The organism is Limnohabitans sp. Jir72 (assembly GCF_003063575.1).
Classification (GTDB): Bacteria; Pseudomonadota; Gammaproteobacteria; order Burkholderiales; family Burkholderiaceae_C; genus Limnohabitans_A.
In genome coordinates this window covers 55,914-167,706 of sequence record NZ_NESC01000003.1, presented here as the reverse complement: position 1 = coordinate 167,706, position 111,793 = coordinate 55,914, and the positions used below count along the sequence as shown (strand labels likewise).

The following is a 111,793-nucleotide window of genomic DNA, read 5'->3' as shown; positions in this document are numbered from 1 at the left end:
GTGTCAAGAGCCATGAAGGCACATAAGTCGTTGCCGAGCCACGAGGGTTGCGTTCGGACTCTGGCAGTTGTTTGTCTTTGGAGGGCATAGGGCGAGATAGGCTTGGCAAGCCGACTGGCCACCATGTTGCATTATAAAAATCTTCACCCATCTCCACCAAGTTTCTTCACATTAATTGAACTCTTTGGAGTTAGTTTTTGTTTGTGGAAACGTGAATTACCTGTTACAAAAGATGCACCAGAGGGTCAAGAAGACCCCGCTAAGGGAGCAGGTCATGCAAATATTTGGACGACTTTGGCAAAAAATGGAGGGGGTTGTTGCGCGCCAAGCATGGGGTCTGGCGCAGGACGGCCCAGCTTGGGTATTGTTGGGCTTGACTCGCCAAAGTGCAGATTTGTGTTGTGTCCACACTTTGAACGTTCTCGTGCCACCGCAAGGCATTTCGGTCATCCATGCGTCTTGGCTCAGCCAGGCGCTGGTGAATGCGCCTCGTCCCAAGTTCGGGCCGCGTTACCGCTTGGCCATGAGCGTGCCTGCCCATGCGCTGGCTGCAGGCCAAATGGCTTGCCCGTTGGATGTGCCACAACAAGCGTGGCCATCAGAGGTCCAGCTAGAGGTCGCGCAAGCTTTGAGTTTGCCGCCCGAAGAGGTCAGTTTTGATTTTGAATCCGAAGCCTCGGGTGCAGGTATGGCGGGTCAAATCCGGTGGGTCGGTTGTGCCAGATCCTTGGTGGCTGACTACCAAAATTGGATTGCTGCAGTTCAGGGGTGGCGCTTGGCTCTTGTGGAGCCAGAGATGGATGCTGCGCGGCGCGGGGCACAGGCGTTGGTGGGCGGTCTACCCAGCTTGTTGCAACAAGCACCGCAAGATTGGCAATTCCGATGGGGCTCCAAGGTACTGCCAGACTTGGATGGCTCAAGCAGGGACGATGTGCATTGGGATGGAGTGTTGCAGGAGGTGTTGTCTGCTCCCGTTGGAGCGCGGCTTGTGGCATCGGGTTTGGCATTGAAGGCGTGGGCCTGATGGCCGACTTCAATTTGTTGCACTTTCCAACACTGGATCGCCAGGAAACTTGGCGTCGTCAGTGGCACTCGGGCTGGATGGGTGTGGCTTTCGGGTTTGTGTTGGCCGGCTGTTGGGTGCAGTGGCAGATCATTGAAACAGACAAACTGCAGCAGGCCTTGCATGAATTGCAGACCCGCTTGAATGAGCGTCAACGTCAAGCTCAATTGCATCAGCAGGCGGCGAAAAGAAACCAGGCTTTGCAGCAGCAATGGACGCAGTTGACACAATTGCAGTCCCGGCAGCATGTTTGGACCTTGTTCCAGAGCAGTTTGCTTGAAGATGCTCAACGCTTGGGTTTGAGTTTGCAGCGCTTGCAAGTGGAGGCGGGACGCATCGACATTCAGGGGCAGGCCCCCACAGCGCAAGCCATGTCCCATGCGCTGCAGCACTTGTCTGAGCGTTGGGGGCAACCCCTGCGTCTGGTAAGCATGGAGATGATGTCTGTGGGCGATGCGGCGTTATCGCCGGTCTCCTTTGCCTGGCAAGCCAATTGGCCCGGCTTGGGCGATACAGTGGTGCCTCTCACGCAGGCCAAGCAGGTCAAGCCATGACGTTGAAACCACAGCGCATCTTGTTGGCGTTGGCCCGCACCGTGCGATGGGAGACGCTGTGGCGTGCGTGCATGCGGCAATTGAAGCGTTGGTTGTTTGCTGTGAGTGGCGCCGCACTGGGGGGTGGTGCGGTCTTGTGGTGGGGCAGTGATGCGCTTTCTGCGCATGAGCAGACACAGCAAGCAGTGGACACGGCGTTGGTCCGTTGGCAAGTGCAGCCGCTGCCTATTGCGGAAAATATGATCTCTTCTTTCCATGTTGCAGGGCCATTGTGGTCGCGTTTGGCAGACAGCTTGCCTGCACAAAGCTGGATTGATTTGCAGCAGGCGTTCATGGCGCAGGGTGTGGAGGTGGTATCACTGCATCTGTTGCCTGAGGTTCTGGCTGGTCCATTGCAAGGCCAAAAGGTGGCCATGCGATTGAATGCTTCTTTTTCAGATTGGGTGAGTGCTTGGCGTTGGGTCGCCGATTCAGGCCCTTTGTTGTCTATTGAACGCTTGAGCGCTGCACCACAAGCCACCGCCCGGGGTGTGCAATTGGATGTTGTGTTGCATCTGTGGTTCAACCCTGAACCAATTGGGGGCTTGTCCGGGTCTGCCAAGTCGCATGGTCCCATCCCCGTCTTGCGCAAAAGCGCGGGCATGACGCAGAGGTCGGAGATTTTTTCTCATCCTGGACACCTCGCTGTAGCGCAACCGCGAGTGCTGGACAACATGCCATCCCTCGATGATCCCCTGTACTGGCCGATGGACCGGGTTCGTTTGCTGGGCACTTGGCGTCAGGGGGCTCAGTGGCAGGCGGTTCTCGGTGTCGGCGGGATCTGGGTGCCGGTCCAAGTGGGGCGACGTGTCGCAATGGAAGGGCATAGGGTGGAGTCCATACAAGCTGATGCCGTGATTTTCAGATCTGCGAAGGGACAAAAGCTTGAATTGAAATGGCCAGGAGGTGAGCGATGAGCGGTTGGCGTTTTGGGTGTTTGTACTGTGTTTGTGTGCCCTTTTTGGCTTGGGCGCAGCCCCATCCGGTGGTTGATGTCGATGGCTTGAGTCCCGCATCCCGAATGGTGGTGGCGGCAGATGGTCAGCCCATCAGTTTGAATTTTCAGAACATCGATGTCCGTGCTTTGCTACAGGTGTTTGCTGAATTTTCGGGCTTGAATTTGGTAGTGGCTGATTCGGTGACGGGGCAGATATCTGTGCGTCTGGTCGATGTGCCTTGGGTCCAGGCGCTAGGCATTGTTTTGCAATCCAAAGGTCTGACCTCTCGCCGTGAAGGCAATGTGTTGTGGGTTGCGCCCAGGGAGGAATGGGCTTTGAGAGAGAAAAAGCATCTGGAATCTCAAGCGGCACTCGAAGCGGTCAGTCCCTTGCAGATGTTGCCTTTGCGCCTCCAGTACGCCCGCGCCACTGAAGTGGTGCAACGTCTGATGGGAGGCACGGGTGCAGGCTCAAGCGCAACGCGATGGTTGAGCCCCCGTGGCAGTGCGATGGCCGAGCCGCGCACCAATCAATTGTTTGTCCTTGATGTGCCGGGGCGGCTGGCCGATGTCAATCAGATGATCCAGAAACTGGATGTACCCATCCGGCAGGTGCTGATTGAGGCGCAGATTGTTGAGGCCGATGACCAATTCGGTCAATCGCTGGGGGTGCGTCTGGGGTTAGGGTCTGCAGGCACGGTGGGGGCCAGGCACCTCAATTTGGGCGCAAGCAATGCCACCAGTGGCGCGGGCGTGGAGATGGGCAATCAGGTCAATTTACCGGCCGGCAATGCGGGGCAGACGCTCAATGTGCCCTCAACCTTTGCCGTATCACTGTTCAACGCTGCGGCTGACCGCTTCATCAATGTAGAGATTTCGGCGCTGGAAGCCGATGGCCGTGGCAAAGTGGTCTCGCGGCCCCGAGTCATCACGGCGGACCAAACCAAAGCCCTGATCGAGCAGGGCACCGAGTTGCCTTATCAAATGTCTTCAGGCATTGGTGTGACGGCCATCACTTTTCGCAAGGCCAACCTCAAGCTGGAGGTGACGCCGCAGATCACGCCTGAGGGTGCTGTGGTGCTCGATGTGGACGTCAACCGCGACAGCGTGGGGCAGCTCACGCCTGCAGGCTACGCCATCAACACCAAGCACGTCAAAACCCAAGTGCAGGTGGACGATGGCGGCACCGTGGTGCTGGGGGGCATTTACGAAGATGCCGATCGCAACGACGAAGCCAAAGTGCCTGGATTGGCGGATGTGCCCGGCCTGGGGTGGTTGTTCAAAAACCGCAATCAGACACGGCGCAAATCGGAATTACTGATTTTCTTGACGCCCCGAGTGGTGCTGGATGCGGGCAAGGTGTCAGCGCAATGAGGCCACAGCCTGGCCGTGGGGGCCGGGTCGAATACACTTGGGGCCTCTGTTCAGGTCACCCATTTGTCTCAGCGGTGGTCTTGGTTTTTGTGTGAGATTTCCCTTTGAGCATCTTCTTCGTGGGCCTTCCGGGCTCGGGCAAAACCACCATCGGCAGGCAATTGGCCCGCCGCTTGGGCCTGCCTTTTGTGGATTCCGACCATGTGATTGAAGACCGTCTGGGCTGTTCGATCAGGGAATTTTTCGCCCGCGAAGGGGAGGACAGCTTCCGCGATGTCGAGCAGCAAGTGCTCGATGACCTGAGTCAGCACCACCCAGGTGTACTGGCCACCGGTGGTGGCTCGGTCTTGCGCGAAGTCAACCGTCGCCATCTCCACGAGCGTGGCCATGTGATTTACTTGCGCTCTGCGCCGGAAGACGTCTACCGCCGGGTGCGCCACGACACCGGTCGCCCCTTGCTGCAGGTGGACGACCCAATGGGGCGCCTGCGGTCACTGTACGAGGCCCGCGATCCGCTGTACCGGGAAACCGCACACCATGTCATCGACACAGGCAGCCCCTCGGTGTCCACCCTGGTCAACATGATCATCATGCAGCTCGAACTGTCTGGCCAGTTGCCCGCCCGCCCAGAGAGTGTTGCGCCTCAAGCCACGCGCTGAGCAGCCCGTCAAAGCCCTACACTTGGGGGCTATGTCCGAGTCCACCATTTCCCTTGAACAGGTCGCCATTTCACTGGACGACCGCAGTTACGACATCCACATTGGCCAGCGCCTGCTGGGCCGCGCCGAGACTTGGGGCGGCTTGCCCAAAGCCCAGACGGCCATGATCGTGACCAATGAGACCATCGCGCCGCTGTACGAAGCTGTCTTGCGCAGCGCGATCAGTCCGCTTTACAAGCAAGTCCACACCGTGGTGCTGCCCGATGGCGAGGCCCACAAGGACTGGCAGACCCTGAACTTGATTTTTGATGCCTTGCTGTCCAAAGGCTGTGACCGCAAGACCGTGCTGTTTGCGCTGGGCGGTGGCGTGATCGGCGACATGACCGGCTTTGCCGCTGCCAGCTACATGCGCGGCGTGCCCTTTGTGCAGGTGCCCACCACGCTGCTGTCGCAGGTCGATTCGTCGGTGGGCGGCAAAACCGCCATCAACCACCCACTGGGCAAGAACATGATCGGCGCGTTCTACCAGCCAGTGCGGGTGATTTGCGATCTGAACACCCTGACCACCTTGCCCCCGCGTGAGCTGAGCGCGGGCCTGGCCGAAGTCATCAAATACGGCCCGATCGCCGACATGGCCTTCCTGGACTGGATCGAGTCGAACATCGACGCCTTGATGGCGCAAGACCCGCAAGCACTGGCCCATGCCGTCAAGCGCAGTTGCGAGATCAAGGCCTGGGTGGTGGGGCAAGACGAGCGCGAGGCCGGCCTGCGCGCCATCCTGAATTTTGGCCACACCTTTGGCCACGCCATTGAGGCGGGGCTGGGCTTTGGCGTGTGGCTGCACGGCGAGGCCGTGGGCTGCGGCATGGTCATGGCCGCCGAACTGTCGCACAGGCTGGGCAAAGTCGACGCCGCCTTTGTGGATCGCCTCAAGGCCTTGATCGAACGTGCAGGCTTGCCCGTGCGCGGCCCCATCATCGATGCGGCCGATAACGCCGGGCACTACATCGAACACATGCGCCTGGACAAGAAGGCGGTGGGCGGCGACATCCAGTTTGTGGTGATCGACGGCCCCGGCCAGGCCACCGTCTGCGGCGCACCTGACGACATGGTGCGTGACGTGATCAACAGCTGCTGCGCCTGAATCCATGGACATGCCCACGCTGCTGTCGCCCGACCTCGCCCCCACGCTGGGGCAGCTGTCGGCTTTGGCCAGCGACCCGGCGCTCACCCGGGGCCGTCGCCATGCCGAGGCGCCTGCGCCCACGCGCAATGCCTACCAACGCGACCGCGACCGCATCGTCCATTCCACCGCGTTTCGGCGCCTGGTCTACAAAACCCAGGTGTTTTTGAACCACGAAGGCGATCTGTTTCGCACGCGGCTGACGCATTCGCTGGAGGTCGCGCAGCTGGGCAGGTCCATCGCCAGAGCTTTGGGTCTGAATGAAGACCTGGTGGAGGCCGTGGCGCTGGCGCACGATTTGGGGCACACGCCCTTTGGCCACGCCGGGCAGGACGCACTGAACGAATGCATGGCCGAGCACGGCGGTTTTGAGCACAACTTGCAAAGCCTGCGTGTGGTGGACCAGCTTGAAGAGCGTTACCCCGCGTTTGATGGCCTGAACCTGAGTTTTGAAACCCGCGAAGGTGTGCTCAAACACTGCTCTCGGGTCAACGCCGAACATTTGGAGTTGACCGAGCCCGGCGGTGTGGCCCGGCGCTTCATTGACCGCACCCAGCCCAGTCTGGAAGCGCAGCTGTGCAACCTGGCCGATGCCATCGCCTACAACGCGCACGACATCGACGACGGTGTGCGTTCCGGCTTGATCAGCACCGAGCAATTGCTGGAGGTCGAGCTGTTTGCGCATTACCACCAGCAGGCCCTGAGCGAGCACCCCGGCTTGTTGGCCAAACCCCGTCGTCTGCTGTACGAGACCATTCGGCGCATGCTGAGCGACCAGGTGTACGACGTGATCGACACCACGCGGCATGCGGTGGCGCAAGCCGGTGTGCAAACTGTTGCCCAGGCCCGTCTGACGGGTCCGCTGGTCGGTTTCAGTGCCGACATGAAGGCCCGCACGGCGGAACTCAAGAAATTCCTGTTCGCCCGTTTGTACCGTCACCCGCAGGTGATGCAGACCACCGGGCAAGCCCAGCAAGGCGTGCGCGAGCTGTTTGCCGCCTATGTGGACCGACCGGCCGAGATGCGCGAAGACTTCGCGGTGCGTGCGGACTTGCACCGCTCGGTGGCCGATTACATCGCGGGCATGACCGACCGCTTTGCGCTGCGTGAACACGAACGCCTGACCGGGCGCAAGCTGCTGTGATCGGTGTTGGGTGTCTTCTGGCAGGTCGGCACCTTCAGGTCCGACTAGCGCCCGTCAGCGCCACCGGGCTCTGCCTTTCCACCATGGCATTTCACAGCCGCAGCCATGACTGAACGCAGCAAAGACCGCGCCTCTTGGATCGTCGTGCTTGCTGGCGGCGTGGCCGCCTTGCAGGTGGGCAAGTTGCCACCGGCCTTGCCCGAGCTGCAGGCCGAGATGGGCCTCACGCTGGTGCAGTCGGGCTTTTTGTTGTCCACCGTGCAGCTTGCGGGTTTGAGTCTGGCCGTGTTCATCGGGCTTTTGGCCGACGGCATGGGGCTCAAGCGCAGCATGGTGCGCGGTCTTTGCCTGCTGGCGCTGGCCAGTGGTCTGGGCGGCTTCGCCACCTCGGTGGGTGCTTTGTTGGCCTTGCGGGCCATCGAAGGCCTGGGTTTCTTGTTGGTGGCGCTGCCTGCGCCCGCTTTGATTCGGCGTTTGGTCTCGCCGACACAACTGCCCGGCATGCTGGGTGTGTGGGGCGCCTACATGCCCACCGGCACGGCGCTGGCGCTGTTGCTTGGGCCCTTGTTCATCCCGACCTGGGGTTGGAGCGCCTGGTGGTGGTTGTTTGCGCTGGTGTCGCTGGCCATGGCGCTTTGGCTTGACCGTGCCGTGCCTGCAGACCCGCTTGGCGGTGCGGCCCTTGCCGGGCAGGGCGCCTGGAGCCGCTTGCGCCGCACCTTGAGCGCACCGGGCCCGTGGTGGGTCGCGCTCACCTTTGGCATGTACTCGGGCCAGTGGTTGGCGGTGGTGGGCTTTTTGCCGTCCATCTACGCGGCTGCAGGCGCGAGCGGTGCGCTGCTCGGTGTCCTCACGGCTCTGGCCGCTGCCGTCAACATGCTGGGCAATATGGCTTCGGGCCGCTTGTTACAACGCGGCTGGGCGCCGCGTTCGACCTTGTGGCTGGGCTTTGGCGCGATGGCGCTGGGCAGCACGTTGGCGTTTGCGTCATTCACCGAAGGCTCGCCCTGGTTGCGCTTTGCGGGGGTGCTGCTGTTTTCGGGTGTGGGCGGCTTGGTGCCTGGCACCTTGTTCAGCCTGGCGGTGCGGCTGGCGCCGGGTGAACAACAGGTGGCCACCACCGTGGGCTGGGTGCAGCAGATGTCGGCCTTGGGTCAGTTTGTGGGGCCGCCCGTGGTGGCTGCGGTGGCGGCGCGTGCGGGGGGCTGGCAGTTCACGCCGCTGGTCACGGTGGGGTGCTGCGTGGTCGGTGCTGCATTGGCCTGGGCAGCAGGCCGTCTGCTGACGCGCCAAAGTGCCTGAAATGCGGCATAGCGCAGGCACAATCGACGGATGAACGAGATTTCCCCCAAACAACAGATCGAGATCGCCGACACCGTGCGCTGGTTGGAGCGCGCCGTGATTGGCCTGAACCTGTGTCCCTTTGCCAAAGCCCCCCATGTGAAGGGTCAGATCCATTACGCCGTCAGCGAAGCCAAGGGCCTGGAGGGCCTGCGCGATGAGTTGATTGAGCAGTTGCAGGCCCTGGCCGCAGCGTCTGCCGAAGCGCGCGAGACCGTGCTCTTGATCGTGCCGCAGATGCTGCAAGACTTTCTGGAGTTCAATGATTTTCTGGACGAGGCCGATGCGGTGTTGCAAGAGTTGGACATGGAAGGCGTGTTCCAGGTGGCCAGTTTTCACCCGCAGTTCCAGTTTGCCGACACCGAGCCGGACGACATCACCAATTTCACCAACCGCTCGCCTTACCCCACGCTGCACCTGCTGCGCGAGGAAAGCATCGACCGGGCGGTGGATGCTTTCCCTGAAGCCGAAATGATTTACGAGACCAACATCGAGACCCTTGAAAAATTGGGCGCAGATGGCTGGCGTGCCTTGGATGTCGGCCCGCGTCCCTGATCTTTTATAGGAGCCCGATGCTGCGGGCGAAGAATATTACCCATGAAAAAACGTGTCCTCGCAGTGACCGCTATATCTGACTTGCCAGCAGAAGTGCGCCCCGGCCAGTCGGTTGAGCTGCTCAAGCAACTGCACATCCTCACGCGCGACGGCAAGCTCAATCAGGACTCGCGCCGCAAACTCAAACAGGTGTACCACCTGTTCCAGTTCATCGAAAAATTGCTGCTGCAGCTGCCTGCCAGCGACAGCGGCCCCACGCTGGCCGACCACGGCGCAGGCAAGTCGTATCTGGGTTTCATCATTTACGACCTGTTCTTCAAAGCGCTGGGTCAGGGCACCATCTACGGCATCGAAACCCGCAGCGAATTGGTCGAGTCTTCTCGCCAATTGGCTGAGAGGTTGGGGTTTGAGCGCATGCGCTTTTTGAACGTGAGTGTGGCCGAATCCACGCAGAGCGACGAGCTGCCCGAACAGATCGATGTGGTCACCGCACTGCACGCTTGCGACACCGCCACCGACGACGCCATCGCCTTTGGCTTGCAAAAGAAAGCCAAGTACATGGTGCTCGTGCCATGCTGCCAGGCGGAGCTGGCGCGGGCGTTGAACCAGAACAAGGCGCTGAACCTGCAACGCACGCCCTTGGCCGAGCTGTGGCGCCACCCCCTGCACACCCGCGAAGTGGGCAGCCAGCTCACCAATGTGCTGCGCTGCCTGTACTTGGAGTCACAAGGCTACCAAGTGACCGTGACCGAGCTGGTGGGCTGGGAGCACTCAATGAAGAACGAGCTGATTCTGGCCAAGTACACCGGTCAGAAAAAACATACCTCCGGTGAACGCTTGCAGGCCTTGCTCAAGGAGTTTGGGCTGCAGGGTGTGCTAGAAAAACGTTTTGAGCATGCCAAAGCGCTGTAAGCCGCAGGATGCCGTCAGTGCCGCCTGGGTGGCGGCACTGACGGCAAACCAGTTTCAGCTGGCGTGCATGTGTTTCAAAGTCTCCAGGTGACGAACGCGTAGTAGCGGGTGCCGTTCTGTAGAGCACGGATACCAAGGTCTGTGATGGAGTTGTTTGAAATTCCAGGGAAGGTCGATCCCCAGCACACCGAAGTATCCGTTGGTGCGAATGCGATGGCTGTGTCTTTTTTACCCATGTATTTTTCAACTTGCCAGATGCGTGCTTTTTTGTTGATGCATTGGTCCAGTGCGGGCGCGTAAGCACTGATGAAGGACACTTCAGGAACGAGGGAGGATGTATCAAATGACCAATCCGCCGTGATGAGGGCTGACGGGGTCTTCATGGCGCTCAGCACTGCTGAGGTGTTCTTCAACACGGGCCATGTGATCGACTTGGCCTCTTGGGGCGATGGCAGAGCACCCGGCAGGCGGATATTTTTGATATCAGTCAGTTTCGAGTTGTAGATCAACTGCACCGTGTAATTGGCTTGACTCTGGATGCTGGAAAAGTCCTGTAATCGAGTTTCATTGTAAAACGGGCTCTTGGCACTTTGTGCGTTCCACCAGGTGTCGAGGCTGCTTGAGGAGTCTGCGTTCAAAGGGACGGCACCCAGCCTGAATTCATTCACACTGTCGGCTGCGTAGGTGAGTGATGTTGGCATTTGGCCGGTTCGGTTCAAGATGCCCAAGTAATCGGAGCTGTACTGGTCGGGGTCGACTGGGGCCAGCACCAGACCGGAGGCGGGAAGACCAGGTCCTGTCACTTTGGCGGCCATGATGTCCGCGCTCACCCATTTTCCGCTGACTTGTTTTTTGTTGTTGATCAGGATGTGAATCCCTGCAAAGTAGAGGCTGGGTGACGTGCTTTGGCTGTCTGGGTTCAAATTCTCATAGCGACTCAAGCGAGGCTCGATACGGATCTCCAGATCATTTTGGTTGCCATAAAGCCACCAAGTGCTGCCTGTGGCGGAAGCTACTTTGTTGTCTTGCAAGCGGCCCGACTCACCCAAGTCACGGAAAACACCGATGCGGCTGTGTGTCGTTTGTGTCAATGGCTGATACCAGCGTAACTCGACCAAGGCGGTGTCCACTGCGATAGCGTTTGTTGATTTGCTCATGGACAGCAACCGAGGGAACTCGAAAACCGAGCCCACTGAATTGTTTTCGCCGGTATCCGAAAACATGTGTGTCTGAAAATTCACACTGTCATGCTTGTAGGCCAGCGGTGCAATGCCTGCACATGCGGAGCTTGCGGCTCTGGCGCTGACTTGAATGGTCATGCAGTCATTCATCCGAGTGCGCCAGGTGCCCAACTGTGAAAGCGGGAAGAAAGAGTCTCCACTGCTGACCGTTGTGAGTGAATTGCTGGCACTGAGAGGGGTTGGTGCGGATGGTGATGCACCATCTGCCAGGATCACCTCTTTGGGATAAAGAACGGTCAAGCCCTGGCTGTCCTTGGTGAAGTTCAAGGAGTCCAAAACTGCATCCAAGCCTTTGCCCGAGGCCTGGAAGGGGGTGTTCATGATGTCCAGGTTGGAGGCATCTCCACCTGTTTTTTGATAGGCCGCTGCAATCCACGCCTTGACTGTGTCCTTTGCTTTTTTTAGCGCATCGGGACTGACGCTCTTGGGCGTGATGTCTGAGGGCGACAAGTTTTGTGCTTTGGCGTATTCGCTGACCACCGCATCCGTCAAAGGCGTGATGTTGGTCGTGGCAGATGAGCCCTGTTTGCTGCCATCCCAGATGGAATACATTTTTCTGCCATCGCTGAGCAACACTGACATGACGGCTGGGCCTGTCACTTTGCTCAAATCAATGCTGAATTGGCCCGTGGCATCGGTTTTGGCTGTGATGGTGTTGCCTTTGGCATCTTGTACCGTGATGTCGGCATTCGTTGCTGGAGCTCCGATGGCGACTGTGCCGCTCAGTGAGGGCATCGTTGCTGTTGATGATCCTCCGCCCCCTCCGCATGCGATGAGGGTTCCTGCGCAAGCGCTGATCGCGATTTTCCAGAAGAAAGATATTTTTTTAGTCAAACGTTTTTTCATGAATGCTCCTTTGAGTTCCTATTTTCTACAAAATTGCAAAAAAGACTAATTTGAAATGAAACGAAATTTTAAGACAATTTAATAATTTCGTGCAAATTATTTTCAAAATAGAGACTTTGGCGATGGTCTCCCCAAGGCGTAGCGAAGATCCCAACTAAGATGGCGTTTTAGAAATCTGTCCAGTTCCATGGCTCGTCAACCCCGTCTCACCGTTGCCGCTTACCCGCACCACGTCATTCAGCGCGGCAACGATCGCCAGCCCATCGTGCGTGACGATGCAGACCGTGAGCGCATGCTGGCACTGTGGCAGGAGCACGCGCAGACCTTCAAAGTGGCTATCCATGCCTATGTGATCATGGACAACCACTTCCATTTGCTGGTCACACCGGAAACCGACGATGGATTGCCGCAGATGATGCAGGCGGTGGGCCGTGCCTATGTGCGCTATTTCAATTTGCGGCACCAGCGCACAGGCACCCTGTGGGAAGGGCGCTACCGCAGCAACCTGATCGAGAGCGAGCGCTATCTCTTGGCTTGCATGGTCTACATCGACCTGAACCCTGTGCGGGCTGGTATGGTGCAGCAGCCGTCTGATTTCAAATGGTCCAGCCATCGGCACTGTATTGGGCAGCTGAGCGACAAATTGGTGACGCCGCATGCCCTTTTTTGGGGCTTGGGCAACACGCCATTTGCACGCGAGGCCGCTTATGCTGAGCTCGTTCAGACCGGACTGGCCCAGACCGATAAGGACAAACTCACCCGCAGCGCATTGTCGGGTTGGGCACTGGGCTCCTCCGAATTTGTAGGAGAGTTGCAGCAGTCCACCACGCGGCGCCTGGCTCCCCGCAAGCCAGGGCGACCTTTCAAAAAGGCGGTGGATTGAATCTGTCCCCAATTGAATCTAGATGCCATCAAAAGCAAAATTAATTGGGATCTGACCCCAATTAAAAAGTTTGGCATGGATGCTGCAGTGCACTACACTCACCGATCTGCGTAAAAACCCTTAGGAGTGCGCCATGACCACGGCATCCGAAAAAGAACATTTCCAATCGACCGGTCTGTATGACCCGGCCAATGAGCACGATGCTTGCGGTGTGGGCTTCGTTGCCCACATCAAAGGTCAAAAGAGCCACGCCATCGTGACGCAGGCCCTCAAGATCCTTGAAAACCTGGACCACCGGGGTGCTGTGGGTGCCGACGCGCTCATGGGCGACGGTGCCGGTATCTTGATCCAGTTGCCCGATGCGCTGTACCGCGAAGAGATGGCCAAACAAGGCATCCATCTGCCACCCTTTGGTGAGTATGGCGTGGGCATTGTCTTCTTGCCCAAAGAACATGCTTCGCGCATGGCTTGCGAGCAAGAACTCGAGCGCGCCGTCAAGGCCGAAGGCCAAGTGGTGTTGGGCTGGCGCGATGTGCCGGTCAACCGCGACATGCCCATGTCGCCCCGCGTGCGCGAAAAAGAGCCGATCATGCGTCAGATCTTCATCGGCCGTGGCACCGATGTGATCGTGCAGGACGCCCTGGAGCGCAAGCTGTACGTGATCCGCAAGACCGCCAGCGCGGCCATTCAGGCCCTGAACCTGACACACAGCAACGAGTACTACATCCCCAGCATGTCCAGCCGCACTGCGGTGTACAAGGGCTTGCTGTTGGCCGACCAAGTGGGCACCTACTATCTGGACCTGCAAGACGAGCGTTGCGTTTCGGCCCTGGGCTTGGTGCACCAGCGCTTCTCCACCAACACCTTCCCTGAGTGGCCATTGGCTCACCCGTACCGCTATGTGGCGCACAACGGCGAGATCAACACCGTCAAGGGCAACTACAACTGGATGAAGGCCCGTGAAGGCGTGATGTCTTCGCCCGTCTTGGCCGCCGACCTGCAAAAGCTCTACCCCATCAGCTTCGCCGGTCAGTCTGACACCGCCACGTTTGACAACTGCCTCGAACTGCTGACGATGGCGGGCTACCCCATCAGCCAGGCCGTGATGATGATGATTCCCGAGCCTTGGGAAAACCACACCACCATGGACGAGCGCCGCAAGGCCTTCTATGAATACCACGCTGCGATGCTCGAGCCATGGGATGGCCCCGCCTCGATCGTGTTCACCGACGGCCGCCAGATCGGCGCCACGCTGGACCGCAACGGCCTGCGCCCTTCGCGCTACATCATCACCGACGACGACATGGTCATCATGGGCTCCGAGACCGGCGTGCTGCCGATCCCCGAAAGCAAGATCGTGCGCAAGTGGCGTCTGCAGCCCGGCAAGATGTTCCTGATCGATCTGGAACAAGGCCGCATGATCAACGACGAAGAGTTGAAGGCCGGTTTGGCCAGCGCCAAGCCCTACAAGCAGTGGATCGAAAACCTGCGCATCAAGCTCGACGACGTGGCCGAAGCCACCGTGGCACCCGCCTCTGATGTGGCCTTGCTCGACCTGCAGCAAGCCTTTGGCACCACGCAAGAAGACATCAAGTTCTTGCTGGCCCCCATGGCTGCCGCCGGTGAAGAAGCTTTGGGCTCTATGGGCAATGACAGCCCGCTGGCCGTGCTGTCTGACAAAAACAAGCCGCTGTACAACTACTTCAAGCAGTTGTTCGCGCAGGTGACCAACCCCCCGATCGACCCGATCCGCGAAGCGATCGTGATGTCCCTGGTGTCCTTCATTGGCCCCAAGCCGAACCTGCTGGACATCAACCAGGTCAACCCGCCGATGCGCCTCGAAGTGAGCCAGCCGATCCTGGACTTCGCCGACATGGCCAAGTTGCGCCACATCGACCAAGCCACCAAGGGCAAGTTCAAGAGCGCCACGCTGGACATCACTTACCCCGCCATGTGGGGCCGCGAAGGCGTGGAGGCCAAACTGGCCTCGCTGTGCGCTGAAGCGGTGGACGCCATCAAGGGCGGCCACAACATCCTGATCATCAGCGACCGTGGTGTGAATGCCACACAAGTGGCTGTGCCCGCGCTGCTGGCGTTGTCGGCCATCCACCAGCACCTGGTGACCGAAGGTCTGCGCACCACCGCAGGCTTGGTGGTTGAAACCGGCACCGCCCGCGAAGTGCACCACTTTGCTGTGTTGGCCGGTTATGGCGCCGAAGCCGTGCACCCTTACCTGGCGATGGAAACCCTGGCCGCTCTGCACAAAGAGCTGCCTGGCGACCTGTCGGCCGAGAAAGCCATCTACAACTACGTCAAGGCGATCGGCAAGGGCCTGTCCAAGATCATGTCCAAGATGGGCGTGTCGACCTACATGTCGTATTGCGGTGCGCAGTTGTTTGAGGCGATCGGCATCAACACCGAGACCATCAACAAGTACTTCACCGGCACGGCCAGCCGCGTGGGTGGCATCGGCGTGTTCGAAATCGCCGAAGAAGCCTTCCGCATGCACACCGCTGCGTTTGGCGACGACCCTGTGCTGGCCACCATGCTGGACGCTGGCGGTGAATACGCCTGGCGCGCCCGTGGCGAAGAGCACATGTGGACGCCTGACGCGATTGCCAAGTTGCAGCACTCCACCCGTGCCAACAACTTCAGCACCTACAAAGAATACGCGCAGATCATCAACGACCAAAGCAAGCGTCACATGACGCTGCGCGGTCTGTTCGAGTTCAAGATCGACCCGTCCAAAGCCATCCCGCTGGAGCAAGTCGAGCCTGCGGCTGAGATCGTCAAGCGTTTCGCCACCGGCGCGATGTCGCTGGGTTCGATCTCCACTGAAGCGCACGCCACCTTGGCAGTGGCCATGAACCGCATTGGCGGCAAGAGCAACACTGGTGAAGGCGGTGAAGACGCCAACCGTTACCGCAATGAACTCAAAGGCATCCCGATCAAATTGGGCGACTCTTTGAAGAGCGTGATCGGTGCCGAGAACGTTGAAGTGGATATGCCTCTGGAGGCGGGCGACAGCCTGCGCTCGCGCATCAAGCAAGTCGCTTCGGGCCGTTTCGGTGTCACCGCCGAATACCTGTCCAGCGCCGACCAGATCCAGATCAAGATGGCCCAGGGTGCCAAGCCCGGTGAAGGCGGTCAGTTGCCCGGCGGCAAGGTGTCCGAGTACATCGGCAAGCTGCGCCATTCGGTGCCAGGCGTCGGTTTGATCTCGCCACCCCCGCACCACGACATCTACTCGATCGAGGACTTGGCCCAGCTGATCCACGACCTGAAGAACGTCGCTCCGCACAGCGACATCAGCGTGAAGCTCGTGTCCGAAATCGGCGTTGGCACCATCGCTGCCGGTGTGGCCAAGTGCAAGGCCGACCATGTGGTGATCGCGGGCCACGACGGCGGCACGGGCGCTTCGCCCTGGTCGTCCGTCAAGCACGCTGGTTCGCCTTGGGAAATCGGGTTGGCCGAAACCCAACAGACTCTGGTGCTCAACGGTTTGCGTGGTCGCATTCGCGTGCAGGCCGACGGCCAGATGAAGACCGGCCGCGACGTGGCGATTGGCGCGTTGCTGGGCGCGGACGAGTTCGGCTTTGCCACCGCACCGCTGGTGGTGGAGGGCTGCATCATGATGCGCAAGTGCCACCTGAACACCTGCCCGGTGGGCGTGGCCACGCAAGACCCTACTTTGCGCGCCAAGTTCACCGGCAAGCCTGAGCATGTCGTGAACTACTTCTTCTTCATCGCCGAAGAAGTGCGTCAGATCATGGCCCAGCTGGGCATTGCCAAGTTCGACGATCTGGTGGGCCGTGCCGACCTGCTCGACATGCGCGCTGGCGTGAGCCACTGGAAGGCCCGTGGTCTGGACTTCGGTCGCCTGCTGGCCGTGCCGCAAGTCACGATGGACGCCGACGTGCGCCATGTGCAAACCCAGGACCACGGTCTGGCCAAGGCGCTCGACAACGTGTTGATCGCCAAGAGCCGTCCAGCCATCGACAAGGGCGAGAAAGTCCAGTTCATGGAAGCTGCACGCAACGTGAACCGTTCGGTCGGTGCCATGTTGTCCGGCGCGGTGACCAAGGTGCACCCCGAAGGTTTGCCTGACGACACCATCCGCATCCAGCTCGAAGGCACGGGCGGTCAATCGTTCGGCGCATTCCTGTGCAACGGCATCACGCTGTACCTGATCGGCGAAGCCAACGACTACACCGGCAAAGGTTTGTCGGGCGGCCGTGTGGTGGTGCGCCCCAGCCTCGATTTCCGTGGCGTGGCCTCGCAAAACATCATCGTGGGCAACACCGTCATGTACGGCGCGACCACCGGTGAAGCCTTCTTCGCTGGTGTCGCTGGCGAGCGTTTCGCGGTGCGCCTGTCGGGTGCCACGGCGGTGGTCGAAGGCACAGGCGATCACGGCTGTGAATACATGACCGGTGGCACCGTGGCTGTGCTGGGCAAGACCGGCCGCAACTTCGGCGCGGGCATGAGCGGCGGTATCGCTTATGTGTACGACGAAGATGGCGAGTTCGCTTCGCGTTGCAACACCGCCATGGTCAGCATGGAAAAGGTGTTGTCTGCAGCAGAGCAAACCGATCAGATCCAGCGCGATGTGTGGCACCGCGACCAGAGCGACGAAGCGCAACTGAAGAAACTGCTGGAAGACCACCTCAAGTGGACCGGCAGCCAGCGCGCCCGTGAGTTGTTGGACAACTGGGCCACGGCCCGTGCCAAGTTCGTGAAGGTGTTCCCGAACGAATACAAACGTGCTTTGGGCGAGATCAACGCCAAGAAAGCGGCCAAGGCCGCCCAGCCCGTCGCCGCCTGAGGCCAACGTCAAGAATCGAAGGAAACATCATGGGAAAAATCACCGGCTTCATGGAATTTGAGCGCATCGAAGAAGGCTATAAGCCCGTTGTCGATCGCCTCAAGAACTACGGCGAATTCGTGATCGGATTGACCGAAGATCAGTCGAAAACACAAGCGGCGCGTTGCATGGACTGCGGCACACCGTTTTGCAACAACGGCTGCCCGGTCAACAACATCATTCCGGACTTCAACGATCTGGTCTATCAGGGCGACTGGAAGAACGCGATCGAAGTGCTGCACAGCACCAACAACTTCCCCGAGTTCACCGGCCGCATCTGCCCCGCACCTTGCGAAGCTGCTTGCGTGGTCAACTTCAACGACGACGCCGTGGGCATCAAATCGATTGAGCACGCCATCATCGACCGCGCTTGGGCCGAGGGCTGGGTCACGCCCCGTCCTGCCAAGGTCAAGACGGGCAAGAAAGTGGCTGTGATCGGTGCAGGCCCTGCAGGTTTGGCCGCTGCACAGCAGCTGGCCCGCGCAGGTCACGACGTGACCTTGTTCGAGAAGAACGACCGCGTGGGTGGTTTGCTGCGCTACGGCATCCCCGACTTCAAGATGGAAAAAACGCACATCGACCGCCGCGTCAAGCAGCTCGAAGCCGAAGGCGTGACCATCCGTACCAGCGTGTTGGTGGGCGAGTGGCCCAAGGATTCCAAGGTCACCAACTGGGCCAAGGAAACCATCAGCGCCGAACAGCTCAAGAAAGACTTCGACGCCGTGCTGCTGACCGGCGGCTCCGAGCAGTCGCGTGACTTGCCCGTGCCCGGCCGTGACCTCGATGGCATCCATTTCGCGATGGAATTCCTGCCCCAGCAAAACAAGGTCAATGCCGGTGACAAGATCAAAGGCCAGCTGCGTGCTGACGGCAAAAGCGTCATCGTGATCGGCGGCGGTGACACTGGCAGCGACTGCGTGGGCACCAGCACACGCCACGGCGCCGTCAGTGTGACCCAGTTTGAGGTGATGCCTGAGCCACCCGAAAAAGAAAACAAGGCGATGGTCTGGCCCTACTGGCCCATGAAGCTGCGCACCAGCTCCAGCCACGACGAGAGCGCCGAAAAAGGCCTGCTCCACCGCGAATTCGCTATCTCCACCAAGGAGTTCATCGGCGAAAAAGGCAAGCTCACGGGTCTGAAAACCGTGCACGTCGAGTTCAAAGACGGCAAGATGGTCGAAGTGCCCGGCACCGAGAAGGAATACAAAGCCGACATGGTTTTGTTGGCTATGGGTTTCACCAACCCGGTCGCCACCGTGCTCGACGCATTCGGCATCGACAAGGACGCCCGCGGCAACGCCAAAGCCAGCACCGACTTCACAGGCGGCTACGCCACCAACGTGAACAAAGTGTTCGCCGCCGGTGACATGCGCCGTGGCCAATCGCTGGTCGTGTGGGCGATCCGTGAAGGCCGTCAGGCCGCGCGTGCCGTGGACGAGTTCCTGATGGGGCAAAGCGATCTACCACGCTGACAGAAGCTCGTTCTAGGTACAATCCCTAGAATGCCAAGGTTTACGTCCTGTTTACTTTGGTTCTCTAAGATCGCAAGAGCCGGTTTTCCCGGCTCTTGTTTTTTTCATGAATACGTCCACTCCATCCACCCTTGTTGAACTGCGTGACCTGAGCTTTGGCTACGGGGATCGGCTGATTTTGAAAAATCTCAGTTTCAAGATCCCGCGTGGCCAAGTCACGGCCCTGATGGGCGTATCCGGGGGCGGCAAGACCACCGTGCTTCGCCTCATCGGTGGGCAAATCCGGGCGCAGCAGGGGCAAATGCTGTTGGATGGCCAGGATGTGGGCCGCATGCAGCAAACCGAGCTGTACGTCGCACGTCGCCGCATGGGCATGCTGTTCCAGTTTGGTGCTTTGTTCACCGACATGAGTGTTTTTGACAACGTGGCTTTCCCCTTGCGGGAACACACGGCTTTGTCGGAGGACCTGATCCGCGACATCGTGCTCATGAAGCTCGATGCGGTGGGTTTGCGTGGTGCACGGGATCTGAAGCCGTCCGAAATTTCGGGTGGCATGAGCCGCCGGGTGGCCTTGGCCCGTGCGATTGCGCTCGACCCTGACTTGATCATGTACGACGAGCCCTTTGCGGGCCTGGATCCGATTTCCTTGGGCACAGCGGCACGTTTGATTCGCCGCCTGAACGACAGCTTGGGCATCACCAGTGTGATCGTCTCGCACGATGTGACCGAAACCTTCGAGATCGCCGACCATGTGGTGATCCTGGCCAATGGCGGCCTGGCCGCGCAAGGCACGCCTGCCGAATTGCGTGCGAGCACCGACCCCCTGATCCACCAGTTTGTGCATGCGCTGAGCGATGGGCCTGTGCCCTTCCACTACCCCGCGCCCACGGCGGACGAGGACTACGACCGGAGGTCTGCATGGGTGTGATCCAGTTGCTGGGCGCATTGGGCGCAGCCACCCGTGAGACCTTGGCCGATTGGGGCTTTGGCGCCCGTTTGTTTCTCAAGCTGCTCAAGATGTCGGGTTCCGCACTGAGGCGTTTTGCTCTGGTGCGCGATCAGGTGCATTTCTTGGGCAATTATTCGCTGGCCATCATCACAGTTTCGGGCCTGTTTGTTGGTTTTGTGCTGAGCTTGCAGGGTTACTACACCTTGCAACGCTATGGTTCGGCTGAGGCCTTGGGCTTGCTTGTCGCACTCAGCCTGGTGCGTGAGTTGGGGCCGGTGGTGGCGGCGCTTTTGTATGCAGGTCGTGCCGGGGCGTCGCTCACGGCCGAGATTGGTCTCATGCGTGCAGGTGAACAGCTCACGGCTTTGGAAATGATGGCCGTGGATCCGGTTCAACGCATTTTGGCACCGCGCTTTATCGGGGGCGTGATTGCTCTGCCTTTGCTCACGGCTGTGTTCAGCGCGGTCGGTATTTTCGGTGGCTATGTGGTGGGTGTGCTGCTCATCGGCGTCGATGCGGGCTCGTTCTGGAGCCAGATGCAAGGCGGTGTGGATGTGTTCAAGGATGTCGGTAACGGCATCATCAAAAGCATCGTATTTGGTGTGGCCGTGACTTTCATCGCCTTATTGCAAGGGTATGTGGCCAAGCCCACCCCCGAGGGTGTGGCCGGCGCCACCACCCGCAGTGTGGTGGTTTCTTCTTTGTCGGTTTTGGCTCTGGACTTCATCCTCACCGCGATGATGTTCAGCATTTGAGGAGGACGACATGCAGCGTTCAAAAAATGATATCTGGGTAGGTTTTTTCGTATTGCTCGGCGCTGTGGCTGTGCTGTTTCTGGCGCTCAAGTCGGCCAATTTGCTCAGCTTGAACTTCCGCTCGGATTACGAAGTCACAGCCAAGTTCGACAACATCGGTGGCCTCAAACCCGGCGCAGCCGTGAAAAGCGCAGGGGTTGTGGTCGGGCGCGTTAAAACCATTGCCTTCGATGGCGAGTCTTTTCAGGCCAAAGTCACGCTGGCTTTGCAATCGCAAAACCAATTTCCTCAAGACAGCTCGCTCAAGATCCTGACCAGCGGACTGTTGGGGGAGCAATACCTGGACATCGCGCCTGGCGCAGATGAGAAGAACCTGGTGGCAGGCGACAAAATCGGCTCGACCCAATCGGCGGTGATTCTGGAAAACCTGATCAGTCAGTTCCTTTACAGCCAAGCAGAAAAACCCAAAGCTGAGGGTGGCAAACCATGAGCCGCTATACCATGCGCTGGCTTGCGTGCGCTGCTGCCGTTGCCTTGTTGTTCTTACAGGGCTGTGCCAGTGTGAAAAGTGCCGATGCACGCGATCCCTGGGAATCGATGAATCGGAGCATCTACAACTTCAACGATGCGGTGGACACGGTGGCCATCAAGCCGGTCACACAAGCCTATGTGAATGTGGTGCCCAGTTTTGTTCGAACCGGGCTGCACAATGTGGTGAGCAATTTAGGGGATGTCTGGTCCATGGCCAACAGCGCCCTGCAGCTCAAGGGCCAGCATGCGGCAGAGAGTTTCATGCGCGTGGCGGTGAACACTGTGTTTGGCCTGGGTGGCGTGCTCGATATTGCGACAGAAATGCGCATTGAGCGGCACAAGGAAGACTTTGGTCAAACCTTGGGTTACTGGGGCGTCAAGCCGGGGCCGTATGTGGTGTTGCCCATTCTGGGGCCTTCCACCTTGCGTGACGGCCTGACATTTCCGGTGGATTACCAAGGCGATATCACCCACCGCTTGAGCGATCAAGCCACGCGCAACAGTCTGACCGCCGTTCGCATCGTGGACGTGCGTGCTAATTTGCTCAAAACCGTGGACACGGTCAAAGAAGCCTCCCTCGATCCTTACTCGTTTGTTCGCGATGCGTATCTGCAAAAGCGTGAAAACGATGTGTATGACGGCAACCCGCCGTCCAGTTTTGATTACAGCGATATCGATACGCAGTGAGAGCACTTAGCCTCGTTACAGTTGCTCACAAGCGCTTGCTCAATCGCCTTTATAGTTTCCGCATGAAGAATTCAATCCCCCTCTTTTCATTGAACCGTCGCCAGATTTTGGGGGCGGCTTTTGCATCGGCTGTCTTGTCATCTTCAGGCACCGTTTGGGCCGCTGATGAGGCCCCAGAAGCGTTCATCAAACGCATCACCAATGAAACGCTGGACATCATCAAGGCTGATAAGACCCTGCGCAACGGCGATGTGAACAAATTGACCCAGCTGGTCGATGACAAGCTCATGCTGCATGTCAATTTCCGCCGCATGACGTCTTTGGCGACAGGCCCGTCTTGGCGCAAAGCCACACCAGAACAGCAAAAGCGCTTGCAAGATGAATTCAAGATCTTGCTGGTCCGCACCTACGCCGGAGCCTTGGGTCAAGTCAGCGATCAGGTGGTTGTGGTCAAGCCCTTGCGCTCTGGACAGGAAGACAAGAACCTGGTGGTCAACACCGAGGTGCGCGGTAAGGGCGACCCGATCCAGCTCGACTACCGACTTGAAAAAACACCCGGCGAAGGCGCTGGTTGGATGATTTTTGATCTGAATGTTTTGGGGGTCTGGTTGATCGAAAACTACCGCACGCAGTTCACCAAGGAAATCAATGCTGGGGGCATTGATGCGCTGATCGCCAGTTTGGTGGCGCGCAACAAGTCCAACGCCCGCAATTCTTGATGGCCCACGCCGGAGTCGAGACCATGAATGCTTTGAAGTTGCCACCCAGTCTGATGCATGATCAGGCCGATGCTTGTTTGTCGCAATGGATCCGTCAGCTTCAATCGCAGGCGACTGCGGCTCAGCCGGAGCCGGTGTTGGTCGATGCTTCTGCGCTCAGCGACTTTGACTCGTCGGCGCTGGCTGTATTGTTGGGTTTGCGGCGTGTGGCCAAAGCCCAGGGCCGTTCGGTCTTGGTTCAGGGTATGTCGGCCCGTTTGAGCGAATTGGCCACTTTGTACGGCGTGCTCGACCTTTTGCAGCCCGCCTGAGCTTGTTTTGGGGTCAAATCCCCTCTCTTTTTGCTTTGTTCCGGGGCATGGAGCAGCCTTAACGTGGGCCAGCACTTAAAATAAAACCCTCCCATGTCTGCGCTCTCATTCCAAACCGTCTCGAAAACCTACCCTGCCAAACAGGCGGGCGCTGCTGCATTTCGTGCGCTCGATCAGGTCAGTTTTGAAGTTGAGGAGGGCGAATTCTTTGGTTTGCTGGGCCCCAATGGCGCAGGCAAAACCACCTTGATCAGCATCCTGGCGGGCTTGACCCGTGCAAGCCAAGGGCAGGTTTTGGTGCATGGCCAAAATGTGCAAGGCGATTACGCAGCTGCACGCCGCTTGTTGGGCGTGGTCCCGCAAGAGCTGGTGTTTGACCCTTTTTTCACCGTCCGTGAATCGTTGAGAATTCAATCGGGTTATTTCGGCGTCAAGAACAACGATGCTTGGATTGACGAGCTGCTCGATAGCCTGGGTCTGACCGACAAAGCCCATGCCAACATGCGCCAGCTCTCGGGCGGCATGAAGCGGCGTGTGCTGGTAGCCCAGGCCTTGGTGCACAAGCCGCGTGTGATTGTTCTGGACGAGCCCACGGCGGGTGTGGATGTTGAACTGCGTCAAACACTTTGGCAGTTCATTTCCAAACTCAACAAACAAGGCCACACCGTCTTGTTGACCACCCATTACCTCGAAGAGGCCGAGGCCTTGTGCGGCCGCATCGCCATGCTCAAGCGCGGCCAGATGGTGGCGCTTGAGAAAACATCGGTCTTGCTCAAATCCGCCACCAGCCAGGTGCTGCGCTTCAAGGTCGATGGCGAGTTGCCCACTGCGGTGGCAGCTGTGGCGCGTGTCACCGGTCGCGTCGTGCAAGTGCCTGTCAACAATGCGCTGGACATCGAGACGTGCCTGAACACGGTGCGATCAGCGGGTTTGGTGGCCGAGGACGTCGAGATTCGCCAGGCTGATCTGGAAGACGTGTTCCTCGAGGTGATGAGCCGCAGCCAGTCTGGAGGCAAGAAATGACCGGCTGGCAAACCCTGCTGTACAAAGAAGTCCTGCGCTTTTGGAAAGTCGCTTTTCAGACCATCGCAGCGCCCGTGCTCACCTCGGTGCTCTACATGCTGATCTTCGGTCATGTGCTAGAAGACCATGTCAAGGTGTATGACCATGTGGCCTACACCTCATTTCTCTTGCCTGGCCTGATCATGATGGGCGTGTTGCAAAACGCCTTTGCCAACAGCTCATCCAGTTTGGTGCAGAGCAAAATCATGGGCAGTCTGGTCTTTTTGCTCCTCACGCCCCTGTCGCACCGAAGTTGGTTTGTGGCCTACGTGGGCTCGTCCGTGGTGCGCGGCTTGGCGGTTGGCCTGGGCGTGTTGGTTATCACCGGCTGGATGGTTGACATCCATTTCATCTACCCCTTGTGGATTTTCGCTTTCGCATTCATGGGCGCTGCGCTGATGGGCTCTTTGGGTGTGATCGCCGGTCTGTGGGCCGAAAAGTTCGACCAGATGGCCGCCTTTCAGAACTTCATCATCATGCCCATGACCTTCCTGTCCGGCGTGTTTTATTCCATCCATTCACTGCCCGCTTTCTGGCAACAGTTGAGCCATCTCAATCCGTTTTTTTACATGATCGACGGATTCCGTTATGGCTTTTTTGGCCAGAGCGATGTCTCCCCTTGGATCAGCCTGACCGTGGTGGGCACTGCCTTGGCCCTCGTCAGCAGCTTGACCCTTTACCTTTTGCGCACCGGCTACAAAATCCGGAGCTGAGCCCATGAACGCAGAGCAACTTCAAGCCATCATCGCAGCAGGCCTCGACTGTACACATTTGACGGTGGATGGCGATGGCCGCCACTGGAGCGCCGTGGTGGTGTCTGATGCCTTTACAGGCATGCGCCTCATTGCCCGCCACCAACGTGTGTACGCCACGCTGGGCCAGAAAATGCACACCGACGAGGTGCACGCCCTGTCCATGAAAACCTACACGCCCGCCGAATGGGCAGCGCAAGCCCGCTGACCCCTTCTGGCTTCAACGCAGACCGAACTGACCCATGGACAAACTGAAAATTCGCGGCGGCAAACGCCTGCAAGGTACGCTCGATGTGGCGGGAGCCAAAAACGCAGCCTTGCCTGAACTGTGCGCTGCGCTGCTGAGTGCCGAGCCTGTCACGCTGGCCAATGTGCCTCGTCTGCAAGACGTGTCCACCATGCTCAAGCTGATCCGCAACATGGGTGTGATGGCCGAGCACCACGAAGACGGCCGCGTCACGCTGGATGCGGGTGGCCTGAACAACCCCGAAGCGCCGTACGAGTTGGTGAAAACCATGCGCGCCTCGGTGTTGGCGCTGGGCCCTTTGCTGGCCCGCTTTGGCCACGCCAAGGTGTCATTGCCTGGCGGTTGCGCCATTGGTTCGCGCCCGGTGGATCAGCACATCAAGGGCTTGCAGTCCATGGGTGCCGAGATCACGGTCGAACACGGTTACATGCTGGCCAGTTTGCCCGCGGGTCGCACACGCCTCAAAGGTGCGCACATCACGACCGACATGGTGACGGTGACGGGCACTGAAAACTTCATGATGGCCGCAGCTTTGGCCGAAGGCGAGACAGTGCTTGAAAACGCCGCCCAAGAGCCTGAGATTGGTGATTTGGCCGAGATGCTCATCAAGATGGGAGCCAAGATCGAAGGTCACGGCACGCGTCGCATTCGCATTCAGGGTGTGGAGCGCTTGCATGGTTGCGAACACCAAGTGGTGGCCGACCGCATCGAGGCGGGCACCTTTTTGTGTGCAGTGGCTGCCACAGGCGGCGACGTGGTGCTGCGCCACGGCCGCGCAGACCATCTGGAAGTCGTCATCGAAAAACTGCGCGAGGCCGGAGCCACCATCGAGGCGGGCGAAGGTTTCATCCGTGTTCAATCCGAAGGTCGCCTGAAGGCCCAGAGCTTTCGCACCACCGAATACCCTGGTTTTCCGACCGACATGCAGGCCCAGTTCATGGCGCTCAACTGCATCTCGCAAGGTGCGAGCAAAGTGACCGAAACCATTTTTGAAAACCGCTTCATGCACGTCAACGAACTGGTGCGCCTGGGCGCGCACATCCAGATCGACGGCAAGGTGTCGGTGATCGAAGGCGTGGAAAAACTCTCGGGCGCAACGGTCATGGCTACGGACTTGCGGGCTTCGGCCAGCCTGGTGATTGCAGGTTTGGTGGCCGAGGGTGAAACCACGGTCGAACGCATTTACCACTTGGACCGCGGTTACGACCGCATGGAAGCCAAACTCCGCGCCGTGGGCGCCGACATCGAAAGAGTGAAATGATCACGCTGGCCCTGTCCAAAGGACGCATCTTTGACGAAACCTTGCCGTTGCTCAAAGCCGCTGGCATTGAGGTGCTCGAAGACCCCGAAAAATCCCGCAAGCTGATCTTGCCCACCAACCAGCCCAACGTGCGCGTGGTGCTGGTGCGTGCCAGTGACGTGCCCACCTATGTGGAATACGGCGGTGCCGATCTGGGCGTGACGGGCCTGGACACGCTGATCGAGCACGGTGGTCAAGGTTTGTACCAGCCGCTGGACCTGAACATCGCCAAATGCCGCATGAGCGTGGCGGTGCGTGCCGATTACGACTACGTCAGTGCGGTGCGCACTGGCTCGCGCCTGAAAGTGGCCACCAAATACACATCAATAGCGCGTGACTTTTTTGCCACCAAGGGTGTGCACGTGGACATGATCAAGCTGTACGGCAGCATGGAATTGGCACCCCTCACGGGCTTGGCCGATGCCATCGTCGACCTGGTGTCGACAGGCAACACCCTCAAGGCCAACCATTTGGTTGAAGTCGAACGCATCATGGACATCAGCTCGCGCCTGGTCGTGAATCAGGCCGCGCTCAAGCTCAAACAAGCGCCTATCCGCGCCATCATCGACGCCTTTGCCGGTGCGGTGAAGAAAGACTGAACGCCATGGACACGTTGGGCTTGCAGGCCAAACCCTCGCAACTGAAGACGGCAGACGCCGGTTTTGAAGCGGCCTTCGCGGCGCGCCTGCATTGGTCTGCCGACACCGATGCCGCCATCGAGCAGCGCGTGTCCGACATCCTGGCCGATGTGCAAAAACGTGGCGATGCCGCCGTGCTGGAATACACCCAGCGTTTTGATGGCCTGCAAGCCGCCGACGTGAAGGCGCTGGAGATCACCCAAGCCGAACTCCAAGCCGCTCTGGACAGCCTGCCCGCTGCGCAGCGTGAAGCCCTGCAGGCCGCCGCCGCCCGTGTGCGCCGATACCACGAAGCCCAAAAGAAAGCGTCTGGCGAGAGCTGGAGCTACCGCGACGAAGACGGCACGCTGTTGGGCCAAAAAGTCACGCCGCTTGACCGCGTGGGCATCTATGTGCCCGGTGGCAAAGCCGCATACCCTTCGTCGGTGTTGATGAACGCTATCCCAGCGCATGTGGCTGGGGTGCAGGAGATCATCATGGTGGTGCCTACGCCTCAAGGCGTGCGCAACCCGCTGGTGCTTGCCGCCGCCTGTGTGGCCGGCGTGAGCCGTGCTTTCACCGTGGGCGGTGCGCAGGCCGTGGCTGCCTTGGCTTATGGCACCGCCACCATCCCTAAGGTGGACAAGATCACCGGCCCCGGCAACGCCTATGTGGCCAGCGCCAAAAAGCGTGTGTTCGGCACCGTGGGCATCGACATGATTGCGGGCCCCAGCGAAATTCTGGTCTTGGCCGATGGCAGTACGCCCGCCGAATGGGTGGCGATGGACCTGTTCAGCCAGGCCGAGCACGACGAACTGGCGCAAAGCATTTTGTTGTGCCCCGATGCGGTCTACATCGCCGAGGTGCAAGCCGCGATTGACCGCCTGCTGCCCGAGATGCCCCGCCGCGAGATCATCGCCAAGAGCTTGAATGACCGGGGTGCGCTGATTCTCACACGCAGCATGGAAGAAGCCTGCGCCATCAGCAACCGCATCGCGCCTGAGCACCTCGAAGTCTCCAGCCACGACCCGCACCGCTGGGAGCCGCTGCTGCGCCATGCGGGCGCGATCTTTTTGGGTGCCTTCACCAGCGAGTCGCTCGGCGACTATTGCGCTGGCCCCAACCACGTTTTGCCCACCAGCGGCACGGCGCGTTTCTCCTCGCCCCTGGGTGTGTACGATTTCCAAAAACGCAGCAGCCTGATCGAAGTGAGCGAAACCGGAGCGCAGCCCTTGGGCCGCATCGCTGCCGAGCTGGCTTATGGTGAAGGCCTGCAAGCGCACGCCCGTGCCGCCGAGTTGCGTTTGAACCCTGTGCCCCCGATGCGAGATCCCCAATGAGCCACGTCAGTCCCCAACTCATGCAACGCATCCGCCAGGACGTGCAGTCCATGCACGCCTACGCCATCCAGGATTCGGCGGGCATGGTCAAGCTCGATGCGATGGAGAACCCGCACCGTTTGCCTGCTGATTTGCAAAAAGCTTTGGGCGAACGCTTGGGCGCTTTGGCGCTCAACCGCTACCCCGGCGAGCGCGTGAACGAACTGCGCCATGCGCTGGCAAGTTACGCAGGCATGCCCGAAGGCTTTGACATCATGCTGGGCAACGGCTCGGACGAGTTGATCTCTTTGCTGGCCATGGCATGCGACGTCCCTGGCGCGTCCATCCTGTCGCCTTTGCCGGGCTTCGTGATGTACGCCATGAGCGCCCAGCTGCAAGGCTTGGCCTTCCACGGTGTGCCGCTCACGGCCGACTTTGAACTCGATGAAGCCGCCATGCTGGCCGCTATTGCCGAGCACAAACCGTCCATCGTCTACCTGTCTTACCCCAACAACCCCACGGGCAACCTGTGGAATGACGAGACGATCGAGAAGATCGTGCTGGCCCAGGGCGCACAAGGCGGCTTGGTGGTCATGGACGAGGCTTACCAGCCCTTTGCCAACAAGAGCTACATGGACCGCATCACACGCCACTCGCATGTGCTCTTGATGCGCACGCTGTCCAAGTTTGGCTTGGCCGGTGTGCGTCTCGGCTACATGATCGGCCCCAAAGCTTTGGTGGCCGAGATCGACAAAGTGCGCCCGCCTTACAACATCAGCGTGCTCAATGCCGAGTGCGCTTTGTTTGCGCTGGAGCATGCCGAGGTGTTTGCAGCCCAGGCCAAAGACCTGCGCGAGCAGCGCACCCGTTTGCTGAAAGAACTGGCCGCCTTGCCCGGTGTGACGCCGTTCCCGAGCGAGGCCAACATGATCTTGGCCCGCGTGCCCGATGCGGCCAAAACCTTTGACGGCCTGAAGGCCCATGGCGTGCTGATCAAGAACGTTTCTAAAATGCACCCATTGTTGGCCAACTGCTTGCGCCTGACCGTGGGCACCGCCGCAGAAAACGACCAACTCCTCGCCGCCTTGAAAGCCTCCTTATGAACCTCACTGCTGACCGTACAGCCAATGTGACCCGCAAGACGGCAGAGACCAACATCCGCGTCGCCCTCAACCTGGACGGCACGGGCCAGGCCAAGCTGGCCAGTGGCATTGGTTTTCTGGACCACATGCTGGACCAGATTGCGCGCCACGGCTTGATCGACCTCGACATCGCTTGCGAAGGCGACTTGCACATCGACGGCCACCACACCGTGGAAGACATCGGCATCACCTTGGGCCAAGCGTTTGCGCAAGCCATTGGCGACAAAAAAGGCATCCGCCGTTATGGCCATGCTTACGTGCCGCTCGACGAAGCCTTGAGCCGCGTGGTGGTGGACTTCTCTGGTCGGCCCGGTCTGCACATGGAGGTGAAGTTCACCTCCGGCTCATTGGGCTCACTCGACACCCAGTTGATTTACGAATTTTTTCAGGGCTTTGTGAACCACGCCCTGTGCACACTGCATATCGACAACCTCAAAGGTGTCAACGCACACCACCAGTGCGAGACCATCTTCAAGGCCTTTGCACGGGCTGTTCGTGCCGCGCTCGAATTCGATCCCCGCTCGGCCGGTGTGATCCCTTCCACCAAAGGCAGCCTCTGACATGAGCACCAACCGCGTTGCTGTCGTCGATTACGGCATGGGCAACCTGCGCTCGGTGGCGCAGGCGGTGATCCATGCCGCATCGAGCGTCGATCACGCCGAGGTCACGGTCACCTCTGACCCGCAAGTCGTGCGCGACGCGCACCGCGTGGTCTTGCCAGGGCAGGGCGCCATGCCCGACTGCATGCGCGAGCTGCGCGAGTCGGGGTTGATGGAAGCCGTGCTCGAAGCCGCTGCCAGCAAGCCATTGTTTGGTGTGTGTGTGGGCATGCAAATGCTGCTGGACCACAGCGACGAAGGCGACACGCCGGGCCTGGGTTTGATCCCCGGCCGCGTGGTCAAGTTTGAGCTGGCCGGGCAGATACAGCCCGATGGCACCCGCTACAAAGTGCCGCAAATGGGCTGGAACCAAGTTTGGCACGCCACGCCTGCGCACCCGCTGTGGCACGGCATTGACGACGGCAGCTGGTACTATTTTGTGCACAGCTTTTATGCCCAAGTGGCCAACCCGGCGCACAGCGCGGCCGAAACCGATTACGGTGGCCGCTTTGCTTGCGCCATCGCCCGTGACAATATTTTTGCTACCCAGTTTCACCCCGAAAAAAGCGCGGCTCAGGGCCTGGCCTTGTTCCGCAATTTCCTCCACTGGCAGCCTTGAGTGGTTTTCACTGCCGTTTTCAACCCACCTGCATTTAACTCGCCATGATTCTGATCCCCGCCATTGACCTCAAAGACGGCCACTGCGTTCGCCTCAAGCAGGGCGATATGGACCAAGCCACGACCTTCGGTGAAGACCCCGCTGCCATGGCCCGTACCTGGCTCGAAAAAGGCGCACGCCGTTTGCACCTGGTGGATCTGAACGGCGCGTTTGCCGGCAAGCCGCAGAACTTCGGTGCCATCAAGTCCATCCTCAAGGCCATGGGCGACGACATCCCGGTGCAGTTGGGCGGCGGCATCCGCGATCTGGACACGATTGAAAAATACATCGACAGCGGCCTGCGCTACGTCATCATCGGCACCGCCGCCGTCAAGAACCCCGGCTTTTTGAAAGACGCCTGCACTGCATTTGGTGGCCACATCATCGTCGGCCTGGACGCCAAGGACGGCAAAGTGGCCACGGACGGCTGGAGCAAGCTCACCGGCCACGAAGTGGTGGACCTGGCCAAGAAGTTCGAAGACTGGGGCGTCGAGTCCATCATCTACACCGACATCGGCCGCGACGGCATGTTGAGTGGCATCAACATCGACGCCACCGTCAAGCTGGCGCAAGCGCTGACCATCCCCGTGATCGCCTCGGGTGGTCTGTCCAACATGGCCGACATTGAGCAATTGTGCGCGGTGGAAGACGAGGGTGTGGAGGGCGTGATCTGCGGTCGCGCCGTGTATTCGGGTGACCTGGACTTCGCCCTGGCGCAGCAACGTGCTGACGAATTGAACGGTTGAACATGAACACAGGTGCCTCATGCCGCGAGATCTCTTTTGCGGGGCTGCCTGCGACCGAGTTGCAGCTGCCTGGGGGTGACCGTGTGGTTGTGGCGCACCACGGTGCGCATGTGCTGTCCTGGGTGGCTGGTGGGCGTGAGCGCCTGTATTTGAGTCCGCAAAGCGTGATGGATGGTCATGCGGCCATCCGTGGCGGCATCCCGATCTGTTTTCCCCAATTCAACCAGCGTGGAGATTTGCCCAAGCACGGTTTTGCGCGCAACCTGGCGTGGACCGTGAAGCCTGCACGTCTGGAAGGCGACAAGGCACACATGGTGCTGGCGCTGAGTGACAGCGCATCGACGCGGCAGTGGTGGGATCAGGCCTTTGAAGCGCTTTTGTTGATTGAGTTGTCTGCCGACGCATTGCAGGTGGACCTCGCAGTGCGCAATACCGACAGCAAGCCGCTGAGTTTTACCGGGGCGCTGCACACTTATTTCGCGGTCAGCGATGTGGCGCAGGCACGGTTGTTCGGCCTGGGTGGTCAAGCCGAATGGGATGCGGTCAAGGATCGCCATGCCACTGCGGTGCCCGAGTTGCGTTTTCTGGGTGAGTTTGATCGCGTTTACTCTGCGGCTCCCATGGGCTATGAATTACAAGACGGTCCTCACACACTGTCGATTGAACAAGACATGGATTGGGCGCAGACCGTGGTCTGGAACCCGGGTGCCGCCAAATGCGCAGCGCTGGCCGACATGCCTGCCGACGGCTGGCAACACATGCTGTGCGTTGAAGCAGCGCAGGTGTATGAACCTGTCTGCATTGAACCGGGCGATTTCTGGCAAGGTGCACAGCGCCTGTCTGTGGTGTGACGTTCATGCCCTTGCTATCCGTGCTGCGCTGGCAGTGACGACATTCATCAAAACCGAAACCCATTTCCATGCTGGCCAAACGCATCATTCCCTGCCTTGACGTGACCGGTGGTCGCGTGGTCAAGGGCGTCAACTTTGTCGAACTGCGCGACGCCGGAGACCCGGTCGAAATCGCAGCCCGCTACAACGAGCAGGGCGCTGACGAACTCACATTCCTGGACATCACCGCCACCAGCGACGGGCGCGATGTGATCCTGCACATCATCGAAGCCGTGGCCAGCCAAGTATTCATTCCGCTGACCGTTGGCGGCGGTGTGCGCACGGTGGAAGACGTGCGCCGCCTGCTGAACGCTGGGGCTGACAAAACCAGCTTCAACTCGGCCGCGATTGCCAACCCGCAAGTCATCCGCGAAGCCTCTGCCAAATACGGTGCCCAGTGCATCGTGGTCGCCATCGACGCCAAGCGCCGTACCGCTGAAGACGAGCAGCGCATTGGTACCAACAGGCTGCCCATGGGCCCCGGCTGGGACGTGTACAGCCATGGTGGCCGCAAAAACGTGGGCCTGGACGCGGTGTCTTGGGCCACCCAAATGGCCGAGTACGGTGCAGGCGAAATCCTGCTGACCAGCATGGACCGCGACGGCACCAAAAGCGGCTTTGACCTGCCACTGACCCGCGCCGTGAGCGACGCAGTCAGCGTGCCCGTCATCGCCTCGGGTGGCGTGGGCAACCTCGACCATCTGGCCGACGGTGTGAGCATCGGCGGCGCCGATGCTGTGCTGGCCGCCAGCATCTTCCATTACGGTGAATACACCGTGCAACAAGCCAAGCAGCGCATGCGCGAGCGCGGCATTTCTGTCCGACTGTGAGCGCCACCATGAACTGGCTCAATCAAATCAAATGGGATGAACACGGCCTGGTGCCGGCCATTGCCCAAGAAGCATCGACGGGCGATGTGCTGATGTTCGCGTGGATGAACCGTGAAGCGCTGCAAAAAACCGCCGAGCTCAAGCGTGCCGTTTACTTCAGCCGCTCACGCAAAAAACTGTGGTTCAAGGGCGAGGATTCCGGCCATGTGCAGACCGTGCACGACATCCGCATCGATTGCGACAGCGATGTGGTGTTACTCAAGGTGACTCAGTTGGGGCATGAGCCCGGTATTGCCTGCCATACGGGTCGTCACAGCTGCTTCTTCCAGAGCCTGCAAGGCGAAGACTGGGTCCCGGCCGATCCCGTGCTCAAAGACCCTGAAACCATTTACAAATAAGCCATGACCACCAACACTTCTGACACGCTGGCGTGTTTGGCCGCCATCATCGAAAGCCGCAAAGCGGTCAACGGTGGCGACCCCGAAAAAAGCTATGTGGCGCGCTTGCTGCACAAAGGGCCGGATGCCTTTTTGAAGAAAATCGGCGAAGAAGCCACGGAAACCGTCATGGCCGCCAAGGATGTGGACCATGGTGGCAATGCCGCCAAGTTGGTTTATGAAGTGGCCGACCTGTGGTTCCACAGCATGATCGCGCTGGCGCACTATGGCCTGACGCCCGCGGATGTGGTCAATGAACTGGCCCGCCGCGAAGGCCTGAGCGGTTTGGAAGAAAAAGCCTTGCGTAAAGTGCAAGAGCGCGAGCGTCTGGGCGAGTAAGCTGCAGCCATGAGCACACCATCGTTCGACGACAACAACCTCACCGTCAGCTGGGTCAGCTACATCTTGCACTTGATTGTGGCGGTCAGCGCAGTCACACCGGGCGGGCAAATGGGTCCAGCCTTGCTGGTGGTGGCCTTGATCATCGACCTGGTCAAAAAAGGTGACGTCAGCGGTTGGGAGGCCACGCACTTCAGCTTCCGCATCCGCACGGTGCTCTGGGCTGCGGTGCTGTACCTGATCACTTTGCCCCTGTGGTTTTTCTTCGTGTTCCCAGGCTGGGTGGCTTGGGGGCTGATTTCCATCTGGTTTTTGTACCGGATTGTCCTGGGCATGGTGCGTCTGAATGCGCAACGCCCTGTGACCGAGTGATTCCGAAAGTGTGTGAACGATGAGCGATTCCAACTGTATTTTTTGCAAAATCATCGCGGGCCAGATCCCCTCGCGCAAAGTGCACGAAGACGAACATGTCTTCGCCTTCCATGACATTTCGCCCTGGGCGCCTGTGCATTTCCTGATCATTCCCAAGCTGCATGTGCCCTCGATGGCGCACTTGACGCCCGCGCATGAAGGTTTGATGGGGCACATGATGACGCTGGCGCCCAAGCTGGCGCTGCAAGAAGGCTGCAAGCCCTATCCGGACGGCGGCTTCCGGATCGTGCTCAACACCGGTGCCGAAGGCGGTCAGGAAGTCCACCATTTGCACATGCATGTGATGGGCGGTTCGCGCCCCTGGCTCAAGGGCTGAAGCTGTACTTCAGAAGTCAAATTCCTGGCCTGGACAAGGCCGTTCATCTTCGGGGCTTGTATCCCCTTAGAATCCACGCAACATTAGGAGAATTTCATGGGTTCCTTTTCCATTTGGCACTGGTTGATCGTCTTGCTGATCGTGGTCATGGTTTTCGGCACGAAGAAGCTGAAAAACATCGGTTCCGACTTGGGCGGTGCCGTCAAAGGCTTCAAAGATGGCATGAAAGAAGGCGGCTCTGCTGCTGACGACAAGGCTGCGACCCCTGTGGCAGCGCCTGCCGTCGAGAAGACCACCATCGATGTCGAAGCCAAGACCAAGTCTTGATCGCTTGAACCACCGAGCTTGTTGCTGTGCTTGACTTAGGCATTTCCAAAATGGCGCTGATCGGCGTGGTCGCGCTGGTCGTCATCGGCCCCGAAAAGCTGCCCCGTGTGGCGCGCACACTTGGGAACCTGATCGGCAAAGCCCAGCGCTACGTGGCCGACGTCAAAGCCGAGGTCAATCGCTCGATGGACCTCGAAGAGCTCAAGAAAATGAAGGAAACCATGGAGACCGCTGCCCGCGATGTCGAGCAGTCGGTTCAAACCACGGCTTCCGAATTTGAAAAAGACTGGGCCGAGACCACGGCGGGCATGACCGGCATGACGACCAGCTCGTCTACTTGGGAGCCCAGCCCCCCCAGCTACAAACACCCGGACAAAAATTGGCGCCTCAAACGCGGTGCCACCCCGCAGTGGTACAAAGCCCGTGCAGGTGTGCGGACCAAGGCCTTGTCGGGCGCTGCCCGTGTGGCGCGTTACCGACCCAAGTCACTCAACTCTTGATGGTTGAGCGCTGATCGCGCTGGCTGTTCAACCAATTTCCTTATGTCCGATTCCAACTCCCCAGACGAACTCGCAGGAACCGAGCAGCCTTTTGTTGCCCATCTGATCGAGTTGCGCGATCGTTTGATCCGTGCGGTGGCGGCCATTGGCATTGCTGCGATGGTCTTGGCGGTGTTTCCAGGCCCCGGCGAGCTGTACGACATCCTGGCGCAGCCCCTGGTAGCCCACTTGCCCAAAGGGGCGACCTTGATCGCCACTTCGGTGATCTCTCCGTTCATGGTGCCCCTGAAGATCATGTTGATGGCCGCTTTTTTGCTGGCCTTGCCGGTGGTGCTTTACCAGGTGTGGGCATTTGTGGCGCCGGGTCTGTATGCCCACGAAAAAAAGTTGGTTCTCCCTTTGGTGGTTTCCAGCACACTCTTGTTTTTGATCGGTGTTGCGTTTTGCTATTTCTTCGTCTTTGGACAAGTCTTTGCATTTATCCAGGGCTTTGCCCCCAAGAGCATCACCGCAGCACCTGACATTGAGGCTTATTTGAGTTTTGTGCTCACCATGTTCCTGGCCTTTGGCCTGGCCTTTGAGGTGCCTGTGGCCGTGGTGGTCTTGGCCCGCATGGGCGTGGTCACTGTGCAAAAGCTCAAGGACTTCCGGGGCTATTTTGTGGTGCTGGCTTTTGTGATCGCCGCCGTGGTCACACCGCCCGATGTGGTTTCTCAGCTGGCACTGGCCATTCCCATGTGTCTGTTGTACGAACTGGGCATTTGGGCGGCGCAGATTTTCATCAAGCACACCCAGGCACCCGAAGAAGCTGAAGAAGCTGAAGCTTGATCTGAGCAGAGGATGTCATGAAAAAAGGGAGCACACGCTCCCTTTTTTATTCCCGGCTGGTTTGCCCGGGTCAGCGGTTGGGTTTGCGCTGCGTTGGTCGCTCGCTGGGTGTCAGCCGTAAAACCAACTCACCATGCCTGCGCCAGACCTTCACATCGGTGGTGGTGCCCGGTTGCAGGCTGGCCACTTGTGTCAGCAATTCCGAGACATTGCCCACATTCTGGCCAGCGACTTGAACGATCACGTCACCTGGGCGGATGCCCGCCTTGGCCGCAGGCCCGTTTTGCAACACACCGGTGATGACCACGCCTTGTGGCCAGGCCTGTTTGCCAGCTGCAGGCAGCTGGAAGCTCTCGGCCAATTCGGGTGTCAGGTCTTGAGGTTCCACGCCGATCCAGCCGCGTGAGACTTTGCCGTTCTTGAGCAGGTCTTGCATGACTTGCTGCGCAGTGGAGACGGGAATGGCAAAGCCAATGCCCATGTTGCCGCCAGAGCGCGAATAAATCGCGGTGTTGATGCCCATCAGGTGGCCATGCACATCCACCAGCGCACCGCCCGAATTGCCGGGGTTGATGGCGGCGTCGGTCTGGATGAAATTCTCAAAGGTGTTGATGCCCAGGTGGCTGCGCCCCAGCGCACTGACGATGCCCGAAGTCACGGTCTGGCCCACGCCAAAAGGATTGCCAATGGCCAGCACCACATCACCGACTTGCAAGTCCTGGGGTTGACCCAGCACGATGACCGGCAATTTGTCGAGCTGAATTTTCAGGAGCGCCAGATCCGTGTCCGGATCGGTGCCGATGACTTTGGCAGCTGCACGTCTTCCGTCCGCCAAAATCACCTCGATGTCGTCGGCGTCTTCGACCACATGGTTGTTGGTCAGGATATGGCCCTCGGGGCTGACGATCACGCCGCTGCCCAAGCCACCGGTGTTCTCTTCTGTGTCACCCTCAAAAAAGCGTGACCAAGGATCGGTGTTGCGCGATGTGCGGTTTTTGCTGGTGCTGATGCTCACCACCGCAGGCGATGCTTTTTGGGCAGGTGCGCTCAGGCTGCCGGCAGCGCGACTCAGGGGCGATGCCGCTGGCGCTTGCAGCAGCGTCATGCCGTCAGCTGAGCGTTGCGCGCTGCGCAGCCACTCGGGCTTGAGCGTGGCCACGACAAACCAGGCGGCCAACAAGACGGTGATGCATTGGGAGAAAAAAAGCCAGTAACGTTTCATGCCAGTCATTGTCCTTGATCTTTGGCAAAGCGCGTTCAGAGGTGTTGTCGGGCCCAGACGCCCTTGGGCCACAATACAAGCCATTGCCAAGAGACGCTCACATGACCGATGCCAAAACCCTGGGCCAAGCGCTGGATGCGCTGCTGGAACCTGAAAAATTCAAAGATTACGGACCCAATGGCCTTCAGGTCGAAGGCGATCGCGAGGTGCGCCTGCTGGTCAGCGGCGTGACGGCCAGCCGTGCCCTCATCGAAGCGGCCATCGAGGCGAATGCCGATGCCATTTTGGTTCACCATGGTTTGTTTTGGCGTGGACAGGATGGTCGTGTGACCGGCTGGATGCGCGAGCGTCTGCGTCTGCTGCTGGCGCATGGTATCCATCTGTTTGCGTACCACTTGCCTTTGGATGCGCATGCCGAATTGGGCAACAACGCCCAGTTGGGCCGGGTGTTGGGCTTGCGGGCAGATGGGCGTTTTGGTGAGCAAAGTCTTGGATTCATGGGCCAGGGTGATCAAACTTGGGACACAGCCCAAAGCCTGGCCGATCATGTGGCGCGCTTGCTGGGGCGACAGGTGACTTGTGTTGCTGGCGCTGACCGACCGATTCGCCGAGTGGCCTGGTGCACCGGCGGTGCGCAAGGCTACTTTGAAGCGGCCATGGCGGCGGGCGCAGAGGCTTTCATCACCGGCGAAATCTCCGAGCCGCAAGCGCATTTGGCACGTGAAACGGGTGTCGCCTTTCTGGCTTGCGGCCACCATGCCAGCGAACGATATGGTGCTGCCGCCGTGGGTGCGCGCATGGCGCAGGACTTGGGCTTGGCGCACCGGTTCATTGAGATCGATAACCCCGCCTGATGGCCTTGACCCACATGACTCAACTGTCCCTGCCTTTGGCCATCACTCCGGGTGATCCCTGCGGGATCGGCCCTGAAATCATCGCTCGCGTTTGGTGCATCGCGCCCGCGGAAACACGCGACTGTTTTGTCGCGGGCGATGTGGGCGTGATGCGCCGGGCCATGGCCTTGGTGCAGGCGGCACCGGCTTTCCCCGTGTGCGAAATTGACAGCCCAGCACAAGCCTTGAACGTGCCGCCCCGTTGCTTGCCGGTGCTGCAGGTGGTACCCGCAGCGCCTGTGTTGCCCTGGGGGCAGGTGGATGCGCGTGCCGGTCAGTTGGCTGGTGAATCGGTCTTGTGGGCCACGCGAGCGGCTTTGCGAGGCGAGGTAGCGGGGCTGGTGACTGCGCCCTTGCACAAGGAAGCTTTGCATGCTGCTGGTGCGCCTTATGACCAGTACCCGGGGCATACCGAATTGCTGCAGGCCGAAGCGGCCCGGCATGCGGGCGTGCCCTTGGCGCAGATGCCTGTGAGGATGATGCTGGCCAACGACGAATTGCGCACGGTCTTGGTCAGCATCCATGTGTCCTTGCGCGAAGCATTGGACGCCATCACGGTGGATCGCGTCTTGCAGACTTTGCGCATCACCCATGTGTCGCTGTCACGGGTGCTAGGCCGTGCGCCGCGCATGGCGGTGGCGGGCGTCAATCCGCATGCAGGGGAAGGGGGGCTGTTTGGGCGTGAAGAAATCGACATCCTGCAGCCGGCCTTGGCGCAAGCCCGAGTGGAAGGGCTGGATGTGCATGGCCCTTATGCACCCGACACAGTTTTCATGCGGGCACGGCGTCAGGCTGATGGCCAACGTGAATTCGATGTGGTGATCGCCATGTACCACGATCAAGGCTTGATCCCGGTCAAATATTTGGGGGTGGAGCAGGGCGTGAACGTCACGCTGGGTTTGCCCTTGGTGAGGACCAGCCCGGACCATGGCACCGCCATGGACCTGGCGGGCCGTGGCGTGGCCGATGCCAGCAGCATGGTCCAGGCCATCCGCATGGCCCGGCAGCTGGTCAGTGGGGCGCACTGACCATGCCTTGCATCAAGCTTTGTTCTTGAGGCTGTCGCGGATTTCGCGCAGCAACAAAACGTCTTCTGGCGCGATGGTTTCGGCTGCTGCTTCGGCGGGCACCTCGGCCGCCAGTTTGTTCATCTGGCGGATCATCACAAAAATGATGAAAGCCAGGATGATGAAGTTCAGCGCCACGGTGATGAAGCTGCCGTAGGCGAACACGGCGCCCATTTTTTTGGCTTCCACCAAGCTCATGCCGGCCGCTTGCCCCGCCAAGCCTAAGTAATAGTTAGAGAAGTCCAGACCGCCGAACGCCTTGCTGATCAGCGGCATGATCAGGTCAGCCACGGCGGAATCCACGATCTTGCCGAAGGCCCCGCCAATGATCACGCCGACCGCCAAGTCCATGACGTTGCCTTTGACGGCGAAAGATTTGAATTCTTGAAAAAATGACATGGCAAACACCTTTTGAAAATGTGAATCATAAAGTTTATTATTTGTCGGGATCAAATCAAGTGTTCTCTGGCTTTGTAAGTCGCTGGTCTGTTTCACTCCGCTACAATCACGGGTTGACCCCGATAACGACTCGCTAGAGGAATCCCATGAGTGACACCCCAGTCGACAGCAGCAAGCGGACGTGGCTGATTGCCTCCACTTGCGCAGGCGCCGTAGGCGCTGGCTTTGTGGCCACCCCCTTCGTCAGCAGCTTCCAACCTTCCGAACGTGCCAAAGCCGCTGGTGCAGCCGTGGAAGTGGACATCTCCGCCCTCAAGGCTGGCGAGAAGCTCACTGTCGAGTGGCGCGGTAAGCCAGTTTGGATCATGAAGCGCACACCTGAACAGGTTGAATCCCTGAAGAAGGTGGAAGGCCAGCTTGCTGATCCCAACTCCAGCCGTAAGGCATACCCCATTCCAGAGTACGCCAAGAACGGCCATCGCTCGATCAAGCCTGAAATCATGGTGGCTGTGGGCATCTGCACGCACCTGGGTTGTTCGCCCGGTGACAAGTTTGCAGCAGGCCCACAGCCGTCGCTGCCTGACGACTGGCAAGGTGGTTTCCTCTGTGCCTGCCACGGCTCGACCTTCGATTTGGCCGGTCGCGTGTTCAAGAACAAGCCCGCACCCGACAACCTCGAAGTGCCGCCTCACATGTACCTGTCTGACACCAAGTTGATCATTGGTGAAGACAAGAAGGCTTGATGGAGAACAACATGGCTGAATTCAAAGAAATTTCTCCGAACGCCCCCGCTGGCGAAAAGTTGCTGAACTGGGTGGACAACCGCTTCCCAGCTTCCAAGCTCTACAAAGAGCATTTGAGCGAATACTACGCACCGAAGAACTTCAACTTCTGGTACATGTTTGGCTCTTTGTCTTTGTTGGTTCTGGTCATCCAGATCGTCACCGGCATTTTCCTGGTCATGCATTACAAGCCAGATGCCAATGTGGCATTCGCCTCTGTCGAGTACATCATGCGTGATGTGCCATGGGGTTGGCTGATCCGTTACATGCACTCGACAGGCGCTTCGGCGTTCTTCATCGTGGTGTACCTGCACATGTTCCGTGGCCTGATGTACGGCAGCTACCGCAAGCCGCGCGAGTTGGTCTGGATCTTCGGCTGCGCGATCTTCCTGTGCTTGATGGCCGAAGCTTTCATGGGTTACCTCTTGCCTTGGGGTCAGATGTCCTACTGGGGCGCTCAGGTGATCGTGAACCTGTTCTCGGCCATTCCTTTCATCGGTCCCGATCTGGCTTTGTTGATCCGTGGTGACTTCGTGGTGGGCGATGCCACGCTGAACCGCTTCTTCAGCTTCCACGTGATCGCTGTGCCTCTTGTCCTACTGGGTCTGGTGGTGGCGCACATCATTGCGCTGCACGAAGTGGGTTCTAACAACCCTGATGGCGTCGAAATCAAGGGCCCGAACGCTCCCAAGGATGCCCAAGGCCACCCCTTGGACGGCATTCCATTCCACCCTTACTACACAGTGCACGACATCTTTGCCGTCAGCCTGTTCCTCATGGTGTTCACCGCGATTGTGTTCTTTGCGCCTGAGTTCGGTGGTTACTTCCTCGAGTACAACAACTTCATCCCGGCCGATCCACTGACCACACCATTGCACATTGCACCGGTTTGGTACTTCACACCGTTCTATTCCATGCTGCGTGCCATCACCAGCGAGATGATGTACGCCTTGATCGCTTGCGTGGTCATTGGTGCGGTCTTGGCTGTAGCCAAAGGCAAGCTGCCTCAGCTCATCAAGGTTGCTGTGATTGGTGCAGCTGTGGTGGTTTCCGCCATGATGTTGGCCATTGATGCCAAGTTCTGGGGCGTGGTCGTCATGGGTGGTGCTGTGGTGATTCTGTTCTTCCTGCCTTGGCTGGACAACAGCCCTGTCAAGTCGATCCGCTATCGTCCTGACTGGCACAAGTACCTGTACGCCGTGTTCGTGATCAACTTCCTGATCCTGGGCTATCTGGGTGTGCAGCCTCCTTCCCCGATCGGTGAGCGCGTCTCCCAAGTCGGTTCCCTGTTCTACTTTGGCTTCTTTCTGTTGATGCCTTGGTGGAGCAAGCTGGGCACGCCCAAGCAGGTTCCCGACCGTGTGATTTTCACGCCTCACTGAGATCCGGAGATTCAAGAACATGAAAAACCTCAAGAAACTCGCAATGGGCTTTGTGATGGCCCTCGGTCTCCTGTCCGGTGCACACGCCTCCAGTGGCGGTGGCATCGCCTGGGATAAGGCCCCCTCTAAGACCAATGATCTGGCCGCTTTGCAAAACGGCGCCAAGTTGTTCGTCAACTACTGCTTGAACTGCCACTCCGCCGCTTTCATGCGTTACAACCGCTTGAAAGACATCGGTCTGACCGAGCAGCAAATCAAGGACAACCTGCTGTTCGCAACGACCAAAGTCGGCGACACCATGAAGGCTGCGATCGATCCCCAGCAAGCCAAGGAATGGTTCGGCAAAAATCCGCCTGACCTGACCTTGATGGCCCGTTCGCGTTCCGGTCACGGTGGCACGGGTGCCGATTACCTGTACACCTATTTGCGTAGCTACCACCGCGATGCCGCCAAACCTACAGGTTGGAACAACCTGGCCTTCCCGAACGTGGGCATGCCCAACGTATTGTGGCAATTGCAAGGCGAGCGTGAGCCAGTCTATGAAGAGCATGAAGAACACGGTCATGCGGTGCAAGTTTTCAAAGGCTGGAAGCAGATCACGCCCGGCACCATGACACCTCAGCAGTACGATGTTGCGGTGGGCGATTTGGTCAGCTACATGCAATGGATGGCAGAGCCAGCCCAGAACAGCCGCGTGCGCATTGGTGTGTGGGTGTTGTTGTTCCTGGTTTGCTTCACCTTTGTTGCTTGGCGACTGAATGCAGCCTATTGGAAAGACATCAAGTAATTGATCTTCCACCCGGTCTTTGAGCTGGGTCTTGTGGAGTGGTGGGCCTTTGTGGCCTCCCACTCTTTTTGATTTTTTGAGGAGCCTCCCGCCATGATGGTGCTTTATTCCGGAACCACTTGCCCTTTTTCACACCGCTGCCGCTTTGTGCTGTTTGAAAAAGGAATGGACTTCGAGATCCGTGATGTGGACCTCTACAACAAGCCCGAAGACATCAACGTGATGAACCCCTACGGTCAGGTACCTATCCTGGTCGAGCGTGATTTGATTTTGTACGAATCGAACATCATCAACGAATACATCGACGAGCGGTTTCCGCATCCTCAGTTGATGCCCGGTGACCCAGTGGACCGTGCACGTGTGCGCTTGTTCTTGCTGAACTTCGAAAAAGAACTGTTCGCCCACGTGGTCACGCTGGAGAACCGCACCCTCAAGGGCAACGACAAGGCATTGGAAAAGGCACGCGCCCACATCCGTGATCGCCTGACCCAGTTGGCCCCCGTGTTCTTGAAGAACAAGTTCATGCTGGGTGACAGCTTCTCGATGCTGGACGTCGCCATCGCGCCGCTGCTTTGGCGTCTGGACTATTACGGCATCGAGCTGAGCAAGAATGCCGCACCTTTGCTCAAATACGCCGAGCGCATTTTTTCGCGTCCGGCCTACATCGAAGCATTGACACCTTCTGAAAAGGTCATGCGCAAGTAATTGCGTATGTGCAAAGCCATGTTCAGTGACACCGAACTGCCTTCCACACGACCGTACCTCATCCGTGCGTTGTACGAGTGGTGCACCGAAAACGGCTTCACCCCTTATGTGGCGGTGAAGGTCAATGCTACGGTGCAGGTGCCGCGTGAATATGTGCAAGGTGGTGAGATCGTCCTGAATGTGAGCATGGACGCTACCAGTTCACTCAAATTGGGCAATGAGTTCATTGAATTCAAGGCCCGCTTTGGTGGCAAGCCTCGCGAAATCATGGTGCCCATTGAACGTGTGATGGCCATTTATGCCCGAGAGAACGGACAGGGCATGGCCTTTCCCGTGAGCGACGATGGCGCTGCCCAGGCTTTGGCGGCGGTGGATAGTCCTGAGTCGAAGAGCATTGACGATGAGCCCACGCCGCCGCCCGCAACGGGCCGCCCCGCACTCACGCGTGTGAAATAAAAAAATACTGTGAACCAGCCTTCATGATGCGATTGGCAAGTTAGAATCTAGCCCGTGCCGCTTTAGCTCAGTTGGTAGAGCACCCGCCTTGTAAGCGGTAGGTCGTCAGTTCGAATCCGACAAGCGGCACCAAAATCAAAAAGCCCCTGATCGCAAGATCAGGGGCTTTTTCTTTGGCGTGGGCCGATCAAAGGCTGCGGTTTTGAACCTTGATGCGGATGGCGTTGACCTGCAGTCCTTTCTGGTTCAAATGCGCTTGCAGTGCGGGTGTCAATTGACGTAGCTTGGCTGCGACAGCGTTGGAGCTGACCAGCAAGCACCAGGAGCCCTCCTCAATGGGCCCGGCTTGAACACTGGCGCGCAAAGGCGCAGGCAGCAGGCCGCGGATGGCAAGAAGTCGTGCGGACGATTCGCGTACACGGCTGGCCAGGAGCGCAAAAGTGGGTGATTCTTGTGCAGCTTGTTGCAGGGGGATGGGGTGGTGTCGTCTTTGCATGGTGAACCGAAGACCAAGCATTATCACGCAGCGCCAGCTCACAGGCTCTGAGTCCAGCGCATAAGCGTCACAGTCAGAGGCTAAAATGGCAAGTGGGTCTGACAGGGCCACGTCAGGGTGCTGCAGGACTTGTTTTCTGTGGGCCCGGCTTCAAATGAACCTTTTAACTTGACAGGATAGACGGTCTGTTCCTCGGCCCCAGGCTGAAGGTGGATCTCGCAAGCATGGCCATCCCATTCCTCACCAAAATTTTCGGCAGCCGCAACGATCGTCTGCTCAAGCAATACCGCAAAACGGTGGAGCGCATCAATGCCCTGGAAGCCGGTCTGGAAGGCTTGAGTGACGACGCATTGCGCGCCAAGACCGAAAGCTTCAAGCAACGCGTGGCCGCAGGCGAAACGCTCGGTGCATTGTTGCCCGAAGCTTTTGCTGTGGTGCGTGAAGGCTCTAAGCGCGTCATGAAGATGCGGCACTTCGATGTGCAATTGGTCGGCGGTATCGCCCTGCACAACGGTAAGGTTGCCGAGATGCGAACCGGTGAAGGCAAGACGCTCACATCGACTTTGCCCGCGTACTTGAACGCCCTGGCAAGCCGCGGCGTGCACGTGGTCACCGTGAACGATTACCTGGCCAGCCGCGATGCGCAGTGGATGGGCAAGCTGTTCAACTTTCTGGGTCTGTCGGTGGGCATCAACTTGGCGCAGATGTCCCGTGAAGAAAAGCAGGCCGCTTACAACTCGGACATCACCTACGGCACCAACAACGAATACGGCTTCGACTACTTGCGCGACAACATGGTCTACGAAGCGCAAGACCGTGTGCAGCGCCCGCTGAACTACGCGATCATCGATGAGGTCGATTCGATCCTGATCGACGAAGCCCGCACGCCCTTGATCATCAGCGGCCAGGCCGAAGACCACACCGCCACCTATGTGGCGATGAAGCAGGTCATTCCCTTGCTCACACGGCAAGAGGGTGAAGCCGATCCCCGCACGGGCGAGGGCATCATCACCCCCGGTGACTTCACCGTGGATGAAAAATCACACCAGGTTTTCCTGACCGAAGACGGTCACGAAAAAGCCGAGGCGGTGCTGGCCCAGCTGGGCTTGATTCCGGAAGGTGCCAGCCTGTATGACCCGGCCAACATCACCCTGATGCACCACTTGAACGCTGCTTTGCGTGCGCAGCACCTGTACCACCGCGACCAGCACTATGTGGTGCAAGACGGTGAAGTGGTGATCGTGGACGAGTTCACGGGTCGCTTGATGAGCGGTCGCCGCTGGAGCGATGGTCTGCACCAGGCCGTAGAAGCCAAGGAAGGCGTGCAGATCCAGGCCGAGAACCAGACCATGGCCTCGATCACCTTCCAGAACTATTTCCGTCTGTACAACAAGATCGGTGGCATGACCGGTACGGCCGACACCGAGGCTTATGAGTTCCAGGAAATCTACGGTTTGGAGACCGTGGTCATCCCACCGCACCGCAAGAGCCAGCGCGAAGACCAACTCGACCGCGTGTACAAGACATCCGATGAGCGTTACACCGCAGCCATCACAGACATCCGTGAATGCCACGAGCGCGGTCAACCTGTGCTGGTGGGCACCACCTCGATCGAGAACTCGGAGCTGATTTCGCAATTGCTCACGCAAGCGAAGCTGCCACACCAGGTGCTCAACGCCAAGCAGCATGCCCGCGAAGCCGACATCGTGGCGCAGGCTGGACGTCCTGCCATGATCACGATCGCCACCAACATGGCCGGTCGCGGTACCGACATCGTGTTGGGCGGCAACATCGAAAAAGATGTCCAAGCCATCGAAACGGACGAGTCATTGTCCGAAGCCGATCGCCAAGCCAAAGTGGCCGCTTTGCGCGAACAATGGAAACTGACACATGAGCAAGTCAAAGCCAACGGCGGCTTGCGCATCATCGCCACCGAGCGCCATGAATCGCGCCGCATCGACAACCAGCTGCGTGGCCGCTCGGGCCGCCAGGGTGACCCCGGCTCTTCGCGTTTTTACCTGAGCCTGGACGATCCTTTGATGCGCATTTTTGCGGGCGACCGTGTGCGCGCCATCATGGACCGCTTGAAGATGCCCGAAGGCGAAGCCATCGAAGCGGGCATCGTGACCCGCAGCATCGAGAGCGCGCAGCGCAAAGTCGAGTCGCGCAACTTCGACATCCGCAAGCAATTGCTGGAGTACGACGACGTCTCGAACGACCAGCGCAAGGTGATCTACCAGCAGCGCAACGACATCCTCGATGCGCAAGACATGGAAAGCCAAATCGCCTCACTGCGCGAAGGGTGCTTTACCGACCTGGTTCGCCAGTACGTGCCCGCCGAAACGGTGGAAGAGCAGTGGGACTTGGCCGCGCTGGAAAAGGTGCTGGCCGATGAATGGCAATTGCCTTTGAACCTGCGCGAAAAAGTGCAAGCCTCCAGCGCCATCACCGATGACGAAATTCTGGAGATGGTGGTGGCTGCAGCCCATGCCCAGTTCCAGGCCAAACTCGACCAGGTCGGCGCTGTCAACTTCACGCCTTTTGAGCGCATGGTCTTGCTGCAAAGCATCGACACGCACTGGCGCGAACACCTGAGCGCACTGGATTACCTGCGCCAAGGCATCCACTTGCGCGGCTATGCCCAAAAGCAACCCAAGCAGGAATACAAACGCGAAGCGTTTGAGCTGTTCGGTCAGTTGCTGGACTCGGTCAAGAACGAAGTCACCCGCACGCTGATGCTGGTGCGCGTGGAGTCCGAAGCGCAGATCGAGCAAGCCGCCCACGACATCGAAGAGCGGGCCGAACACATCAGCAACGTGATCTACAGCGCACCCGATGAGTCTGGCGAGCCGCAGACCGTGGCGGCTGACCAGACCGGACAGGACTGGGGGCTGGTGGGTCGCAACGATCCTTGCCCTTGCGGCAGCGGCAAAAAATACAAGCAATGCCACGGCAAACTGGCCTGAGCATGCCGCCATCCACTCAACGGGCTTCGGCCCGTTTTGTTTGTGGACTTTGAATTCATCTTTATTTTTGAAAGATCACCATGCCTGTGAATCTGCCCCTGATCGATCCCGCCCAGTTGCATGCCGTTGCCGGTGTGCGTTGGGGCATCACCGAAGCCGGTGTACGCAAAGCCGATCGCAAAGACCTCAGCGTCATGTTGCTCGATGCGGGTGCCAGCGTGGCCGGTGTATTCACCAGCAACCGCTATTGCGCCGCCCCCGTGCAGCTGTGCCGTGAGCATCTGGCGCAAGGCAGCGCTGTGCGCGCCTTGGTCATCAACACCGGCAATGCCAACGCCGGTACGGGCGCGCCCGGCCTGGCCCATGCGCGCCAGACTTGCGATGCCTTGGCCAGCCTGCTGCAATGCGCGCCTGAGCAGATCCTACCGTTCTCCACCGGCGTGATCATGGAGCCCTTGCCGGTTGATCGCATCGTGGCCGCTTTGCCCGCGGCTTTGGCCGATGCCCAAGCGGCCCATTGGGCCCAGGCCGCCGAAGGCATCATGACCACCGACACACAGCCCAAGGCCGCCAGCGTGCAGCTGAGCCTGGGCGGCAAGACCGTCAACATCACCGGCATCAGCAAAGGCGCGGGCATGATCCGTCCGAACATGGCGACCATGCTCGGCTTTGTGGCCACCGATGCCAACATCGATCCGGCTTTGCTGCCCGCCTTGGTCAAGGCCTTGGCCGATGGGTCTTTTAACCGCATCACCATCGACGGCGACACCTCGACCAACGACTCCTTCATGATGATCGCCACCCACCAGGCTGGCCACGCGCAGATCACCTCGCTGGACAGCGCTGACGGTCAGGCCTTGTTCAATGGCCTGATGCAGGTGGCGCGCCAGTTGGCCCACGCCATCGTGCGCGATGGCGAAGGCGCCACCAAGTTCATCACCGTGCAGGTCGAAGGCGGCCGCACTTCTGAAGAGTGCCGCCTGGTGGCCTACGCCATCGCGCATTCGCCCTTGGTCAAAACCGCTTTCTTTGCCAGCGACCCCAACCTGGGCCGCATCTTGGCGGCGGTGGGCTATGCGGGCATCGCCGATCTGGACCAGGGCCTGATCGAGCTGCACCTGGACGATGTGCACGTGGTCTCGCAAGGCGGTCGCCGCCCCGAGTACCGCGAGGAAGACGGCCAACGCGTGATGAAGGGCAGCGAGATCACCGTGCGTGTGGGCTTGGGCCGCGGCACCGCCAGCGACACGGTCTGGACTTGCGACCTCAGCCACGACTACGTCACCATCAACGCGGATTACCGTTCATGAATTCACCTGCAAGCTCTGCATTGGATCAACTGCTGGCCAAAGTCAGCCAGCTGGTCGACCGCATCGAATCCGTCCTGCCCCAGCCCTTGTCGGCGCCCGACTGGGCTCAGGCCATCGCCTGGCGTTACCGCAAGCGTTCATCGGGTCATGGCGTGCTCGAACCCGTGCGCCATGTGGCGGCCATGTCGCTCGATGACCTGAAGGAAATCGAACCACAAAAGGAAAAGCTGCAACGCAACACCGAGCAGTTCGTCCACGGTCGCCCGGCCAACAATGTGCTGCTGACCGGCGCACGCGGTACCGGCAAGTCCTCGCTCATCAAGGCGTGTTTGAACTCGTACGCATCGCAAGGCTTGCGCCTGATCGAAGTGGACAAGGCCGATCTGACCGACTTGCCCGACATCATCGAAGTGGTCGCTTCGCGTCCTGAAAAGTTCATGGTCTATTGCGATGACCTCAGCTTTGAAGACGGCGAGCCCGGCTACAAGGCGCTCAAGTCCATCCTGGACGGCACTGTGGCAGCTTCCACCCCCAATGTGCTGATCTGCGCCACCAGCAACCGCCGCCATTTGTTGCCCGAGTACATGAGCGAGAACCTCACCTACAAACACACCGAAGACGGCGAAGTGCACCCCGGTGAAGGCGTGGAAGAGAAGATCTCCTTGTCCGAGCGCTTCGGTTTGTGGATCAGCTTCTACCCCTTCTCGCAAGACGAATACCTCACCATTGCGGGCCAATGGCTCAGCAGCTTGGGCGCCTCGCCCGCGCAGATCGAAGCAGCCCGCCCCGATGCCTTGCTGTGGGCCCTGGAGCGTGGCTCGCGCAGCGGCCGCGTGGCTTACCAGTTTGCCCGTGATTTCATGGGCCGTCAGGCTGCCGCATGAGTGGCCTGCTGGTTGCCGACGGCGAGCGTCAGCGCGAAGGCGGTGCAGACCGCCCCGTGGTCGACGTGGCTGTGGGCGTGTTGATGCAGGCCGATGGGCATTTCTTGTTGACCTCGCGCCCCGAGGGCAAGGTCTATTCGGGTTATTGGGAGTTCCCGGGCGGCAAGCTCGAAGCCGGTGAAACGGTGGAACAGGCCTTGCGCCGTGAGTTGCAAGAAGAGCTGGGCATCGTGATCGGTCAAGCTCAGATCTGGAAAACCCAGATGGTGGACTACCCGCACGCCCTTGTGCGCCTGCACTTTTGCAAGGTGTGGGACTGGCAGGGCGACTTGCAAATGCGCGAAGCGCAAACCCACGCTTGGCAGCAATTGCCGGTGGCGGTGGTGCCGGTGTTGCCCGGCACTGTTCCCGTGTTGACCTGGCTGGCCGAAGAGCGCCAGTTCAGCGGCGCCACGCACCGCTGAAAAAATCAGTCCTTGGTCGCGTGCCTTTGCACGCAGTCGATGTAGGCCGCGCCATCGGGCAAGCGGCCTGAGCGTTGGCTTTCATGGACCATGCGGCCCAAGCATTCCATGGCCTGGTGGTGCGCGTCATGCAGTGAGTTGAGTTTGTGCGTCAGCAATTCCACCGCCTGGCGGATGCCTCGGGGCTGGTCGATGCTGCATTGCTCGCTGATCGACAGGTGCATGGACAAGTGCAAAAAGGGGTTGTCCTTGTTGGGGTCGACTTTGAGCATGCTGGCCAGGGCGGCGTCGACGTCTGCCAGTTCGGCGTGGTATTCGGGGTGCTCGTCAATCCATTGGCTCACCAGCATTTCCATGGGTTCCAGCGGGGCCGCGGTTTTGGCTTTGGCGTAAACGCCACAAAAAAATCGCCGCACATCGGCTTGTGAAGGTTGGATCAGCATGGGGTGGATTGTCCTTCATGTTGCTCCCTGTGGGCTGGTGTATGGGGGTCAGGGGCCGGGGTTCAGAGGCGCTTCGCTTTGCCACATCACCCCGGCCCCTGACCCCCACACACCAGCGGGGGCGCTGTGATCCTCAAGTCCATCGAGCGAGCAAGGGGCCAGTGCGGCGCTGTTCGGGCGATGTGGCAAAGCGAAGCGCCTCTGAGCCCGGGCAGCGCCGCACAGGCCCCTTGCGGATTCAAGCCCTAGAATGACTTCAGCACGCGCATGAAACATGCAATAAAATGCATGCAACCTTAACCTGGAGACACAAAACATGAGCCAAGCCTACATTTGCGACGCCATCCGCACCCCTTTTGGCCGTTACGGCGGCGCACTCTCCAGCGTCCGCACCGATGACCTGGGCGCTGTGCCCCTGCGCGCCTTGATGGCCCGCAACCCCAACGTGGACTGGGCCGCTGTGACCGACGTACTCTACGGCAACGCCAATCAAGCCGGTGAAGACAACCGCAACGTGGCCCACATGAGCAGCTTGCTGGCCGGTCTGCCCATCGACGTGCCTGGCGCCACCCTCAACCGCCTGTGCGGCTCGGGACTGGACGCCGTGGGCACGGCAGCGCGTGCCATCAAGGCCGGGGAAGCCGGTTTGATGATTGCCGGTGGCGTTGAAAGCATGAGCCGCGCTCCGTTTGTCATGCCCAAGGCCGAGACTGCCTTTAGCCGCAACAACGCCGTGTACGACACCACCATTGGCTGGCGCTTTGTGAACAAGCTGATGAAGGCGCAATACGGCGTCGATTCGATGCCCGAAACGGCCGAAAACGTGGCCACCGATTACAAGATTGAGCGGGAAGCGCAAGACCTGATGGCCTACAACAGCCAGCTGCGCGCTGTAGCCGCGATCAAGGCCGGGCACCTGGCCCGTGAAATCGTGGGCGTGAGCATCCCCCAGAAAAAGGGCGACGCTGTTCTGGTCGACACCGACGAACATCCTCGTGAAACCAGCCTCGAAGCGCTGGCCAAGCTCAAAGGTGTGGTGCGCCCAGACGGCACCGTGACCGCAGGCAACGCTTCGGGCGTGAACGACGGCGCTTGCGCCTTGTTGCTGGCCGATGAAGCCACCGCAGCCAAGAACGGCCTGACGCCCAAAGCGCGCGTGGTCGGCATGGCCACTGCCGGTGTGGCCCCACGCATCATGGGCATTGGCCCAGCACCTGCCACCCTCAAGGTGCTGGCGCAAACGGGCCTGACGCTGGACCAGATCGACGTGATCGAACTGAACGAAGCCTTTGCTGCACAAGGCCTGGCCGTGCTGCGCATGTTGGGCTTGAAGGACGACGACGCCCGTGTGAACGCCTGGGGCGGCGCGATCGCGCTGGGTCACCCACTGGGTGCTTCGGGTGCGCGCTTGGCCACCACCGCCATCAACCGCCTGCACAGCACAGGCGGCCGCTACGCGCTGTGCACCATGTGCATTGGCGTGGGTCAGGGCATTGCGCTGATCATTGAGCGGGTTTGAGCGATGGACCCCGGATCAAGTCCGGGGTGACCATTGATTGCAAGTCCGGCGTGACCGCTGTTTCAGGGCCGCGGTGGCACCCCGGGCCACCAGCCCCTTCGGGGGCTTTTTTGTGCTTGCTCGAATTCTTCGTCGCTGACTTCGATCTCCATGCGCAGCAGCGCTGCGCCCATGGCTTTGCCCAGGTTGTCCAGGCGCAGATTGCGCGCACCGCCGCCTTGCAAGGCGCCGTGCAGCACCAGCTTGATGGCCAGGATATGGGGCAACTGCCAGACATCAACTTGGCCTGGCAGCCAGGGCGAAAAATGCGCCTGCACTTTGGCCGCAGTCACTTCGCGCTCGAGGATGCGGTAGCCCGCTTCGTTCCAGGCAAACAGGCCGAAGTCGACCCAGTCGGCCTTGTCGCCGCTGCGGGCGTGGGCCAGTTGCACCAAGGGGATGCGCCGTGTCGTGCTCATGCTTGCACCTCCAGCAGTTCTACGCGGGCCTGCACCCGATGCCGGTCGATCAGCGTAGGCCAGATGCCCAGCAGCTCGCTGGTGTTGTTCAGGCCCTGAAATCCGCAGGTGTAGGCCGGGCCGCTCAAAGCCATCCACGGGAACAGTCGACCAAAGCCATCGGCAGCGGCTTTGCTCGGCGTGCGCAGCACCATGCGCACCCAGATTTCGTGGCGTTCATTGAGTTCGGCGGCGGGCGGCAGAGGGGCCAAAGCCCCGTGCGCGGAGTTCAGACCCGGGTACTCCACAAACAATTCATCGAAAGGTATTTTCCGTTCGCGCAATTGCTCGCGGACGATGCGCTCGGCCGCCTGCACTTTGTCCCAAGCATCGGGCCATGAAAAGCCCCAGCTGATGTCGGCCTTGTAGCCGTCCTTGAAGCCTGCCACCACCTTCAGTTGTGGGGTGGGTGCGCTGCCTTGTGCGCCGGTCAAACGCACGCGGTTGTGGCCTTCGTCTTGCAACTGGATCTGCCCCATGTCGAGCACCACATCGGGTGAAAAATACGCGTGCGGGTTGTGCACCTCGTAGAGCAATTGCTGGCGCACGGTGTCAAAGTTCACCAGCCCGCCTGTACCGGGTGCTTTGGTGATGATGGCCGTGCCGTCGGCAAAAACTTCGGCGATCGGGTAGCCGATGTGGCCCAGATCCGGAATGCTTTGCCAGTGCCCTTGGTCGCCAAAATTGCCGCCGCTGCCCTGGCCCGAACATTCCAGCAAATGCCCCACGGTCAGGCCTTGTGCCAAGCGCTTGAAGTCTTCGGGCGATTGGGCATCGCTGAGTCTCCAACCCAGGCCGTGCACCAAGGGGCCCAGAAACAAGGCCGCGTCGGCCACGCGGCCGGTGATGACGATGTCCGCACTTTGCGACAAGGCATCCACGATGGGTTGTGCCCCGAGGTAGGCATTGCCAAACACCAAGCGCTCACGCACCGTGCCCACGTCGCTGCCATTCATCAGGTGGTCAAAGCGTGTTTGTTCGTCTTGCAAGAGACCGAGCACATCGTCGCCCGACACCACCGCAATGCGCGGGTGCCAACCTTTGCCCGCCAGCGCTGTTTGCACCGCTTGTGCCGCGCCCATGGGGTTCAGGCCTCCGGCATTGCACACAAACTTCACACCGCGCGCTTGCATCAAGGGCCACAGGCGCATGAGCATGGGCACCACATCGCGGGTATAGCCCAGCGTGGGGTCGCGTTGCCGGTCTTTGTGCAAGATGGCCAAGGTCAATTCGGCCAGGTGGTCGCTGGCGATGTACTGCACCTCGCCGCGTTCAATGCTGGCGACCACAGGCTCCCAGTTGTCACCATAAAAACCGAGTCCTGAGCCAATGCGTATGGATTGCGTCATGGGGCCATCTTGATGCCCCGCACGTGACTGTGGATGGGGGACAACCCCTAGGGTCAGTCTCGTGAAAGACATACACAATCGCACGACCGTTCGCAAATGGTCAGGGCATGAACCACAGGTTCCATCCGGACTGGTGCAGGACGACAGAAGTACAAAAAAGGAGACAAGCGTGCAAGTGCTGCAACTGCTCATCAGCGGCGTGGCTCAGGGCTGTATCTATGGACTCATTGCCCTGGGTTTCGTGCTGATTTACAAGGCCACCGAAACGGTGAGCTTTGCCCAGGGCGACCTGATGATGGTCGGGGCCTTTGCGGGCTTGGGCGCCATGACGTGGCTGGGTTTCCCGTTTTGGGTCTCGGTGCCTGCCGCCATCGTGGCCATGGGCGTGTTTGGCGTCTTGCTCGAACGCTTGGTCATCCGCCCAATCCTGGGTCAACCGGCTTTCTCCATCGTCATGCTGACCATCGGCGTGGGTTATGTGCTGCGCGGCCTGATCACCATGATCCCCGATGTGGGCACCGACACCCACACCATGCCTGTGCCCTATGCCGGGCAGGTTTTGCAGATGGGCGCGCTGGTGGTGGCGGCCGAGCAGCTGGTGGTGATCGCTTTCACTTCTGTGCTTTGCTTGGGGCTATTTGCCATGTTCAAGTACAGCAAGCTGGGCATCGCCATGCAGGCTTCTTCGCAGAACCAGTTGGCGGCTTATTACATGGGCATCCCGGTGCAAAGCCTGAACGGCTTGGTTTGGGGCCTGGCCGCAGGTGTGGCGGCGGTGGCGGGTTTGCTGCTCGCGCCCATCACCTTTGTGCACGCCAACATGGGCTTCATTGGCCTCAAAGCCTTCCCCGCAGCGGTGGTCGGCGGCTTTGGCAGTTTGCCCGGTGCCATTGTCGGTGGCTTGGTGATCGGCATCGTCGAGTCCTTGTCCGGCTTCTATTTGCCCGAGGGCGTGAAAGACATCGCGCCCTACATCGTGGTCTTGCTCATGCTGGTGCTCAAGCCCAATGGCTTGTTTGGCGAAAAACTGCGCAAGAAAGTCTGAGGCCCTCGCATGCGATTCATTTTCAAAACCCAATACAACCAGGACATCACGCTGGCCAAGCATGGCGGCCATGTCTTTTGGTACAGCCTGCTGGCTGTGTTTCTTGTAGCCGCACCCTGGGTGCTGGCCGAATACTGGCTGGCGCAATTGACCTTTGTGCTGATCTACGCGGTGGTGGGCCTGGGCCTCATGCTGTTGGCGGGCTTCACCGGCCTGTTTTCCATGGGGCACGCGGCCTTTTTGGGGGTGGGTGCCTACACCGAAGCGGTGATGGTCAATGCCGGTGTGCCCTTTCCGCTGGCGCTGATTTGCGCGGGACTGTTCTCAGCCATCGCCGGTGTGGTGGTGGGTTTGCCCGCGCTGCGTGTCAAAGGCATTTACCTGGGCATGGCCACTTTGTCCTTTGGCTTCATCGTCGAAGAAGGCATTGCGCGTTGGGAACACATGACCGGCGGCAACGCAGGTCTGAGCGTCAATCCTCCGGCCATGTTGGGCTGGACGTTGGACAGCACCGAAGCGTTTTATTTCCTGTGCCTGGTGGTGGCGGTAGGGGCCACGCTGGCCATCCTCAACTTGCTGCGCTCTTCCACCGGCCGCGCCTTTGTCGCCATCCGCGATTCTGAAATTTCGGCGCAAAGCATGGGCATCCACTTGGCCCGCTACAAGACCTTGTCCTTTGCCTTGTCGGCCGCGCTGGCCGGCATTGGCGGCGCTTTGTATGCGCACAAGATCCAGTTCCTGTCGCCCGACCAGTTCAACATCATCCAGTCGATCGACTTGCTGCTGATGGTGGTGATCGGTGGTTTGGGTTCGGTGCATGGCGCATTTTTGGGCGCGATCTTTTTGATCGTCATGCCCCAGCTGATTGCCATGGGCAAAGACTTTTTGCCTGCTGCCATTGGCGGTGCCACCGGCTTGCAAGGCACGGTGTATGGCATGGTGCTGATCGCCTTTGTGTTGTTTGAACCGCTGGGTCTGTACGGCCGTTGGCTCAAGGTACGCACCTGGTTCCAGCTGTTTCCGTTTTACCGCCGTGGCATGTTCAAGCGCCAGAAATCCTTCCAGAAGTCGGACCGCCTCAAATGAACGACGACATCCTTTTATCAGCTCAAAACCTGAGCGTCCGCTTTGGCGGTGTGTTGGCCGTCAACAACGTCAGCTTTGACGTCAAGCGCGGCGAAGTGTTCACCCTGATCGGCCCCAACGGCGCAGGCAAGACCACGGTCTTTAACCTGATCAGCCGCATCTACACGCCCACCACGGGCACGATCGACTATGCGGGGCCTGATGGCACGCTGCGCCTGACCGACCAGCCGCCACACAACATTGCCGGGCTGGGCATTGCCCGCACGTTTCAAAACATCGAGCTGTTCGAACACGCCACCGTGCTGCAAAACCTGTTGATCGGTCGCCACACGCACCGCAAAACCGGGCTGTGGCGCGAGATGTTTTTCAGCAGCAAAACCCGTGCGGCCGAGGTCGAAGCGCGTGAGAAAGTCGAAGAAGTCATCGACTTCCTGGACCTGCAACACCACCGCGATTCGATGGTGGCGGGCTTGCCCTATGGCGTGCGCAAGGTGGTCGAGCTGGCCCGCGCCCTGTGCACCGAGCCCAAGCTGCTTTTGTTGGACGAGCCTTCTTCGGGCTTGAACGTCGAAGAAACCGAAGACATGGCCTTCTGGATTTCCGACATCCAACACGAGTTGGGCATTTCGGTGCTCATGGTCGAACACGACATGGGCCTGGTGTCCAAAGTGTCTGACCGCGTGCTGGCCATGAGCCAAGGCCAGGAGCTGGCCACCGGCACGCCCAGCCAGGTGCAAAGCGATCCCGGCGTCATCGAGGCGTATCTGGGTTCGGTGGACGATGTGTCTGCGCTGCGCCGCGAAAATTACAAAGCGGAGGCCGCATGAACGACGTCGTGACCGAGGACATCGTCCTCAAACTGCTCAACGTGGAAAGCGCCTATGGCCCGATCAAGGCCATCCGGGGCGTGAGCTTGCAGGTCAAAAAAGGCGAAATCGCCACCGTGCTGGGCTCCAACGGGGCGGGCAAGACCACCATCCTCAAAACCATCAGCGGCATCATCGACCCGCGCAAAGGCTCGGTTGAATTCAAGGGCCAAAGCATCACCGCCATGGACCCGGCGCTCATCGTGCAGCGCGGCCTGATGCATGTGCCCGAAGGGCGCGAGGTGTTCCCTCTGCTGTCGATCCGCGACAACCTGCTCATGGGGGCTTTCACCCGCAACGACCGCGATGGTGTGGCCCGCGACATGGAAGCGGTGTTCAACTACTTTCCGATCCTGCGTGAGCGTGCCGCGCAAGATGCAGGCTTGCTCTCGGGCGGTCAGCAGCAGATGCTGGCGATCAGCCGTGCCCTCATGGCCAACCCCGATCTGATCTTGCTCGACGAACCCAGCTTGGGTTTGAGTCCGAAGCTGACCAAAGAGATTTTTGAGATCGTCGTGCGCATCAACCGCGAACGCGGCACCACCATCTTGCTGGTGGAGCAAAACGCCAACATGGCGCTCAATGCCTCGGACTACGGCTATGTGCTGGAAAACGGCCGCATCGTGATGGAAGACAGCTGTGCCCGCTTGCGTGAAAAGGACGACATCAAGGAGTTCTATCTGGGCATGAAGGAAGAGGGCGTGCGCGCCGACCGCCGCTGGAAAAAGAAGAAAACCTGGAGATAAGAGATGAGCAACCTCTGGGACGCCTCGCGCATTGCGCCTAACAAAAACATCGTCATGGCGGGCGAGACCATCCCCGCCATTTTCTGGAACGCTGTGGCCGCACGCGGCCCCAATGTGTGGATGCGCCAAAAAGAGCTGGGCATCTGGCGCAGCTGGACTTGGAACGAAACCGCACAGGCCGTGCGCGAGATCGGCCATGGCCTCATGTCACTGGGCTTTGAGGCCCACCACACCGCGTCCATCCTGTCGAACACCAACATCGAATGGGTGCTGTGTGATCTGGCGGTGCTCAGTGCCGGTGGCGTGGCCAATGGCATCTACCCCACCGACGCGGCCGATCAGGTGCATTACCTGAGCGAAGACTCGGGCACGTCCGTGTTGTTTGTCGAAGACGACGAGCAACTCGACAAAGCCTTGGCCGTGCGCGACAAATTGCCGCTGCTCAAAAAAATCGTTGTGTTCGACATGGACGGTCTGCGCGAGTTCAAAGACCCGCAAGTGATCAGTCTCGCTGACTTGCGCGCTTTGGGCCGCGAGCATCTGGCGGCCCACCCCGACCTGCTGGCGCAACGCACAGCCGCTTGCCGCCCCGAAGATTTGGCGATTTTGGTCTACACCTCGGGCACCACTGGCAAACCCAAAGGCGGCATGCACAGCCACCGTGGTTTGGTCTACAGCGTGCGCGGCTACAACACCCTGATCGCTCGCGATGAGACCGACGAGTGCATGTGCTTTTTGCCGCTGTGCCACATCGCCGAGCGCATGGGCGGCGAGTATTTCTCGCTCTACACCGGTGCCAAACTCAACTTTGTCGAGAACCCGGAAACCGTGCCCGAAAACGTGCGCGAAATTGCCCCCACCGTGTTCACCGGCGTGCCGCGTGTGTGGGAAAAGTTTTATTCCGGCGTGATGATCGCGCTCAAGGAAGCCGGCGGCTTTCAACAAGCCGTGTATGGCTGGGCCATCGGTGTGGGCCAGCAGGTGGCCGAGTTGGTGTTGTCGCGCAAGCCTGTACCTGCTCACCTGAAGGCGCGCTTTCATGTGGCGCGCTTGCTGGCACTGAACAATGTGCGCAAGATGATCGGCATCCACAAAGCCCGCTTTTTGGTCACAGGTGCGGCCCCCATCTCGCCCGATCTGGTGCGCTGGTATTTGGCCTTGGGTCTGCCCATGTTGGAAGTCTGGGGCATGACCGAAACCTGTGGCGCTGCCACTGGCGTGCCAGCCAACCACATCAAGCCCGGCTCGATTGGCCCGGCCGCTGACTTCAACGAAGTGCGCTTGGACCCGGTCACCAGCGAGATCTTGGTGCGCGGCCCCAATGTGTTCATGGGCTACCTGAACCTGCCCGAGAAAACCGCCGAGAGCATCGACGCCGAAGGCTGGCTGCACACGGGCGATGTGGGTGTGGTCGATGAGGAAGGGTTTTTCCGCATCACCGACCGCATGAAAGACATCATCATCACGGCAGGGGGCAAGAACATCACCCCGAGCGAACTGGAAAACGAATTGAAATTCTCGCCGTACATCACCGATGCCGTGGTCATTGGCGACAAACGGGCCTACCTCACTGTGATCATCATGATCGATCAGGAAAACGTGGAGAAATACGCACAAGACAACGATGTGCCCTTCTCCAACTACGCCAGCCTGACCCATGCTGCCGAGGTGCAGGCCCTCATTCAGGGCGAGATGGAGCGTGTGAACAAGAAGTTTGCCCGCGTTGAACAGCTCAAGAAATTCTGGTTGCTCGACACCCAACTCTCGGCCGAAGACGAAGAGTTGACCCCCACCATGAAGCTCAAGCGCAAACTGGTGGAGAAAAAATACGCCCCTCAGATCGAGGCGATGTACCGCTGACCGATTCACTTTTCACTTTCAACAGGAGACAAGCCCCATGAAAATCCAACTCAGTCTGATCGCCGCGGCGATGGCGCTGACCGCAGGCAGCGCCATGGCCCAAACCCAGGGCGTGAGCAAAAATGAAATCGTCATCGGCTCCATCCAGGACTTGTCGGGCCCCTTGGCGGGCTTTGGCAAGCAAGTTCGCCTGGGCATGATGCTGCGCGTGGACGAGGTCAACGAGCAAGGCGGCGTCAACGGCCGCAAGGTCAAGCTCCTGATCGAAGACTCGGGCTATGACCCACGCCGCGCCGTTCTGGCCGCACAAAAACTGGTCAACCAAGACAAGATCTTTGCCATGGTGGCCCACATCGGCACCGCGCAGAACATGGCCGCCATGCCAGTGCAGTTCCAAAAGAACGTGGTCAACTTTTTCCCTGTGACCGCAGCGCGCGAAATGTACGAGCCCTTCCACAAGCTCAAGTATTCTTTCGCCGCCACTTATTACGACCAGATGCGCCAGGCGGTGCCTGCGCTGGTCAAGGAAAAAGGCGCCAAGCAGATTTGCACCATGTACCAAGACGATGAATTCGGCTTGGAAGTCTTCCGTGGTGCGGAAGCGGGTTTGAAGGATGCGGGCCTGCAGTTCGCTGAAGTCACCACCTACAAGCGCGGCGCGACCGACTTCGCATCGCAGATGCAAAAGTTGGCTTCGGCCAAGTGCGACTTTGTGGTCATGGGCACCATCATCCGTGAAACCATTGGCGGCATCGCCACCGCACGTCGCCTGGGCTTTAACCCCACCTTCGTCGGTTCGAGCGCAGCCTACACCGACCTGATTCACAAGTTGGGTGGTGCGGCGATGAACGGTTTCTATGCCACCATGACCTCGCAGCAGCCCTACCTGGACGAGGCCTCGCAGCCGATTCGCTTCTGGGCCAACAAGTACAAAACCATGTTCAACGAAGACCCCACCGTCTTCTCGGCCTATGGTTATGGTGCCGTGGATTCGTATTTGCGTGCGGTTGAAAAAGCCGGTGCCAATCTGACCACCGAAACCTTCATCAAAGCCATGGACACCATGAAGATTCCCTCGGACATCTTCGGCAGCCCCGAGATGACATTCAGCCCCACCAAGCGTTTGGGCAACAACATTTCGCGCATGTCGCAGATCCAGGACGGTCGCTGGAAAGTCGTCTCCGACTACCCCAAAGCCAAGTGATCGATGCAGCTTCGGCTGCACAAAAAAACCGCCAGTGCCCGCAAGGGCCTGGCGGTTTTTTCTTGGATGGGATCAAATGCCCAACTGCTTGGCCGCCAACTCTTTCATGATCTCTTCGGCCCCGCCGCCGATCATCATCACCTTGACTTCGCGGTAAACCCGCTCGCTCACCGTGCCGCGCATGTAGCCCATGCCGCCCAGCATTTGCACCGCGGCATCGGCGCAAAACTGCATGGTTTGGGTGGCGTGGTTTTTGAGCAGGCACACCTGCGCCACCCACTCGGCACCCGTCTGGCCCGCATCGGCTTGCTGCGTCACGGCATCCACCCAGGCTTGGGTGGACGAGATGCGCATGTGCATGTCCATCAGTTTGTGGCGAATCGCCTGGCGCTCGATCAGGGCCGCGCCAAAGGTCTGGCGCTGGCGGCTCCAGGCCAGGGCTTCATCAAAACAAGCCTGGGCAAAGCCCAGCGCCATGGCCGACATGGCCAGGCGCTCGCCATTGAAGTTGCCCATGATCATCTTGAAGCCCGCGCCTTCGTCGCCGATTCGGTAACGTTGGGGAACGCGCACGCCCTCAAAGCGCAGCTGCGCCGTGTCCGAGCTGTGCCAGCCCATTTTGTGCAGCCGTGTGCGCGAAATGCCGGGTGTGTCGCCGGGCACCACGACCATCGAGATGCCGCTGGCCCCCTTGCTGGCCGGATCGGTGCGCACGGCCAGTGTGATCCAGTCGGCGCGCAGGCCCGAGGTGATGAAGACTTTTTCGCCGTCGATGACATAGTCGCTGCCGTCTGCGCGTGCGGTGGTGCGCAGGCCGGCCACGTCGGAGCCACCACCGGGCTCGGTGATGGCCAGTGCGGCGATGCGCTCGCCGCGCAGCACCGGGGGCACGACTTCGGTCTGCAGCTCGGCACTGCCGTGCGCCATGACCGGGGGCAGGCCGATGTTGAGCGAGAACAGGCTGGCCATCACGCCGCCGCTGCCGCCGTAGCGGGCCAGGGTTTGCGACAGCAGGTTGCGCGCTCGCCAAGGGGCTGGCGTGCCGCCCAAATGCTCGGGGTAGCCCAGGCCCAGCAGGCCCAGCTCAGCGGCTCGTGTGTAAAGCGATCGGTCGAACTGACCGGCTTCTTCCCACGCGGGCACCTGCGGGGCGATGGCCTGACGGGCAAAGCGCTCCACCGTGGCCTGCAGGCTTTGCAGATCTTCGGTGGTGAAATCGGTGGTGAGTCCAGCGTTGTTCATGCGGCGTCCTTCCATTGCACCAGCACTTGGCCTGGGCCCACTTGCTGGCCCACGATGGCCGAGAGGCTGTGCACCACCGCATCGCGTGGGGCGCACAAAATGTGTTCCAGCTTCATCGATTCGATCACCAGCACGGCGTCGCCTTGTTGGACCGATTGGCCTTCTTGCACATGCAGTGCGATCAGCTTGCCGTTGAAAGGTGCGCGCAACGACTGCGCGGCTTGTGCGCTGGCGCCTGTGCTGGGCGCGCTGTGGCTTTGGTCGGTGAGCCACAGCTCAAAACATTCGTGGCCTTGCAGCTGCACATGCCACTGCACAGCGTTGGTGGTGCTCCGGCATGCCACAACGCGGGCTTGCCAGCGGCAGCCGTTCAAGTCGATGTGCAGTTGTTCAGCGATGCGCTGCACGCTGGCCTCGTGTGTGGCCTCGCCTGTTTGAATGCGCACTCGGCCTTGCCCCAGTTCCTGCAGGTTCAGCGCCAAGACCTCTTCACCCAGGCCCATGCGCACGGGTCGCATGAACGGGCTGGGCATCGCGGCTGCGGGTGCTTGATCGGCGAAGAGCACAGCCAGCACGGCCACGGTGCGGGCTTCGTTCGTGGCTTGCAAGCTTTGGCGCACCGCATCGGCCTGTTCGGCCAGGAAAGGGATCAAGGCTTCACCCGCACGGAACACCGGGTGCTGCAAGCACGCGGCCAAAAAGGCGCGGTTGGTGGGCAGGCCCAGCACAGCGGTCTGGTCCAAGCCCGTGCGCAGGCGGTCGATGGCTTCAGCGCGGGTGGGCGCGTGGGCAATCAGCTTGCCCAGCATGGCGTCGTAGTGGGGCGTGACCACTGCACCCGCGTGCAGCGCATGGTCAAAGCGCAAGCCCTTTGGCGCTGCAAAAGCTTGCACCGTGCCAGTCTGCGGCGTGAAGTGTTCGTCTTCGGCGCACAGGCGCACCTCGATGGCGTGGCCTTGCAGGCGCACATCGGCTTGCGCCAGGGGCAGCGCTTCACCGCGTGCAATGCGCAGCTGCCACTCGACCAAGTCGAGCCCCGTGAGCATCTCGGTCACCGGGTGTTCCACCTGCAGCCGGGTGTTCATCTCCATGAGATAAAACGGTTTGTCGGCTTGGGCCTCGTCCAGCAAAAACTCCACCGTGCCCGCACCCACATAGCCCGCCGATTGTGCGAGGGCAATGGCCGCTTGCCCGAGTTGCTCGCGCAGCGCAGCGCTCACGGCCGGGCTTGGCGATTCTTCGATGATCTTTTGGTGACGCCGCTGCACTGAGCAGTCGCGCTCACCCAGGTGGATGCAGTGGCCATCCTGGTCGGCCATGATTTGCACCTCGATGTGGCGGGGGCGCAGCAAGGCGCGCTCCATCAGCAAGTCGCCGTTGCCAAAACCGGCCAGTGCTTCCGAGCGAGCGCTGTGCAGCGCGGACAGCAGCTGCGCCATGTCGGTCACCAAGCGCATGCCGCGTCCGCCGCCTCCGGCCACGGCCTTGACCATCAGCGGCAAACCCAATTGCTCAGCCTGTGCGGTGAAGGTGGCATCGCTTTGGTCCGCGCCAAAGTAGCCAGGCAAGCAAGGCACGCCGTGCTGCAGGGCCAGTGCTTTGGCGGCCGACTTGCTGCCCAGGGCGCGGATGGCCTCGGGCGGTGGGCCGACCCAGGTCAGGCCCGCGTCGATCACGGCCTGAGCGAACTCGGCGTTTTCACTCAGGAAGCCATAACCCGGGTGCACCGCATCAGCTCCGGTGGCCTGCGCTGCCGCCAGCAGTTTGTCGATGCGCAAATACGAGTCGGCCGACAAGGTGCCGCCCAAAGCGAACGCGGTGTCGGCTTCTTGCACATGCAAGGCGTCGCGGTCGGCGTCTGAATAAACGGCCACCGTCTGGATGCCCATGCGGCGGGCCGTGCGGATCACGCGGCGGGCGATCTCGCCCCGGTTGGCAATCAGCAGGCGGGTGACTTGGGCGTTTACGGTGTTGGGCACAGTGGTGGGCAAAGTGGATGTCATGCAGGGTCCTTGCCAGAAAGTGTCCAAGGCGCAGGCTGTTTGCGTGCAAACGCGGCCAGACCTTGCGCGGCTTCGGCGCTGCGCAAGCCTTGTGCAAAAGCTTGTGCAGCGGCATCGCGCAAATCAGGCACAGGGCCACGCAGTTGCCGCAGCAGTTGTTTGGTGCTGGCCACTGCGCCGGGCGCAGCACGGATGAGGCGCTGCAAAATGGCCTGCCAGGCTTCGTCGCTGTGCTGCTCAACCACTTCATGGACCAGACCCACTTGCAGTGCTTGGGCGGCGGTGTAGCTCAGCCCTTGCAGCAGGCACTGGCGTGCAGCACTCTCGCCCAGGCGTTGCCACACAAAAGGCGCGATCTGCGCCGGTGTCAAGCCCAGGGTGACTTCGGGTGTGCCCAATACCGAGCGTGCTGTGGCCACCACATGGTCGGCGCAGCACACCAGGCCAAAACCGCCGCCCATGGCCGCGCCATCCACCCGGCACACCAGCAGCTGGGGCAGGGCGCTCAGAGCGTGCAGCAGGTCACCAAATCCCCGGTTCATCGCCAGCAACGGGTCGGTTTGCCCGTCTTGCAAGGGCTGGCCAATCAGGCTGGCAAAGCCGCCCAAACTGCCACCCGCGCAAAAGGCACCGCCTGCGCCGGTCAGCACCACGATGCGCAGCGTGTTGTCGGCTGCGGCTCGCGCACAGGCTTGCAGTAAGCCGTCCACCACCGCGTCGCTCAGTGCGTTGCGTGTGGCCGGGTCGTTCATGGTCCAAGTCTCGACAGAACCTTCGCGCGTGATCTGCAACGCGTTGCTCACTGTCATGTTGATGGTTGTGTTCATTTCTGAGGCCGTTTGGCAATGCCCATCATCTTGGCCAAGATGCCCAACATCACCTCGTCCGCACCGCCACCAATCGAGGCCAAACGCCCGTCGCGGTACATGCGCGAGACCTTGTTCTCCCAAGTGAAGCCCATGCCGCCCCAAAACTGCAAGCAGGTATCGGGCACCGTGCGGTTCAAACGGCCCGCTTTGAGCTTGGCCATGGTGGCCCATTCGGTCACGTCTTCGCCTGCGATGTAGTGCTCGCAGGCCTGGTAGGTCAGGGCACGCAGGCACTCCACATCGGCTTTGAGTTCGGCCAGCTTGAACTGCACCCACTGCTGGTCGGCCAGGGTGCTGCCAAAGAGCTTGCGCTCTTGTGCCCATTCCACCGTCCACTGGATGCAGTTGGTCAGGGATTGCAGCGTGCTGGCCGCGCACCACAGGCGCTCTTCCTGAAACTGCTGCATCTGGTAGATGAAGCCCTGGCCCTCGGCCCCAATGCGGTAGCGCTGCGGCACACGCACCTCGTCGAAATAAATCAAGCCCGTGTCGCTGCTGTTCATGCCGATCTTTTTGATCTTTTTGCCCACCTCGATGCCGGGCAGCAACTTGCCGTTTTCGCGCATGGGCACCATGACCAGGCTTTTGTTTTTATGGATCGGGCCTTCCCCCGTGTTGACCAGCATGCACATCCAATCGGCCTGCAGGCTGTTGGTGATCCACATTTTTTGGCCGCTGATCACGTAGTCGTCGCCGTCCTTGCGGGCCACGGTTTTGATGCCCGCCACATCGCTGCCCGCACCGGGCTCGCTCACGCCAATGCAGCCCACCATGTCGCCCGCAATCGCCGGGGCCAAAAATTGTGCGCGCAATTCGTCACTGCCAAAGCGTGCCAAGGCGGGCGTGGCCATGTCGGTCTGCACACCAATGGCCATGGGGATGCCGCCGCAGTCGATGTGGCCCAGTGCCTCGGCCATGGCCATGCTGTACGAATAATCCAAGCCCGCGCCGCCAAAGGCTTCGGGCTTGGTCAGGCCCAAAAGACCCAAATTGCCCATTTTCTTGAAGACCTCGTGCGCCGGGAAAATCTCGGCCGCTTCCCACTCGTCCACATGGGGGTTGATCTCGGCTTCGATGAAGCGCTTGAGCGTGTTCTGGATCTCGCGGTGCTCGTGGGTGTATTGCATGGTGTGTCTCCTTTTGCGTCATAGTGGGTTTCAATGGCTGTGACAGCGTTCAATCGTGAAAATGAAGTCCGTCATCGCGAGCGAAGCGCGGCGATCCAGTGCCTGCACAGGCGCGAAGCTGGATTGCCACGCTTTGCTCGCAATGACAAGTCAGGCTTCGCTCGCAATGACAAGTCACGCAGCGATTTCAAAGATGTGCAGGTGGATGTCATGACGGACAACTCACATCCGGGCCACGCCAAAGCTTGTGGCGCGGAGTTGGCGGGCTGCACTCTCGGCACAGGTGTCGAGGCAAAAGCTCAGCACGCTGCGGGTGTCGCGCGGGTCGATCACGCCGTCGTCCAGCACCAGGCCACTGGTGTAGAAGGCATCGGCTTGCGCTTCAAACAGGGCCACGATCTTGTCGAACTGGGCTTGCATTTTCTCGGGGTCGGGCGTGATGCCTTTGCGGGCCATACCGGCTTCGGCCACGATCTGCATGGTGCGGGCCGCTTGCTCGCCGCCCATGACCGCCGTTTTGGCGCCGGGCCAGCTGAACAAAAAGCGCGGTGCATAACCCCGCCCGCACATGCCGTAGTTGCCCGCACCAAACGAGGCCCCGCACTGGATGGTGATCTGCGGCACGGTGGCGCTGGTCACGGCCTGGATCATCTTGGAGCCGTGCTTGATCATGCCGCCTTGCTCGCTGTCTTTGCCCACCATGTAGCCGGTGGTGTTTTGCAAGTAAATGATGGGGTGGCCCAGCTGGCACATCCACTGGATGAAGTGCGTGGCCTTGTTGGCCCCGGCCACATCGATCGGACCGTTGTTGCTGATGATGCCCACCGCATGCCCGCCGATGCGCGCTTGCGCGCACACCGTGGCCGCGCCAAACAGCGGTTTGAATTCCAGAAAATCCGAGTCGTCCACCAAGCGCAAGATGACTTCGCGCATGTCGATCGGTTCGCGGTGGTGCGCGGGCATCAGGCCCAGCAGTTCTTCGGCGTCCAGGCGCGGGGGCTTGGCATCCCGTCGGTTACTGCGCGCAGCCCAGTCCCAACGCGCCACCACATCGCGTGCGGTGCCCAGCGCGTGGCGGTCGTCTTCGCACAGGTACTCGCCCAGGCCCGACACGCTGGTGTGCATCTCGGCCCCGCCCAGTTCTTCTTCGGTCGCCACTTCGCCCGTCGCGGCTTTGAGCAAAGGTGGCCCGGCCAGAAAGGCGCGCGACCTGCCACGTACCATGATCACGGTGTCACTCAGGCCCGGCATGTAGGCCCCGCCTGCGGTGCCCGAGCCGTGTTGCACCGTGAGCACCGGCAAGCCCGCCGCCGACAGGCGGGCGAGGTTGCGGAACAGGCTGCCCCCCAACACAAAACCCTCGACCTTGTATTGCATCAGGTTGGCCCCGGCGCTTTCGACCAGGTGCACAAAAGGCAGTTTGTTTTCGAGTGCGACTTCTTGCACGCGCAAAATCTTTTCAAGGCCGCGTGCCTGAATCGCTCCGGCCTCGATGCCCGAGTCGCTGGCCACCACCATGCAGCGCACACCGCTGATGAAACCAATGCCCGTGATCATGCCGCCGCCGGGCACCGATTTGGTCGGGTCCGGCGTGTCCTGCATGAAGCCTGCCAAAGCACACAGTGGCAAGAAAGGTGCGCCAGGGTCCAGCAACAAGGCCACGCGCTCACGCGGCAACAACTGCCCGCGTTTGTCGAACACCGGTTTGGACTGGGCAGAGGCAAGGGCTGCGCGGTCTTGCAGGGCATGCCACTGCGCCATGCGGGCCAGCGCGGCCTCACGCCTTTGCTGCGCCACGGGGCTGTGTGGGTTCCAGGTGGATTCGAAATTCATTGGAATACCTTGGGGGTCACGGCACGGTGAAAGCCATTAAACGGTTTGACCGCATCGCGTGTTTGCACATCGGCTTGGGCCACACCTTGCTGCCAGCCCATGCGCATTTGCGGGCGGGCACCGTCTACGCGCAGCACTGTGCCGCTGATGAAACTCGCTGCGGGTGACAGCAAAAACACAATCGCTGCTGAGGTCTCGGCCTCGGTGCCAAAGCGGCCTTGTGGCACGGTGTTGCGCATGGCGCGCAGCATGTCTCCCGCCTCGGGCGGGTAATGGTCCATGCCGCTGCTGGCGATGTAGCCTGGGGCCACGGCGTTGACGCGCACACCGTGCGCCGCCCATTCCAGTGCGGCGGTTTCGGTGAAGCTGACCATGCCCGCGCGCGCTGCGCCACTGTGGCCCATGCCGGGCATGGAGCCCCACATGTCGGCCACGATGTTGACCACCGCGCCGCCATGCTGTTGCATGCTTTGGTTGAAGCACTCACGCGCCACCAAAAAGCCGCCCGTCAAGTTGGTGTCGATGACCGCTTGCCAGCCCTTGGCGCTGGTGCTGGCCAGGGGCGAGATGTATTGCCCGCCCGCGTTGTTGACCACGCCATGAATGCGGCCGTGCTGCTGCACCACCTGCGCGACCATGGCTTTGACATCGTCCTCGCGCCGGATGTCGGTGCTGTGCCAGCTCGCCTGACCACCGTCACCCACGATCTCTTGCGCTGTGGCGCTCAGCTTGTCGGGGTTGCGGCCCACCAGCACCACATGTGCGCCCAGGCTGGCCAGCTCGTGCGCGGTGCAGCGGCCAATGCCCGAGCCGCCGCCGGTGACCAGGATGACTTGTCCGCTCAGCAGGTCGGGGGCAAAGACGGATTGGTAAGTTGTGGCGGGGTTCATGCGGGGTCTCTCAAAAACAAGGCCAGAGCGGCCTCGGTCAAATCGTCCAGGGAGGCGCGTGGGGCACTGGGCTCTGTTGCTTTCGCCGCCGTTTGGCTTGAGCGTGTAACCGAATGCTTGGCCGCATTTGTCGCCAAGTTCTGGCCGGTCGGCTGGTACCACTGCACCGCCCAGTTCAAAGCGCCAAAAATCATCAGCCGGGCCAAACCCACGGGGGCTTGCAGTTGCCCGCTGTCATACAGCGTTTGCAACACGGGCGTCCAGGCGGCTTCGTAGTCGTCCTTGATTTGCGTGATGGTTTGGCGCTGTTCGGCGCTCAGCGAGCGCCATTCGTAAAGCATCACCGGGATGAAGTCGCTGTCCGGTCCCAGCAGCACATCGAACTGGTTGCGGATCAGTACGCGCAGTTGTTCGCGTGGGGGCAGGTCATCCGGCAGGTCAGCGCAAGCGGCCGTTTGCCGATGGCTGGCTTGCTTCATGCCCTCGACCATCACGGCCAGCAACAGGTCTTGTTTGTTGCCGAAGTGATAAAACGGCGAGCCCGGCTGCATGCCCACTTGCGCCGCGATTTCGCGGGTGCTGGTGGCGTCGTAGCCCTTGCGGTGAAACAGCTGCGCCGCAGCCGAGATGAGCGCCTGACGCCGGTTGCCATCGTCGCGTTCGCCCTCGGTCTTGCGGGGGCGGCCGCGTGCGCGTTTGGGTTCGGTCAACTCAGACATGCGCACTCACATTTGTAGGAGCCCACCCCGTGGGCGATGGGCGTAGAACGCGCCCTTGTGAGGTCAATCGCCCACAGGGGTGGGCTCCTACGGGGGAGGGCAGTGGTGAAGCAGGCCTCATGGCCGCTCTGCCCCTTCGCTCAACGGCTTGTATTGGTGTAGGAGCCCATCCCGTGGGCGATAGGCGAGGCACACGCCTTTGTGAGGTCAATCGCCCACAGGGGTGGGTTCCTACAGGGAAGGGCAGAAGTGATGCAGACCCCAAGGTTCCTCTGCCCCTTCGCTCAACGGCTTGCATTGGTGTAGGAGCCCACCCCGTGGGCGATGGGCGTGGCACACGGCCTTGTGAGGTCAATTGCCCACAGGGGTGGGCTCCTACGGGGGAGGGCAGTGGTGAAGCAGGCCTCATGGCCGCTCTGCCCCTTCGCTCAACGGCTTGCATTGGTGTAGGAACCCACCCCGTGGGCGATGGGCGTGGCACACGGCCTTGTGAGGTCAATCGCCCACAGGGGTGGGCTCCTGCGGGGGAGGGCAGCGGTGAAGCAGGCCTCATGGCCGCTCTGCCCCTTCGCTCAACGGCTTGTATTGGTGTAGGAGCCCACCCCGTGGGCGATGGGCGTGGCACACGGCCTTGTGAGGTCAATCGCCCACAGGGGTGGGCTCCTGCGGGGGGGGGGCAGTGGTGTGCTCATCGCCCCGCCAAACCCATGCTGCGGGAGATCACTTCTTTCATGATCTCGTTGGTGCCGCCGTAGATGCGTTGCACGCGGGCGTCGGCATAGGCGCGGGTGATGGGGTATTCCCACATGTAGCCATAGCCGCCGTGCAGCTGCACGCACTCGTCCATCACCTTGCACTGCAAATCCGAGCACCAGTACTTGGCCATGCTGGCGGTGGCGGTGTCCAGCTTGTCTTGCAGCAGCAGTTCAGAGCACTTGTCCACGAACACACGCGCCACCTGCACTTCGGTCTGCAGCTCGGCCAGGGTGTAGCGGGTGTTTTGGTAGTTGCCCACGGCCTGGCCAAACACCTTGCGGTCTTTCACGTACTGCACCGTCCAGTCGATGGCCGCTTGCGCAGCGGCAATGCCGCCAATCGCGATTTGCAGGCGCTCCCAAGGCAGCTGCTCCATGAGGCAAATGAAGCCCTTGCCCTGCATGGCGGTGCCGCCCAGCAGCTGGTCGGCACTGACCTTGACGTTGTCAAAAAACAGCTCGGAAGTGTCTTGTGCTTTGAGGCCCAGCTTCTTCAAGCGCTTGCCTTTTTCAAAGCCAGGCGTGCCACGTTCGATCAGGAACAAGCTGGTGCCTTTGGCACCTGCAGCTGGGTCGGTCTTGGCCACCAAAATCACCAAATCGGCGTGCCAGCCGTTGGTGATGAAGGTCTTGCTGCCGTTGATCACGTAGTGACCGTCGGGCACGCTACCGGAGGGGCCTGCTTGCCATATGGCGGTGGTTTTGACGCCCTGCAGGTCCGAGCCCGCTGCGGGTTCGCTCATGGCAATCGCTCCCACCATCTCGCCAGTGGCCAGCTTGGGCAGGTACTTTTGCTTTTGGGCTTCGGTGCCGTAATGCAGGATGTAGGGCGCGACGATCTCGCTGTGCAGGCCGTAGCCAATGCCGCTGAAACCGGCGCGTGAAAGTTCTTCCATCTGCACCACCGAATACAGCTTGTCCGCGTCTGAGCCGCCATAGGCCTCGGGCAGGGTCATGCACAAAAAGCCGTTGTCACCGGCCTTGTTCCAGACGGCGCGGTCCACGTAGCCCTGCTCTTCCCATGCCTCGTGGTGGGGGGCGATTTCTTTGTCCATGAAGCGGCGAAAGCTGTCGCGAAAGGCTTCGTGGTCGGGGGTAAAGAGTGTGCGTTCAATCATCGGTGTCACCTTCAAGACTGGGGTTCTGAGATTTATACAAAGCGTTTGCTTGGTAAAAGTCTATACTGTTTGAAAACCCCCGCAACACAGGGCAAACCCCCTGATGACCCCCAGGAGACAGCATGAGCGAAGCATTTGTTTATGACGCCATACGCACACCGCGTGGCAAGGGCAAAAAAGACGGCAGCCTGCACGAAGTCAAACCCATCAGCTTGCTGGCAGGCGTGCTGCGCGAGCTGCAAAGCCGCAACCAGCTGGACACCGCTGCGGTGGACGACGTGGTCATGGGCGTGGTCTCGCCCATTGGCGAGCAGGGCTCGGTGATCCCCAAAGTGGCGGCCTTGGCGGCCGGTTGGGACTGGCGCTGCTCGGGCGTGCAGCTCAACCGCTTTTGCGCCTCGGGCCTGGAAGCGGTCAACATGGCCGCCATGAAAGTGCGCAGCGGCTGGGAAGACCTGGTCGTGGCCGGTGGCCTGGAAAGCATGAGCCGCGTGCCGATTGGCTCGGACGGCGGCGCTTGGGCGCAAGACCCCGAAACCAACAGCGCCACACTGTTTGTGCCGCAAGGCATTGGCGCAGATTTGATCGCCACCATGAGTGGCTTCAGCCGCCACGATGTCGATGCCTTCGCGGTGGAGTCTCAAAAGCGCGCCACGGCAGCGCGTGCTGCGGGTTACTTCGATGGCTCGGTGGTGCCGGTCAAAGACAAGCTGGGCCAGGTCATCTTGGCGCAAGACGAATTCATCAAGCCCAGCACCACGGTGGAAACGCTGGGCGGCCTCAAAGCTTCGTTCGAGCAACTGGGGGCCATGGGCTTTGACGCGGTGGCTTTGCAGCGTTATCCGCAAGTCGAACGCATCCACCATGTGCACCACGCGGGCAACTCGTCCGGCATTGTGGACGGCGCAGCGGCGGTGTTGATCGGCTCGGAAGCCGCAGGCAAAACCCATGGCCTCACACCGCGTGCCCGCATCGTTTCGGTGGCCTTGTCGGGCGCTGACCCGACCATCATGCTCACAGGCCCCATGCCGGCCGCACGCAAGGCGCTGGCCAAGGCGGGGCTGACGATTGACCAGATCGATTTGTTCGAGATCAACGAAGCCTTTGCTGCCGTGCCCATGAAGTTCATGCAAGAGATGCATGTGCCGCACGACAAGGTGAACGTGAACGGCGGCGCGATCGCCATGGGCCATCCGTTGGGGGCCACGGGCGCGATGATCATTGGCATCCTGATCGACGAACTGCACCGCCGCCAACTGCGCTACGGCATGGCCACTTTGTGTGTGGGCGGTGGCATGGGCATCGCCACCATCGTTGAACGGGTTTGATTGGGAGACACCAAAATGATTTTGAAAACACTGCGCTACGAACTGGCTGACGGCATCGCCACCATCACCTTTGACGAGCAGGGCTCGCCGGTCAACACCATGTGCCTGCAATGGCAGGCTGACCTGACCCAGGTGGCCGAGCAGGTGGCCAAAGACAAGGCGGCTTTGAAAGGTGTCATCCTGGCCTCGGCCAAGTCCACCTTTTTTGCAGGGGCTGACCTCAAGGGCGTGATGCGCTCGCAAGCCTCGGACGGCCCGCGTGTCTTTGTGGAGATTGAAGGCATCAAAAAAGCTTTTCGCACCATCGAGACCCTGGGCGTGCCGGTGGTCAGCTGCCTGAATGGCACGGCGCTTGGCGGCGGCTGGGAAGTCGCGCTGATCGGCCATCACCGCATCGCCACGGCCAACCCCAAAACACAATTTGGTTTGCCCGAAGTCACGCTGGGTTTGATTCCCGGTGGCGGCGGCATCACCAAGATGACGCGCCAACTGGGCTTGCTGGCCGCACAGCCCTATGTGCTGGAGAGCAAACTCTTTGGCCCCGAAGAAGCGCAAAAGCTCGGCCTGGTGCACGAGATCGTGGCCAGCGACGACGAGCTGCGCCCACGCGCTTTGGCGCACATTGCGGCAAGCCAAGGCCAGCCCGAAGCAGCCCAACACCTGTGGGACCGCAAGGACTACAAAATGCCCGGCGGCACGCCGAGCAACCCCAAGATCGCGGGCATGTTGAGTGTGGCTCCTGCAGTGCTCAAGCAAAAAACACGCGGCCTGTACCCTGCGCCCGAAGCGGCGTTGGCTGCCATGGTCGAAGGCGCGATGGTGGACTTTGACACCGCCATGCGCATCGAAAGCCGTTACCTCGCAGGTCTCATGACCAGCCAGGTGGCGCGCAACATGATCAACACCTTCTTCTTCAACATGAACAGCATCAAGGGCGGCCAAAGTCGCCCCAAGGCTGCGCCGCGCTACAAGCCACAAAAGGTGGGCATTTTGGGTGCGGGCATGATGGGCTCGGGCATTGCGTATTCACAAGCCAGCCGGGGCATCGCCACGGTGCTCAAAGATGTGAGCGTGGAAGCTGCCGAAAAAGGCAAGGCCTACAGCCACAAGCTCACGCAAAAGCGCGTGGACAAAGGCCGCATGGCCGCTGACAAACAAGCGGCCCTGTTGTCACTCATCCAGCCCACGGCCAGCGCCGCAGACCTGAAGGGCTGCGATCTGATCATCGAAGCCGTGTTTGAAAACCGCGAGCTCAAGGCCCGTGTCACGCAAGAGGCCGAGCCGATGCTCGCAGAAGGCGGCTTCTTTGCAAGCAACACCTCCACCTTGCCCATCAGCGGCCTGGCCACGGCCAGCGCCAATGCCAACAAATTCGTGGGCATCCATTTCTTTAGCCCCGTCGACAAGATGCAGCTGGTGGAAATCATTCGCGGCGCACAGACCGACGACGAAACCATCGCCCGCGCATACGACTACGTGCAGGCGCTGGGCAAGCTGCCCATCGTGGTGAACGACTCGCGCGGCTTCTACACCAGCCGCACTTTTGGCACCTTTGTGATGGAAGGCGCGGCCATGCTGGGCGAGGGCATCCCCGCCCCCGTGATCGAGAACCTGGCCATGCAAGTGGGCATGCCCGTTGGCCCGTTGGCCGTGCTGGACGAAACCGCGCTGTCGCTCTCGGTGCATGTGCTGGACCAGACCCGCGAGGACTTTGCCAAAGCAGGCAAAATCCACACTGCCACGCCAGGCGAGCTGCTGGTCGAGCGCATGGTCAAAGAACTCAAGCGCCCCGGCCGCGCCGCAGGCGGTGGTTTTTACGACTACCCTGTAGGCCAGAAAAAAGTGCTGTGGCCCGAACTCAAAACCCGCTTTGAAAAAGCCGATGTGGCCTACAGCCAGCAAGACATCAAAGACCGCCTGCTGTACCGCCAGGCCGTGGAAACCGCCCGCTGCCTGCAAGAAGGCGTGCTGACCTCGGTGCACGACGGCAACATCGGCTCGATCTTCGGTATTGGCTTTCCGGCTTGGACCGGTGGTGCGCTGCAGTTCATCTATGGCCAGGGTGTGGATGCGTTTGCCAAGCGGTGTGCTGAATTGGCAGCCTTGTATGGGGCGGGCTTTGCGCTGACGGCGGAAGTGATCTCGAGCTTGAAGCAGCACCAACCGGTGTATTGAAGGCTTGGCCCAGGATATGGGCCTTCAAGAATCAACGCAGCGTCCGGGTGACCGGGGTGCTGCGTTTTCATTGACTGCTAGAACTGCGCTTTCCTTTGCTTCTCAACATAAAGCGGGTCAGCAAACGCGGCGTTTTGCCCGCGTGTACAAAAAGTTGACCCAGGCCAGTTTGATTGCCGACACCGCACCGATGCCGAGCCGATGCCGCTGTGGTGGTGGTGGTGGTGGTGGTGGCCGACAACCCCGACGTGGGTGAGCGCAAAAAAGGCGACTAGGCCCAGCTGTGGGTGTACAAGTTTTGCAGCCAGGGCCAGTTGTACCTGCTGGGCTACACCCGAGAAGACACCGTGCGCTTGGTCTAACTGGAAGCCATGGGGCCGCACGAAAATTTCTAAAGGGATTTGAAGCGTTGAGCAGCGCTGGGTGGCTCGCATGGCAAGTCAAATTAAATGGTCGCCACCACTTCAAGGCCGATGGCTTTTCGTTGAACAGTTGCAGCAAGGCTTGACGGTTGTGCCCACGCCAAGAAGCAAGGTTTGCTTTGGATTGATTGGCGTGTCCTTTGTGTTGACGGCGGAAGTGCTTGCGATCTTGAAAAAATACCAACCGGTCTATTGATGCAGGCAGGGTATTGTTCGTCCCGGCCCAAAGCTGAGGTGACAAACCTTGCTGCTTTTCGGGGGGCCTGGGGAATTCTTCTTAGAATTTGAGTATAAAAAAAAGAGGTATGAAATTTTTTATCAGAGTTTTATTAATTTATTTCAGTTTTGATTTCAAACAGTCACATGCGTGTCTGTTTTGCCCGGTTTGCTAGGGTTACTGCTAGGTATTTGATGCGCATACCCAAACTTACGATGCGTGCAGGGAATGTTCCCTTCAACTGATTAAAGGTGCCTTGTGAACTTGATCAAACTCTCCGCGCTGACCCTGGCTGTTGCAGCCTTGGCTGCGACCAATGCCTCCGCTCAAGACAAAAATTTGTCCACGCTTCAGCGCATGGGCAACACGTCCACCAACATGAATATTCCGTCTGTGCCCCAAGAGGGCAAGAATGCGGACGCCATTCGTGCCAACCTGAAAAAAGTCAAACTGCCAGATGGCTTCAAGATTGACTTGTACGCCGTGGTGCCCGATGCGCGCTACATGGCCGTTGCGCCTTCAACCAACATGCTGTTTGTCGGCACTCGCAAGACCACCGTGTGGGCTGTGACCAACCGCAACAACGGTGACGCTGCGACCGAAGTCAAGGCATTCGCACCTTCCATCAAATTCAGCAACCCCAACGGTGTGTGTTTCACCAAAGACGGTTTCTTGGTCGTGGCTGAATCCAACCGCATCTTGCATTTCCCTGCGGCCGAATACTTCTACGAAGGTCCGGACGTGGCCGTCGATTTGGTGGTGCCAGAAGGCAAGTTGATTCCTGTGGAAGAGCAATCTTTCAACCACACAGGCCGTGTTTGCAAGGTCGCCAACGATGGCAAGATCTATGTCACCATGGGCCAGCCTTACAACGTGCAGCCCAAAGACAAAGTCGAGTTGTTTGAGCAACTGGGCATTGGCGGCGTTCTGCGCTTCAATGGCCTCGATGGTTCCGGCCGCACCGTGTACTCCAAGGGCATGCGCAACCCAGCCGGTATTTCCATCGGACCAAAGGGTGACATCTGGACCACAGACAACCAGGTCGACGGTTTGGGCGACGACATCCCACCAGGCGAGTTGAACAAACTCACCAAGGCAGGCGAACACTTTGGCTTCCCTTACTACAACGGCCACTTCAAAGTCGCAGGTTCCGCTGCTGCAGCTGACCTCAAGGACATGAAAGAGCCTGCCGGCGCGATCTATCCTCAAGTCGAGTTCCCAGCGCACCAGGCGCAGCTCGGCCTGACCCACTACACCGGCAAGGCCTTCCCTGCGAAGTACCAAGGCGGTCTGTTTGTGGCTTCGCACGGTTCATGGAACCGCACCACACCGAGCGGCTACCTGATCAACTACGTGCCTATCAAGGCCGATGGCTCAGCCGGTGCTTCAGAAGTCTTTGCCGATGGCTTCTTGGACAAGACCACCGGTCGCGCTTTGGCTCGCCCAGTGGACGTGGCCAACTTGCCTGACGGCTCGATCTTGGTGTCTGACGACTACGCTGGTGCCATCTACCGCATCAGCTACGTGGGTAACTGATCGGTCTAGATACAGGCCCAGGCTGCCAGCCGCAAGCCTGTATCGTTTGTGCTTCGGGGCCTCTGCGCGAGGCCCCGTTTATTGAAGTCCTATGCTATGAAAAATATCTTATTGATCGGTTTGATGGCTGTGATGTCCAGCAGCTATGCCGATGACGTGAGTGCAGGTCGTGCCAAAGCCGATGTGGCTTGCGCTTTGTGTCATGGCCCCAATGGGGTAGCGACGCTACCCAATGCGCCCAATCTCGCGGGGCAGCAGGCCTTTTACGTGAGTGAACAACTCAAGAGTTACCGCAGTGGTCAACGTCAAAATGCCGTGATGGGTGTGATTGCCAAACCACTGACAGATGCTGAAATTTCCCAGCTTGCAGCTTGGTACAGTGCCATCAAGGTCACGGTTGAACTGCCTTGACGCAAGGAATTGGAATGTCGTCGAATCAACAAATGCATAGGGAAGTCAGAAAATGAAAAATCGAATTCATTGGGGAAGCGTTCTCGGGCTGCTGAGCACCGCTGTTTGTGCACAAAATGCGGACGAAGTCACTGTGCAAAGTGGTCGATTGGCGCAAAAACAGTTCGATGCCCCGGCTTCTGTGCGCGTGATCGATGGCGACGCCATTCGCAACGCAGGCGCGCAAGTGAACTTGTCCGAGGCTCTGGCACAAACCCCCGGTGTGGTGGCGCTCAACCGAAACAACTATGCCCAAGACGTGCAAATTTCAATTCGCGGCTTTGGCTCTCGGGCGGCATTTGGTCTGCGCGGTATCCGCCTGATCACCGACGGCATTCCCGCCACAACGCCCGATGGGCAAGGCCAAGCCTCCACGGTGAGCCTGACATCGGCTGATCGCATTGAAGTGCTGACCGGCCCACTGGCGCAGCTGTATGGTAATTCTGCCGGCGGTGTGATCCAGACCTTCACCCGTGAAGCCGGTGACCAGCCGCAGTTGGATCTCTCCACCACCTTTGGCAGCTACGGTCTGCGCCGCCATGATGCGCAGTTCAGCGGCCGCACGGGCAGCGTTGGTATCGTGGCCGACTACAGCACGTTCCAGATCGACGGTTATCGCAAAAACAGTGCAGCAGAACGCAAACAATTCAACGGTGTGTTGACTTCCCAGTTGCAAGACGACACCAAACTCAAGCTGGTGGCCAACCTGTTTGACATGCCCCAGGCACAGGATCCATTGGGCTTGACGGCTGATCAGTTGAAGGCAGATCCACGGCAGGCCGGAAACAAAGCAGAATCGGACCGGACCCGCAAGAGCGTGCAGCAAAACCAGTTAGGGGCTGTTTTGTTGCACCAATTCAGCCCTTCGCTTGAAATGCAGTGGCGCTTGTATGGCGGTACACGCAGCAATTTGCAATATCAAGCCAAGACTTCGAATCCTGCGAGTTGGGTTGATTTGCAGCGTGACTACGTTGGCTTGGGGGGGCAGCTCAAGGGCAAGGAATCGAATTTGAAATTTGGTTCGATGGACTGGGTTTTGGGTTTTGATTTGGACCAGTCCTCAGAGCGGCGCAACGGCGGTGAAACATCCAGTGGAGAAAAAATCGCGACGCTCAGCACTTCAAAGGTTTACAGAGACGAGTTGAGCAAGGCACGCAACACGGATGCCTTCATGCAAATGAATTGGCACTGGGTGGATGCAGCCGGTCACAACCCTTTCACGGTCACTTCCGGACTGCGTTACAGCAATGTTCAGCTGGACAGTGTGAACTACAACCCCGCCTCGGGGGACAGTGGCATCGGCAATCTGAACAGCAAGGCCGCATCGCCAGTTTTGGGTGTCACCTGGCACACAACGGATCAATTGAATCTGTACGCCAATTGGGGGCGTGGTTTTGAAACGCCTACTTTGGCAGAGGCAGCCTATTCCAAAGCAGACAACTTGAATTCTGTGATTCCGAGATTCAACCAGGCTTTGACGGCGTCTAAAAGTCAACACAGTGAGATCGGTGCCAAATGGACACCCAGTTCTGGCCAGCGCCTGAGCGCCTCGCTGTTCAAAATTTCGACCGAAAATGAAATCGTCACCGCTCTTTCGGATTCCGGTAAAACAGCGTATGTCAATGCAGCCCAGACTTTGAGGCAAGGTGCCGAGCTGGGATGGAATTCAATGTGGTCCGAACATTGGAAAAGTCTCTTTTCCATGGCTTGGCTAGACGCCACCTATGACAGCAAATTTGATACATATAAAACGTCCCCACCATCACCCATACCCCTGCTAGACAAGTCAATTGCTGCGGGCAACCGGATGCCTGGTATTCCTCAGCGGCAAATGTATGCATCGCTGCAATGGGCTGATCAGGGCTTTGCACCTAAGGCCTTGGGGTTCTCGGCATCAGCAGACTGGGTGTCCCGTTCGGCCATGTGGGCCAGCGACATGAACGATGCTGTTTCACGCGTGGCGGGCTACGACGTGGTGAACCTTCGGGTCCGTCACCGCAGCCAATGGGGCACCGTGCGCTTGGAGGCGTGGGCCGGGGTGGACAATCTGATGGATCGTCCATATGTCGGTTCCGTAATTGTCAATCAAGCTACTGCCCAATATTTCGAGCCAGGGCTGCCCCGCAATTGGATGACCGGGATCAAACTGTCTGTGCCTTTGTGATCTGACAGCCCGGCGGGCTGAACGCAGCGTCCTAGAATGACCGCATGGACGCTGCGTTACCCGTTTACAAAATCCCCGAATCCGTGCTGGTGGTGATCTACACCCCCAGCCACCATGTGCTGCTGATCCGCCGTGTGGATGCGGGCACGTGGCAGTCGGTCACCGGCAGCAAGGACCACCCGCACGAAGACTGGGCCGAGACCGCCGTGCGGGAGGTGCAGGAAGAAACCGGCATCGATGCGCTGCACCCACAGTGTCAGTTGCAGGATTGGCAACTGGAAAATACTTATGACATTTACCCGGCCTGGCGCTGGCGTTACGCGCCTGAAGTCAGCCGCAACACCGAACGCGTGTTTGGCCTCTTGGTGCCCGAGGGCACACCGGTGACGCTGAGTCCACGGGAACACACCGATTGGCAGTGGCTGCATTGGCAACAGGCGGCGGATACCTGTTTTTCACCTTCGAACGCTGAGGCGATTCTGATGCTGCCGCGCTTTTTGGATTGCGCCTGATGCCCCAGCGCCACGAACACCCCACGTTGCGGGTGGCCACCTGGAATATCCACAAAGGCGTGCAGGGCCTGGGGCCTGCGCGGCGGCTAGAGATTCACAACATTGGCCATGCGGTGGAGCAGCTCGATGCCGACATCGTTTGCCTGCAGGAGGTGCGGCGCATGAATCGGCGTGAAGCACTTCACTTTGCCCATTGGCCTGCCCAGCCGCAGGCCGACTATTTGGCACCCGAAGGCTACGAAGCGGTTTACCGCACCAACGCCACCACGCGCCACGGTGAACATGGCAACGCCATGCTGTCGCGTTGGCCCGTGCTGTCGCACCAGCACCATGACATCTCGGACCATCGGTTTGAGCAGCGCGGCTTTTTGCACACCGAGGTGCAGGTGGTCGACCGCGTGGTGCATGTGATCGTGGTGCATCTTGGGCTGGTGCCTGCCAGCCGCGTGCGTCAGACGCAGGCTTTGCTGGATTACATTGCAGGCCATATTCCGGCCCATGCGCCGGTGTTGGTCGCCGGGGATTTCAACGACTGGGGCACAGGACTGGGGCGGCGCATGGCGTCCTCGGGCTTTGCCGAGTGGCGCGAGCAGCCCACTCCCACTTACCCCTCGCGCCTGCCATTGAACCAGCTCGACCATGTCTATGCCCGTGGCTTGCGCCCGGTGCGCGCCATGGTGCCCGCCGGGCGCATCTGGCCACGCATGTCTGACCACTTGCCGCTGGTGGCCGAGCTGGCCTGGGCGGACTGACCATGCGCCACAGCCCACCCTTGCTCGACGGCCACCAGATCGAGTTGATTGAGGGCGGCCAGGCCTACTTCGAGTCGCTGGTGTTGGCGCTTGAGCAAGCCCGCTCGCAGGTGCACGTGGAAACCTATATTTTTGATTTCCACGGCGCGGCCTTGATGGTGGCCCAAGCGCTGGAGCGCGCCGCCTTGCGAGGCGTGCGGGTTTGGCTGGTGGTGGACGGTGTGGGGACACCGCAGTTGCCCGTGCAGTGGCGTGAGCGTTTTGAGCGGGCCGGTGTGGCCTGGCACATTTATTCGCCCTTGGGCACTTTGGGGCTGTTGATACCCAGCCGTTGGCGCAGGCTGCACCGCAAGCTGTGCGTGATCGATGGGCACTTGGCGTTTTGCGGCGGCATCAACATCCTGGACGATTGGTATGACCCGCGTTATGGCACCTTGCCCGAGCCTCGCTTTGATTTTGCCGTGTGCGCTCGAGGGGCCTTGGTGCAGCAGATGCAAGAGACCATGTCGCAGCTGTGGTGGCGCATTCAGGGTGTACGCCATGTCCGCCAACAAAAATTTCCCGAGGCCTTCAGCTCCTTTCGGGCGGCGGGTTTGTACTTGCCCTGGTCGCACGAGGCCGATGGCGCTCAGGGCACCCATGTCGTGGCCAAAGCCGGCTTGCTCTTGCGTGACAACGTCCTGCACCGCACGCAGATCGAGAAAGCCTATTTGCGGGCCATTGGCGCGGCGCGCCATGAAATTGTCATCGCCAATGCCTACTTTTTGCCCGGACGACGCTTGCGCAAGGCTTTGATCCATGCAGCGCAGCGGGGCGTGCGGGTGCGCTTGCTGCTGCAGGGGCGCTACGAATATTTCATGCAGTACCACGCGACCCGGCCCGTCTATGGCGTGTTGTTGGCCGCAGGGGTAGAGATTTACGAGTACGAAGCCAGTTTCCTGCACGCCAAAGTGGCTGTTGTGGACCCTGATCACGACCGCCCTTGGGCCACTGTCGGGTCGTCCAACCTGGACCCTTTGAGTTTGCTGCTGGCCCGCGAGGCCAATGTGGTGGTTGCCGACAAGCTGTTTGCGCGGCAATTGCACCAGCGCTTGAGCCGCGCCATTGATGCGCAAAGCAGCCCTGTGGTGGCCGATGCTTACACCCAAAGACCGTGGCCGCAAAGGCTGCGCGACCGGGTGGCCTTTGGCCTGATGCGCTTGGCCTTGTTCCTGAGTGGCAACCGCTACTGAAGCTGTAGTCCTTGGCCCGTGCATGGGCGTTGACCGGGCGGTCGGGCCAGCCTGTGTAATCGCTGTTACGATCCTCACCATGTTAATGAAAGCCCCAGACGCCATGACTGCTTCTGCCGCCACGCCCGAAGACGATGGCGTACCTGTTTCCGTCAAGATCCGCGAGCGCATCCACGCTGCCCGCAAGCGCTTCCACGCCAACGACAACATTGCGGAATTCATCGAACCCGGCGAGCTGGACAAGTTGCTGGACGAAGTCACCAGCAAGATGTCTGGTGTGCTCGACAGCTTGGTGATTGACACCGTCAATGACCACAACACCGGCGACACCGCTCGCCGCGTGGCCAAGATGTATTTGAAAGAAGTCTTCAAAGGCCGCTATGTCGAAGGCCCCGAGATCACCGAATTTCCCAATGCCGAGCACCTCAATGAGCTGATGATTGTCGGCCCCATCACCGTGCGCAGCGCCTGCAGCCACCACTTGTGTCCCGTGATCGGCAAGATCTGGATCGGTGTGCTGCCCAACGAACACACCAACGTGATTGGCCTGTCCAAATACGCTCGCCTGGCCGAGTGGATCATGGGCCGCCCCCAGATTCAGGAAGAAGCCGTGGTGCAACTGGCCGACCTGATCCAGCGCAAAACCCAGCCCGATGGCCTGGCCATCGTCATGGAGGCCAGCCACTTCTGCATGGGCTGGCGCGGTGTGAAAGACATGGACAGCAAGATGATCAACTCGGTCATGCGCGGTGCCTTCCTGAAGGATCCAAATCTGCGTCGTGAATTCCTGTCCCTGATTCCTGGAAAGAACTGACCATGTTGGTACGCCTGCTTTACGCCAGCCGCGCGGAGGACACCCGCGCAGAGACCATCGAATCTATCTTGTCCCATTCCCGCCAGTTCAACCCGTCCAGTGGCATCACTGGCATCCTGTGCTACGGCGGCGGCATCTTTTTGCAAGCCATCGAAGGCGGTCGCAACGCGGTGAGCGATTTGTATGGTCACATCCAAAAAGACCCACGCCACAAAGACGTGGTCTTGCTGCACTACGAAGAAATCAGCGAGCGCCGCTTTGGTGGCTGGACCATGGGCCAGGTCGATGCCTCGCGCGTGAACACCAACATCTTGCTCAAATACTCCGAACGCGCCGAGCTGGACCCCTACAGCGTGTCGGGCAAAGTTTCACTGGCCCTGCTCGAAGAGCTGATGGCCACGGCGTCTATCATCGGCCGCGCCTGAACCCATTCAATTGGGGTCAGATCCCCATTGTTTTGTAGGAGCGACGCCCTCGTCGCGATGTGAATCATGAACCTCATAGGCTGCGATTTTTCCAGCCGCCCCAGCAAGCGCAAACCCATCGTGCTGGCGCTGGGCCAAGCCCGGCAGGGCAGGGTGCAGCTGCAAGCCCTGCAGACCTTTGACACCCTGAGCGCGTTTGGCGACTGGCTGGCGCAGCCTGCCGATTGGGTGGGCGGTTTTGACTTGCCCTTTGGCCTGCCGCGTGAGCTGGTCGAGACCTTGGGTTGGCCCAACGAGTGGGCCGCCTGCATGGATCACTATTGCGCCTTGGAGCGCCCTCAAATTCGCGAGCAGTTTGCAGCGTTTTGCAACGACCGCCCAGTGGGGGCCAAGTTTGCGCACCGCGCTGCCGACAAACCCGCAGGCTCAAGCCCGTCCATGAAGTGGGTCAACCCGCCTGTGGCTTACATGCTGCACGCGGGCGTGCCCCTGTTGCGCCAAGCAGGTGTGCAGCTGCCCGGCCTGCACGCGGGCGATGTGCGCCGTGTAGCGCTGGAAGCCTACCCCGGCTTGCTGGCGCGCGAGGTGCTGGGCAACACCAGCTACAAAAGCGACGACAAAGCCAAACAAACGCCCGAGCGCCTGCTGGCCCGGCGCGAACTGTTGGGCGCACTCGAGCGTGGGCAAACCCGTCTTGGTTTGCGTCTGGTGGCCAGCAATGCCTTGCTTGGTCGCTTGGCCGATGACGCCAGCGGCGACGCCCTCGACGCCGCCTTGTGCCTGATGCAAGCGGCTTGGGCGCAGCAGCAACACGAAGCCGGTCACCCGCAATACGGCTTGCCGCCGTGCGACCCCCTCGAAGGCTGGATCGTCACGGCCTGATCAATGCAGCCCGTGTATCGCGGCTAAACGTATGCCGAGTAGGAGCCCACCCTGTGGGCGATTTGAAGCCGGTGCAATCTGGTGCCTCTACCGCATGCCAAGGCCCGTGGCCACCAGGTTTCAGCGCTCTGTCTCCAGATCCGGAATCCGGTTGAATGCGATGCGCATCGGTGCGGCGTCCAGCGTGTGGTGCGCGCTGGCAAAGTAAACCGTGTTCTTGCCCTGCTTGCGGTTGAGCGCGTCCATGGCCGACATCAACCGAGCGCGGTCGCGGTGGACTTCGTGGTTTTGTTTCGTCTGCACAGACGGCGGCGGTGCTTCTCCGAGCGCATCAAACAAATCGGGCGTGTGCTGACTGGTCAGCACCAGACCGCACAACTGCACGCCCACGGCCTTCGGGTGCTGCAGCAAGTGCAGCCCGCTGAACCACAGCTGGTCTAGCGTTTGCAGCAAATAGCCGGTGTCCTGCGTCTCGCCCACATGCACATAGCGCTCGCCACCGGCCTCGCGCTCCCAGCGGTGTGCGCAATGCACAAACACCTGCATGGCCGTGGAGTAAAAGCCTTGCTTGCGCAGCCGCATGCCTGCCTTTTGCGTCAGCCGGTGCAGCACTTGCCTGGCCCCTTCGGGGTGGCGCAAGTCGGGTGGCAACACATGCGAATGTCCCAGCGACCTTGCCACCGTGGCGCGTGGTCCGTACCACTGGCCGCGCAGCTTGTCGTACATGTCAGCCCCCGCCAGACCGCCCCAAGCCGTGTGCAGCAAATCACGGGGCGCGGCATACAACTGCGCCATGGTTTCGATGCCGCAACGCGACAAGCGCTCACGCATGCGCGGCCCGATGCCCTGAATGTCGGACAGCTTCAAATGGAACAGCCGCTCAGGCAACTCGTGTTGTTCGATCACCGTCAGCCCATCGGGCTTGTGCATGTCGCTTGCCAGTTTGCCCAGCATGGTGTTGGGCGCGATGCCAATCGAGCTGCGCAGGCATTCGCCCACGCTGCGCTGCACCTCGGTCTTGACTTGGTGCGCCAATGCGATCGCCCGGTCACGCTCGCGCCAACGGCCCGTCAATTCGCACTCCATCTCATCGATCGACAACACCTGCCGCACCGGCACGATCCGGTCCACCGCCGCCACCGCTTGCTGATGAATTTCAACGTACTTGGCGTGGTCTGCCAGCACGATGGCGATGCCCGGACACAAACGTTTCGCCTCGGCCACACCCGTACCCGTTTTGACTCCGAACGCCTTGGCTTCGATGCTGGCCGCAATGCAACACGACGAATCGGCCATGACCGGTACCACCCCCACCGGCCGACCGCGCAGGGCAGGGTTCAGGTGCTGTTCGACCGAGGCGAAGTAGCTGTTGAAGTCAACGAAGAGGGTGCGGAGCATGTGACTTGTGGGGCGAAAGATCAGCGTATGAGATGAAAGATCAGTTTCAATAAAATTGATTCTTTAGATTTAATTTTTTGAATATTCAGGCTATAGTGCCTCGCTGAAAAACATCCTAGGCTGCAATCGATGTGCTTGAGTGATGCTGGTATTTTATACAGCTCTCAGCATTTTCCAAGAGATCTAACATGACTTTGCGCCCAGCCTTGTCTGATCCTTGGGTGAGATTCAGATGGACTGGCTAGCTGACGGCGAATGCAGCGGGTGATGTCTAAATTTTTACTAAAAGAGTGTGTTTAAGAGCTAAATTGTTACCAAAGCTGCCGATGAAAAATATTGCAGTGAATGCGGTGCTGTCATCAAAGCCAAAGCTGAAATTTGTCCCAAATGTGGGGTGCGGCAACTTGCAAGTCCAGCTTCCCTCAACCTCGGGCCAACAACTGCTAATGGAAAAAGTCGCATCGCTGCGGCACTGTTTGCTTTTTTCCTTGGTGGTCTAGGTGGGCATAAATTTTATTTAGGACAAATTGAAATTGGAATTGCATATCTGCTTTTTTGTTGCACATTTATTCCCGCAATTGTTGCGTTCATTGAGTTCATTCTGTAGCTCACCATGAGCGATGAAAAATTCAATCAAAAATATGGAAATGCTTGATTTCGTATTCTCTTCGAGTCGTTAGCGGCATTCCCCCAAACCTGTAGACACTTTTTATAGCGCGGTTTGACGCTGCCGCTCGAACGCATGTGGACTGAGTTGATCGAGATGCTTGTGGGTGTTTAAAAAAGACAAAATATCCAAAATTTCGGTTAGTTAATTCCATAATTTATGCCCGTAAAATCCAAAATTCACGATATCATGTAACGCATGCCTGAGCCATCTCTTTACCCGCGCCTGATCGGGTCACGTATCGCAGAAGCCATGGAGGATACACCGGTGGTTTTGCTGGCTGGACCACGTCAGGCCGGCAAAACGACGCTGGTTCGCCAAATCGCTGGCAACCGGGCACGCTATCTGACGCTGGACGATGAGCTCACCCTGATGTCTGCCAGAGAAGACCCCGTCGGGATGATCCGCAGCTTGGATCGTGCAGTCATTGACGAAATTCAGCGGGCACCTTCCTTGTTGTTGGCCATCAAGAAGAGCGTTGACGAAGACCGGCGCCCCGGGCGGTTTTTGCTCACGGGCTCGGCCAACCTGATGGCTTTGCCGACCGTTGCAGACTCCTTGGCAGGTCGGATGGAGACTTTGTTACTGCTGCCATTGTCCCAAAGCGAGATCGAGAGGCAGTCAACGAACTGGCTTGACAGCGTATTCGCTGGACGGATTCCCAAGCCGGGTACGAAAGCCTTGGGAATGGGCTTGGTCGATCGCGTATTGAGCGGCGGATACCCCGAAGCCATTTCCAGATCCAGCCCAAGGCGCCGGATAGTCTGGGCGCGGCAATACATCGATGCCCTCATTCAACGCGATGTGCGCGATGTTTCGGGCATTGAAAAGCTTGATCAGCTGCCGCGTTTTTTACGTGCTTTGGCGCAGACTGCGGGTCAGATGTGCAACTACAGCCAACTGGGTGGACAGGTGGGCCTGGACAGCAAAACCGCAGCGAAGTACGTCGGCGTTTTTGAGCAGATGTACTTGCTCAGGCGTGTGGATGTCTGGGCTCGCAACAGGCTGAACCGGGTCGTCAAGACGCCCAAGTTGCAGTTCATCGATTCTGGTTTGCTGGCAACCTTGATTGAGTTGACTGCTCAAGAGGTTGAGCGCGACCGAACCCGATTCGGCCATGTGCTGGAATCGTTTGTCTATGGCGAACTGCTCAAGGCGACCACCACGGCAGAGGGGGAGTATGCGCTGATGTACTACCGTGATGCAGACAAGGTCGAGGTCGATGTGGTCATTGAGAACGCGGCTGGGCAATTGGTTGGCGTTGAAGTCAAAGCCTCTGCCACTGTGAAAGAAAGTGATCTGAGGGGTTTGAGAAAACTGGCCACTTTGGCCGGTGACCAATTCAAAATGGGAATCTTGCTTTACGACGGAGATGAGACCATGCCTTTAGGGGGCAACATTTGGGCTGCTCCTTTGGCTACGCTATGGGGCACATAGCCCGATCTTTACCCCGCGCCTGCGGGTGTCTGAATCTTTCTTTTCACAGGAGTTGTCATGCCGAATGTCGACAAACCCAAAGGCCCCGCGTCTTACTTCCCGTCCATCGAGAAAACCTATGGCCAGCCCATCGCGCATTGGTTGGCCATTCTGGACGGCATGAAGGACAAGAAGCACATGGAGCAAGTAGCCTTGCTCAAGAGTGAGCACCAACTGGGCCACGGCCATGCCAATGCGCTGGTGGCGTTCCACAAGTCACGCTGAAATCAATTTCATCATGAGTGATTTCTCAGGACCGCTCACCCCCGCAGTGCGCGGCAGCGCACGCCGCAGCGTGCTGTGCTGGCTGGCCACGGTTGACACAGACGGTCAACCCAATGTCTCGCCCAAAGAGGTTTGGACCATTGCCGATGACCGGCATGTTGTGGTCGCCAACATTGCCTCGCCCGTGACGGCACGAAACATTGCGCGGCAGCCGCAGGTTTGTCTGAGCTTTGTCGATGTGTTTGTGCAAAAAGGCTTCAAGCTCAAGGGCGTGGCCCGTGAGGTGCCTGCCAACGATCCGGAATTTTCTGATTGGGCTGTACCGCTGCAGGCCATGGTGGGGCAGCGCTTCACCATTCAGAGCGTGTTGGTCATTCGCGTGACCTCGGTGGCACCGATCGTGGCACCCAGTTACCGGTTTTACCCGGACGAGACCACGGAGTCGTCACAAGTGGATGCCGCGCTTCGAGCGTATGGTGTTCAACAAAAAGGAGTTGAGAGATGAATGCGAGTCATGTCAGGCAAGCTGTACTTGCTGACCTCGATGCTTTAGCAGACCTGTTCGACTACTATCGTCAGTTTTACGGCCAAGCCAGTGATTTGGCCGCAGCCAGGGCATTCTTGAAAGCGCGTTTTGAACACGGCGAGTCGACCATTTTTCTGGCCGAGTCTGAAGGCCAAGCGCTCGGGTTTACCCAGCTCTATCCCAGTTTTTCATCGGTATCGGTGGCGCGGGTGTTTGTGCTCAATGATTTGTACGTGATCCCAACGGCCAGACGTCTGGGGGTGGGGCAATCACTGTTGAATGCGGCAGCTGTCCACGCGAGACAATTGGGTGCAGTTCGTCTGTCATTGACCACGGCAGTGGATAACCAGTCTGCTCAAGCTTTGTACGAATCAGAGGGCTGGGGGCGTGATCAAAAGTTTTATACCTATCACTTGGCTTTGACATGAGCGGCTGCACAACTCAAAAGTGAGCGTGTTTATTCATAAATGGGAGAAAAAATGTCATTGCATACATCGCCAGAAGTCGTGGTTCAGAGACAGTTGGAGGCCTACAACTCCAAGAACATGGATGCTTGGTTGGCAACCTACGCAGCCGATGCCAAACAGTTCGAATTGGGAGGTGCATTGCTTGCCGAGGGTCACACAGCCATTCGCGCACGTACAGAGAGCAGATTCACAGAAGATCATCTTCAGGCTCGTTTGATCCGTCGAGAGGTTTTTGGCTCCGTGGTCGTTGACCATGAAGATGTCACTCGAACGATTGAGGGTCAAGCCATGCGTATTGAATTGGTGTGTGTGTACCAAGTAGAAAATGGTTTGATTCAAACGGCCTCGTTCAGCATGGGGCCATTAATGAGAAGTTTGATTGACTGAGCTTGAGCACGGACATCCAAAGGGACTACACATGAAAACCATAGGTTTGCTAGGCGGTATGAGTTGGGAGTCAACCATGCCGTACTACAGGCTCATCAATGAAGGCGTGAAGGCGCGCTTGGGTGGTTTGCACTCGGCGCGGCTTGTTCTGTACAGCGTGGATTTTGCAGAGATGGAGCAACTGCAGCGGGCGGGTGATTGGGCTGCCGCAGGGGGCTTGCTGGCCAAGGCCGCGCAGGCCTTGCAGACAGCTGGCGCTCAAGCCTTGGTGTTGTGCACCAACACCATGCATAAGGTCGCGCCAGCCATTGAAGCGGCTGTTGATGTTCCTTTGCTTCATATCGCCGACGCAACGGCTGAGGCCATTGTGACTCAGGGCTTGCACTGCGTTGGGCTGCTGGGAACCCGATTCACAATGGAGCAGGACTTTTACAAATCACGTCTGCGTGACGCACATGGCCTTGAAGTGATGGTGCCCAACACAGATGATCGCGCCGATGTGAATCGCATCATTTACGAAGAACTGTGCCTTGGCCATGTTTGCGACGCGTCGCGCGATGTTTACCGTCGTGTCATTCATGAGCTGGTCGCGCAGGGCGCACAGGCCATCATCTTGGGCTGTACCGAAATCGGTATGCTGATTGGTGCCCAAGACAGTCCGGTGCCTTTGTTTGACACCACCACCTTGCATGCACAAGCCGCTGTTGATTGGGCTTTGACCGATTAAGCTTCGCTTGATGTTTTGAAGGATTCCCCATGACCCACACCGTCCGTTTTCAACGCGTCCTGCGTGCCCCTGCTGATCGCATCTTCCGTGCGTTCATCGACCCCGATGCGATGGCCAAATGGTTGCCCCCGCATGGCTTCACCGGTCGGGTGCACGAGATGGATGCGCGTGTGGGCGGGGGCTATCGCATGTCCTTCACCAACCTGGGCAATGGTCAGTCGCACAGTTTTGGCGGTACTTTTTTGGAGCTGGTCCCGGGCGAGCGCTTGAGCCACACCGACACCTTTGATGACCCGAATTTGACAGGGCAGATGACCACGACGGTGACTTTCAAACCCGTGCTGGTGGGCACCGAGGTGAACATCGAGCAGTCCGGCATCCCGGAGATGATCCCGCCGGAAATGTGCTGTCTGGGTTGGCAAGAGTCTTTGACGTTGCTGGCGCTGCTGGTCGAGGCGGAGATTCCAAGTTGAACTTTTGAGTTACTGCGCCTGCGCCTGCGCAAGCCTGTAGGCTCATTGGGAAAATGCGGCTGTGCACGCAAGCTGGCTCAGTCATCTGCATGACAAGTGCACTGAGGACTTGGCCTTATGTTTGGGCCGAATATTCTCTCAACGTGAAGGCCCAGCTTGACCGACATGAACACCCCTGCCCAAGCCAGCCACGAGGCCGTGGTGCGCGGCCCCACCAGCTCGCGAGAAAAGACGGCCCGTCCATGGCCGGCCGAGGGCTACACCAGAGCCCCTTATTGGGCCTACACCGACCCGGACATTTACGCCCAAGAGCAAGTCAAGATTTTCCGGGGCAAGACCTGGAACTATCTGGGCTTGGAGTCCGAGGTGCCGGAGGTGGGCAGTTTCAAAACCACCTACATCGGCGACCAATCCGTGGTGCTGACCCGGGCCGAAGACGGCTCACTGCATGCGGTGGTCAACCGCTGCGCGCACCGGGGCAATATGCTGTGCCGCGATGCGTTTGGGCAGGCCAAGAAGCTGTACTGCGTCTACCACGCCTGGAATTACAACCTCAAGGGCGACCTCACGCATGCGGCTTTCAGCCACGGTTTGCGCGGTGAGGGCGGATTGCCCAAAGACTTTCAACTGTCTGAGCATGGCCTGCAAAAATTGCGCGTGGCCACGATTTGCGGTCTGGTCTTTGCCACCTTCTCTCATGAAGTTGAACCTCTCGAAGCTTGGCTTGGTGATGTGGCCGCAGGCATTCGCCGTGTGCTGCACAAGCCCCTGAAGGTGCTGGGCTACGACACCCAGCGCATCCATGCCAACTGGAAGACGTACCACGAGAACCCTCGGGACTCTTACCACGCCAACATCCTGCACACTTTTTACGGCACCTTTGGCTTGTCGCGCCAGTCTCAAGAGTCGGGCATGACACTCGACCAAAACGGCCGGCATGTCTATTTCTACACCAAGGCCGGCACCGAGAAAAAGTCAGAAGACTTTGACAAGACCAGCGCCGCCTTGCGTTCCGTCAACGACGACATGAAGCTGGAAGACCCCAGCATCTTGAAGTGGCGCGATGAGTTCGGCGATGGGGTCAGCGTGCAGATCCTCACGACCTACCCCAGCTTTGTGCTGCACCAAATTGCCAACAGTCTGGCGACACGCCAACTCATTCCGCGCGGGGTGGGCGAGTCGGACCTGGTGTGGACTTATTTTGGTTTCGCCGACGACGATGAGGCCACCACGCAAAGCCGCTTGGTGCAGGCCAATCTGGCCGGATCGGCCGGCATGATTTCGGTAGAAGACGCGGCCGTTTGCGAGATGATGCAAAAAGCCATGGCCGATGGGCAAAGCGGTGAAAGCTTCATCGAGATGGGCGGCAAAACCCTGGAAAGCGGTGGCACCAGCAAACTCTCGGAGCGTGCGATTCGCAACTTCTGGCACAACTACCGATCAGACATGGATTTGGCATGAGCGCGCAACACGATCAACATCACCGGGCGGTTGAAAACCTGATTTACGAATGGGCCCGCGCCATCGACGAGGACCGGGTTGAGGCCATTTCTGAGTTGCTACTGCCCGATGGCCGCTACACCGTGCAGTCACGGTTCAACCACGACCGTGGTTTGCCGATGGCCATCATCGACGCCCGCAGTGCTGCGCAACTGCGTGACCGCATCAAGTCCATGCGCGTGGCCAATATTTACGAGCCGCACCATTACCGGCACATCCTGTCCGGTGTGCAAATCGTGGGCGAGGCCGATGGCGCGCTGCTGGTGCGATCCAATTATTTGGTGGTGCGCACCATGTCGTTGGATGGGGACATGGCCATTTTTTCGACCGGCCAATGTCGGGACGAGGTCGTCATCACGTCCGAGGGGCCGCGCTTCAAGCGGCGCTTGTTCTTGTACGACTCGCGCATCATCGAGACCTTGTTGGTCATTCCCCTTTGAATCCCTGAAAGCGTGCCATGACACACCGCCGCCGTGAATTTCTAAGTGCTTCTTTGGCGCTGAGTCTGCCTGCGTGGGTCGCTACGGCGGGGGCGCAAAGCCCTGCGGCCTGGCCGCAAAAAACCATCAAGATTTTGGTGCCCAACCCTGCAGGCGGCAGCGCTGATTTGTTCCCCCGACTGGTCTCGGAAGCCCTGTCCAGCAAGCTGGGGCAAACGATCGTGATTGAAAACAAACCGGGCGCAGCAGGCAACATCGCAGCCGAAATGCTCTTCAATGCCGAGCCCGATGGCTACACCTTGATGGCCGCGCCACCGCCGCCCTTGTCGATCAACGTGAGCTTGTACCCCAAGCTCAATTACGACCCGGCCAAGTTCGTGCCGATCACCGTGTTCTCTTTGGTGCCCAATGCTTTGATGGTGCACCCCTCGGTGCCCGCCAATTCGGTTCAAGAGTTGATCGCTTATGCCAAGGCCAACCCGGACAAGCTCAGCTATGCCTCGCAGGGCAACGGCTCCACTGCGCACCTGACGGCCGAGTTGTTCAAGCAAAAAACCGGCACCAAGCTGGTCCATGTGCCCTACAAAGGCGATGCGCCAGCCATGGCCGATTTGCTGGCCGGGCATGTGAATGTGATGTTCGGCAATGTGGCGCAAGCCTCTGCCCATTTGCGCAGTGGCAAGCTCAAGGTTCTGGCCGTCACCAGCGCCAAGCGCATCCCCAGCATGCCGCAGACGCCTGCCTTGCAGGAAATTGTTCCCGGCGTGGTGGCGGTGGCCTGGTTTGCCTTGGTGGCACCGCCCAAAACACCCATGGCCATTGCACACCGTTTGTCCAGCTTGATCAGCGACATTTTGCGCACCCCCGAGATGGTGCGCCGTTTTGCCGAGGTGGGTGCCGAGCCTGTGGGCAATACGCCCGAAGAGATGGCGCAATGGATGAAGGAAGACACCGAGCGTTGGCGTCAGGTCATCAAAAACGGTGGCGTGACCATCGATTGACGTCGTTGCGCTTCAAATCGCCGCGGCGGCCATGTCGTCGGGCAGTGGCGCCAGTTGGCGCAGGGCGTGCAGCGCATCGGCATCGGTGCGGTACATCTTGAGCAGTGGGCTTTGGGGCAATTCGCCCGCCCGTTTGAGGGCGGTCTCCACCGGCAGTTTGATGCCGCTGATGTGCAGCGTGATGCCCCGACTCGACAATTGTCTTTGCAGTTGACCAAAGGTTTCCACGCCGGTGGCATCGACCCGGTTGATGGGTTGTGCAAACAGGCACACGTGTTGCACATCGGGGTGCAAGGCCAGGTGTTCGGTGATGGCGCGTTCAAAGCCGCTGGCGGCGGCAAAGTCCAGCTCGGCGTCCATGCGCAAGGCATACAGCTGAGGCGCCAGGGGCGGGAGTTTCCACAGGTGCCGGTCACGCAAGCTGCCATCCGGGTGCAGGCCCACTTCGATGATGCGGGGGTGCAGCCGTGTGTGCAAGAAGTGGCTCAGGCCCACCAGCACGCCCGCCATCACGCCCCAATAGATGCGCGGTGCCGTGGCCAGGGTGATCGCAAAAGTCACAGCCGCCGTCATGGTTTCGACCCGGTCAATGCGCCAGAGTTTGAGGAACTGCCGGGGTTGGAACAGATTGAGTACGGCGACGATCACGGCCGCCGCCATGACCGAGCGCGGTACGTATTGCAGTGCGGGCATGAGCAAGAGCAAGGCCAAAAGGACGAAACCGATGGAGGCCACCAAAGCCCAGCCTGACCGGGCGCCTGCGTACAACATCAGGGCCGAGCGTGAAAACGAGGTGCTGGTCGGGAAACTGCCCGAAAAAGCTGAGGCCAGTTTGGCCAGGCCTTGTGCAAACAACTCGGTGCTGTCGTCCCAGCGTTTGCCATCGCGCTGGCATTCGATGCGGGCGCTCGATGCGGTCTCCAGAAAGCTCACCAAGGCGATCACCATGGCGGGCACCCACAGCTGGTTGAGCATGTCCAGGCCAGGCCAGTGTGGCCAGTAAAAGTCGGGCAACCCAGCGGGCAGCAGGCCGACCACGGTGCCGTGTTGTTCATATCCGCTGGCATAGCCGAGGGCCGAGGCGCAGGCCATCACCAGCATCACGCTGGGCCAGCGTGGCTTGAATTTGCGCATCAAGAGCAGCACCACCAGGCTCACCAAGCCAAACCAGGCCGGCCATCCGGTCATCCAAGCAGCCCAGGTCTGCACGTCCCAGCTCCAAGCTTTCACGCCCAGAAGGGCAGGCACTTGCGAAGCCATGATCAGCAAGGACGCCGCTTGCGTGAAGCCCATCATCACCGGGGAGCTGACCAGGTTGATGAGCCAGCCATACTTGCCCAGACCCAGCAGCAGCTGGATACCGCCCGACAACAATGACAACCACACGGCCAGTGAGACCCATTCAGGCGAGCCTGCCTCGGCCATGCCTGTGAGCGATGCGCCAATCAGCACGCAGGTCAGCGCAGCAGGGCCGACCGACAAGCGGTTGGCACTGCCCAGCAAAGCGGCCAGCAAAGCGGGCACCAGGCAGGTGTAGAGCCCGGTGACCAAGGGCATGCCCGCCAAGCCCGCATAGGCCACCGCCTGGGGCACCATCACCAGCGCGACCGTCAGGCCAGCCAGCACTTCGGTGCGTGCCAGATCAGCGCTCAAGCGCGGCCATTGGCGAAAGGTCAGAAAGCGTTGGATTGAAGCCATGTTTGATCTTAGCCGCCTGCGCCTCAGCGCTGCGGCATGTCCTTGACCGAGTAGCCCAGGCTGACGGTGGCGTCTTCGGGAATGGCAGGCACGGTGGCGTCCCAGGCTTCCCAGGCGGCCCGCATGGCTTGCAGGCGCTCGGGCTGGCGCCCGCCCAGGTTGGCGCGTTCGCGTTCGTCGGCTGGGATGTTGAACAGGTAATCGTTGCCATCCACCCGCAGGTATTTGTAGTCGCCCATGCGCAAGGCGCGCTGGCCCCGGTGGTTCATGCGCCAGTACAGGGGGCGGTCAAATTGGTGTTTGGCGTCGCGCAGCACGGGAGCCAAAGACACGCCGTCAAACGGCAAGTCGTCTTGGGCCTTGGCACCTGCCAACTCGACCAGTGTGGCTGACCAGTCCATGGTCATGCAGTGCTGCGCTGAGGTGCTGCCGGGCGCGATGACGGCTGGCCAGTGCGCGATCCACGGCACGCGGATGCCGCCTTCGGTCAGGTCCATCTTGCCACCCACCAGAGGCCAGTTGTCAGAAAAGCGCTCGCCGCCGTTGTCGCTGGTGAAGACGATCAGGGTGTTGTCGAGCTGCCCGGTTTTTTTGAGCGCATCCACCACCCAACCAATGCCTTCGTCCATGTGGTGGATCATGCGGTGGTAGGTGTGGATGTTGCCGCCGTGCAGGTGAAAGATGTTGTCTTTCACTTCAGCTGCCAACGCATGGTCTTCTCGGGTTTCCCAGGGCCAATGCGGCGCGGTGTAGTGCAGGCTCAAAAAGAAGGGCGTGCCCTGTGCGGCGCCTGGGGCCATGCGTTCAACATAATCGACCGCACGCTTGGACAGCATGTCGGTCAGGTAGCCGTCTTCGGGGGTTTCTTCTTCGCCGGTGAACAGGTCGTGCGCACCGTTGGAGGCGCAATGCGTGAAGTAGTCCACCCCGCCCGACATGGGGCCAAAAAATTCTTCGTAACCCGACTTGAGCGGACTGAAGTGCGGTGGGTAGCCCAGGTGCCACTTGCCGATCAAGGCGGTGCGGTAGCCGCTGGCCTTGAGCAGGGACGGCACTGTGGGGTGTTCGGGCGGCAGGCCCAGCACGGCGCTGCCCCGGCTGCGGCTGTTGATGGGCTCGTCGGCACCGCCGCGCAGGCGGTACTGGTAGCGGGCTGTCATGAGCGCAAAGCGGGTGGGCGAGCACACGGGCGAGTTGGAGTAGCCCTGTGTGAACTTGAGGCCGTTGGCTGCCAACTGATCCAGAACAGGCGAGACCTTGCCGAACTTGGCGTCGCGGCCGCCGTAGCAGCCGAGGTCTGCAAAGCCGAGGTCGTCGGCGACGATAAAGATGATGTTGGGGCGTTGTGGTGTGGGGGTGTTGGACATTGGCTTATTCCACTTTCATGCCGGTGGATTTGACCACGCGGCCGTAGCGTTGGGATTGATCGCTCAGGCGCTTGACCGCATCGGGGCCGGTCAGGCCTTCATAAAACAGGTCCATGCTGGCCAGTTGGGTCTGGGTGTCGGGGCGTTTCAAGGCGTCGGTGAAAGATTTTTGCAGCAACTGCACCACCGGCTCGGGCGTGGCTGCCGGCACCATGGCGATGTAGAGCACTTCCAGCTCCAGATCTTTCAGGCCCAATTCGGCCACCGTGGGGATGTCGGCGGCCGCGCGCGAGCGTTGGCGGCTGGTCACGGCCAGGGCAGTGACCTTGCCGGTCTTCACATAAGGCAGCATGCCGGGCGTGGCCAGCACGCCTGCATCGACTTCACCTGCCAGCACAGCGGTCACGGCCGGTGTGTTGCCTTTGTAGGGCACATGCTGGATCTTGATGTTCGCGGCGTCCATGAAGATTTCAGCGGCCAGGTGACCGGGGCTGCCGCTGCCTGCACTGCTGAAATTCAGGCCCTTGCCTTTGCCTTGGGTGATCAGGTCTTTGAGCGTTTTGAAGCCGGTGCTGGGATGCGCGCCCACCAGCAAACCCGACGACACCATGACCATGATGGGTTTGAGGTCCGCCGCCTTGAAGGCCATGCCCTTGTAGATGTAGGGGTTGACCGTGAAGGTGGTGTCGATGCCAAACAGCACGGTGTAACCATCGGCGGGGCTTTTGGCGACGAAGTCGGCCCCGATGTTGCCGCCCGCGCCGGGCTTGTTCTCCACGACCACGGGCTGCTTGTATTGGGTGGTGATGGCTTCACCCACGCTGCGGGCCAGGTAGTCGGCGGGGCCGCCAGCAGGGAAGTTGGTGATGAATTTGATGGGCTTGGTGGGGTAGCTTTGTGCCCATGCAGCCGTGCTGGCGGTCCAGGCGGCGAGGGCCAGGCACAGGCTGGCGCACAAAGGTTGGCGGAAGAGTTTCATGACAATTTTTTGCGCTGAGCAAGAGATGGTTGAGTGGGTGTGAAGGGGCTCAGGCATTGTTGGCGGGCGCACCCCCTTGAAAGGGCACGTGGTTCAGTTGCACACCGGTCGACTGTTCCATCAGCACCCCCATGAAGTGGGGCAGGGTGCCTGCGCCAGGCGTGCCGTAACTGTTGGCACCGGGGTTGGCTTTGGCGATCATCTCGCCCACGTTTTTCACGCCAGAAGCGGGGCCCGCCACCACGCCGAACTGAAAACGTGCAATCTGCGAGATGGGGCTGAAGTCGTCGCGCAGCGCATCGGCCACCAGGCGCGCCATCACATCGGCCGAGCCGCCTGGCGGAAAGCCCACCAAGATCTTGAGGGGCGGTTTGTCATGTGCATGAACGAGGGGTGACAGCACGGTCAGGGCCAGTGCGGTCAGCAGGCCGATGTGGCGTGCGATGCGGGTCGTGATGGGCATGGTGTCTCTGGGCTGTGAATGAGAGTGTGGTCCGCGTTTGGCGCGAATTCACGTTCGAACACGCCAATGTAGTGTGATGACCGACAATTGATCTAATCAATCGTCCCCCCGGAAAACCCTGATGCCGCTGTCCCCCTCCCAACGCCTGGCTTCGATCGATGATCTTCTCCTTTACCGTCTGGGCCGCTTGTCGGCAGTGGCTGGCGGCATGGTGGTGCGTTTGTGCGAAGGCGGTCACGGCATCACCCGGCGCGAATGGGCGGTGGTGGCCCAACTGTACGAACACCATGACCAGCCGCCCTCGGTCCTGGCCGAGCGCATGCACCGCGACCGGGCGCGCACATCGCGGGCCTTGACCAGCTTGATTCAAAAAAACTGGTGTTGCGCACCACCCCGGCCAACGACAGGCGCAGCGCCATCGTGGGGCTGACACCTGAAGGGCGGCAGTTGTACGAGCGGCTGATGCCGCAGGTGCAGGCCATCAACAGCCAGATCCTCATGGCCCTGAAGCCTGAGCAAGCGCAGCAGTTTGACGAGGCGCTGGAGCGCCTGCAAGCCCGTGCGTTGGCCTTGTTGACCGAGTTGAGCCCTGCTTTGCCCAAGGCCAATCGCCGCCGTGGCCGATCCGGCAAGGACGCGGTGTGAAGCGCTGGCATGGGGTGGGCCTGCTGTGCCTGGTCTGGCCCTGGCACCTTTGGGCGCAGGAAGCGCCTTGGACGGCCTGGGTGAGTTGGGTCATGGATGGCGACACCTTGCTCTTGGTGCCACAAGGCCACAAGGAGCCCGTCACCGTGCGCATCGATGGCATCGACGCACCCGAGACCTGTCAGCCCGGCGGGGAAGCATCACGCGACGCCATGGTTCGCCTGGCCCTGCGCAAAACCGTGCAAGTGCAAGCATTCGGGCAAGACCACTATGGACGCCAGGTGGCGCAAGTGCGCGTGGACGGGGTGGATCTGGGGGCCGAGATGGTGCGCAGTGGCATGGCCTGGGCTTACCGCTACCGGGTGGGGGCCGGGCCTTATGCCAAGTTGCAAAAGCTCGCCCAAAAAGACAGACGAGGCTTGTTCGGCGCAGCCGACGCCGCGATGGCACCGCCCGTGTTTCGAAAGTTCCATGGCACTTGCCACGTCAACTGAAAAATGAAAACAGCACCTTGTTGAGACAAGGCCTGGACGTCACCACGAGCCAAGCGTCGCGATCGAGAGGGTTTATGCCCGGTGCGCTGCGCAGACCGGGCACTGCTCGTTGCGGCCCATGCGGATGTCGGTCCAGGACAGGTCCCGGCCGTCCAGCATCAACAGGCGCCCAGCCATATGGCTGCCCATGCCGCTCAAGATTTTGAGCGCTTCGGCCGCTTGCACGCTGCCGATGATGCCCACCAGCGGCGCGAACACCCCCATCGTGGCGCAGCGGGTTTCTTCTGGCGCTTGGTCGGGCGGGAAGATGCAGGCATAACAAGGTGCCTCGGGGCGGGTGCTGTCAAACACCGAGACTTGGCCGTCCATGCGGATGGCCGCGCCCGACACCAGCGGTTTGCCGTGTTGCACGCAAGCGAGGTTGACGGCGTGGCGGGTTTCAAAGTTGTCGCAGCAATCGATCACCACATCGGCTTGTGCCACCAGCGTGTCCAGCAAGGCGGCATTGGCGCGTTGTGTGATGGGTCGGACTTGCACATCGGGATTGATCTGGGCAATCGCCGTGCGCACGGAGTCGGCCTTGTATTGGCCAACGCGGTCGAGGGTGTGGGCGATCTGGCGCTGCAAGTTGGTGGCGTCCACCTGGTCATGGTCGATCACGGTGATGTGGCCCACACCTGCACTGCCCAGGTACAGGCTAACCGGGGACCCGAGGCCGCCTGCGCCAATGATCAGGGCGTGCGAGGCCAGCAGTTTTTCCTGGCCGTCTATGCCCAGTTCATTGAGCAGGATGTGCCGCGAGTAACGCAGCAGCTGGGCGTCATCCATCGCGATCAGTTTTCTTTCTTCTCGACTTTTCGCTCTGCCAATGTGGTGCTGGCTTTAACGGGCAAGCCCTTGAGCTGGTTCAGAGCCTGTTGGAGCTGGAAATCTTTGTCCGAGCCAAATTCGGGAAGGCGGCGCTCAGCCGGTGATTTTTTGGCATCTTCTTCGAGTTTTTTCAGGGCCTCTTCGCGTGCTTTTTCACGCTCGGGGTCCAGCTTTTCGTCTTCTTTGCCTTTGCCGTTGGACAGGTGTTTTTGCAGATCGGCTTCGCGGGTGCGCAAGGCGGCAAACAGGTTGCCGTTTTCGGTCTCATCCAGCATCACTTCCGGCACGATGCCTTTGGCCTGGATGGCGCGGCCATTGGGCGTGTAGTAGCGGGCGGTGGTGATCTTGAGCGCCGTGTCAGGGCCCAGTTGGCGCACCGTCTGCACCGAGCCCTTGCCAAAGGTCTGGCTGCCCATCAAGGTGCCGCGTTTGTAGTCTTGCAGGGCACCGGCGACGATTTCGCTGGCCGAAGCAGAGCCTTCGTTGACCAACACCACCAGAGGCACATTCTTGAGCACGCCGCCTGTGGCTTGTGTCAAGCGTTGGATCGGGTCATTGCTTGCGTTGCGACGCCAAAACTGAGGCGAAGCCTTGTAGGTGAATTTGCTTTCTTCGAGTTGGCCGTTGGTGGTCACCACGGTGACGTTCTCAGGCAGGAACGCGGCCGACAAAGCCACGGCAGCGTCGAGCAGGCCACCGGGGTCGTTGCGCAGGTCCAGCACCAAGCCTTTGAGTTGGGGAGATTGCTTGACCATGTCCTCGACCTTGCGGGCAAAGTCTTCCACGGTGCGCTCCTGGAATTGGGACACGCGCACCCAACCGTAGTCGGGCTCAACGAGCTTGGCCTTGACCGATTGCGTCTTGATTTCTTCACGAACGATGGTCACCGGGAAGGTGCGGCTGTCTTCCTTGCGGAAGACGGTCAAAACCACTTTGGTGTTGGGTTCACCACGCATGCGCTTGACGGCGTCGTTCAGCGACAGGCCTTTGACAGCGGTGCTGTCAATCTTGGTGATCAGGTCATTGGTTTTGAGGCCTGCGCGGTCCGCAGGCGACCCTTCTATGGGCGAGACGATCTTGATCAGGCCGTCTTCTTGGCTGATCTCAATGCCCACGCCGACGAACTTGCCGGAGGTGCCTTCGGAAAATTCCTTGAAGCTTTTTTTGTCAAAGTATTGGGAATGAGGGTCCAGACTCGCGACCATGCCGGAGATGGCTTCGGTGATGAGCTTTTTCTCGTCGACCGGCTCAACGTAGTCGCTTTTGACCATGCCAAAAACGGCGGCCAGTTGTTGCAACTCTTCGAGCGGCAATGGCGCCATGTTGCCGCGCGCCACGGTTTGCAGCGACACGGTGGTCAGTGCACCCGCCAACGCACCCACGCTGAGCCAACCGATGATCTTGAGTTTTTGTCCCATATTGCTTGTCTGTTCCCTGTAGGAGATTCGGGTCAATATACACCGCAGGCCCAACCCCTGCAGGGGTAGGCCTGTAATTTCAGGTAAAGATCCAAGGCGACGGTCCAGAGTCACCCCGTGTGACTCAGGCCTTGCCTTGGTTGCCCACAGCCGCTGCTGCTGCCGCTGCTGCGGCGGCATCGCCCAGGTAGTAGTGGCGGATGGGTTTGAGGTTCTCGTCCAGCTCGTACACCAGAGGGATGCCGTTGGGGATGTTCAGGCCCACGATGTCGCTGTCGGAAATGCCGTCCAGGTACTTGATCAAAGCGCGGATCGAGTTGCCGTGCGCTGCGATCAGTACGCGCTTGCCCGCTTTGATGCTCGGGGCGATGCTGTCGTTCCAGGCGGGCAGCACGCGCGCCACGGTGTCTTTGAGGCACTCGGTCAAAGGCACTGCGTCGGCATTGGGGTAGCGGCGGTCGCTGCGCTCGCTGCGGGGGTCGGTGTCTTCCAGTGCCGGTGGCGGCGTGTCGTAGCTGCGGCGCCAGACCAAGACCTGCTCGTCGCCGTACTGCTTGGCCATGTCGGCTTTGTTCAGGCCTTGCAGGCCGCCGTAGTGGCGCTCGTTCAAGCGGTAGTCCTTGACCACGGGCAGCCAGGTGCGGTCCATTTCGTCCAAGGTCAGCCACAGGGTGCGGATGGCGCGCTTGAGCACGGAGGTGTAGCACAGGTCGAAATCCCAGCCTTCGGCCTTGAGCAGCTTGCCGGCCGACATGGCCTGGCTCACGCCAGTGGGGGTCAGGTCCACATCGGTCCAGCCGGTGAAGCGGTTTTCGAGGTTCCAGGTGGATTCGCCGTGGCGGATCAAGACAAGTTTGTACATGGTGAGTGGCAGCAGAGGCTGTGAAAAACAAGGGACAAGGCCGCCATTTTAGAATCGAGGCTTGGCGGCCCGCTGACGGGCCGGTGTTTTGGATGCCTTACAAAGGTTTATTTCGTGAAATTTCTCCTCGATAACTGGATGTTGATCGCCGTGGCCCTGGCCTCTGGTGTGGCCTTGATCGTGCCCGTGCTGGGCAAAGGCTCTGGCCTGAGCCCGCAAGACATGGTGCAGCTGATGAACCGTGAAAAAGCTGTGGTCATCGATGTGTGCGAGCCCGGCGAATTTGCCCAAGGCCATGTGATCGGGGCCAAAAACTTGCCTTTGGGTGACTTGGAAGCCAAGTTGGCCCAAGTGGTCAAGAACAAAGCCACCCCCGTGGTGATGGTTTGCCAAGTGGGTGCCCGCTCGGCCCGCGCCGCTGCCACAGCGCAAAAGCTCGGTTACGACAACGCGCAGTCGCTCGCCGGTGGCCTCAAGGCCTGGCAAGCGGCCAACATGCCTGTCGAAAAAGCCTGAAGGAGTTTCTGATGCAAGCCGTCAAGATGTACACCACCGCTGTTTGCCCCTACTGCATTCGCGCCAAACAGGTGCTCAAGGCCAAGGGGGTCGAGCAGATCGAAGAAATCCGCATCGACCTGGACCCTGCCCAGCGTGATCACATGATGCAAACCACCGGCCGCCGCACGGTGCCGCAAATTTATGTGGGCGACACCCATGTGGGTGGCTGCGACGACCTGATGGCGCTGGACGCCAAGGGTGGACTGGTGCCTTTGCTGCAAGGCGCCTGAAACCCTAGGGGTTTTCACAGGCGGGCTCCTCAAAAAAGAGGGTCTGCCGATCGCGGATAATTCCGCTGTCTCATTTTGGGCAGTCCCTCTTGGTCTGCTCTATTTTTCATCAAGGGAGCCACCATGACCGACATCACCAACACCACTGAAGCCCAAGAGCCTGTTTTCCAGATCCAACGCGTGTACCTGAAGGAAGCTTCGCTGGAGCAACCCAATTCGCCCGCCATCTTGATCGAACAGCAACAACCCAGCGTGGACATTCAGTTGGGCGTGGAAGCCACACCCGTGGCCGATGGCGTGTTTGAAGTGTGCGTGACCGCCACCGTGCACACCAAGATTGCCGACAAGACCGTGTTCCTGGCCGAGTGCAAGCAAGGCGGCATCTTTGAAATCCGCAACGTGCCCGAAGACCAGATGGGCGCCATCATGGGCATCGCTTGCCCTCAGATCGTGTACCCCTACTTGCGCGGCAACGTGGCGGACCTGATCACCCGTGCGGGCTTCCCACCTGTGCACCTGGCCGAGATCAATTTCCAGGCCATGTACGAGCAGCAGCAAGCCCAAGCCGCTGCGACCCAGCAGTAATCTGCAGGGCATTGGCGGATGCGCATCACGGTCATTGGCGCAGGCGCCTGGGGCACCGCCATTGCGATGGCGGCTTGCCGCATCCCTGGCCACGAGGTGCGGCTGCATGCCCGCGATGAGGCGCAAGCCGCAGCCCTGCGTGATCAGGGCCAAAACGCCCGGTACCTGCCGGGCGTGGACTTGCCATCCAGCCTGAACATCCTCAGTGGCCCTTTGGCGCCGCTGGTGGCGCAGGCCCAGGCACAAGACCTTTTCATTGTCGCCACGCCCATGTCGGGCCTGCGCGGCACCTTGCAGGCCTTGCATGCTGTGCCCGGTCCTGTGGCTTGGCTGTGCAAAGGCTTTGAGTCCGGCAGCGGCCTCATGCCGCACGAGGTGCAAGCCCAAATAGCCCCCCATTTGCAAGCCGGTGCCTTGAGCGGTCCGAGCTTTGCTCTGGAGGTGGCGCGCAGCCAGCCCACCGCCCTGGTCGCCGCCAGCAGCCATGCCGCTGTGCGTGATGCGCTGGTGCAAGCCTTCCATGGCTCGGCTCTGCGGGTGTATGCCAACGACGACATCGTGGGCGTGGAAGTGGGCGGAGCCGTCAAAAACGTGCTGGCGATTGCCACTGGCCTGTGCGATGGCCTGGACCTGGGTTTGAACGCCCGTGCCGCCCTCATCACACGCGGCCTGGCCGAGATGACCCGTCTGGGCCTGACCCTGGGTGCCAAGGCCGAGACTTTCATGGGTTTGTCGGGTCTGGGTGACTTGGTGCTGACCGCCACGGGCGATTTGAGCCGCAACCGCAAAGTGGGTCTCTTGTTGGCCCAGGGCCTGAGCCTGGAGCAGGCCGTGGCCTCGCTGGGTCATGTGGCCGAAGGCGTTTACAGCGCCCGCACCGTCTGGCAACGGGCGCAAAGCTTGGGTGTGGACATGCCGATCACCGAAGCGGTGGTGGCTTTGCTGGACGGCCGCCTGCAAGCCCGCGAAGCCGTGCAAGTGCTGATGGGCCGCGGCCCACGCGGCGAATCGGTCTGAGCCCGCCTCAGTTGGGTGTGTAAGCCAGCCGCACGTAGATCGGTGCAAAAGCCTCGGCTTGGGTGATCTCGATCAAGGTTTCCTTGGCCAGTTCCAGCAAGGCGATGAAGGTCACCACCAGCACGGGCACGCCCAAGGTGGGGTCGAACAGGTTTTCAAACTCCACGAACTTGCGGCCTTGCAGGTGCTTGAGCACCATGCTCATGTGTTCACGCACGCTGAGTTCTTCGCGGCTGATCTTGTGGTGCTGGACCAGCTTGGCGCGTTGGATGATGTCGCGCCAGGCCGATTGCAATTCGTTCAGGCTGACATCTGGAAAGCGTGGCTGCAGGCTTTGCTCGATGTAGACCTCGGCCTTGATGAAGTCACGCCCGTATTGCGGGATGGCATTGAGCTGCATGGAGGCCAGTTTCATCTGCTCGTATTCGAGCAGGCGGCGCACCAGTTCGGCACGTGGGTCTTCGGCTTCTTCGCCTTCGGCCACTTTCTTAGGGGGCAGCAGCATGCGCGATTTGATCTCGATCAGCATGGCCGCCATCAGCAGGTATTCGGCAGCCAGCTCCAGGTTGTGCTGGCGGATTTCATCGACATAGTTCAAATATTGGCGTGTCACGCCCGCCATGGGGATGTCGAGGATGTTGAAGTTCTGCTTGCGGATCAAATACAGCAGCAAGTCCAGCGGGCCCTCAAAGGCCTCCAGAAACACCTCCAGTGCATCCGGGGGGATGTACAGGTCTGTGGGCATCGAAAACAAGGGCTCACCATACAGGCGGGCCAAGGCCACTTGGTCCACCACCTGCGGCATGGGCGCAGTCGTGCTGTCCAAGGGTTGAGGAAGTTCGTTGATTTCGGCGCTCACGGGTGTCGATGTCAAAGTGCCACGGGCTCAAGCGCCTGTGGTTGCGTCATCAGGCCAGAGTTTGGTAGACGTACGGCTTTTGCGGCACCCGACCTGCCTTGAAGGCTTGCTGCTCGTCGCGGCTCAGTGACTTGTCCCATAGCAGGGCGCGGCCTTCTTGCTGCTGGGCGTCCAGTTCGGGCTGCTGGGCTTTGAGCTGGTTGATGAACTGGGTGGTGTCTGACTGGTAGTCGGGGCGGCGAAAAATGGACATGGTGTTTTTTCTCAATAAAGCAAAGGCGGTTGACTGGCGCTGAGCCCGTCAAACCGTTGACACTCCATTTTACCGGTCAGGTTGGTTCGCCAGGCTGACGGCGAGCGCCAAGCCTGCAGGCAAGTTGGCTTCCAGTTGACCATCCAAGTGTTCTATCAGACCACTGCGTTGCGCAATGTCCAGGGGTTGGTGCAGCAGCCCGCAAATGATCAGATGCACTTGTTTCTTGCGGCAGGTGTGGATCAGGCTCATCAAGGCATCCGCGCCCGATGAGTCGATGTAAATCACGTTCTTCAGATCGATCACCAAGATGGGGCAGGTCAATTGGTCTTCGATCTCTTCGATCAATGTCACTGCGCCAAAGAACAAGGCACCATACAAGCGCCAGGCTTGTATGCGTGTGCCGTAGCCTGCCAGACTGGCGTGCTCAATGTGGCTGACGGCTTCGCTGCGACTCAGGCTGGAGATTCTGTAGATGAAGGTCAGACAGGCCGCCACCAAACCAAATTCGACAGCCACGGTCAAGTCAAAAACCACGGTGAGAAAAAACACCGCCAGCAAGGTGGCCCGGTAAGGCGTGCGATATTGGCGCAGCAGCAAGAACTCGCGCCATTCGCCCATGTTCCAAGCAACAAACATCAAGATGGCAGCCAAGGCAGGCAGGGGAATGTGCCCAGCCAAGGGCGCGGCGATCATCACCACACCCAACAAGGTCAGTGCATGCACCATGCCGGCAACGGGGCTGGTGCCGCCGCTTTTGATATTGGTGACCGTGCGTGCGATCGTGCCGGTCGCAGGCATGCCGCCAAAGAAAGGTGTGATGAAGTTGGCCACGCCCTGAGCCATCAATTCTTGATTCGGGTTGTGGCGATCTTGCGCCATGCTGTCGGCGATCCGTGCGCACAGCAGTGATTCGATGGCACCCAGCAAAGCGAGCGTGAACGTGGGCATGATCAGAAAACGGGCACTGTCCCAGCTGAAATCAGGCCAATGGAACGTCGGTAAGGTGGCCGGGATCCCGCCAAATTTGCTGCCAATGGTTTCAACGGGCAATGACAAAGCCGAGGTGGCGATGGTTGCAAAAAGCAAAGCAATGATGGAGCCAGGCACCATGCTCAGCCATTGGTAAGGCGTCTCCAGCAGACGCCGACCAAGCCGCATCCAACCCACCAAGAGTGACAAGGAGCCCAGTGCGACCAGCAAAGCCGCCAAATTGATGCTGTTGAGGTGGCTGCTCAAGGCATTGAGGATGCCAAAAAAGTCCGCTGGCATGGTCAGCACTTTGAGACCCAGAAAATCCTTGACTTGAGACAGCATGATCAGCACGGCGATGCCGTTGGTGAATCCGATCACCACTGCAACGGGGATGAATCGTATCAAGCTGCCGAGTCGAAACAACCCCATCAAAAACAGCAAGATGCCCGACATGGCTGTTGCCAAGATCAGGTTGGCCAGGCCATAGCGCTCAAGGATGCCATAGACGATCACGATGAAGGCACCCGCTGGGCCGCCAATTTGTACCCGACTGCCCCCCAATGCTGAGATGAGAAAACCTGCAATGATGGCAGTGAACAGGCCTGCTTCAGGCTTGAGCCCGGAGGCGATGGCAAAAGCCATGGCCAAGGGCAAGGCGACGATACCGACGGTGATGCCTGCCGCCACGTCTCGTGCCAGCTGCTGACGGGTGTAGCCGTGAAAACTGTCCAGCAAACGGGGTCTGAAAAAATGAGTTGCTTGCATCCGGTTCATGCACGGTCGTGGAAGAGGTGGTCATGAAAATTATGCGCCATGCTGGTGCCAGTCATCCAACAAAGGACGCAGACCCAGCAGCCACAGCAAGCCCGCCAGCGGGATGGTGGTGACATATCCCAGGTGATTGAACCCCCAAGCTCCAATCAAGCCGCCTGCGATGAATCCGACCACCAGATACCCTTGCACGCGCAAACGATCCTGATTGGCCCGCACGGGTGATGTGCTGTGCAATCGGTTGAAGTAAACCATTTTGCCCAGCTCAATTCCGATGTCGGTGACCAAACCTGTGATGTGGGTGGTACGGATTTCGGCTTTGGATATTTTCGTGATCACGGCGTTTTGCAAGCCCATGATGAAGCACAACAGCACAACGGTAATGGGCATGAAGATTGGTGAATGGGCGTTGATGGCTGCACCAAAAAGACCAAAGACCAGCAGTGCAAATGACTCCAGCATCAAGGGCAAACTGTAGCTGCTGCGCAAATGCTGGCGCAGCCCCCAGTTGACCATGATGGCCGTGCACATGGCCCCCAGTACAAAAGCCATCAGGCAAGTGATGCCCGCCAGTGCCAGCCCCAGTTGACCCAGCACCAGATCGTCAGCAATCGATGAAACGATGCCTGTCATGTGGGATGTGTAACGCCCTACAGCCAAAAAGCCACCGGCATTGGTGGCACCCGCCACAAAGCTCAACACCAGCCCCAGGCGCAAATTGGCTTGGGGGCTTCGCTGCACATCGGTCCAACCTCGGATCAAGGGAAACATGTGCAGGGACTTTCTGAGAAATGCAGATCAGTGGATCCGCATGCCGGGCTTGGCACCGGGCCAGGGGTGCAGCACATGGATGCCGGGCTCGGCTTTTTCGTCGGCGTGGCTGGCGGCCAGCACCATGCCTTCTGACACGCCAAACTTCATCTTGCGCGGGGCCAGGTTGGCCACCATCACCGTGAGCTTGCCAATCAGGTCTTCGGGTTTGTACATGCTGGCGATGCCGCTGAACACATTGCGCATGCGGCCTTCGCCCACATCCAGCGTCAGGCGCAGCAGCTTGACCGAGCCTTCCACCGGTTCGCAGTTCACGATCTGGGCGATGCGCAGATCGACCTTGGCAAAGTCGTCGATGGAAATCGTCGGGGCGATCTCTTCGCCGCCTGGGATCAGCTTTTCTTCGACCACGGCCGGTGGCTCGAACAGGGCGTCGAGTTGTTCGGGGGTGACGCGTTGCATCAGGTGCTGGTAGGCGTTGATGGCGTGGCCCGCGCCCAGCAGGCTTTGTGCCTGGGCAAAGTTGAAGGGCGCGACATTCAGAAAGGCCTCGACCTGTGTGGCCAGCGCTGGCAAGACGGGCTTGAGCTGCAGCGTGAGCAGACGGAAGGCTTCGATGCAGGCTGTGCATGCATCGTGCAGGCGCGTTTCCTGGCCTTCTTGCTTGGCCAGTTCCCACGGTTTGTTTTGGTCCACATAGGCGTTGACCCTGTCGGTCAGCAGCATGATTTCGCGCAGGGCTTTGCCGTATTCGCGTTCTTCATAAAACGCGGCGATGCCGGGCGTGGCCGCTTGCAGCGCAGCCAGCAGCGCCTGGCCATCGGCACTCACAGTGCCCAATTGACCCTCAAAGCGCTTGGCGATGAAGCCGGCCGAGCGCGAAGCGATGTTGACGAACTTGCCAATCAAGTCGCTGTTGACGCGGGCCATGAAGTCTTCGGCGTTGAAGTCGATGTCTTCGTTGCGCCCCGACAGCTTGGCGGCCAGGTAGTAGCGCAGCCACTCGGGGTTCATGCCCAGGCTCAGGTACTTGAGCGGGTCCAAGCCCGTGCCCCGGCTCTTGCTCATTTTTTCGCCGTTGTTCACCGTCAGGAAGCCGTGCACGTTCACCTTGTTGGGCGTCTTGCGGCCACTGAAGTGCAGCATGGCGGGCCAGAACAAGGTGTGGAAAGTGACGATGTCCTTGCCGATGAAATGGATCTGCTCCAGATCCGGGTTGGCCATGTAGGCGTCGTAGTCTTCGCCGCGCTTGTCCAGCAGGTTTTTGAGCGATGCAAGGTAGCCTACAGGCGCGTCCAGCCACACATAAAAGTACTTGCCCGGCGCATCGGGGATTTCGATGCCAAAGTAAGGCGCATCGCGCGAGATGTCCCAGTCGCCCAGGCCTTCGCTGGTCGAGCCGTCGGGGTTGGTGCGCACGCTGAACCATTCCTTGACCTTGTTGGCCACCTCGGGCTGCAGCTTGCCGTCCTGGGTCCATTGGGTCAAAAATTCAACGCAGCGTGGGTCGGACAGCTTGAAGAAGAAGTGCTCAGAGGTTTTCAGCTCGGGCTTGGCACCCGACAGGGTCGAGAACGGGTTGATCAGGTCGGTGGGGGCATAGACCGCGCCGCACACCTCGCAGTTGTCACCGTACTGGTCTTTGGCGTGGCACTTGGGGCACTCGCCTTTGATGAAACGGTCGGGCAGGAACATGTTCTTGGCCGGGTCAAAGAACTGCTCCACGGCGCGCACCTCGATCAGCGAGCCGCCGTCGGCAGCCGAAATGTCGCGCAGGTCGCGGTAAATCTGGCGGGCCAGCTCGTGGTTCTCGGGCGCGTCGGTGCTGTGCCAGTTGTCAAAAGCGATGTGAAAGCCGTCCAAATAAGGCTTGCGGCCCGCAGCGATGTCGGCCACGAACTGTTGGGGTGTTTTGCCGGCCTTCTCGGCGGCGATCATGATCGGCGCGCCGTGGGTGTCGTCTGCGCCCACAAAGTTGACTTGGCTGCCCTGCATGCGTTGGAACCGCACCCAGATGTCGGCCTGGATGTATTCCATGATGTGGCCGATGTGGAAGTTGCCATTGGCGTAGGGCAAGGCGGTGGTGACAAAAAGCTGGCGTGTGGGGGCAGACATGGTGGGACGACTTGTAGGGGAATCAGCGATTTTAGAGGGTGCAAGGGGCCGTTGTCGGTAAACTGCGCCCCATCTCTTAGACAGCGCAGAAAGCATCCGAACCCCATGGCGACCACCGAACAACTCCTGCAAGCCCTGCAAACCGTCATCGACCCGAACACCGGCAAAGATTTCGTCTCGACCAAAGCCCTGAAAAACCTCACCGTTGAAGGCGGTGATGTGGCCTTTGACGTAGAGCTGGGTTACCCGGCCAAGAGCCAGATCCCGGCCTTGCGCCAGGCCTTGATTGCTGCGGCCAAAGGCGTGGCCGGCGTGAGCAATGTGTCGGCCAATGTGACGAGCCGGATCGTGGCCCATGCCGCTCAGCGCGGCGTGGCGCTGCTGCCACAGGTGAAAAACATCGTGGCCGTGGCCTCGGGCAAGGGTGGCGTGGGCAAAAGCACCACCGCCGTCAACTTGGCGCTGGCGCTGGCCGCCGAGGGTGCCAAGGTGGGCCTGCTGGACGCCGACATTTACGGACCCAGCCAGCCCATGATGATGGGCATCGAAGGCCGCCCCGAGAGCGAAGACGGCCAGACCATGGAGCCCATGGAAAACTATGGCGTGCAGGTCATGTCCATCGGTTTTCTGGTGGACCAAGACGAAGCCATGATCTGGCGCGGCCCCATGGCCACCCAGGCGCTGGAGCAGTTGCTGCGCCAGACCAATTGGAAAGAGCTCGATTATTTGATCGTCGACATGCCGCCCGGCACCGGCGACATCCAGCTGACGCTCAGCCAGCGCGTGCCCATGACCGGTGCGGTCATCGTGACCACGCCGCAGGACATCGCCCTGCTGGACGCCAAGAAGGGCATCAAGATGTTTGAAAAAGTCGGTGTGCCGATTTTGGGTCTGGTGGAGAACATGGCCGTGCACGTGTGCACGAACTGCGGCCATGTGGAGCACATCTTTGGCGCCGATGGCGGCAAGAAAATGGCCGCCGAATACGGCATGGACTACCTGGGTGCTTTGCCCCTGAACATGCAGATCCGTCTGCAGGCCGATAACGGCAAGCCCACCGTGGTGTCCGACCCCGAGGGCGAAGTGGCCCAGATCTACAAGGCCGTGGCCCGTCAGGTCGCGATCAAGATCGCGGCCAAGGCCAAGGACTTTTCCAGCAAGTTCCCCAGCATCAAAATCAGCAAAGACACCTGAGTTTCAGCCAAAGGCCTGCATATGTCAGGCGCTGTTCCTGATCGCGACTCGTCTGGACGTGTTCAGTTGCGTGTGATGACGGCGCAAGCAATGCGTGGTCCTGAATTGCCTGTGGGCTGGGTCTGAAAA

The 111,793-nt window shown here is 59.8% G+C and carries 116 protein-coding genes and 1 tRNA gene (2 of these 117 only partly in view); 87 read left to right on the top strand and 30 right to left on the bottom strand.

Features of this window, described 5'->3' with window-relative positions:
* Nucleotides 1-88, bottom strand: the beginning of a protein-coding gene (locus B9Z52_RS05600; protein ID WP_108412855.1) for a penicillin-binding protein 1A. It extends 2,303 nt beyond the left edge of the window; only the first 88 of its 2,391 coding nucleotides appear in the window; the start codon lies at nt 86-88; the stop codon falls past the left edge of the window.
* Nucleotides 89-412: 324 nt separating this feature from the next.
* On the opposite strand from B9Z52_RS05600, the gene B9Z52_RS05595 reads away from it, so the two are divergent.
* From B9Z52_RS05595 to B9Z52_RS05550, 10 genes are all read left to right on the top strand, one after another.
* Complete coding sequence (locus tag B9Z52_RS05595; RefSeq protein ID WP_146182790.1) at nt 413-1,024, top strand: hypothetical protein; 612 nt, start codon at nt 413-415, stop codon at nt 1,022-1,024.
* Nucleotides 1,024-1,617, top strand: coding sequence for a hypothetical protein (locus B9Z52_RS05590; protein WP_108412853.1), 594 nt, complete (start codon nt 1,024-1,026; stop codon nt 1,615-1,617). The genes B9Z52_RS05595 and B9Z52_RS05590 overlap by 1 nt, the downstream gene beginning before the upstream one ends.
* A gap of 71 nt (nt 1,618-1,688) precedes the next feature.
* Nucleotides 1,689-2,573: a hypothetical protein gene (locus tag B9Z52_RS05585; RefSeq protein WP_146182789.1), complete on the top strand. Its 885-nt coding sequence runs from the start codon at nt 1,689-1,691 to the stop codon at nt 2,571-2,573.
* Nucleotides 2,570-3,967 (top strand): type IV pilus secretin PilQ, encoded by a 1,398-nt coding sequence (locus B9Z52_RS05580; protein ID WP_108412851.1) that lies wholly within the window; start codon nt 2,570-2,572, stop codon nt 3,965-3,967. The genes B9Z52_RS05585 and B9Z52_RS05580 overlap by 4 nt, the downstream gene beginning before the upstream one ends.
* 104 nt (nt 3,968-4,071) lie before the next feature.
* Complete coding sequence (locus B9Z52_RS05575; RefSeq protein ID WP_108412850.1) at nt 4,072-4,626, top strand: shikimate kinase; 555 nt, start codon at nt 4,072-4,074, stop codon at nt 4,624-4,626.
* A 31-nt stretch (nt 4,627-4,657) separates the two neighbouring features.
* Nucleotides 4,658-5,770, top strand: coding sequence for a 3-dehydroquinate synthase (aroB, locus tag B9Z52_RS05570; RefSeq protein ID WP_108412849.1), 1,113 nt, complete (start codon nt 4,658-4,660; stop codon nt 5,768-5,770).
* A 10-nt stretch (nt 5,771-5,780) separates the two neighbouring features.
* Nucleotides 5,781-6,953: a deoxyguanosinetriphosphate triphosphohydrolase gene (locus tag B9Z52_RS05565; RefSeq protein ID WP_108413002.1), complete on the top strand. Its 1,173-nt coding sequence runs from the start codon at nt 5,781-5,783 to the stop codon at nt 6,951-6,953.
* Between the two features lie 105 nt (nt 6,954-7,058).
* Nucleotides 7,059-8,255, top strand: coding sequence for a CynX/NimT family MFS transporter (locus tag B9Z52_RS05560; protein WP_108412848.1), 1,197 nt, complete (start codon nt 7,059-7,061; stop codon nt 8,253-8,255).
* 30 nt (nt 8,256-8,285) lie between these two features.
* Complete coding sequence (locus tag B9Z52_RS05555) at nt 8,286-8,849, top strand: DUF1415 domain-containing protein (protein ID WP_108412847.1); 564 nt, start codon at nt 8,286-8,288, stop codon at nt 8,847-8,849.
* Nucleotides 8,850-8,891: 42 nt separating this feature from the next.
* The gene (locus B9Z52_RS05550; protein ID WP_108412846.1) at nt 8,892-9,761 is read left to right on the top strand and encodes an SAM-dependent methyltransferase; all 870 of its coding nucleotides are present in this window, start codon (nt 8,892-8,894) and stop codon (nt 9,759-9,761) included.
* A gap of 74 nt (nt 9,762-9,835) precedes the next feature.
* On the opposite strand, the gene B9Z52_RS05545 is transcribed toward B9Z52_RS05550, so the two are convergent.
* Nucleotides 9,836-11,848: a carboxypeptidase-like regulatory domain-containing protein gene (locus B9Z52_RS05545; protein ID WP_146182788.1), complete on the bottom strand. Its 2,013-nt coding sequence runs from the start codon at nt 11,846-11,848 to the stop codon at nt 9,836-9,838.
* Nucleotides 11,849-12,035: 187 nt separating this feature from the next.
* On the opposite strand from B9Z52_RS05545, the gene B9Z52_RS05540 reads away from it, so the two are divergent.
* The 28 genes from B9Z52_RS05540 to tatC all read left to right on the top strand — a co-directional run bounded on the left by B9Z52_RS05540 (nt 12,036) and on the right by tatC (nt 36,360).
* Nucleotides 12,036-12,731 (top strand): transposase, encoded by a 696-nt coding sequence (locus B9Z52_RS05540; protein ID WP_108412844.1) that lies wholly within the window; start codon nt 12,036-12,038, stop codon nt 12,729-12,731.
* Nucleotides 12,732-12,864: 133 nt separating this feature from the next.
* Nucleotides 12,865-17,556 carry a glutamate synthase-related protein gene (locus B9Z52_RS05535; protein ID WP_108412843.1) on the top strand — a complete coding sequence of 1,564 codons (4,692 nt, stop codon included), beginning with the start codon at nt 12,865-12,867 and terminating at the stop codon, nt 17,554-17,556.
* 29 nt (nt 17,557-17,585) lie between these two features.
* A complete protein-coding gene (locus tag B9Z52_RS05530; protein ID WP_108412842.1) occupies nt 17,586-19,067 on the top strand; it encodes a glutamate synthase subunit beta in 1,482 nt (493 codons plus the stop codon).
* A gap of 106 nt (nt 19,068-19,173) precedes the next feature.
* Complete coding sequence (locus B9Z52_RS05525; RefSeq protein ID WP_108412841.1) at nt 19,174-19,995, top strand: ABC transporter ATP-binding protein; 822 nt, start codon at nt 19,174-19,176, stop codon at nt 19,993-19,995.
* A complete protein-coding gene (gene mlaE / locus B9Z52_RS05520) occupies nt 19,986-20,771 on the top strand; it encodes a lipid asymmetry maintenance ABC transporter permease subunit MlaE (protein WP_108412840.1) in 786 nt (261 codons plus the stop codon). The genes B9Z52_RS05525 and mlaE overlap by 10 nt, the downstream gene beginning before the upstream one ends.
* Nucleotides 20,772-20,781: 10 nt before the next feature.
* Nucleotides 20,782-21,261: an outer membrane lipid asymmetry maintenance protein MlaD gene (gene mlaD / locus B9Z52_RS05515; RefSeq protein ID WP_108412839.1), complete on the top strand. Its 480-nt coding sequence runs from the start codon at nt 20,782-20,784 to the stop codon at nt 21,259-21,261.
* The gene (locus B9Z52_RS05510; protein ID WP_108412838.1) at nt 21,258-21,989 is read left to right on the top strand and encodes a VacJ family lipoprotein; all 732 of its coding nucleotides are present in this window, start codon (nt 21,258-21,260) and stop codon (nt 21,987-21,989) included. The genes mlaD and B9Z52_RS05510 overlap by 4 nt, the downstream gene beginning before the upstream one ends.
* Nucleotides 21,990-22,051: 62 nt before the next feature.
* Entirely contained in the window at nt 22,052-22,708 is a 657-nt protein-coding gene (locus B9Z52_RS05505) for a phospholipid-binding protein MlaC (protein ID WP_108412837.1), read from the top strand.
* Nucleotides 22,709-22,731: 23 nt separating this feature from the next.
* Nucleotides 22,732-23,019, top strand: coding sequence for a lipid asymmetry maintenance protein MlaB (locus tag B9Z52_RS05500; RefSeq protein ID WP_108413001.1), 288 nt, complete (start codon nt 22,732-22,734; stop codon nt 23,017-23,019).
* Nucleotides 23,020-23,112: 93 nt separating this feature from the next.
* The gene (locus B9Z52_RS05495; protein ID WP_108412836.1) at nt 23,113-24,042 is read left to right on the top strand and encodes an ABC transporter ATP-binding protein; all 930 of its coding nucleotides are present in this window, start codon (nt 23,113-23,115) and stop codon (nt 24,040-24,042) included.
* Nucleotides 24,039-24,794 (top strand): ABC transporter permease, encoded by a 756-nt coding sequence (locus B9Z52_RS05490; RefSeq protein WP_108412835.1) that lies wholly within the window; start codon nt 24,039-24,041, stop codon nt 24,792-24,794. Before B9Z52_RS05495 ends, B9Z52_RS05490 begins: the two co-directional genes overlap by 4 nt.
* Nucleotides 24,795-24,798: 4 nt before the next feature.
* A complete protein-coding gene (locus tag B9Z52_RS05485) occupies nt 24,799-25,041 on the top strand; it encodes a BolA family protein (RefSeq protein WP_108412834.1) in 243 nt (80 codons plus the stop codon).
* A 34-nt stretch (nt 25,042-25,075) separates the two neighbouring features.
* Nucleotides 25,076-26,341 carry a UDP-N-acetylglucosamine 1-carboxyvinyltransferase gene (murA, locus tag B9Z52_RS05480; protein WP_108412833.1) on the top strand — a complete coding sequence of 422 codons (1,266 nt, stop codon included), beginning with the start codon at nt 25,076-25,078 and terminating at the stop codon, nt 26,339-26,341.
* A complete protein-coding gene (gene hisG / locus B9Z52_RS05475) occupies nt 26,338-26,979 on the top strand; it encodes an ATP phosphoribosyltransferase (RefSeq protein ID WP_108412832.1) in 642 nt (213 codons plus the stop codon). The genes murA and hisG overlap by 4 nt, the downstream gene beginning before the upstream one ends.
* 5 nt (nt 26,980-26,984) lie before the next feature.
* Nucleotides 26,985-28,337, top strand: a complete 1,353-nt coding sequence (gene hisD / locus B9Z52_RS05470) for a histidinol dehydrogenase (RefSeq protein WP_108412831.1) — start codon at nt 26,985-26,987, stop codon at nt 28,335-28,337.
* Complete coding sequence (hisC, locus tag B9Z52_RS05465; RefSeq protein ID WP_108412830.1) at nt 28,334-29,419, top strand: histidinol-phosphate transaminase; 1,086 nt, start codon at nt 28,334-28,336, stop codon at nt 29,417-29,419. The genes hisD and hisC overlap by 4 nt, the downstream gene beginning before the upstream one ends.
* Entirely contained in the window at nt 29,416-30,018 is a 603-nt protein-coding gene (hisB, locus tag B9Z52_RS05460) for an imidazoleglycerol-phosphate dehydratase HisB (protein WP_108412829.1), read from the top strand. Before hisC ends, hisB begins: the two co-directional genes overlap by 4 nt.
* A gap of 1 nt (nt 30,019) precedes the next feature.
* Complete coding sequence (gene hisH, locus B9Z52_RS05455) at nt 30,020-30,676, top strand: imidazole glycerol phosphate synthase subunit HisH (protein ID WP_108412828.1); 657 nt, start codon at nt 30,020-30,022, stop codon at nt 30,674-30,676.
* 44 nt (nt 30,677-30,720) lie between these two features.
* On the top strand, nt 30,721-31,461 hold the full coding sequence (gene hisA / locus B9Z52_RS05450; RefSeq protein ID WP_108412827.1) for a 1-(5-phosphoribosyl)-5-[(5-phosphoribosylamino)methylideneamino]imidazole-4-carboxamide isomerase: 741 nt from the start codon (nt 30,721-30,723) through the stop codon (nt 31,459-31,461).
* A gap of 2 nt (nt 31,462-31,463) precedes the next feature.
* Nucleotides 31,464-32,312, top strand: a complete 849-nt coding sequence (locus B9Z52_RS05445) for a D-hexose-6-phosphate mutarotase (protein ID WP_108412826.1) — start codon at nt 31,464-31,466, stop codon at nt 32,310-32,312.
* 68 nt (nt 32,313-32,380) lie between these two features.
* Complete coding sequence (hisF, locus tag B9Z52_RS05440) at nt 32,381-33,181, top strand: imidazole glycerol phosphate synthase subunit HisF (RefSeq protein WP_108412825.1); 801 nt, start codon at nt 32,381-32,383, stop codon at nt 33,179-33,181.
* A gap of 8 nt (nt 33,182-33,189) precedes the next feature.
* The gene (hisI, locus tag B9Z52_RS05435; RefSeq protein WP_108413000.1) at nt 33,190-33,579 is read left to right on the top strand and encodes a phosphoribosyl-AMP cyclohydrolase; all 390 of its coding nucleotides are present in this window, start codon (nt 33,190-33,192) and stop codon (nt 33,577-33,579) included.
* Nucleotides 33,580-33,582: 3 nt separating this feature from the next.
* Nucleotides 33,583-33,957: a phosphoribosyl-ATP diphosphatase gene (locus B9Z52_RS05430; protein ID WP_108412824.1), complete on the top strand. Its 375-nt coding sequence runs from the start codon at nt 33,583-33,585 to the stop codon at nt 33,955-33,957.
* A gap of 9 nt (nt 33,958-33,966) precedes the next feature.
* On the top strand, nt 33,967-34,329 hold the full coding sequence (locus B9Z52_RS05425) for a hypothetical protein (RefSeq protein ID WP_108412823.1): 363 nt from the start codon (nt 33,967-33,969) through the stop codon (nt 34,327-34,329).
* 19 nt (nt 34,330-34,348) lie between these two features.
* Nucleotides 34,349-34,705: a histidine triad nucleotide-binding protein gene (locus tag B9Z52_RS05420; protein ID WP_108412822.1), complete on the top strand. Its 357-nt coding sequence runs from the start codon at nt 34,349-34,351 to the stop codon at nt 34,703-34,705.
* Nucleotides 34,706-34,801: 96 nt separating this feature from the next.
* Nucleotides 34,802-35,032: a Sec-independent protein translocase subunit TatA gene (gene tatA, locus B9Z52_RS05415; RefSeq protein WP_108412821.1), complete on the top strand. Its 231-nt coding sequence runs from the start codon at nt 34,802-34,804 to the stop codon at nt 35,030-35,032.
* 26 nt (nt 35,033-35,058) lie between these two features.
* A complete protein-coding gene (tatB, locus tag B9Z52_RS05410; RefSeq protein ID WP_108412820.1) occupies nt 35,059-35,532 on the top strand; it encodes a Sec-independent protein translocase protein TatB in 474 nt (157 codons plus the stop codon).
* Nucleotides 35,533-35,574: 42 nt separating this feature from the next.
* Nucleotides 35,575-36,360: a twin-arginine translocase subunit TatC gene (tatC, locus tag B9Z52_RS05405; RefSeq protein ID WP_108412819.1), complete on the top strand. Its 786-nt coding sequence runs from the start codon at nt 35,575-35,577 to the stop codon at nt 36,358-36,360.
* A 70-nt stretch (nt 36,361-36,430) separates the two neighbouring features.
* Here the strand turns inward: tatC and B9Z52_RS05400 are convergent, their stop codons facing one another.
* Entirely contained in the window at nt 36,431-37,582 is a 1,152-nt protein-coding gene (locus tag B9Z52_RS05400) for a S1C family serine protease (protein WP_108412999.1), read from the bottom strand.
* Nucleotides 37,583-37,683: 101 nt separating this feature from the next.
* On the opposite strand from B9Z52_RS05400, the gene B9Z52_RS05395 reads away from it, so the two are divergent.
* Together B9Z52_RS05395 and pdxA are read left to right on the top strand one after the other, a co-directional pair.
* Nucleotides 37,684-38,436 (top strand): Nif3-like dinuclear metal center hexameric protein, encoded by a 753-nt coding sequence (locus tag B9Z52_RS05395; protein WP_108412818.1) that lies wholly within the window; start codon nt 37,684-37,686, stop codon nt 38,434-38,436.
* A gap of 14 nt (nt 38,437-38,450) precedes the next feature.
* Nucleotides 38,451-39,503 carry a 4-hydroxythreonine-4-phosphate dehydrogenase PdxA gene (gene pdxA / locus B9Z52_RS05390; protein ID WP_108412998.1) on the top strand — a complete coding sequence of 351 codons (1,053 nt, stop codon included), beginning with the start codon at nt 38,451-38,453 and terminating at the stop codon, nt 39,501-39,503.
* 12 nt (nt 39,504-39,515) lie between these two features.
* On the opposite strand, the gene mscL is transcribed toward pdxA, so the two are convergent.
* Nucleotides 39,516-39,941, bottom strand: coding sequence for a large conductance mechanosensitive channel protein MscL (gene mscL, locus B9Z52_RS05385; RefSeq protein ID WP_108412817.1), 426 nt, complete (start codon nt 39,939-39,941; stop codon nt 39,516-39,518).
* Nucleotides 39,942-40,087: 146 nt separating this feature from the next.
* Between mscL and petA the strand changes: the two genes are divergently transcribed.
* From petA to B9Z52_RS05355, 6 genes are all read left to right on the top strand, one after another.
* Nucleotides 40,088-40,684 (top strand): ubiquinol-cytochrome c reductase iron-sulfur subunit, encoded by a 597-nt coding sequence (petA, locus tag B9Z52_RS05380; RefSeq protein ID WP_108412816.1) that lies wholly within the window; start codon nt 40,088-40,090, stop codon nt 40,682-40,684.
* Between the two features lie 11 nt (nt 40,685-40,695).
* Nucleotides 40,696-42,105 carry a cytochrome bc complex cytochrome b subunit gene (locus tag B9Z52_RS05375; RefSeq protein ID WP_108412997.1) on the top strand — a complete coding sequence of 470 codons (1,410 nt, stop codon included), beginning with the start codon at nt 40,696-40,698 and terminating at the stop codon, nt 42,103-42,105.
* Nucleotides 42,106-42,124: 19 nt separating this feature from the next.
* On the top strand, nt 42,125-42,892 hold the full coding sequence (locus tag B9Z52_RS05370) for a cytochrome c1 (RefSeq protein ID WP_108412815.1): 768 nt from the start codon (nt 42,125-42,127) through the stop codon (nt 42,890-42,892).
* A 93-nt stretch (nt 42,893-42,985) separates the two neighbouring features.
* Complete coding sequence (locus B9Z52_RS05365) at nt 42,986-43,597, top strand: glutathione S-transferase N-terminal domain-containing protein (protein ID WP_108412814.1); 612 nt, start codon at nt 42,986-42,988, stop codon at nt 43,595-43,597.
* Nucleotides 43,598-43,615: 18 nt separating this feature from the next.
* Nucleotides 43,616-44,053: a ClpXP protease specificity-enhancing factor gene (locus tag B9Z52_RS05360; RefSeq protein ID WP_108412996.1), complete on the top strand. Its 438-nt coding sequence runs from the start codon at nt 43,616-43,618 to the stop codon at nt 44,051-44,053.
* A gap of 56 nt (nt 44,054-44,109) precedes the next feature.
* Nucleotides 44,110-44,185: transfer RNA gene (locus B9Z52_RS05355), tRNA-Thr, on the top strand.
* Nucleotides 44,186-44,240: 55 nt separating this feature from the next.
* On the opposite strand, the gene B9Z52_RS05350 is transcribed toward B9Z52_RS05355, so the two are convergent.
* Nucleotides 44,241-44,549 (bottom strand): DciA family protein, encoded by a 309-nt coding sequence (locus tag B9Z52_RS05350; protein WP_108412813.1) that lies wholly within the window; start codon nt 44,547-44,549, stop codon nt 44,241-44,243.
* A 224-nt stretch (nt 44,550-44,773) separates the two neighbouring features.
* Here B9Z52_RS05350 and secA point away from each other — a divergent pair, with 224 nt between their 5' ends.
* The 4 genes from secA (at nt 44,774) to B9Z52_RS05330 (ending at nt 50,173) form a co-directional block, all read left to right on the top strand.
* Nucleotides 44,774-47,515 carry a preprotein translocase subunit SecA gene (secA, locus tag B9Z52_RS05345; RefSeq protein ID WP_108412812.1) on the top strand — a complete coding sequence of 914 codons (2,742 nt, stop codon included), beginning with the start codon at nt 44,774-44,776 and terminating at the stop codon, nt 47,513-47,515.
* Between the two features lie 80 nt (nt 47,516-47,595).
* Nucleotides 47,596-48,825, top strand: coding sequence for a bifunctional glutamate N-acetyltransferase/amino-acid acetyltransferase ArgJ (argJ, locus tag B9Z52_RS05340; protein WP_108412811.1), 1,230 nt, complete (start codon nt 47,596-47,598; stop codon nt 48,823-48,825).
* Nucleotides 48,822-49,709, top strand: a complete 888-nt coding sequence (locus B9Z52_RS05335) for an ATP-binding protein (RefSeq protein ID WP_108412810.1) — start codon at nt 48,822-48,824, stop codon at nt 49,707-49,709. The genes argJ and B9Z52_RS05335 overlap by 4 nt, the downstream gene beginning before the upstream one ends.
* Nucleotides 49,706-50,173, top strand: a complete 468-nt coding sequence (locus B9Z52_RS05330) for an NUDIX domain-containing protein (protein ID WP_108412809.1) — start codon at nt 49,706-49,708, stop codon at nt 50,171-50,173. The genes B9Z52_RS05335 and B9Z52_RS05330 overlap by 4 nt, the downstream gene beginning before the upstream one ends.
* Before the next feature lie 5 nt (nt 50,174-50,178).
* On the opposite strand, the gene B9Z52_RS05325 is transcribed toward B9Z52_RS05330, so the two are convergent.
* A complete protein-coding gene (locus B9Z52_RS05325) occupies nt 50,179-50,613 on the bottom strand; it encodes a DUF1841 family protein (RefSeq protein ID WP_199222046.1) in 435 nt (144 codons plus the stop codon).
* Nucleotides 50,614-50,932: 319 nt separating this feature from the next.
* Between B9Z52_RS05325 and pcaF the strand changes: the two genes are divergently transcribed.
* A complete protein-coding gene (gene pcaF, locus B9Z52_RS05320) occupies nt 50,933-52,135 on the top strand; it encodes a 3-oxoadipyl-CoA thiolase (RefSeq protein ID WP_108412807.1) in 1,203 nt (400 codons plus the stop codon).
* A 62-nt stretch (nt 52,136-52,197) separates the two neighbouring features.
* Here the strand turns inward: pcaF and B9Z52_RS05315 are convergent, their stop codons facing one another.
* Complete coding sequence (locus B9Z52_RS05315; RefSeq protein ID WP_108412806.1) at nt 52,198-52,593, bottom strand: hypothetical protein; 396 nt, start codon at nt 52,591-52,593, stop codon at nt 52,198-52,200.
* Nucleotides 52,590-53,981: an acyclic terpene utilization AtuA family protein gene (locus B9Z52_RS05310; RefSeq protein ID WP_108412805.1), complete on the bottom strand. Its 1,392-nt coding sequence runs from the start codon at nt 53,979-53,981 to the stop codon at nt 52,590-52,592. Before B9Z52_RS05310 ends, B9Z52_RS05315 begins: the two co-directional genes overlap by 4 nt.
* Before the next feature lie 169 nt (nt 53,982-54,150).
* Between B9Z52_RS05310 and B9Z52_RS05305 the strand changes: the two genes are divergently transcribed.
* From B9Z52_RS05305 to B9Z52_RS05280, 6 genes are read left to right on the top strand one after another with little or no spacing between them, the layout of a single operon-like run.
* Nucleotides 54,151-55,026, top strand: coding sequence for a branched-chain amino acid ABC transporter permease (locus B9Z52_RS05305; RefSeq protein WP_108412804.1), 876 nt, complete (start codon nt 54,151-54,153; stop codon nt 55,024-55,026).
* Nucleotides 55,027-55,035: 9 nt separating this feature from the next.
* Nucleotides 55,036-56,112, top strand: a complete 1,077-nt coding sequence (locus B9Z52_RS05300) for a branched-chain amino acid ABC transporter permease (RefSeq protein WP_108412803.1) — start codon at nt 55,036-55,038, stop codon at nt 56,110-56,112.
* Entirely contained in the window at nt 56,109-56,939 is an 831-nt protein-coding gene (locus B9Z52_RS05295) for an ABC transporter ATP-binding protein (RefSeq protein WP_108412802.1), read from the top strand. Before B9Z52_RS05300 ends, B9Z52_RS05295 begins: the two co-directional genes overlap by 4 nt.
* Complete coding sequence (locus tag B9Z52_RS05290; RefSeq protein WP_108412801.1) at nt 56,936-57,724, top strand: ABC transporter ATP-binding protein; 789 nt, start codon at nt 56,936-56,938, stop codon at nt 57,722-57,724. Before B9Z52_RS05295 ends, B9Z52_RS05290 begins: the two co-directional genes overlap by 4 nt.
* A 3-nt stretch (nt 57,725-57,727) precedes the next feature.
* Nucleotides 57,728-59,584 carry a long-chain fatty acid--CoA ligase gene (locus tag B9Z52_RS05285; protein ID WP_108412800.1) on the top strand — a complete coding sequence of 619 codons (1,857 nt, stop codon included), beginning with the start codon at nt 57,728-57,730 and terminating at the stop codon, nt 59,582-59,584.
* Between the two features lie 37 nt (nt 59,585-59,621).
* On the top strand, nt 59,622-60,788 hold the full coding sequence (locus tag B9Z52_RS05280; protein WP_108412799.1) for an ABC transporter substrate-binding protein: 1,167 nt from the start codon (nt 59,622-59,624) through the stop codon (nt 60,786-60,788).
* A gap of 72 nt (nt 60,789-60,860) precedes the next feature.
* On the opposite strand, the gene B9Z52_RS05275 is transcribed toward B9Z52_RS05280, so the two are convergent.
* From B9Z52_RS05275 to B9Z52_RS05240, 8 genes are all read right to left on the bottom strand, one after another.
* Nucleotides 60,861-62,030 (bottom strand): acyl-CoA dehydrogenase family protein, encoded by a 1,170-nt coding sequence (locus tag B9Z52_RS05275; RefSeq protein WP_108412798.1) that lies wholly within the window; start codon nt 62,028-62,030, stop codon nt 60,861-60,863.
* On the bottom strand, nt 62,027-64,033 hold the full coding sequence (locus B9Z52_RS05270) for a biotin carboxylase N-terminal domain-containing protein (RefSeq protein WP_108412797.1): 2,007 nt from the start codon (nt 64,031-64,033) through the stop codon (nt 62,027-62,029). Before B9Z52_RS05270 ends, B9Z52_RS05275 begins: the two co-directional genes overlap by 4 nt.
* Nucleotides 64,030-64,860 carry an enoyl-CoA hydratase/isomerase family protein gene (locus B9Z52_RS05265; protein ID WP_233251826.1) on the bottom strand — a complete coding sequence of 277 codons (831 nt, stop codon included), beginning with the start codon at nt 64,858-64,860 and terminating at the stop codon, nt 64,030-64,032. The genes B9Z52_RS05270 and B9Z52_RS05265 overlap by 4 nt, the downstream gene beginning before the upstream one ends.
* Nucleotides 64,857-66,029: an acyl-CoA dehydrogenase family protein gene (locus B9Z52_RS05260; RefSeq protein ID WP_089952823.1), complete on the bottom strand. Its 1,173-nt coding sequence runs from the start codon at nt 66,027-66,029 to the stop codon at nt 64,857-64,859. Before B9Z52_RS05260 ends, B9Z52_RS05265 begins: the two co-directional genes overlap by 4 nt.
* A gap of 222 nt (nt 66,030-66,251) precedes the next feature.
* Nucleotides 66,252-67,862: an acyl-CoA carboxylase subunit beta gene (locus tag B9Z52_RS05255; protein WP_108412796.1), complete on the bottom strand. Its 1,611-nt coding sequence runs from the start codon at nt 67,860-67,862 to the stop codon at nt 66,252-66,254.
* Nucleotides 67,859-68,752, bottom strand: a complete 894-nt coding sequence (locus tag B9Z52_RS05250) for an SDR family oxidoreductase (protein WP_108412795.1) — start codon at nt 68,750-68,752, stop codon at nt 67,859-67,861. Before B9Z52_RS05250 ends, B9Z52_RS05255 begins: the two co-directional genes overlap by 4 nt.
* A complete protein-coding gene (locus B9Z52_RS05245; RefSeq protein WP_108412794.1) occupies nt 68,749-69,471 on the bottom strand; it encodes a TetR/AcrR family transcriptional regulator in 723 nt (240 codons plus the stop codon). Before B9Z52_RS05245 ends, B9Z52_RS05250 begins: the two co-directional genes overlap by 4 nt.
* 688 nt (nt 69,472-70,159) lie before the next feature.
* Nucleotides 70,160-71,344 carry an acyl-CoA dehydrogenase family protein gene (locus tag B9Z52_RS05240; protein ID WP_108412793.1) on the bottom strand — a complete coding sequence of 395 codons (1,185 nt, stop codon included), beginning with the start codon at nt 71,342-71,344 and terminating at the stop codon, nt 70,160-70,162.
* A gap of 122 nt (nt 71,345-71,466) precedes the next feature.
* On the opposite strand from B9Z52_RS05240, the gene B9Z52_RS05235 reads away from it, so the two are divergent.
* From B9Z52_RS05235 to B9Z52_RS05180, 11 genes are all read left to right on the top strand, one after another.
* Nucleotides 71,467-72,672, top strand: coding sequence for an acetyl-CoA C-acetyltransferase (locus tag B9Z52_RS05235; protein WP_108412792.1), 1,206 nt, complete (start codon nt 71,467-71,469; stop codon nt 72,670-72,672).
* 21 nt (nt 72,673-72,693) lie between these two features.
* Nucleotides 72,694-74,847, top strand: a complete 2,154-nt coding sequence (locus B9Z52_RS05230; protein ID WP_108412994.1) for a 3-hydroxyacyl-CoA dehydrogenase NAD-binding domain-containing protein — start codon at nt 72,694-72,696, stop codon at nt 74,845-74,847.
* A gap of 897 nt (nt 74,848-75,744) precedes the next feature.
* Nucleotides 75,745-77,022, top strand: a complete 1,278-nt coding sequence (locus B9Z52_RS05220; RefSeq protein WP_369907852.1) for a sorbosone dehydrogenase family protein — start codon at nt 75,745-75,747, stop codon at nt 77,020-77,022.
* A gap of 96 nt (nt 77,023-77,118) precedes the next feature.
* The gene (locus B9Z52_RS05215; protein WP_108412791.1) at nt 77,119-77,433 is read left to right on the top strand and encodes a cytochrome c; all 315 of its coding nucleotides are present in this window, start codon (nt 77,119-77,121) and stop codon (nt 77,431-77,433) included.
* A 52-nt stretch (nt 77,434-77,485) separates the two neighbouring features.
* Entirely contained in the window at nt 77,486-79,636 is a 2,151-nt protein-coding gene (locus tag B9Z52_RS05210; protein WP_108412790.1) for a TonB-dependent receptor, read from the top strand.
* A 44-nt stretch (nt 79,637-79,680) separates the two neighbouring features.
* Nucleotides 79,681-80,148 (top strand): dihydroneopterin triphosphate diphosphatase, encoded by a 468-nt coding sequence (nudB, locus tag B9Z52_RS05205; RefSeq protein ID WP_108412789.1) that lies wholly within the window; start codon nt 79,681-79,683, stop codon nt 80,146-80,148.
* Nucleotides 80,148-80,900: an endonuclease/exonuclease/phosphatase family protein gene (locus B9Z52_RS05200; RefSeq protein WP_108412788.1), complete on the top strand. Its 753-nt coding sequence runs from the start codon at nt 80,148-80,150 to the stop codon at nt 80,898-80,900. Before nudB ends, B9Z52_RS05200 begins: the two co-directional genes overlap by 1 nt.
* 2 nt (nt 80,901-80,902) lie before the next feature.
* On the top strand, nt 80,903-82,132 hold the full coding sequence (gene clsB / locus B9Z52_RS05195; RefSeq protein WP_108412787.1) for a cardiolipin synthase ClsB: 1,230 nt from the start codon (nt 80,903-80,905) through the stop codon (nt 82,130-82,132).
* Nucleotides 82,133-82,217: 85 nt separating this feature from the next.
* The gene (gene folE / locus B9Z52_RS05190) at nt 82,218-82,946 is read left to right on the top strand and encodes a GTP cyclohydrolase I (RefSeq protein WP_108412786.1); all 729 of its coding nucleotides are present in this window, start codon (nt 82,218-82,220) and stop codon (nt 82,944-82,946) included.
* 2 nt (nt 82,947-82,948) lie between these two features.
* Complete coding sequence (locus tag B9Z52_RS05185; RefSeq protein WP_108412785.1) at nt 82,949-83,371, top strand: BLUF domain-containing protein; 423 nt, start codon at nt 82,949-82,951, stop codon at nt 83,369-83,371.
* Between the two features lie 66 nt (nt 83,372-83,437).
* The gene (locus B9Z52_RS05180; protein ID WP_108412784.1) at nt 83,438-84,253 is read left to right on the top strand and encodes a DUF429 domain-containing protein; all 816 of its coding nucleotides are present in this window, start codon (nt 83,438-83,440) and stop codon (nt 84,251-84,253) included.
* Between the two features lie 120 nt (nt 84,254-84,373).
* Here the strand turns inward: B9Z52_RS05180 and B9Z52_RS05175 are convergent, their stop codons facing one another.
* A complete protein-coding gene (locus B9Z52_RS05175; RefSeq protein ID WP_108412783.1) occupies nt 84,374-85,651 on the bottom strand; it encodes a DUF4113 domain-containing protein in 1,278 nt (425 codons plus the stop codon).
* A gap of 307 nt (nt 85,652-85,958) precedes the next feature.
* Here B9Z52_RS05175 and B9Z52_RS18265 point away from each other — a divergent pair, with 307 nt between their 5' ends.
* The 11 genes from B9Z52_RS18265 (at nt 85,959) to B9Z52_RS05120 (ending at nt 93,540) form a co-directional block, all read left to right on the top strand.
* Entirely contained in the window at nt 85,959-86,258 is a 300-nt protein-coding gene (locus B9Z52_RS18265; RefSeq protein ID WP_108412782.1) for a TM2 domain-containing protein, read from the top strand.
* A 258-nt stretch (nt 86,259-86,516) separates the two neighbouring features.
* Entirely contained in the window at nt 86,517-87,755 is a 1,239-nt protein-coding gene (locus B9Z52_RS05165) for an ATP-binding protein (protein WP_108412781.1), read from the top strand.
* Nucleotides 87,756-87,812: 57 nt separating this feature from the next.
* Nucleotides 87,813-88,019, top strand: a complete 207-nt coding sequence (locus B9Z52_RS05160; RefSeq protein ID WP_108412780.1) for a DUF4287 domain-containing protein — start codon at nt 87,813-87,815, stop codon at nt 88,017-88,019.
* Between the two features lie 13 nt (nt 88,020-88,032).
* Complete coding sequence (locus B9Z52_RS05155) at nt 88,033-88,524, top strand: pyridoxamine 5'-phosphate oxidase family protein (RefSeq protein WP_108412779.1); 492 nt, start codon at nt 88,033-88,035, stop codon at nt 88,522-88,524.
* Nucleotides 88,521-88,973, top strand: a complete 453-nt coding sequence (locus B9Z52_RS05150) for a GNAT family N-acetyltransferase (protein ID WP_108412778.1) — start codon at nt 88,521-88,523, stop codon at nt 88,971-88,973. The genes B9Z52_RS05155 and B9Z52_RS05150 overlap by 4 nt, the downstream gene beginning before the upstream one ends.
* A 39-nt stretch (nt 88,974-89,012) precedes the next feature.
* Nucleotides 89,013-89,399 (top strand): nuclear transport factor 2 family protein, encoded by a 387-nt coding sequence (locus B9Z52_RS05145; RefSeq protein WP_369907851.1) that lies wholly within the window; start codon nt 89,013-89,015, stop codon nt 89,397-89,399.
* Nucleotides 89,400-89,430: 31 nt separating this feature from the next.
* On the top strand, nt 89,431-90,126 hold the full coding sequence (locus B9Z52_RS05140; RefSeq protein ID WP_108412777.1) for an aspartate/glutamate racemase family protein: 696 nt from the start codon (nt 89,431-89,433) through the stop codon (nt 90,124-90,126).
* A 29-nt stretch (nt 90,127-90,155) separates the two neighbouring features.
* Nucleotides 90,156-90,599, top strand: a complete 444-nt coding sequence (locus tag B9Z52_RS05135; protein ID WP_108412776.1) for an SRPBCC family protein — start codon at nt 90,156-90,158, stop codon at nt 90,597-90,599.
* A 165-nt stretch (nt 90,600-90,764) separates the two neighbouring features.
* A complete protein-coding gene (locus B9Z52_RS05130; protein ID WP_108412775.1) occupies nt 90,765-92,060 on the top strand; it encodes an SRPBCC family protein in 1,296 nt (431 codons plus the stop codon).
* Nucleotides 92,057-92,539 carry a nuclear transport factor 2 family protein gene (locus tag B9Z52_RS05125; RefSeq protein WP_108412774.1) on the top strand — a complete coding sequence of 161 codons (483 nt, stop codon included), beginning with the start codon at nt 92,057-92,059 and terminating at the stop codon, nt 92,537-92,539. Before B9Z52_RS05130 ends, B9Z52_RS05125 begins: the two co-directional genes overlap by 4 nt.
* 17 nt (nt 92,540-92,556) lie before the next feature.
* The gene (locus B9Z52_RS05120) at nt 92,557-93,540 is read left to right on the top strand and encodes a tripartite tricarboxylate transporter substrate binding protein (protein ID WP_108412773.1); all 984 of its coding nucleotides are present in this window, start codon (nt 92,557-92,559) and stop codon (nt 93,538-93,540) included.
* A 12-nt stretch (nt 93,541-93,552) separates the two neighbouring features.
* Here B9Z52_RS05120 and B9Z52_RS05115 read toward each other — a convergent pair whose 3' ends face one another.
* The 4 genes from B9Z52_RS05115 to B9Z52_RS05100 are packed head-to-tail and all read right to left on the bottom strand — an operon-like array spanning nt 93,553 to nt 98,047.
* Nucleotides 93,553-95,238 (bottom strand): SulP family inorganic anion transporter, encoded by a 1,686-nt coding sequence (locus B9Z52_RS05115; protein WP_108412772.1) that lies wholly within the window; start codon nt 95,236-95,238, stop codon nt 93,553-93,555.
* 23 nt (nt 95,239-95,261) lie between these two features.
* The gene (locus B9Z52_RS05110) at nt 95,262-96,605 is read right to left on the bottom strand and encodes a sulfatase (protein ID WP_108412771.1); all 1,344 of its coding nucleotides are present in this window, start codon (nt 96,603-96,605) and stop codon (nt 95,262-95,264) included.
* Between the two features lie 4 nt (nt 96,606-96,609).
* Entirely contained in the window at nt 96,610-97,584 is a 975-nt protein-coding gene (locus B9Z52_RS05105) for a tripartite tricarboxylate transporter substrate binding protein (RefSeq protein ID WP_108412991.1), read from the bottom strand.
* Nucleotides 97,585-97,633: 49 nt separating this feature from the next.
* Nucleotides 97,634-98,047: a tripartite tricarboxylate transporter substrate binding protein gene (locus B9Z52_RS05100; protein WP_108412770.1), complete on the bottom strand. Its 414-nt coding sequence runs from the start codon at nt 98,045-98,047 to the stop codon at nt 97,634-97,636.
* Nucleotides 98,048-98,168: 121 nt separating this feature from the next.
* Here B9Z52_RS05100 and B9Z52_RS18080 point away from each other — a divergent pair, with 121 nt between their 5' ends.
* Genes B9Z52_RS18080 through B9Z52_RS05090 form a run of 3 tightly spaced genes read left to right on the top strand, consistent with a single transcriptional unit; the run spans nt 98,169 to nt 99,186 of the window.
* Nucleotides 98,169-98,477 carry a MarR family transcriptional regulator gene (locus B9Z52_RS18080; protein WP_233251824.1) on the top strand — a complete coding sequence of 103 codons (309 nt, stop codon included), beginning with the start codon at nt 98,169-98,171 and terminating at the stop codon, nt 98,475-98,477.
* Nucleotides 98,468-98,692 carry a hypothetical protein gene (locus B9Z52_RS18075; RefSeq protein ID WP_233251823.1) on the top strand — a complete coding sequence of 75 codons (225 nt, stop codon included), beginning with the start codon at nt 98,468-98,470 and terminating at the stop codon, nt 98,690-98,692. The genes B9Z52_RS18080 and B9Z52_RS18075 overlap by 10 nt, the downstream gene beginning before the upstream one ends.
* The gene (locus B9Z52_RS05090; RefSeq protein WP_233251822.1) at nt 98,689-99,186 is read left to right on the top strand and encodes a thermonuclease family protein; all 498 of its coding nucleotides are present in this window, start codon (nt 98,689-98,691) and stop codon (nt 99,184-99,186) included. Before B9Z52_RS18075 ends, B9Z52_RS05090 begins: the two co-directional genes overlap by 4 nt.
* A gap of 72 nt (nt 99,187-99,258) precedes the next feature.
* Here B9Z52_RS05090 and B9Z52_RS05085 read toward each other — a convergent pair whose 3' ends face one another.
* The 3 genes from B9Z52_RS05085 to gpmA form a co-directional block, all read right to left on the bottom strand.
* Nucleotides 99,259-100,014: a molybdopterin-synthase adenylyltransferase MoeB gene (locus B9Z52_RS05085; RefSeq protein ID WP_108412769.1), complete on the bottom strand. Its 756-nt coding sequence runs from the start codon at nt 100,012-100,014 to the stop codon at nt 99,259-99,261.
* 5 nt (nt 100,015-100,019) lie between these two features.
* Nucleotides 100,020-101,474: a S41 family peptidase gene (locus tag B9Z52_RS05080; protein WP_108412768.1), complete on the bottom strand. Its 1,455-nt coding sequence runs from the start codon at nt 101,472-101,474 to the stop codon at nt 100,020-100,022.
* A gap of 124 nt (nt 101,475-101,598) precedes the next feature.
* Complete coding sequence (gene gpmA, locus B9Z52_RS05075; RefSeq protein ID WP_108412767.1) at nt 101,599-102,336, bottom strand: 2,3-diphosphoglycerate-dependent phosphoglycerate mutase; 738 nt, start codon at nt 102,334-102,336, stop codon at nt 101,599-101,601.
* A 114-nt stretch (nt 102,337-102,450) separates the two neighbouring features.
* Between gpmA and B9Z52_RS05070 the strand changes: the two genes are divergently transcribed.
* The 4 genes from B9Z52_RS05070 (at nt 102,451) to B9Z52_RS05055 (ending at nt 104,726) form a co-directional block, all read left to right on the top strand.
* Nucleotides 102,451-102,852, top strand: a complete 402-nt coding sequence (locus B9Z52_RS05070) for a rhodanese-like domain-containing protein (protein WP_108412766.1) — start codon at nt 102,451-102,453, stop codon at nt 102,850-102,852.
* 11 nt (nt 102,853-102,863) lie between these two features.
* Complete coding sequence (gene grxC / locus B9Z52_RS05065) at nt 102,864-103,124, top strand: glutaredoxin 3 (protein WP_108412765.1); 261 nt, start codon at nt 102,864-102,866, stop codon at nt 103,122-103,124.
* Nucleotides 103,125-103,247: 123 nt separating this feature from the next.
* On the top strand, nt 103,248-103,709 hold the full coding sequence (gene secB, locus B9Z52_RS05060) for a protein-export chaperone SecB (RefSeq protein WP_108412764.1): 462 nt from the start codon (nt 103,248-103,250) through the stop codon (nt 103,707-103,709).
* Nucleotides 103,710-103,727: 18 nt separating this feature from the next.
* Nucleotides 103,728-104,726, top strand: a complete 999-nt coding sequence (locus tag B9Z52_RS05055) for an NAD(P)H-dependent glycerol-3-phosphate dehydrogenase (RefSeq protein WP_108412763.1) — start codon at nt 103,728-103,730, stop codon at nt 104,724-104,726.
* A gap of 7 nt (nt 104,727-104,733) precedes the next feature.
* On the opposite strand, the gene B9Z52_RS05050 is transcribed toward B9Z52_RS05055, so the two are convergent.
* The 5 genes from B9Z52_RS05050 to metG all read right to left on the bottom strand — a co-directional run bounded on the left by B9Z52_RS05050 (nt 104,734) and on the right by metG (nt 110,470).
* Complete coding sequence (locus B9Z52_RS05050) at nt 104,734-105,531, bottom strand: ScpA family protein (RefSeq protein WP_108412989.1); 798 nt, start codon at nt 105,529-105,531, stop codon at nt 104,734-104,736.
* A gap of 103 nt (nt 105,532-105,634) precedes the next feature.
* Complete coding sequence (locus B9Z52_RS05045) at nt 105,635-105,838, bottom strand: DUF3460 family protein (protein ID WP_108412762.1); 204 nt, start codon at nt 105,836-105,838, stop codon at nt 105,635-105,637.
* Between the two features lie 69 nt (nt 105,839-105,907).
* Nucleotides 105,908-107,587 carry a SulP family inorganic anion transporter gene (locus tag B9Z52_RS05040; protein ID WP_108412761.1) on the bottom strand — a complete coding sequence of 560 codons (1,680 nt, stop codon included), beginning with the start codon at nt 107,585-107,587 and terminating at the stop codon, nt 105,908-105,910.
* Between the two features lie 30 nt (nt 107,588-107,617).
* Nucleotides 107,618-108,355, bottom strand: a complete 738-nt coding sequence (locus B9Z52_RS05035; protein WP_108412760.1) for a YoaK family protein — start codon at nt 108,353-108,355, stop codon at nt 107,618-107,620.
* A 27-nt stretch (nt 108,356-108,382) separates the two neighbouring features.
* Nucleotides 108,383-110,470 carry a methionine--tRNA ligase gene (gene metG / locus B9Z52_RS05030; RefSeq protein WP_108412759.1) on the bottom strand — a complete coding sequence of 696 codons (2,088 nt, stop codon included), beginning with the start codon at nt 110,468-110,470 and terminating at the stop codon, nt 108,383-108,385.
* On the opposite strand from metG, the gene apbC reads away from it, so the two are divergent.
* Nucleotides 110,396-111,664: an iron-sulfur cluster carrier protein ApbC gene (gene apbC / locus B9Z52_RS05025; protein ID WP_255417790.1), complete on the top strand. Its 1,269-nt coding sequence runs from the start codon at nt 110,396-110,398 to the stop codon at nt 111,662-111,664. The genes metG and apbC overlap by 75 nt on opposite strands.
* A 62-nt stretch (nt 111,665-111,726) precedes the next feature.
* On the opposite strand, the gene B9Z52_RS05020 is transcribed toward apbC, so the two are convergent.
* On the bottom strand, nt 111,727-111,793 hold the end of the coding sequence (locus B9Z52_RS05020; RefSeq protein WP_108412757.1) for a superoxide dismutase family protein. The gene runs 467 nt beyond the window's last position; only the last 67 of its 534 coding nucleotides appear in the window; its start codon lies beyond the right edge, outside the window — the gene reads right to left on this strand; the stop codon is at nt 111,727-111,729.

Coding starts and splice junctions, on each gene's coding strand:
- B9Z52_RS05590 (WP_108412853.1), top strand. CDS start 1,024: ATGGCCGACTTCAATTTGTTGCACTTTCCAACACTGGATCGCCAGGAA.
- B9Z52_RS05585 (WP_146182789.1), top strand. CDS start 1,689: ATGCGGCAATTGAAGCGTTGGTTGTTTGCTGTGAGTGGCGCCGCACTG.
- B9Z52_RS05580 (WP_108412851.1), top strand. CDS start 2,570: ATGAGCGGTTGGCGTTTTGGGTGTTTGTACTGTGTTTGTGTGCCCTTT.
- aroB (WP_108412849.1), top strand. CDS start 4,658: ATGTCCGAGTCCACCATTTCCCTTGAACAGGTCGCCATTTCACTGGAC.
- B9Z52_RS05565 (WP_108413002.1), top strand. CDS start 5,781: ATGCCCACGCTGCTGTCGCCCGACCTCGCCCCCACGCTGGGGCAGCTG.
- B9Z52_RS05560 (WP_108412848.1), top strand. CDS start 7,059: ATGACTGAACGCAGCAAAGACCGCGCCTCTTGGATCGTCGTGCTTGCT.
- B9Z52_RS05555 (WP_108412847.1), top strand. CDS start 8,286: ATGAACGAGATTTCCCCCAAACAACAGATCGAGATCGCCGACACCGTG.
- B9Z52_RS05550 (WP_108412846.1), top strand. CDS start 8,892: ATGAAAAAACGTGTCCTCGCAGTGACCGCTATATCTGACTTGCCAGCA.
- B9Z52_RS05545 (WP_146182788.1), bottom strand. CDS start 11,848: ATGAAAAAACGTTTGACTAAAAAAATATCTTTCTTCTGGAAAATCGCG.
- B9Z52_RS05540 (WP_108412844.1), top strand. CDS start 12,036: ATGGCTCGTCAACCCCGTCTCACCGTTGCCGCTTACCCGCACCACGTC.
- B9Z52_RS05535 (WP_108412843.1), top strand. CDS start 12,865: ATGACCACGGCATCCGAAAAAGAACATTTCCAATCGACCGGTCTGTAT.
- B9Z52_RS05530 (WP_108412842.1), top strand. CDS start 17,586: ATGGGAAAAATCACCGGCTTCATGGAATTTGAGCGCATCGAAGAAGGC.
- B9Z52_RS05525 (WP_108412841.1), top strand. CDS start 19,174: ATGAATACGTCCACTCCATCCACCCTTGTTGAACTGCGTGACCTGAGC.
- mlaE (WP_108412840.1), top strand. CDS start 19,986: ATGGGTGTGATCCAGTTGCTGGGCGCATTGGGCGCAGCCACCCGTGAG.
- mlaD (WP_108412839.1), top strand. CDS start 20,782: ATGCAGCGTTCAAAAAATGATATCTGGGTAGGTTTTTTCGTATTGCTC.
- B9Z52_RS05510 (WP_108412838.1), top strand. CDS start 21,258: ATGAGCCGCTATACCATGCGCTGGCTTGCGTGCGCTGCTGCCGTTGCC.
- B9Z52_RS05505 (WP_108412837.1), top strand. CDS start 22,052: ATGAAGAATTCAATCCCCCTCTTTTCATTGAACCGTCGCCAGATTTTG.
- B9Z52_RS05500 (WP_108413001.1), top strand. CDS start 22,732: ATGAATGCTTTGAAGTTGCCACCCAGTCTGATGCATGATCAGGCCGAT.
- B9Z52_RS05495 (WP_108412836.1), top strand. CDS start 23,113: ATGTCTGCGCTCTCATTCCAAACCGTCTCGAAAACCTACCCTGCCAAA.
- B9Z52_RS05490 (WP_108412835.1), top strand. CDS start 24,039: ATGACCGGCTGGCAAACCCTGCTGTACAAAGAAGTCCTGCGCTTTTGG.
- B9Z52_RS05485 (WP_108412834.1), top strand. CDS start 24,799: ATGAACGCAGAGCAACTTCAAGCCATCATCGCAGCAGGCCTCGACTGT.
- murA (WP_108412833.1), top strand. CDS start 25,076: ATGGACAAACTGAAAATTCGCGGCGGCAAACGCCTGCAAGGTACGCTC.
- hisG (WP_108412832.1), top strand. CDS start 26,338: ATGATCACGCTGGCCCTGTCCAAAGGACGCATCTTTGACGAAACCTTG.
- hisD (WP_108412831.1), top strand. CDS start 26,985: ATGGACACGTTGGGCTTGCAGGCCAAACCCTCGCAACTGAAGACGGCA.
- hisC (WP_108412830.1), top strand. CDS start 28,334: ATGAGCCACGTCAGTCCCCAACTCATGCAACGCATCCGCCAGGACGTG.
- hisB (WP_108412829.1), top strand. CDS start 29,416: ATGAACCTCACTGCTGACCGTACAGCCAATGTGACCCGCAAGACGGCA.
- hisH (WP_108412828.1), top strand. CDS start 30,020: ATGAGCACCAACCGCGTTGCTGTCGTCGATTACGGCATGGGCAACCTG.
- hisA (WP_108412827.1), top strand. CDS start 30,721: ATGATTCTGATCCCCGCCATTGACCTCAAAGACGGCCACTGCGTTCGC.
- B9Z52_RS05445 (WP_108412826.1), top strand. CDS start 31,464: ATGAACACAGGTGCCTCATGCCGCGAGATCTCTTTTGCGGGGCTGCCT.
- hisF (WP_108412825.1), top strand. CDS start 32,381: ATGCTGGCCAAACGCATCATTCCCTGCCTTGACGTGACCGGTGGTCGC.
- hisI (WP_108413000.1), top strand. CDS start 33,190: ATGAACTGGCTCAATCAAATCAAATGGGATGAACACGGCCTGGTGCCG.
- B9Z52_RS05430 (WP_108412824.1), top strand. CDS start 33,583: ATGACCACCAACACTTCTGACACGCTGGCGTGTTTGGCCGCCATCATC.
- B9Z52_RS05425 (WP_108412823.1), top strand. CDS start 33,967: ATGAGCACACCATCGTTCGACGACAACAACCTCACCGTCAGCTGGGTC.
- B9Z52_RS05420 (WP_108412822.1), top strand. CDS start 34,349: ATGAGCGATTCCAACTGTATTTTTTGCAAAATCATCGCGGGCCAGATC.
- tatA (WP_108412821.1), top strand. CDS start 34,802: ATGGGTTCCTTTTCCATTTGGCACTGGTTGATCGTCTTGCTGATCGTG.
- tatC (WP_108412819.1), top strand. CDS start 35,575: ATGTCCGATTCCAACTCCCCAGACGAACTCGCAGGAACCGAGCAGCCT.
- B9Z52_RS05400 (WP_108412999.1), bottom strand. CDS start 37,582: ATGAAACGTTACTGGCTTTTTTTCTCCCAATGCATCACCGTCTTGTTG.
- B9Z52_RS05395 (WP_108412818.1), top strand. CDS start 37,684: ATGACCGATGCCAAAACCCTGGGCCAAGCGCTGGATGCGCTGCTGGAA.
- pdxA (WP_108412998.1), top strand. CDS start 38,451: ATGACTCAACTGTCCCTGCCTTTGGCCATCACTCCGGGTGATCCCTGC.
- mscL (WP_108412817.1), bottom strand. CDS start 39,941: ATGTCATTTTTTCAAGAATTCAAATCTTTCGCCGTCAAAGGCAACGTC.
- petA (WP_108412816.1), top strand. CDS start 40,088: ATGAGTGACACCCCAGTCGACAGCAGCAAGCGGACGTGGCTGATTGCC.
- B9Z52_RS05375 (WP_108412997.1), top strand. CDS start 40,696: ATGGCTGAATTCAAAGAAATTTCTCCGAACGCCCCCGCTGGCGAAAAG.
- B9Z52_RS05370 (WP_108412815.1), top strand. CDS start 42,125: ATGAAAAACCTCAAGAAACTCGCAATGGGCTTTGTGATGGCCCTCGGT.
- B9Z52_RS05365 (WP_108412814.1), top strand. CDS start 42,986: ATGATGGTGCTTTATTCCGGAACCACTTGCCCTTTTTCACACCGCTGC.
- B9Z52_RS05360 (WP_108412996.1), top strand. CDS start 43,616: ATGTTCAGTGACACCGAACTGCCTTCCACACGACCGTACCTCATCCGT.
- B9Z52_RS05350 (WP_108412813.1), bottom strand. CDS start 44,549: ATGCAAAGACGACACCACCCCATCCCCCTGCAACAAGCTGCACAAGAA.
- secA (WP_108412812.1), top strand. CDS start 44,774: ATGGCCATCCCATTCCTCACCAAAATTTTCGGCAGCCGCAACGATCGT.
- argJ (WP_108412811.1), top strand. CDS start 47,596: ATGCCTGTGAATCTGCCCCTGATCGATCCCGCCCAGTTGCATGCCGTT.
- B9Z52_RS05335 (WP_108412810.1), top strand. CDS start 48,822: ATGAATTCACCTGCAAGCTCTGCATTGGATCAACTGCTGGCCAAAGTC.
- B9Z52_RS05330 (WP_108412809.1), top strand. CDS start 49,706: ATGAGTGGCCTGCTGGTTGCCGACGGCGAGCGTCAGCGCGAAGGCGGT.
- pcaF (WP_108412807.1), top strand. CDS start 50,933: ATGAGCCAAGCCTACATTTGCGACGCCATCCGCACCCCTTTTGGCCGT.
- B9Z52_RS05315 (WP_108412806.1), bottom strand. CDS start 52,593: ATGAGCACGACACGGCGCATCCCCTTGGTGCAACTGGCCCACGCCCGC.
- B9Z52_RS05310 (WP_108412805.1), bottom strand. CDS start 53,981: ATGACGCAATCCATACGCATTGGCTCAGGACTCGGTTTTTATGGTGAC.
- B9Z52_RS05300 (WP_108412803.1), top strand. CDS start 55,036: ATGCGATTCATTTTCAAAACCCAATACAACCAGGACATCACGCTGGCC.
- B9Z52_RS05295 (WP_108412802.1), top strand. CDS start 56,109: ATGAACGACGACATCCTTTTATCAGCTCAAAACCTGAGCGTCCGCTTT.
- B9Z52_RS05290 (WP_108412801.1), top strand. CDS start 56,936: ATGAACGACGTCGTGACCGAGGACATCGTCCTCAAACTGCTCAACGTG.
- B9Z52_RS05285 (WP_108412800.1), top strand. CDS start 57,728: ATGAGCAACCTCTGGGACGCCTCGCGCATTGCGCCTAACAAAAACATC.
- B9Z52_RS05280 (WP_108412799.1), top strand. CDS start 59,622: ATGAAAATCCAACTCAGTCTGATCGCCGCGGCGATGGCGCTGACCGCA.
- B9Z52_RS05275 (WP_108412798.1), bottom strand. CDS start 62,030: ATGAACAACGCTGGACTCACCACCGATTTCACCACCGAAGATCTGCAA.
- B9Z52_RS05270 (WP_108412797.1), bottom strand. CDS start 64,033: ATGACATCCACTTTGCCCACCACTGTGCCCAACACCGTAAACGCCCAA.
- B9Z52_RS05265 (WP_233251826.1), bottom strand. CDS start 64,860: ATGAACACAACCATCAACATGACAGTGAGCAACGCGTTGCAGATCACG.
- B9Z52_RS05260 (WP_089952823.1), bottom strand. CDS start 66,029: ATGCAATACACCCACGAGCACCGCGAGATCCAGAACACGCTCAAGCGC.
- B9Z52_RS05255 (WP_108412796.1), bottom strand. CDS start 67,862: ATGAATTTCGAATCCACCTGGAACCCACACAGCCCCGTGGCGCAGCAA.
- B9Z52_RS05250 (WP_108412795.1), bottom strand. CDS start 68,752: ATGAACCCCGCCACAACTTACCAATCCGTCTTTGCCCCCGACCTGCTG.
- B9Z52_RS05245 (WP_108412794.1), bottom strand. CDS start 69,471: ATGTCTGAGTTGACCGAACCCAAACGCGCACGCGGCCGCCCCCGCAAG.
- B9Z52_RS05240 (WP_108412793.1), bottom strand. CDS start 71,344: ATGATTGAACGCACACTCTTTACCCCCGACCACGAAGCCTTTCGCGAC.
- B9Z52_RS05235 (WP_108412792.1), top strand. CDS start 71,467: ATGAGCGAAGCATTTGTTTATGACGCCATACGCACACCGCGTGGCAAG.
- B9Z52_RS05215 (WP_108412791.1), top strand. CDS start 77,119: ATGAAAAATATCTTATTGATCGGTTTGATGGCTGTGATGTCCAGCAGC.
- B9Z52_RS05210 (WP_108412790.1), top strand. CDS start 77,486: ATGAAAAATCGAATTCATTGGGGAAGCGTTCTCGGGCTGCTGAGCACC.
- nudB (WP_108412789.1), top strand. CDS start 79,681: ATGGACGCTGCGTTACCCGTTTACAAAATCCCCGAATCCGTGCTGGTG.
- B9Z52_RS05200 (WP_108412788.1), top strand. CDS start 80,148: ATGCCCCAGCGCCACGAACACCCCACGTTGCGGGTGGCCACCTGGAAT.
- clsB (WP_108412787.1), top strand. CDS start 80,903: ATGCGCCACAGCCCACCCTTGCTCGACGGCCACCAGATCGAGTTGATT.
- folE (WP_108412786.1), top strand. CDS start 82,218: ATGAAAGCCCCAGACGCCATGACTGCTTCTGCCGCCACGCCCGAAGAC.
- B9Z52_RS05185 (WP_108412785.1), top strand. CDS start 82,949: ATGTTGGTACGCCTGCTTTACGCCAGCCGCGCGGAGGACACCCGCGCA.
- B9Z52_RS05180 (WP_108412784.1), top strand. CDS start 83,438: ATGAACCTCATAGGCTGCGATTTTTCCAGCCGCCCCAGCAAGCGCAAA.
- B9Z52_RS05175 (WP_108412783.1), bottom strand. CDS start 85,651: ATGCTCCGCACCCTCTTCGTTGACTTCAACAGCTACTTCGCCTCGGTC.
- B9Z52_RS05165 (WP_108412781.1), top strand. CDS start 86,517: ATGCCTGAGCCATCTCTTTACCCGCGCCTGATCGGGTCACGTATCGCA.
- B9Z52_RS05160 (WP_108412780.1), top strand. CDS start 87,813: ATGCCGAATGTCGACAAACCCAAAGGCCCCGCGTCTTACTTCCCGTCC.
- B9Z52_RS05155 (WP_108412779.1), top strand. CDS start 88,033: ATGAGTGATTTCTCAGGACCGCTCACCCCCGCAGTGCGCGGCAGCGCA.
- B9Z52_RS05150 (WP_108412778.1), top strand. CDS start 88,521: ATGAATGCGAGTCATGTCAGGCAAGCTGTACTTGCTGACCTCGATGCT.
- B9Z52_RS05145 (WP_369907851.1), top strand. CDS start 89,013: ATGGGAGAAAAAATGTCATTGCATACATCGCCAGAAGTCGTGGTTCAG.
- B9Z52_RS05140 (WP_108412777.1), top strand. CDS start 89,431: ATGAAAACCATAGGTTTGCTAGGCGGTATGAGTTGGGAGTCAACCATG.
- B9Z52_RS05135 (WP_108412776.1), top strand. CDS start 90,156: ATGACCCACACCGTCCGTTTTCAACGCGTCCTGCGTGCCCCTGCTGAT.
- B9Z52_RS05130 (WP_108412775.1), top strand. CDS start 90,765: ATGAACACCCCTGCCCAAGCCAGCCACGAGGCCGTGGTGCGCGGCCCC.
- B9Z52_RS05125 (WP_108412774.1), top strand. CDS start 92,057: ATGAGCGCGCAACACGATCAACATCACCGGGCGGTTGAAAACCTGATT.
- B9Z52_RS05120 (WP_108412773.1), top strand. CDS start 92,557: ATGACACACCGCCGCCGTGAATTTCTAAGTGCTTCTTTGGCGCTGAGT.
- B9Z52_RS05115 (WP_108412772.1), bottom strand. CDS start 95,238: ATGGCTTCAATCCAACGCTTTCTGACCTTTCGCCAATGGCCGCGCTTG.
- B9Z52_RS05110 (WP_108412771.1), bottom strand. CDS start 96,605: ATGTCCAACACCCCCACACCACAACGCCCCAACATCATCTTTATCGTC.
- B9Z52_RS05105 (WP_108412991.1), bottom strand. CDS start 97,584: ATGAAACTCTTCCGCCAACCTTTGTGCGCCAGCCTGTGCCTGGCCCTC.
- B9Z52_RS05100 (WP_108412770.1), bottom strand. CDS start 98,047: ATGCCCATCACGACCCGCATCGCACGCCACATCGGCCTGCTGACCGCA.
- B9Z52_RS18080 (WP_233251824.1), top strand. CDS start 98,169: ATGCCGCTGTCCCCCTCCCAACGCCTGGCTTCGATCGATGATCTTCTC.
- B9Z52_RS05085 (WP_108412769.1), bottom strand. CDS start 100,014: ATGGATGACGCCCAGCTGCTGCGTTACTCGCGGCACATCCTGCTCAAT.
- B9Z52_RS05080 (WP_108412768.1), bottom strand. CDS start 101,474: ATGGGACAAAAACTCAAGATCATCGGTTGGCTCAGCGTGGGTGCGTTG.
- gpmA (WP_108412767.1), bottom strand. CDS start 102,336: ATGTACAAACTTGTCTTGATCCGCCACGGCGAATCCACCTGGAACCTC.
- grxC (WP_108412765.1), top strand. CDS start 102,864: ATGCAAGCCGTCAAGATGTACACCACCGCTGTTTGCCCCTACTGCATT.
- secB (WP_108412764.1), top strand. CDS start 103,248: ATGACCGACATCACCAACACCACTGAAGCCCAAGAGCCTGTTTTCCAG.
- B9Z52_RS05055 (WP_108412763.1), top strand. CDS start 103,728: ATGCGCATCACGGTCATTGGCGCAGGCGCCTGGGGCACCGCCATTGCG.
- B9Z52_RS05050 (WP_108412989.1), bottom strand. CDS start 105,531: ATGCCGCAGGTGGTGGACCAAGTGGCCTTGGCCCGCCTGTATGGTGAG.
- B9Z52_RS05045 (WP_108412762.1), bottom strand. CDS start 105,838: ATGTCCATTTTTCGCCGCCCCGACTACCAGTCAGACACCACCCAGTTC.
- B9Z52_RS05040 (WP_108412761.1), bottom strand. CDS start 107,587: ATGAACCGGATGCAAGCAACTCATTTTTTCAGACCCCGTTTGCTGGAC.
- B9Z52_RS05035 (WP_108412760.1), bottom strand. CDS start 108,355: ATGTTTCCCTTGATCCGAGGTTGGACCGATGTGCAGCGAAGCCCCCAA.
- metG (WP_108412759.1), bottom strand. CDS start 110,470: ATGTCTGCCCCCACACGCCAGCTTTTTGTCACCACCGCCTTGCCCTAC.